The sequence below is a fragment of the Sphingobacterium multivorum genome (assembly GCF_039511225.1).
Taxonomy (GTDB): Bacteria; Bacteroidota; Bacteroidia; order Sphingobacteriales; family Sphingobacteriaceae; genus Sphingobacterium.
Genome location: NZ_CP154261.1, coordinates 5,303,337 through 5,418,679, shown reverse-complemented (window position 1 = coordinate 5,418,679; position 115,343 = coordinate 5,303,337). Strand labels below are relative to the sequence as shown.

Here is a 115,343-nt window from a genome sequence, read left to right as displayed (position 1 = left end):
ACCATTGACCCGATGCATGTTCCACAGCTATATGGTATATTTTTCACAGCCATAACGACATTTTATGTCATGCTTGGCGGCATGCATAGTATTGTGTGGGCAGATATGGTGAAATTTGCAATCATGATTGTATCCGGCATTGCAATCGCGGTGATTGCCATGCAGCAGGTGAGCCCTGAATTGTTGGCCGCCAATACACCTGAGGGTTGGGACTCTCCCTTCTTTGGCTGGCACCTGGATATGGACTGGAGTAACTTACTTCCTTCTATTATGGATCGAATAGCCGACGATCAATACAACCTGTTTACCATATTTGTGATGATGATGCTTTTCAAAGGTATTTTCATGAGTATGGCTGGGCCCGCGGCCAACTATGATATGCAAAAGATTCTGGCTTGTAGGTCACCCAAAGAGGCTGCATTAATGAGCGGCTCGGTATCTGTTATATTGCTGATACCGCGTTATCTGATGATCATGGGTTTTACGGTATTGGCTCTTGTTTTCTTTCGGGATGAGTTTACAGCAATGGGAAGCCATATGGATTTCGAGATCATCTTACCCAAAGCAATTAGTCGTTTTGGAAAGGTTGGATTGACAGGTTTATTGTTGGCGGGACTTCTGGCTGCGTTTATGTCTTCTTTTGCTTCAACGATAAATGCGGCACAGGCATATTTGGTCAATGATGTCTTGCTGAAATTTTTTTATCGTTCGGCTTCGCCTAAAAAGCAGATTCGGTTGAGTTATATTGTTTCTGTTTCTGTGGTTGTTTGCAGCACGATCATCGGATTGTATGTCCAAAACATCAATTCGGTGCTGCAGTGGATCGTTTCAGCACTCTATGGCGGGTATATTGCCGCGAATGTGCTCAAGTGGCACTGGTGGCGATTTAATGGGACAGGTTTTTTCTGGGGAATGTTGACAGGTATATTCGGTGCGATTATTCTGCCACAGTTCTTTCCCCATACCTTGCCGCTTTATTATTTTCCGTTTTTGTTTGTCCTATCGCTGCTGGGCTGTCTGATGGGAACTTGGTTGTCCAGACCTACTGAAGACGACGTGCTTGTCGATTTTTATGTCCGTGTTCGTCCATGGGGCTTTTGGGGACCAATTCACCAGAAAGCGTTGCAGAAATACCCAGATCTTAAAAGGAACAATCACTTTAAGCGCGATTTATTTAATGTTGGGGTGGGGATAATATGGCAATGTTGTTTGACATTGATCCCGATGTATATTGTGATTCAACAGGGACAGGGCTTACTGACCAGCATACTGATATTGGGTATTACGACGTTGATCCTTAAAAAGAATTGGTATGACAAGATGTGTCGCGATGAGGCTGAATACGATGCTTTTATGACAAAATACGGAATGAATAAAGCAGATTGATAAGCAAATAAGTTTTTAAAATGGGGCTGAGCGAAGAGAAGAATCAGGTAATCGAACGGCCTGTTTGATTAAAAAACGATCGTACCGTACCGATTACCGTGATAATGTGTTTTGCGTTTAGTTGCTCGCTTTAACCGTAAATGGAACGACATACTGTCCCCACTCCAAAGAAACGGTTCCTTGCGGCGTTGCATTGATCTTAAACTGTTCCTGCGAATTGCTTGCTGTAGCATTGCTGACTGAAACACGTAAAGCATCTTCGTTGGCATCATATTTTGTTCCCCACTGATTCCACACTTTATTGAACATAATTGTTGTTTCGTGTTCTCCAGGGATACTGTAAAGGCCATATTTACCAGCAGCTAATTTCTTGCCTTCAACCAATACATCTTTATTAAATTCGATGGTGGTCGCTTCATTTGCTCCAGTACGCCATACAATGCCGATAGGAGCGATATCAACACCAAGCTGACGGCCTTTCAATGAAGGGCGGCTATAATGAATGTCAATCGTGACACCATCGGTGGTGGTCACCTTAGTGTTGTCTGGAGGACTTGGGCGTTTACTTTTGTCGGTCTGAGCAAAAGTAAGTTGACCTATTAAGGTCAGAATCGTTAAAATTAGTACTCTCATTTTTCGTATAGTATTGATTAAACAATTAAACTTAGATAAATTACTTTTTATATGCAATATGCCTTTGGTCAAATAAAAATAATTTATCGCTCTCTCCTAAGCTATTGGATATCTTTTAATAACGGAAATATACGATTTTTTAAGTTATGGAATTGTTCATTTTTTTTGAAGACTTTGGGTGGAATAGTTTGGTTATATAAAACGAGAAAAGCCAGTGATTCATATCCTGGCTTTTCTCATTTATACCTATTATCTATACAAGATATTCAAATAGTGTCTGGTCTTTATTGATTTCAATGACATCAAACTTATATTCTTTCATGCGTTCAATCAATGTTTCGTAATCCTCAGGTTTGTTGAGCTCAATGCCCACTAGCGCTGGACCTCTTTCGCGTTCTGTTTTTTTGATAAACTCAAAACGGGTAATATCGTCCTTAGGTCCCAATACTTCAGAAACGAAGAGTTTTAATGCACCAGGGCGTTGTGGGAAACGAACGATAAAATAATGCTTGTACCCTTCGTAAAGTAGAGACAATTCTTTGATTTCACTCATACGGTCGATATCGTTGTTTCCGCCGGAAATGATGCAGACAACTTTCTTGCCTTTTATTTCATCTTTGTGAAATTCAAGAGCGGCCACGGATAGAGCGCCTGCAGGCTCAACGACAATTGCATCCTTATTGTACAGTTCTAGGATACAGGTACAGATTTTTCCTTCCGGAATGGAGCGTGTATCATCCAGCAATTGTTTGGCGATTTCAAACGTCGTTGCACCGATTTTTTTAACGGCGGCGCCATCAACAAATTTATTGATATGCTCGAGCTCGATCGGTGCGCCGTGTGTCAAGGCCGCTTGCATGGAGGGGGCTCCTTCGGGTTCAACGCCATAGCATTTGATTGCGTTGTTTTTACTTTTTAGGTAATAGCTCGCTCCCGCGGCAAGTCCACCGCCGCCAATTGGGATAAATATGGCGTCCATATCGGGAAGATCTTGTAAAGCTTCCACGGCTACAGTACCCTGTCCTTCCACAACTTTGAGATCATCAAATGGCGGAATGAACGTCATGCCATGCTCTGCTGTATAAGCCAGCGCTGCTTTTTGACAGTCATCAAAAGTGTCGCCGGTCAAGATGATTTCTACATTACCGTTACCCCACATTTCCGTTTGTGAAATCTTTTGGCGTGGTGTCGGACCCGGCATAAATATCACGCCTTTGATGTCGAGTTTATTGCAGGAGAAAGCAACGCCCTGAGCGTGGTTGCCTGCGCTCGCACACACAACGCCCCGTTGTCGCTCTTCCGCTGTTAAGGAAATAATTTTATTGTAGGCACCGCGTAATTTATAGGAACGTACGACTTGTAAATCTTCCCGTTTGAGATAGACTTCAGCGCCATATTTTTCGGATAGATGCCGATTATATTGAAGTGGTGTTCTGTTGACCACAGACTTGATGCGGTCAAGCGTAGCTTCTGAATTGATGTTTAAGGTTGATAGATTCATTGTTAGATGATTGCCTAGTTAAGGTAGCAAATAAAACGCAGATATTCGCTGTTATATGAGAGATTCTACCTATATAGTATTTAAATTTTGTTGATTTTAAATGGAAGATCGTTTGTACGTATGATAAAATAATAATTAGCAACGTATCATTTTTTGGATCCTTTTTAAAAAAATGTATTTATGATAAAAAAAGGCTGCATCTGCAGCCTTCCTTTTTTTTATATTTTTTCTTGGATGAGGCTTTTTAGGTCATCATCACAAATATTTTTCTTTTCGTCGGCCAAAACCAAGAAACGTTGATAGCAATCAGCTAAATCATCTTTTTCAAGATGAAAGCCTAAACGCTCCAAATGGTGCTTAAGAGCATGTCTTCCTGAACGTGCAGTTAAGATAATATCAGCTTCAACCAAACCAACATCTTCTGGTCTGATGATCTCATAGTTCTCACGGTGTTTTAGGAAACCATCTTGGTGAATCCCCGAGCTGTGTGCGAAGGCGTTGCGACCAACAATCGCCTTATTCGGTTGCACGGGCATGTTCATCATTTCACTTACCTTGCGCGATAAGTACGTAAACATGCGGCTATCGATATTTGATGTTAAGCTTCCAAACGACTGGTTGTGCACTTTAAGGATCATGGCTACTTCTTCAAGTGACGTGTTTCCTGCACGTTCACCGATACCGTTGATCGTACATTCCACCTGACGGGCACCATTTTGTATTGCAGCGATAGAATTTGCTGTTGCAAGTCCCAAGTCATTGTGACAATGTGCCGAAATAATGGCCTGATCGATATTGCGTACATTTTCCTTGAGGTAGTTGATTTTTGAGCCATATTGGTCTGGTAGACAATAACCGTTTGTATCCGGGATGTTGACTACCGTAGCACCGGCAGCAATAACCGATTCAACCATTTTAGCTAGAAATGCCAAGTCTGCGCGACCGGCATCTTCTGCATAAAACTCGACATCTTCCACGTAGGATTTGGCATGTTTTACGGCCGCAACAGCACGTTCTAAAATTTCTTCTCTGGTGCTGTTGAATTTATATTTGATATGCATGTCCGAAGAACCAATACCGGTATGGATACGAGGGCGCTTGGCATACTTTAATGCCTCGGCAGCCACGTCAATATCGTTTTGATTGGCACGGGTCAATGCACATATAATGACATCGTTTACCGCTTTAGATAATTCGACGACCGATTGAAAATCACCAGGGCTAGACACTGGGAAACCGGCTTCGATAATATCCACCCCTAGTTTTTCCAGGTCTTTAGCAATCTCAATTTTCTCTGAAGTAGTTAATTGGCAGCCTGGTACCTGTTCGCCATCACGTAAAGTGGTGTCGAAAATGTAAAGATGATTAGGATCGTGTAACATAATTTCTTAATTCAAAAGATTTACAAATTAAAAAGGGTATACTATTTAATAAACTCCAATACTTTTTCACCCATTTCCTGAGTACCTAAGATTTTTGAAGCTTCTGTGCTGCTGTTGGCAATATCACCGGTTCTCCAACCAGCTTTTAATGTTTCAGCAACAGCATTGGTAACCGCTTTAGCTTCCTCCTGTAGACCAAAGCTAATATCAAGCATCAAGGCTGCAGATAAAATTGAAGCCAATGGATTTGCTTTATTTTGACCAGCGATATCGTGTGCAGAGCCGTGGATAGGTTCGAAGAAGCCTGTGCCATCACCTACGGAAGCAGAAGCCAACATGCCCATCGAGCCTGCGATCTGTGACGCTTCGTCTGTCAGGATATCACCAAAAAGATTGGCTGTCAATACAACATCGAATTTCTTTGGATTTTTCACCAATTGCATGGCCGCATTATCGATAAACATGTGCTCGGTTTCAACATCCGGATATTCTTTTGCGATTTCCTGGACAACTTCTCTCCAGAGGCGGGATGTTTCCAATACATTGGCTTTATCAACAGAGCATAGTCTTTTGTTACGCGTGCGTGCTGCATCATAAGCTTTACGTGCGATACGCTCAACCTCGTAACGGTGATAATTCATCAAGTCTGAAGCAAAGGTATTATCCTCATTGCGATTTTTCTCACCAAAATAGACATCACCTGTCAGTTCACGGAAGAAAAGAATATCTGTACCTTGAAGAATTTCGGGCTTTAAGCTTGAAGCATCCAATAACTCATCGAATAAAAGGATTGGACGAAGATTTGCGTAAAGACCTAGTTCTTTACGGATTTTCAACAAGCCTTGTTCAGGCCTTACTTTAGCAGAAGGATCATTATCATACTTGATATGGCCAATGGCACCGAAAAGGATCGCATCTGAAGCCTTTGCTTTCGCTAATGTTTCATCAGGCAGCGGGTTGCCTGTAGCCTCAATTGCAGTATGGCCCATGATAGCTTCATCAAAGCTGAACTCATGACCATAATTTTCACCGATTTTTTCTAAAACTTTTTTACCCCAAGTCGTTACTTCTTGGCCAATGCCATCTCCAGGTATGATTAAAATATTTTTCTTCATTGTATTTTTAGTATTGAGCTATCAGAGATAGGGATATTGAAATTTTGGATTCTAGGTCTAAGACTTACTTACTTACTTACTTACTTACTTACTTACTTACTTACTTACTTACTTACTTGTCTCTTTCTGACTTTTGATTTCCAGCTTTTCTGCCGACATCTTGATATGATCTTTCTTTTTTAGTTCTTATTTTCGAATTTATTCATGTTTTCCACATTTTTTATGTTGATAAAGCTTCTTTTTTGTGGATAACTTCGGATATAGCCTTTACTTCTCCTTTTTCCAACACGATTTTATTGTCAATGCAGGTTGGGAGTTGTGTCTGGAAGTGCCCTAAATAAATGAGGGTTTGGCCACTTTTACTGAGGTCATCGATGACATCGTTGAAATACTGGGTCTGCTCTTGGTCTAAACCCTGACAAGGTTCGTCCAAAATTAGCAATTCTGGATGCTTCACGATCGTGCGAGCCAATAGGACCAAGCGTTGTTGACCTAAGGGCAATGATCCCAAGGTTTTGTGCTTAACCTCTTTGAGGTCAAAAAAATAGAGAATTTGCTCGAGCTTTTGCTGTTGTTCAAATCCTAAGCGTTGGTATAGGCTCATGGAGTCAAAAAATCCAGAAGCAATAGTCTGTCCAACGTTGGCATTCATATCATAGTACCAATGCAATTCTGGCGATATAATACCCAAATGTTCTTTGATATCCCAAATACTTTCTCCAGATCCTCTTTTTTTGCCAAAAAGATGGATGTCGTTGGCGTAGGCCTGTGGATGATCTCCGTTGATTAAACTGAGCAAGGTGGATTTTCCTGACCCATTATGCCCTTGCAGCAACCATTTTTCACCGGCTTTTACTTCCCAGTCAATATTCTTTAAGACTTGTTTTTCGCCATATGAAATATTGATTTTGTTCATTTTTACCATGACCTGGGCGGATACCTGAGGGGCCTGTTGCAGAAAATAAGGCAGCGCCTTTCTTGTTCGGGGCAAGCCTTTGGATAGCTCTTCACTCCGTTGGCGAATCCTGATTTTACCTTCCTGAATCTCCGCAAAACGATTGATACAGTCCGGCTGTTCGTCATCATTACTGATCAACAGCAAGGTGACGCCTTTATCCGCAAGCTGATCGAAAATCTGGTTGAGATCTTTTCTGGACTGTGCATCCAGTCCTGTATAAGGCTGGTCGATCATGAGCACCTGAGGTTGAAGCCACAAGGCCTTGATCAATTGCAGTCTTTTGTGTTCGCCACTCGAAAGTTCAATCAACTGCTGATCTTTGAAATTCTCGAAGCCAAAAATGTTCAGGTAAGAACGTACGTTTTCAAAAGAAAGCTGTTCTTCTTTTGCAAAATGTTTCAGTTCAGCAAAAACCGTTAGTGTATCGTTTTTTGCAAATTTGTTGTAGCGCTGTTGATAATAGAAATTGCGATCGCCCTCAAGATTAGTAAACTGAAACCAATTGGAAACGTAGTGGATTTTTGCCGGCAGTGGGCTCGTTGGATCAACGTGGAATGTGATCTTACCTTCATACTTCAATTGCCCGGCAATTGCTTTCGCAAGTGTGGTTTTTCCTGTGCCGCTCGGACCGCCCAAGATCCATTGCTCGCCAGGAAAAATTTGCCAATTTAAGTCTTGCAGTACGGTATCTTTACCGTACTGAAGAGTTAAATTGGCAATATGGACGACAGGATCTACCATTGTCTGTTTGCTTCAAATGCTTCAATTGAATCTTTTTGGTTAAGGATAAAATCAATGTCATCATAACCATTGATCAAACATGATTTTTTGTATGGATTGATTTCAAACTCAAATTGATCGCCCGTCTCTGTCAACATGACTGTTTGTTTTTCAAGATCAACGATAATCGTCGTTGTCGGATTTTGGTGCACCAATTCGAAAATTTTTGCCAAAAACTCTTCGGGTACCTGAATCGGTAATACACCATTGTTGAGAGCATTTCCTTTGAATATATCGGCAAAGAATGAGCTGATGACCACATCAAAGCCATAGTCTTGAATAGCCCATGCGGCATGCTCGCGGCTTGAGCCACAGCCAAAGTTTTTACCGGCAACCAATATTTTCCCTGTATAGGTCGGGTTGTTCAATACAAAGTCAGTTTTGGGCTGATTGTTTGTGTCAAAACGCCAGTCGCGGAATAGATTATCACCAAAACCTTCACGCGTGGTCGCTTTTAGAAAGCGTGCGGGAATAATTTGATCGGTATCAATATTTTCGATAGGTAGCGGGACTACCTGGGACGTTAAAGTTTCAAATTTTTTCATTTTTTTCTGCTTAGATCAACTCTCTTACATCTGTTACTTTACCTGTTACTGCCGCAGCTGCTGCTGTCAAAGGTGATACCAGCATGGTGCGGGCATTCGGTCCCTGACGTCCTTCGAAATTTCTATTTGAAGTCGATACACAATATTTACCAGCAGGGATTTTATCTTCGTTCATACCTAAACATGCCGAACATCCTGGTTCACGCAGCTGGAATCCTGCTGCTTCAAATATTTTATCCAAGCCTTCTTCTTTAGCCTGTTTTTCTACTTGTTTTGAGCCCGGTACAATCCATACTTCAACGTCTTGTGCTTTTTGCTTGCCTTTAACAAATGAAGCTACTTCACGTAAATCTTCAATACGGGAATTGGTACAACTTCCGATGAACACATAATCAACACGATTGCCTAGTACTGTTGAGTCATCTTTAAAGCCCATGTAATCCAATGCTTTTTGGTATGATGGTCTTTCTGATTCCGGTTGTGCACTAGTGGCTGGAATATGTTCCGCGATACCCATACCCATACCCGGATTAGTACCGTAGGTAATCATTGGTGCAATATCTGCGGCATCGAAAGTCAACACTTTATCAAAGATGGCATCTTCGTCAGAATACAATGTTTTCCAGTATGCTAAGGCTTGATCCCATTCCTCACCTTTCGGTGCGAATTCACGGCCTTCTACATAGTCGAAAGTGATCTGATCCGGAGCGATTAAGCCTCCACGTGCACCCATTTCGATACTCATGTTACAAATGGTCATACGTGCTTCCATGCTTAATGAACGGATTGCTGAACCAGCATATTCAATAAAGTAACCTGTACCGCCCGCAGCAGAGATTTTAGAGATGATATATAGGATGATATCTTTTGCTCCAACACCTTTTTGAAGGGTACCGTTGACTTCAATTTTCATTGTTTTTGGCTTCGACTGCAACAAACATTGTGTTGCGAAGACCTGTTCAACCTGAGAGGTTCCAATACCAAAAGCAATAGCTCCAAAAGCACCATGTGTTGAGGTATGACTATCGCCGCAGACCATCGTTTTACCTGGTAGGGTGATACCCAGCTCCGGACCAATAACGTGTACAATCCCTTGGTATGGATGCCCCAAACCATATAATTCAATGCCAAATTCAGCGCAATTTTTGGTGAGCATATCAACTTGATAACGGGATAGCTCTTCTTTGATCGGTAAATGTTGATTGAGTGTCGGTACGTTGTGGTCGGCAGTAGCTACCGTTTGCTTTGGACGAAAAACTGGGATTCCTCTTTTACGCAAGCCATCGAAAGCTTGAGGTGAAGTAACTTCATGAATCAAGTGGGTGTCGATATATATAATATCAGGAAACCCTTCTTCACGCTTGACGACGTGCGCATCCCAAATCTTTTCTACTAATGTTTTTGACATTTTTTAATCTCTCTTATGTTATTTTTATATGAACCAAGGTGATATTGCAAATGTCTCAATATCACCTTGATTTCGATATACTAAATTACGAAATATTCATGATTTTTGGAGCATGTATAATTTCGTATGGACTTCTAAACAGTTTTGATTGCTTTCATTGCAGTCATCGCCTTACGCAATTTGCGACCAACGATTTCTACAGGGTGATCGCGCAGAATTTCATTGATGGCAACCAATTGTGCGTTATCAACTGCAGCGTCTCTACCCTCGTTGAAGTTTTTACCGACGAGGTCAGTATCGACAGTTTTCATGAAGTCGGCCAACAAAGGTTTGCAAGCTTGGTCGAATAGGTAACAACCATATTCTGCTGTATCAGAGATAACACGGTTCATTTCGAACAATTTCTTGCGAGCGATTGTGTTAGCGATCAACGGTGTTTCGTGCAATGATTCATAATATGCTGATTCTGGCTTGATACCTGCTTCAACCATTGTTTCGAATGCCAATTCAACACCTGCACGGATGAAAGCAACCATCAGTGTATAGTTGTCGAAGTATTCTTGTTCGTTGATTTTAACATCCCCAGCCGGTGTTTTCTCAAATGCAGTTTCACCAGTTTCAGCTCTCCATTTCAACAGATTCGCATCACCATTTGCCCAATCTTCCATCATGGTTTTGCTAAAGTGACCTGACATGATATCATCTTGATGTTTTTGGAATAATGGACGCATAATATCCTTCAATTCTTCAGAGATCTCAAACGCTTTTACTTTTGCTGGATTGCTCAAACGGTCCATCATTCCGCTCACACCACCGTGTTTCAAGGCTTCTGTAATTACTTCCACGCCATATTGTACCAATTTGGACGCATAACCAGCTTCGATGCCTTTCTCGATCATTTTGTCGAAGGATAATATTGAACCTGTTTGCAACAATCCACAAAGAATCGTTTGCTCACCCATCAAATCTGATTTTACCTCGGCTACAAATGAAGATTTCAATACACCGGCTTTGTGTCCACCTGTTCCTACACAGTATGCTTTTGCTTCAGCCCAGCCTTTTCCTTGTGGATCATTTTCCGGGTGTACAGCGATCAAGGTAGGAACACCAAAACCACGTAGGTATTCTGCACGAACCTCAGAACCCGGACATTTTGGAGCAACCATGATGACAGTAATATCTTTACGGATCTGCATTCCTTCTTCAACGATATTAAAACCGTGTGAATACGACAATGTAGCGCCTTCTTTCATCAACGGCATGACAGCGTTGATTACTGACGTATGTTGTTTATCTGGCGTCAAGTTGATAACTAAATCCGCAGATGGGATCAATTCTTCATAAGTGCCTACGTTAAAGTTGTTGTCCGTAGCATTTTTCCAAGAATCTCTTTTTTGTTCAATAGCTTCTTTACGCAAAGCATAAGAAACGTCCAGTCCGCTATCTCTTAGGTTTAAACCTTGGTTCAAGCCTTGTGCACCACATCCTACGATTACGATTTTTTTACCTTTTAAAGCGTTTACACCGTCCGTGAATTCAGTGTTATCCATGAATTCAGCGTGACTCAATTGTTCTAACTGCTCTCTAAGCGGTAAGGTGTTGAAATAATTTGCCATTGTTTTACTTTCTTTCTGTTATGGTTGTTGATTATTTATTTTAATTATTGTACTAATCTGCGTTGCGCCATGGCGTAACCGAAATGAACGTTATCGTGACCTGATGTCAGGGCAATAACTTCTTCAATGGTATCCATTGGATAGCCATAGGTTGCTGTTGAGAAGGAGGTGATTTCTCCGAAAACACCGTTTTCATAGTCTGCAGCAATTTGCTCAATACTGTGGATTGCGATTTCTTTCAATTCGTCAACCTCGGCTTGTTCGACAAAGCGGGTTGGCTTAGTGTCTTTTTTATAATCTTCGTTATATTTTACCCAAGTCGTATCGGTTTTAATACCTGTACGGACATAGACTAAGGTCTGTGTACTGACGACAATGTGGGCAAAATTCCAGATGATATTGTTGTTAAATCCCGAGGGAATTTTGTTAAGCTGTTCAAGCGAAAGACCGTCAAGTAATTCAATGAATTTTTGACGTGACTTTAAGATAAATTTAAATGTCTCTTGCATAATACCATTAAAGATTACATCGTAAATACATCATCTCTTTTATCGAGATATTCGTTCTCCACAATTTCCATCGATGGTTCCTTGGCTTCAAACTGAACCAACTTAGAGTGGAAACCCGCACTGTCTTTAATGATAGCGATACGTGCGCCACGGACGAATTCGATCAAACCATATTTGGTCAATTCTTCTGTCAATTTATCGATCTCCTCACGGTGACCGGCGGTTTCAAAGACGATGTAGTCGTTGCGGATCACAACCACATTGGCACCGTATTGACGCAACAAACGTTCTACATATACTTTTTCATTGACAACATCCGCCGGTACTTTATACAGCGCCTGTTCTTGCCAGATCACTTCATCATTGGTGTTATAATAGGCCTTGAGGATATCAATCTGTTTTTCCAGTTGACGACAAAGTTTACGCAGAACATCTTCAGCCTCCGTGATTACGATGGTAAAACGATGTATTCCTTCTACTTCAGAAGGGGAAGTATTCAAGCTTTCAATATTGATTTTTCTTCTTGAAAAGATTGTTGAGATCCGACCGATAAGACCGATTGAATTCTCTGTATATAGGGTGATGGTATATTCTTGTTTTTCCATGTCAAATTCTACTTTAAACGTATCTCAGATACCGATGTTCCTTGTGCAACCATTGGAAATACATTGTTTTCCTTACCTACCATCACTTCCAATAGATATGCTCCGTCGTGATCAATCATGGTTTTCAGTGCATTACGTAAGTCTTTACGTTCCGAAATCTTTTGTCCATCGATGTAATAGCCTTTCGCAACAGCAACGAAGTCAGGACTCGTGATATTCACGAATGAATAACGTTTGTCATGAAATAATTGCTGCCACTGGCGTACCATGCCCAAAAACTCATTGTTGAGGATCATGATTTTGACTTTTGCACCAAATTGCATAATTGTTCCCAGCTCCTGGATCGTCATTTGTATACCACCATCACCGATGATTGCTACGACAGTTTTCTCTGGCGCGCCATACCAGGCACCGATTGCTGCCGGAAGACCAAAGCCCATCGTTCCTAACCCCCCGGAGGTTACATTCGATTTGCTGTTGTTGAATTTAGCATAGCGACAAGTCACCATTTGGTGTTGGCCTACGTCCGTTGTAATGATCGCATCACCACCTGTCAATTCATTCAACACATGGATGACCTCACCCATGGTCATAATATCGGTTTGTGGGTGAAGTTCGTTTTGGATGACTTCCTTGATTTCTTCTTTTTCAAGTTCACGGAATTGTTCCAACCAAGCGGAGTGATCTGCGGCGTTTACCAATTCCGTTAGCATAGGAAGTGATTCCTTACAGTCGCCCCATACCGGTACGGTTGTCTGTACGTTTTTGTCAATCTCTGCCGGGTCGATGTCCAAATGGATTACTTTTGCCTGTTTGGCATATTTATCCAAACGACCTGTTACACGGTCATCGAAACGCATACCGATGGCAATTAGGACGTCACATTCATTGGTCATGACATTTGGCGCATAGTTACCGTGCATACCTAACATCCCGACGTGAAGTTTATGATCCGTTGGAAGTGCACTTAATCCCATTACGGTTGCTGCTGAAGGAATCCCAGTTTTTTCGATAAAAGCTTTGAATTCTTCCTCTGCTTTTCCCAGAATGATGCCCTGCCCAAAAAGAACAAACGGTTTTTTTGCGCTGTTGATTAAGGCTGCTGCTTGTTCAACATATTCCTTGCGAACTTGTGGTGCAGGTCTGTAACTGCGTACATGATTGCATTTTTCATAACCGAAGTAATCGAACAATTGTAGCTGTGCATTTTTGGTGATATCGATCAATACTGGTCCTGGACGACCTGTGCTGGCAATATAAAATGCTTTCGCGAGTGCAGCTGGAATTTCAGTTGCGTCAGTGACTTGGTAGTTCCATTTGGTGACCGGAGCAGTGATATTGATGACATCTGTTTCTTGAAATGCATCTGTCCCCAATAGTGAAGCAAATACCTGGCCTGTGACACAGACAATAGGATTGCTGTCAATCATGGCATCAGCCAGTCCAGTAACCAGATTTGTTGCTCCAGGGCCACTTGTCGCAAAGACGACACCAGTACGACCTGAAGTTCTTGCATAACCTTGCGCCGCGTGGATTCCACCTTGTTCATGGCGCACTAAAATATGCTTCAGACGATCCGTATAATCATAAAGGGCATCATAGATTGGCATAATTGCCCCTCCAGGATAACCAAATACGGTATCAACTCCTTCGCTCAATAAGGCCTCCAATACAGCTTTCGATCCCGAAATTTGTGTCGGAGTGTGCTGCGTTGTAGCGGCCTTATTTTCTGTTATTTCCAGTGTACTCATTACGTTGATTTTTTTTGTTGTTGATTATTCAGTCTTTTTCGTATTTCACTATTCGATTTGGAGACATTTGCGATGAGATTTCGTTTGTTGAGATCTTTACAGGCAAAATGTCTCCATTTTTAGGTTTTCTATAAGTCTGTTACACAGCCTTCTGAGGCATCGGCAACAGTTTTAGCGTATTTGTATAAAACTCCTTTGTTAACTTTTAACGCTGGTTGCACCCAAGCTGCACGACGTTGCGCAATCTCTTCATCCGAAAGAAGTACGTTGATGCTGTTGTTGACGGCATCGATCTCGATGATATCATCGTCATTTACCAGGCCGATCAATCCGCCTTTGTAAGATTCTGGTGTGATATGTCCAACGACAAAACCATGTGTACCTCCTGAGAAACGGCCATCGGTGATTAATGCAACAGATTTACCCAAGCCGGCACCAATAATCAAGGAGGTTGGTTTAAGCATTTCAGGCATACCTGGAGCGCCAACAGGACCTTCATTTTTGATCACGACCACATCGCCTGGTTTGATTCGCCCAGAAGCAATACCAGCTACCAAATCATGTTCACCATCAAATACCCGTGCAGGACCAGTGAATTTTTCACCTTCTTTACCGGAGATCTTGGCAACAGAACCTTTCTCTGCTAAGTTCCCGTAAAGAATCTGTAAGTGTCCTGTCGCTTTGATTGGATCGCTCAAGGGTTTGATAATCGGTTGATCATATTCCATGATTGATTTCACATCAGCCAAGTTCTCAGCAACGGTCTTTCCAGTTACTGTAATACAGTCACCATGAAGTAATCCTTCATTTAAAAGATATTTCATGACAGCCGGAGTTCCGCCGTATTGCTGAAGATCCTGCATTAAGTATTTTCCAGACGGTTTAAAGTCAGCTAATACAGGAGTTTCATCGCTCATGCGTTGGAAGTCGTCTTGCGTGATGTCGACACCTACGGCTTTACCTATTGCAATAAAGTGAAGTACCGCATTGGTACTACCGCCCAAGATAACAATGGTACGTAGCGCGTTTTCAAATGCTTTCCGCGTCATGATATCAGAGGGTTTGATATCTTTCTCAAGCAGCGTGCGGATGTGTTTTCCTGCTTCTAAACATTCATTTTTCTTTTCTTCCGAGATCGCTGGGTTGGAAGAAGAGTAGGGTAAGCTCATGCCCAAAGCTTCAATGGCAGAAGCCATGGTATTTGCCGTATACATACCGCCACAAGCACCAGCACCAGGGCAGGTATGTTTGATAATGCCTTCATAGTCTTCATCGGAAAGATTGCCACAGATGCGTTGTCCCAATGCTTCAAATGCAGACACAATGTTTAATTCTTCCCCTTTATAGTGGCCTGGAGCGATGGTGCCGCCATATACCATTAGAGAGGGGCGGTCCAAACGTGCCATTGCCATAATCGCACCAGGCATGTTTTTATCACAGCCGGGAATAGAGATCAAGCCATCATAATATTGTCCGCCACAGATCGTTTCGATACTATCAGCGATCACATCACGGCTTACCAACGAATAACGCATTCCATCGGTACCATTGCTCATACCGTCACTGACGCCAATGGTTCCAAAGGTCAACCCCACTAAATCATTGTTCCAAACGCCCTTCTTGACGATTTGTGCCAAATCATTTAAGTGCATATTACACGTATTACCATCATATCCCATGCTGGCAATACCGACCTGTGCTTTGTCCATGTCGGCATCCGTAAGACCGATGCCATAAAGCATTGCTTTTGCAGCAGGTTGTGTTTCGTCTTGTGTAAATGTACGGCTGTATTTGTTCATTGCGTTTTCGCCGTTAGATGATGACTTCATAGTTTTCGTTCTCTAATACTAAATTTTTATATCTTCTTTGAATCGATGCACCTATGCTGTGTTCCCAGCCTTCTTTGTAGATGACATCATCGACCTGTTTGATGCCGATAATTTCTGCCGCAGTCCCACATAAGAAAGCGCTGTCAGCGGTGTAAATATCTTCTACCGTCAATTGCTTTTCAATGACTTCGAAGTTCAATTTTTTACAAATGTTTTTTACCGTCTGGCGTGTAATACCCGGAAAGATATTCTTCGCTGGCGGCGTATAGATTTTGAAATCCTTTTCGATGAAAATATTTTCACTGGATGCTTGGGCAACGTAGCCTTCGTGGTCGAGCATTAAAGCTTCGTCGTAACCCTTTCTGATTGCTTCTGTTGTCGCAAGGATGGAGTTTACATATTGCCCAGAGATCTTCGAGTCAATTTTAAACGACTTTGGATTAGGTCTTTTGATATCAGAGATACATACCTTTAATAGGTTCTGACCAAGATATGGCCCCCATTCCCAAGCTGCCATCATGAGGGTCGCTTCGGTGGATGAGGTTAAGTGCATATTTGAACCGGTCAATACCAATGGACGGATATAGGCTTCTCGAAGGTTGTTGTTAGCCAAGAGCTCATAACAGATGTCGATCAGTTCTCTATTGCTCCAACGATAAGGAATATTAACCGCTTCACATGATTTCTTTAAACGGTCGAAATGCTTGTCAGCCTTAAAGATACGTGGTCCATTGTGGGTGTTATACGCACGTAAACCATCGAATACCGCATATCCATAATGTAGCGATTGAGCAAAGGGATCCAATGCCGCTTCCGAAGCTTTTACGAAAGCTCCGTCCAAATAAATCAATGTGTTTTTGTCGTAATATTTCATAACCCAAAATTTACCTTAGTATAATCGTTCCCTTTGTTGTGGTTTGGTGGTAAATCATGCTATCTCAAGCTTCTATAAAAACTTTCGATTTTCATTTCCTCAAGGTAGCAGGAATTACAATAATTGGCAATAGGTAAAGTGCTAATTTTGCATTTAGAATAAAATTTTATTAAACATGTTATTATAAAATTTTATTTTATAGCTATCGGTGTTTTTCGATTTTATATTTTGTTAGTCGTATACCGTATTTAAAATTGGTCTACAGGTTCAAAAAATTATTTTTTGTTACAATGGTCAATTTTCTTCCTAAAATGATGAAAATGCCAAAAAAACTTTAAAAAAAAAGCTTCCGATAGAAATATCGGAAGCTTTTAAAATTTTATAAAATCGATTTGATTTAATCTCCGATAATTCCTTCAGCAAGTACGGTAATGACATTGTCTTTTGCTTCCACAACACCACCTTTAATGAACACTTCTTGTTCACCTTTACCTTGTTGAATAATTACTTTTCCATCTTCCAAAGTAGACACGATGGCAGCGTGGTCTTTCAAAATTTGAAAAGAACCCGCAGTGCCCGGTACAGTAACCGAAGTTACTTCGCCTTCGAATGCTAATTTGTCTGGAGTGATAATTGTTAATTTCATTATTCTTAGATATAATCTAGATTAAACTGCTTCTGCTAATAATTTCTTACCTTTTTCAATAGCATCATCAATGTTACCTACTAAGTTGAAGGCAGCTTCAGGGTACTCATCTACTTCACCGTCAATGATCATATTGAAACCTTTGATGGTATCTTTGATGTCTACTAATACACCTTTTAAACCTGTAAATTGCTCTGCAACGTGGAAAGGTTGAGATAAGAAACGTTGTACACGACGTGCGCGGTGAACCGTTAATTTATCTTCTTCCGATAACTCGTCCATACCTAAGATAGCAATGATATCTTGCAATTCTTTGTAACGTTGAAGAATTTCTTTTACACGTTGTGCAGTGTTATAGTGTTCGTTACCTAAAACAGCAGGAGAAAGGATACGCGATGTAGAATCCAAAGGATCCACAGCAGGGTAGATACCTAACTCAGCAATTTTACGAGATAATACTGTCGTTGCATCCAAGTGAGCGAAAGTTGTCGCTGGAGCAGGGTCAGTTAAGTCATCGGCAGGTACATACACGGCTTGTACCGAAGTAATTGATCCGTTTTTAGTTGAAGTGATCCGCTCTTGCATTAAACCCATCTCAGTTGCCAATGTTGGTTGGTAACCTACTGCTGAAGGCATACGACCCAATAGGGCAGATACTTCAGAACCTGCTTGTGTAAAACGGAAGATATTATCGATGAAGAATAATACGTCGCGGCCCTGACCTTCGCCATCACCGTCACGGAAGTATTCCGCTACTGTTAAACCTGATAAAGCAACACGCGCACGTGCACCTGGAGGCTCGTTCATTTGACCGAATACGAATGTACATTTTGAATCTTTCATCAATTCGTGGTCAACAGTGTCCAAAGGCCATTCGCCTTTTTCCATGCCTTCCATAAAGTGCTCACCATATTTGATGATACCTGACTCCAACATCTCGCGCAATAAGTCATTCCCTTCACGTGTACGTTCACCTACACCGGCAAATACAGAAAGGCCACCGTGACCTTTTGCGATATTGTTGATTAATTCTTGGATTAATACAGTTTTACCTACACCGGCACCACCGAATAAACCAATTTTACCACCTTTAGCATATGGCTCTAAAAGGTCAATAACTTTGATACCAGTAAAAAGTACTTCGGACTCAGTTGACAAATCTTCGAATTTAGGAGGTACGTTGTGGATAGGACGACCATTCTCTTTATTCAAATTTTGGATCCCGTCTATGGCATCACCAACTACATTGAATACACGACCTTTGATTTCTTCACCAACAGGCATTTTGATAGGAGCACCAGTATCGACAACTTCCATTCCGCGAACTAAACCTTCAGTTGCGTCCATGGCAATTGTACGTACACGATCCTGACCTAAGTGTTGTTGAACTTCTAATACAACACGTTGTCCATTTTCTTTTTGAATGTACAATGCATCGTAAATTTTAGGTAGATTTTCACTGTCGGCGAAGTTGACGTCAACAACTGGGCCGATAATCTGCGCTATTTTACCAATCTTGGGCATATTATAGGGACTAAATATTTATTAATCAATTTTATATAAGAGACATAAAAGGCCTCTTTTTTGGTCAGCAAAAATAAGGTTATTCGTTTTTAAAAACAAATAGAATTTGCAATTAAATTACAATTTTATTAATGTAGGTCAAAATGTTATCTATTGTAATTCTGAATGTTTCGATTTCTATCCCTGCAAATATAGTTTTTCTCTTTTATCCTGCTATGTATTTTTGAAATTTACCACTGTTCTTCGATGAATCTTTTGTTCGTTTCTAGGAACTGAACCGGATTAAAAAAATCGACCTGTAACAGAATGCTTCATGGATTCGTTACAGGTCGATTTTTTTAATCTGCTGTTTTATGAAAAACAGGGCTAGATTTTTTTGTTCAGTTCATCTTGCAGCTGTCGCTTGAGCAGTTGTTCTTTTTCCATTGCCTTTTTGCGGAAAGTGGCGAACTCTTCTTGTGATTGCTCCGCCGTCTTTTGAAATTCCACCGTGTCCACTTTCGCTTTCCGATAAGAAAATAAAAAGATAAATGCTGCTGCTGCCAATACCGCAATGATCGTCCAAACAACAGTGCTATAAAAAGTTTTTGATGTATTGATTCCCAAGAAAGAAAAGCTTTCTGTTTTTTCTTTCTCCTGCGCCAATTGATCCTTTAAAACTTGAATAGAATCTTGCAACGTTTTGGTATTCGAGGTATAGTTGCTTGAAGATGATTTCAACGAGCTGATTTCTTTTTGAAGCTTTGCTACAGTATCAATTACATTTCGTTTCACAATATCGAGATTGGTTTTTCGCACCATCTTAAAATCATAGTTATTTTTCGAAATATAATTCAGGTGGTCAAATTGATTTGCCAAGCTTCCCTTTCTTAATCCATCCGGACTATATTTAAAGGCATTAGCCTGTTGCGCTGCTGCGGTAGCCGGCGCAGCAACAGGGGTTTGTGCCTGTAATCCTGTATATGATGAAATAAATAAAATCGTAAAGAATATAAATGCTAATCTCAATTTGCTCATGTTGTTTATTTTATAAAATGCGTTTATTCAACATATCCTAATTGCAAAAAGGATATGCTCGTGATAAATATAAGGAATTATTGAAAAAACGAAAATTGAAAGTGAAATATATTCCTATTCCTATGCCTGATTTGCATGCTATTTAATTATGATTCTATTGACCAGCTGGGTAAATAACGTAAGAAGGACATGATTTTTTCCTTATAGATAGCGGTATTTAGTTTGAAATAGTAAGCTCCTTTTTTTGAATTTTCCTTATCTTTTTCTTCCAGTTTGATGATGAGATCTGAGGAAAGCAGTTTTCGGCTGAAATTTCGCTTGTCCAACTCAATATTGTAAACACCCTCATAAAGTGCTGCAATTTGGGGAATCGTGAATTTCTCGGGAAGCAGTTCAAATAATATTGGATATAAGGCTGCCTTCATGCGTAGGCGATGCTGCGCCGAAGCGATCATTTGGTCATGGTCGAAGATCAATTTGGGATGTTCCCGCAATGGGAACCATTGCGCTTCGTAATCGTCACTTAGGATATGTCTGTATTGCTGCGTATCAATCAGCGCAAAATAACAGATACTGACAACGCGATCGCTAGGCTCGCGCTTCGGTTCTCCGAATACACTACATTGCTCCATATATACATTTTCAAGTCCGGTTAACTGTTTAAGCACCCTGCTCGCGGCCTCTTCGGGACTTTCGTCGGATTGAACGAATCCACCCATTAGACTCCATTTATTTCTTTCTGGTTCGAAATCGCGTTTAATTAAAAGTACTTCCAGGGATTCTCCGTTAAATCCAAATATGATACAGTCTACTGCCAAAAGGATCCCTGAATCTTTTTTATAATATTCCATCGTCTATCGTTTTATCTTTTTATCTGACTTCATCCCATTTATTTCATGAGCAAAACTATGTAAAAAAGTAAATAGCTAAAAATAAGTATAATAATTGTCTGACACATCCCTTTAAAGGCTTTTGTAAGCCAATATTGCGGGCTCGGGTTAATCATAATTTGCCGCCATGAAGTTAGCTCAATTTTTTAAATATGAAAATTTTCTTTCATATTTAAAAAAATAAATGTTTATTTGACACTAATTATTTTTTCAAGGCGTACTTCGGAAAGGGGAGGATTGGAAAGTAAGGCGTTAGAGACAATTATAAGTTATAAACCAAATTCAGCAAAAATGAATAAATCGTATGTCATTGGGGTGGACTATGGAAGTGATTCAGTCCGGTCGGTGTTGGTTGACGCTAGCAATGGCGAGGAAATAGCTGCTTCCGTATTTTACTACCCGCGTTGGAAAAGAGGGGTGTATTGTGATGCTGCTTTAAGTCAATTTAGACAACACCCTTTGGATTATATCGAAGGCCTGGAAGCGACAATAAAAGACTGCTTGCTCAAATCGGGGCTCGGCAATATCGGCTCGGCTGTAAAGGCTATTTCCGTAGATACAACAGGATCTACCCCTGTTGCCGTTAACGCAGCGGGGGTTCCATTGGCGTTGTTGGACGAGTTTAAAGACAACCCCAATGCCATGTTTGTTTTATGGAAAGATCATACAGCCGTTAGAGAGGCTAAAGAAATCAACCTGCACAATCAAAATAGTTCGGTGGATTATCTGAAGTATGTAGGCGGAATATACTCCTCGGAATGGTTCTGGGCCAAATTACTTCATGTTTTTAGGACTGATGAAAAGGTGCGTGCCGCCACCTATAGCTGGGTGGAGCATTGTGATTATATTCCTTTTCTATTGACTGGCGGAACACAGGTGTCCGCTATGAAACGAGGGGTTTGCTCAGCGGGGCATAAGTCGCTTTGGGCTGAAGAATTTGGTGGATTACCTCCAAATTCCTTTTTTTCATCACTAGATCCGTTGTTGGACGGTTTGGTCGATCGTTTATTTTCTGAAACCTATACAGCTGACAAACCTGTTGGCCAACTTTCCGAAGAATGGGCGCAACGACTAGGTCTCACAACAGCAGTTGTTGTTGGTGTAGGTGCATTTGACTGCCACATGGGGGCAGTTGGAGGACAAATTGAGCCCTATTATCTGAGTAAGGTGATGGGGACATCAACCTGTGATATGTTAGTTGCTCCAAGAGAAGAGGTTCAGGATACCCTGGTGAAAGGGATCTGTGGTCAGGTAGACGGTTCCATTATACCGGGAATGATTGGTATGGAAGCTGGACAGTCGGCATTTGGTGATGCTTACGCCTGGCTGAAACAGGTGTTGCTATGGCCAACGAAAAATTTGATACAAGATGTTGAAGAGATCGATGAACGAACGCGGGAACAGTTGATCGCAACGTTGGAAGAGAAACTATTGGTCAGTCTAAGTGAGCAGGCTGCGTTACTTCCCGTAACAGAAACATCAGAATTAGCTTTAGATTGGCTCAATGGCCGCCGAACTCCGGATGCGGATCAATCCTTGAAAGGGGCGATCACAGGCTTACACCTCGGAACAGATGCGCCGCGGATCTTCAGAGCGATTGTCGAAGCGACTTGTTTTGGCGCAAAGGCTATTGTTGACCGTTTCGTGGAGCAGGGTATTCCTGTGAAAGGCTTGATCGGTTTAGGCGGAGTTGCCAAAAAATCACCTTTTATTATGCAAATGATGGCCAATGTGATGAATATGCCTATCCGTATTCATAAAAGTGAACAGACTTGTGCCATTGGCGCAGCCATGTTTGCCGCAACAGCTGCTGGTTTATATAACCGGGTCGAGGACGCCATGAAGGCAATGGGACAAGGTTTTGAACGGACTTATATCCCTGAGGAAAAATGGGTGTCCATTTATGCCGAGCGCTATGCACATTACCGGGCGCTGGGAGCTTTTGTCGAAGGAAAGGAATCGCTCGCCATTACTGTTTAACCATTCAAATTTTAATCATGTATAATTCAATTAAAGAAGAAGCCTACCATTGCAATATGCAATTGCCCCAGCTGGGATTGGTGCTTTTTACATTTGGAAATGTGAGTGTTGTTGACCGTCACCATGAAGTTTTTGCCATTAAACCCAGTGGGGTCCCTTATGAGGAGCTTACACCGGAACATATGGTGATTGTAGATTTTGATGGTCATGTGGTTGAGGGTAATCTTCGGCCATCATCAGATACGAAAACCCATGCCCTATTGTATAAACAGTGGAAAGAGATTGGCGGTATAACACATACACACTCCACCTATGCGACAGCATGGGCACAGGCACAGCGGGATATTCCCATTTTTGGAACGACACATGCCGATCATTTGACCGTCGATATTCCTTGTGCCCCACCAATGCACGATGAGATGATCGCCGGAAACTACGAACATGAAACGGGGTTTCAAATTATCAATCACTTTGTCGAAAATAAGCTGGACTATCAAGAAGTGGAAATGATTCTGGTTGGCAACCACGCGCCGTTTGCTTGGGGTAAAACCGGAATAAAGTCTGTCTATAACAGTGCGGTGTTGGAACAGGTGGCGAAAATGGCTTGGTTGACAGAACAGATCAACCCGAATGCACCTCGATTAAAGCCTGCATTGATCAAAAAGCATTACGAACGGAAACATGGAAACAATGCCTATTATGGTCAATAATGCTGAATAATAAAAAATAGAGCAAAAACTACAATTAACATGAATATCAATTTAAAAGAACTTGAGGTCTGGTTTATCGTTGGAAGCCAAGATCTATATGGAGAAGAAACCTTAAAACAAGTAGCCGTACATGCGGAAGAAATTGCAGCCTATTTAAATGTACAGCCTGTGATTCCGGTAACGGTAAAATATAAACCGATCGTAAAAAATACAGACGAGATTTATGCAACATTGGCAGCCGCCAACAGTGAAAAAAATTGTATTGGGGTCATTACCTGGATGCATACCTTTTCACCGGCAAAGATGTGGATTAGGGGATTAAAAGCACTGCAAAAGCCATTGTTGCATCTGCATACGCAGTACAACCAGGATATCCCGTGGCAGAGTATCGATATGGATTTTATGAACCTTAACCAAAGTGCACATGGGGATCGTGAATTTGGACATATCGTTAGCCGCTTAAAAATAGCGCGTAAAGTCGTCACTGGCCATTGGCAAGATGCGGAAGTATTGGAACGGATTAATGTTTGGGCGCGTGCAGCCGCAGGCTGGCATGACTGGCAAGGAGCCAAATTTGCACGCTTTGGTGACAATATGCGTTATGTGGCTGTTACAGATGGCGATAAAGTAGAGGCAGAGTCGCAATTTGGTTTCGCTGTAAACACCTATGCCATTGGGGATCTAGTGGAGGTGATTAATGCGAGCACTGAAGCGGAAATCGCGGCATTATTAGTAGAGTACGAAGCAACTTATGAGCTAGCCGAAAATGTGAAAGCTGGCGGTGAATATCGTGCTAACCTCATCGAAGCTGCTAAGATAGAAATTGGCCTACGGAAGTTTTTGGAACAAGGAGACTTTAAAGGTTTTACGGATACTTTTGAGGATCTGCATGGCATGGTACAACTTCCGGGCCTGGCGGTACAGCGTTTAATGGCTGAGGGGTATGGTTTTGCCGGTGAAGGGGATTGGAAGACCCCAGCTTTGGTGCGTGCTTGCAAAATAATGGGAGCAGGATTACCGGGTACGACGGCATTTATGGAAGACTACACCTATCATTTTGATCCGCAGAATCCCATGGTACTTGGCTCACACATGTTGGAAGTGGACCCCGCATTGGCAATTGGAAAACCACGAATAGAAGTGCATCCACTAGGCATTGGCGGCAAGGCAGATCCTGCTCGCTTGGTTTTTAATGGCCAAAGTGGTGATGCATTGAATGCTTCTTTGGTCGATATGGGAACGCGTTTCCGTTTGATCGTAAACAAAGTACAAGGTGTTGCTGTAGAAGAAGAACTCCCTAAGCTTCCTGTCGCACGGGTGTTATGGAAACCGCTGCCCGATATGAAAACAGGTTGCAGTGCCTGGATTCTGGCTGGGGGTGCGCACCATACTGCCTACAGCTTGAGCTTAACACCCGAATACCTGGAAGATTTTGCACGTATTGCCGGACTGGAATATGTATTGATCGACGAGGACACTACGGTAGCAAGACTCGAAGATCAATTGAAATGGAATGAACTGTATTATTTACTGAGTAAATAATAAACTAAGCCATTTATACCTGTTCTTCGCGGTATAAATGGCTTATTGATAATAACCAATTTGGGAAATATGGAAAAATTTGCAACGGTAGATTACATCATCTTCGTAATTTACTTCTTTATTGTAGCCGGCTATGGCTATTGGATTTATCGTAAAAAGACGAATAGTTTAAGCAGCAGCAAGGACTACTTTCTGGCGGAAGGATCACTGACCTGGTGGGCCATAGGCTCTTCGTTGATCGCATCGAATATTTCTGCCGAACAGTTTATTGGCATGAGCGGCAATGGATTTGAGGTCGGTATTGCTGTAGCTGCTTACGAGCTCATTGCTGCGGTAGCGTTAATTATTGTTGCGGTTTGGTTTATTCCGGTCTATCTGAAAAACAAGATTTTCACGATGCCTCAGTTTTTGAACAACCGATACAATGAAACGACGAGTCTCATCATGGCCATCTTCTGGTTGTTTTTGTATGTTTTTGTCAATCTGACATCTATCCTGTATCTCGGGGCAATCGCCATTTCGAGTATGGCCGGAGGTGGCGACAGCTTCCACACCATTACAGTTGCTTTAGCCGTATTTGCCGTCATCATTACGCTGGGGGGAATGCGTGTTATTGGTTTCACAGATGTTATTCAGGTTGTTGTATTAATTATTGGCGGTATAGCGACAACCTATGTGGCATTGACGTTGGTCAGTGAACATTTTGGTTTAGGACAGGATGCCTTAGCGGGATTTAATAAACTGATGGAAGATTCTCCGGAGCATTTTAACCTATTTGTCGATAAACCAGGGCCAGGGGCCAGTCAGGAAGATATCAATAAATATCTGATGCTGCCTGGAATAGGAATGTACCTTGCGGGGATCTGGATTGTCAACCTAAATTACTGGGGTTGTAATCAATACATCACACAACGCGCTTTGGGAGCCGATTTAAAGACTGCACGCACGGGGATTCTTTTTGCGGGATTTCTAAAATTGTTTATGCCAATTATCGTTATGCTTCCGGGGATAGCCGCTTATGTGCTATACAAAAATGGTGCGTTACAACACGAAATGGCTCCTGGAGGAGTGTTTCACGCCGATAATGCATATTCAGCGATATTGGGCTATCTGCCCAATGGAATGAAAGGGCTTGCGCTGGCGGCGCTTACAGCGGCTATTGTGGCCGGATTGGCCGGAAAGGCCAATAGTATCGCAACGATCTTTACATTGGATATCTTTAAAAAATACATCAATAAAGATGCGAGCGAAGCAAAAATGGTGTGGGTTGGAAAGATAACCATCGTGATCTCTATTCTACTTTCTGTTTTGTTTACCTGGAATGATGCGCTGGGCATTGGTGGTGCCGGAGGATTTACTTTTATCCAAAAATATACAGGCTTCATCAGCCCCGGTGTTTTTGCGATGTTTTTGCTAGGGATGTTTTGGAAAAGGACAACGGGTGCAGCCGCCATTACAGGCCTTGTTACGGGATTTGCGTTGTCTATATTTTTCAATGAGTTTGCAACAAAGGTTTTCGGACCAGAGACATGGATCTATACGGCATATCTCAACAAAGCGGGCATTTATGAAATTCCATTCCAGATATGTATGGGACTCGCATTTGTATTTACAATGATCGCTATGATTGCTGTGAGCTTATTTGGACCAAAGGTTAATCCAAAAGCTTTTGTATTGGATCGGTCGATGTTTAAAGTAGAACCATCCGTATTGGCATTAATCGTTGTGACTTTATTGTTGGTGACCGCTATCTACGTGCGTTTTTGGTAGAAATGTTGCCATTTGAATAATTAAAAAATTATGAACCATTCCTAATGAAAATTAGGAAGCCTCCGTCAGACCGATGGGGTAAAACTTAATTACAGATGAATAAGAAAATTATTATTGGTTTGTTGACTTGTGCTTCATTGGCTTATGGCTGCCAATCTTCATCAACTCAAAGTAAGCAAGCAGCAACGATGGCTGATTCTACTTCCAGCCCGGCTTTCGACAGCCAGATTGATGGTAAAGAAGTTAAACTGTTCCAGCTCAAGAATGATAAACTCGCCATTACGTTGACAAATTATGGTGCACGTCTTGTGAGTTTAAAAGTCCCGGATAAGAACGGTAAAGCGATTGATGTGATTTTGGGCTATGACTCGGCCAAAGAATACAAGGATAATTATAATAATTTTTATGGCGCCATTGTAGGGCGTTATGGTAACCGGATCGGGAAAGCATCATTTAAACTGAATGGTGAGGTTTATTCTTTAGAAAAGAATGATGGCGAGAACTCACTTCATGGCGGTACCAATGGCGTTTACAATAAGGTGTGGGATGTCGTTAGTAGCACTAATACATCAATCACATTAGCCTATACCTCACCTGATAAAGAAGCGGGGTATCCAGGAAGGGTCAAGATGGAGGTTACCTACACCCTGGAGGACAACGGTGCTTTGGCCATAGCCTATCAGGCGACAACAGATAAAGAGACGGTCTTAAATCTGACCAACCATGCGTATTTTAACCTCAATGGGGCCGGAGATTCTTCTATTTTGGATCATGAACTTCAAATTGATGCAAAGGCAATTACCGAAGTTGATAATACCTTGATCCCAACAGGAAAGAGCTTGCCTGTCGCCGGCACCGCATTCGATTTTACCAAGCCGACACGCATTGGTGCTCGTATAGAAGATCAAAATGCACAACTGAAGATTGGAAAGGGCTATGACCATAATTTTGAACTCAACAAGAAGGATGGTTTCCAGAAGGTCGCACAGGTGTATGCTACAAAGACAGGTATTGAAATGGACATCTACACAACCGAACCAGGCTTGCAGTTTTACAGTGGTAATTTTATGAAGGATTCGGATCCTAAAGGGAAAGAGGGAAAAGTGTATCCATTCCGTTCTGCCTTCTGCTTGGAGACACAACATTTTCCAGATGCACCAAATCACCCCAGTTTTGCATCCACGGTGTTAAAACCTGGCGAAAAATACAGTTCAAAGACAACCTATCAATTTAGTGTGAAATAATAAAATCGATATGATGAAGCTAAGATTAAAATTAGGCGTTGTTTTTACGCTGGCCACTGGATTACTGTATGGACAGAGTAGTGTAAGATTGGAAACACCACAGCAGGAGCAGATTATAAGTCGACATATCTATGGACATTTTGCCGAACATTTGGGGCGCTGTATTTATGATGGATTTTATGTCGGTGAGAAAAATGACTCGATTCCCCATGCCGACGGCGTCCGGAAAGATATCATCGAAGCTCTTAAGAAGTTGAATATTCCCAATTTACGTTGGCCGGGGGGCTGTTTTGCCGATACGTATCATTGGAAGGACGGAGTCGGGCCCAAAGCACAGCGTCCCGCTATGGTAAATAATTGGTGGGGTGGTGTGACAGAGGATAATTCTTTTGGTACACATGACTTTTTGAATATGTGCGAATTGCTTGGTGCAGAACCTTATCTAGCGGGTAATGTGGGGAGCGGTGAGGTGCAGGAGCTTGCCGACTGGGTGCAATATGTGAATTTTAAAGGTGAGAGCCCTATGTCGGATTGGCGACGAAAAAATGGCCGGCAGGAACCTTGGAAGGTAAAATTTTGGGGCGTAGGAAATGAAGCCTGGGGCTGTGGCGGAAATATGACTGCCGATTACTATACCGATATCTATCGCAAATACGCGACTTTTATGTCGGACTGGACCAATGGAAGCGGTTTGTATCGAATCGCCTCGGGGGCGAATAGCGCTGATTATAATTGGACAGAAACACTCATGAAGAAAATTCCAAGTGGTTTGATGAAAGGCATGGGACTTCATCACTATGCGGTGATTAACTGGGATAAAAAAGGCTCTGCGACCCAATATTCGGAGGAAGAGTATTTTAAAACCATGAAATCAGCTTGGTTTATGAATGAACTCGTAGAAAAGAATATTGCCATTATGGACAAATACGATCCGAAAGGACTTGTGGATCTGATCGTAGACGAATGGGGCGGCTGGTATGAGGTTGAACCCGGTACGAACCCTGGTTTTCTCTATCAGCAAAATACCATGCGTGATGCCATGATTGCCGGCATGACATTGAATATTTTTAATAACCATGCCCGTCGGGTGAAGATGGCCAATTTAGCGCAGGCAGTGAATGTATTGCAAGCTGTTATTCTAACCGAGGGGAAGAATATGATTTTGACACCGACTTATCATGTGATGGAGATGTATAAGGTTCATCAGGATGCCAAGTTAATTCCTATTACGCTTCAATCAGCGGATTTTGAATTTAATCAAGAGAAAATTCCGGCCGTATCGGTTTCGGCATCACAGGACAAACAGGGCCGCACACATATATCCTTGGTAAATATTGATCCGAAAAAGAATAATAAGGTAAAGGTTGATTTAGGTTCGGTGAAAGCTGGAAAAGTAACGGGTCGAATACTTACCGCGGACAACCTACGCGATTATAATTCCTTTAAGAAACCCGCAACAATTGCACCTGTTGTGTACAATACGGCCAAGGTTGTAAATGGTACTATTGAAGTGGATATTCCGGCATTTTCAGTTATTGTATTGGAATTAATATAAGATGTTGTGAATATCTATTGATTCGATGGTGGTAAACCAATAAATGAGCTAATGAGTGCGTTAATCCCATTGAAAGTAACTGGAAACGTACCGCTAAAGACCGTGAAATACCGCATTGATCCCATGGAAAATAAAGCGAAATAGACCACAAATACCGTGAGATTACCTGATTGATTAAGGGTAGTAAACCAATAAATGAGCGTAATAGGCTCATTTAATGAACAAATAAATACATAGATGAAAAAAATTGTATCGTTGATGCTAGTGCTGGCAAGTTTAGGTTTTTCGGCAGCTGCACAGTCACCAATCACGTTAGATATTACACTGGATAAACCTGCAGGTGAAATATCGCCACATATGTGGGGCGTCTTTTTTGAGGATATCAATCTTGGGGCAGACGGTGGGATCTATGCCGAATTGGTCAAAAATAGATCATTTGAGTTTGATCAACCTTGGATGGGCTGGAAGAAGCTTGAAAATGGTGCCGAGGGTACTTATTTACTGCTGAATGATAGTAAACGTAAGGGAAATAAACGCTATCTAAGATTAAACAATACGGCAAATCTAAGATTAGGGCTGCAAAATGAAGGTTTTAGAGGAATGGGGGTAAAAGCGGGAGCAAGCTATGAGTTTTCGTTGCAGTACCAGCGTGCTGCTAAAGGAATGAAAGTGCATGTTGAACTTATCGATCAGCAGAACAAGGTGATTGGGGAAACTGAACTTCCGCTTGAACCCGTCGCATCCTGGACGGAAGCTGCGGTCAAATTCCCTGTCAACCAAACGACAGATAAAGCGAAATTAAACATTTGGTTTACAGGGACGGGGACTTTAGAGGTCGATATGTTGTCCTTATTTCCAGTAGACACCTGGAAAGGTAGACCAAAGGGGCTTCGTAAGGACATGGTCCAGATGCTTGCCGATATGAAACCTGGCTTTATCCGTTTTCCTGGCGGCTGTATTGTTGAAGGGAGAGATTTGGCCAATCGGTTTCAATGGAAAAAAACGGTTGGACCAATAACGGAAAGGGAATTGATTATCAACCGCTGGAATACCGAGTTTAGCCATCGTCTGACACCTGATTATTTTCAGACCTTCGGTTTAGGATTTTATGAATACTTTTTGCTGGCGGAAGATATTGGCGCATCTCCGGTACCAATTCTCAATTGCGGTATGGCCTGCCAATTTAATACAGGTGAAGTGGTACCCTTAGATGAGCTGGATACATATGTTCAAGACGCTTTGGATCTGATTGAATTTGCTAACGGCACAACAGCTACAAAATGGGGGAAATTACGGGCGGATATGGGGCATCCTGAGCCTTTCCATCTCAACATGCTGGGGGTTGGAAATGAAAATTGGGGCCCGCAATATATCGAGCGGTTAACCGTCTTCAAGAAAATGTTAAACGAAAAACATCCGGAGATCAAAATTATCGCCAGTTCGGGTACCGATCCCGAAGGAGATCGTTTTGACTTCTTAGATGATAAACTGCGGGCGATGAATATCGATATCATTGATGAACATTATTACCGCCCACCATCCTGGTTTCTGTCGAGCGCCAATCGTTATGATAATTACCCTAGAAATGGGGTGAAAATCTTCGCAGGGGAATACGCTTCGCATACCACGCGACCAAATGGTCCTGGAAAAAGTACCTGGGAGGCAGCTCTTTCGGAGGCAGCTTTCATGACGGGTCTGGAACGAAATGGCGATGTGGTGGAAATGGCATCTTACGCGCCATTATTCGGTCATGTCGATGGCTGGCAGTGGTCACCTGATTTAATTTGGGTGGATAACTTGCAGGTATATGGAACACCGAGCTACCAAGTTCAAAAATTATATGCGACCAATAAAGGGACAAGCATTGTTCCGATCAAACGGAATGGTGAATTCGTAGCGGGCAAAGATAGCCTATATGCTTCGGCAGTATATGACACAGCTGCGCGACAGCTTATCGTGAAAGTCGTCAATTACAATAGTAAGCCGATGAAAGTGAACCTTGCCATAGATTCGAAGAAAAAGCCTGCTGCGACAGCAGAGAAAATCACCTTGGCCAATGCCAACTTAAACCTGAGTAACAGTATCGAGGAACCATTGAACATCCGTCCAAAGCAAAATACAATAACTTATAAGGGGAAGACGATTGTTGAAACATTTGAACCTTACTCCTTGACCTTGATAAAATTGACCGTAAAATAAGATGAATATTCGCATACTCTTTTTTACAACCCTGATGCTATTTGTGCATAACTTATTTGCACAGGCGAAGGAATCGGATCTGGCCGCTTACCTCATGGTTTATTTTAAGGATGATAGCCATGGCCTGTATGTTGCAGTCAGCCAGGATGGCTATTCTTTCACCGATATCAATAAAGGAAAACCAATCATTGCTGGCGATAGCATTGCACAGCAGAAAGGTATTCGGGATCCCTATATCATGCGCGGAAAAGATGGCTATTTTTATATGGTCATGACGGATTTACATATCTACGGACAAAAGCAAGGATATAGAAGTACAGAATGGGAGCGCGATGGCATAGCATTTGGATGGGGCAACAACCGCGGTATTGTCTTAATGAAATCGGCTGATTTAATTCAGTGGACCCATACGGAGCTATACTTGGAGAAAGCCTTTAAAGGCTGGGAAAATGTTGGCGCCTTTTGGGCTCCCGCACTCATCTACGATGATCGTACTGGTAAGATGATGATCTATTTTACCATGCGGTTTGGCAATGGACTGAATCAGCTCTACTATGCCTACTTAAATAAGGAGTTTACAGCATTTGAGTCAGAACCACAGCTCTTGTTTCAATACCCCAAATCAAATAAAAATTACATCGATGGCGACATGACGAAAGTGGGTAATAAATACCATCTTTTTTATGTTGCCCATGATGGTGTTCCAGGCATTAAGCAAGCTGTTTCAGACCACCCGAATGGACCCTATCAGTATGACGATCGTTTCTATGACCCTGAGCCGGAAGCCTGCGAAGCTCCGAATGTGTGGAAAAGGATAGGGGAAGAAAAATGGGTGTTGATGTATGATATCTATGGGATATCGCCACATAATTTTGGCTTCAGTGAAACCACAGATTTTAAAAATTTTGTTGATCTGGGACACTTTAATGAAGGTAAAATGAAATCTACTAATTTCACTTCGCCCAAACATGGTGCTGTCATCCCAATAACAAAGCAAGAGTTGCAGCGATTAGCAAAGCATTGGCAGTTTGATTTGTCTTTGCCAAAAAAATAGAAGCGCGTTAGCGCTGGTCTTCGTACCTTATTGCCTTTGTATGACAATAAGGTACTTAACCAAATAAATTGCTGGTGAATTTCAGCTTAATACCGAGTTGAAAATTATGGATTGTTTTAAAGATCTCCTTAATTGTTGCCTTTTCAATATTGGTCAAGCTATCGATAGGTACATAATTGTTGGGCGCCAATTTAGCAATACGGATCTGGTTGGCTTGATTTTTCAAACGGATCGACATTAGGTAATAATAGGATTGATTTAACTCCTCGTACTGTTCTTGTGTGAAGATGCCCAATTCAAGAAGCTGTTTTAACCTACCACCGGTATTTTCTTCATAAATTCTGTTTTGCAGTGCGTAAACCCGGACTAAGTCAACAATGGGTGTCATCGCTTTCTTGATATTGAAGACTTCAGAAGAACCTATTGTTTGCGTTTTTATTGCCTTGAAAAATGTGAGCGGCGGTTCATATTGCAGCGCATTCTTTGCAATGAATGTAAAAAAACGCTCGTTGGGTTTTTGTAGCTCAATATTCAGGAATTCCTTGAGTTGATCAATTATATCCTGGTCGCCATATAGTCGCCTACAGTCGAAGAACGTTGAAAATTTAATTGCATTCTCGGGAATACTTTCTTCAATCCATTTTTTGTAATTTTTCTTCCAATGCGACAGGGAATGTGTCCATTCGGGATTACTGGCCATATATCCTCCGGTACAGTAGCTAAAACCGATGGTATTGAGATGATCCGATACGCGACTGGCAAAATGGAGAAAATACGCGCGTACGAGCTCCCGTTGTTCGTTTGCTTTATCTTCATAAATAATGGCGTTATCCTGATCAGTCATTAACGTCTGTTCTTTCCTTCCTTCGCTACCCGTTACCATAAATACAAATTTTGCGGGTGGCTCGCCCATTTCCCCGATCACTTTTTCAATTACTTTAAGGGCAATACTGTCGGCAACGGTCGTAATAACCTGGTTCGCAATCTCGGCATTTACACCCCTACCGAGCAATTGGTGGATAATCTCGGGAACATTGTTCCATTTTTCACGCAATTCATCCAGCGTTTCGGCGAGTTTAACCGATTGAATGAATACGAGCGGAGACTGCCCCTGTTCACTCAATAGCCGATTTCGACTAAGGAAGCCGATATAATTGCCCCCTTTCTCAACAAGAAGATACCTTGATTTCGTGCGGAACATCATCAGTACCGCCTCGTAAAGATAGGCCTGATCGGAAATACTGACAATGGGGTTATCCATAACCTGAGCGATAGATTGTGTTGCCGGAATCTGCTGGGCCACGACATTGTCTCTTAAGGTAATATCGGTTGCATAGCCGAGAATCTGCTCCTCCTTTTTAATAAATATGCAGCTTACCTTGTGTTTCGCCATGGTTTGTGCCGCCTCAAAGATGGGGGTATCGGGTGTACAGGATACGATATCTTTGTAGGTAATATGCTCAATTTTGCGCGAATAGAGTTGGTCTGCCGCAAAATAACTTTCCTCAAAGGAAGCCGGTGATTTTACAAAATGAGAAAACTCCTCGTCCAACATTCTTTTTCCAAAGGAGCTGGTGAAAAAGTGGAAAAACTCTTCATTCGCATTACAGAGCTCAATAAAATCTTTCCGGGGTAAACGATAAATAATTGTACCTTTTTTCGCAATAACAGACTTGAGTGCTTTTGTTCGGTTTAATAAGACCGATATTCCACCAAAACAATACGGCTTATGGTGGACCTCAACCAATCGTTTATTATCGGAAACATCCAAAAAGAATGTCTCATATTCACCTTCGAGGATTAAATCAACACCATCCATATCGGTAATGTTCTGCCGATAAACTAAGGTATCTTTGGAAAAACGATGTTCATTGAATCTGTCGACGATACTCAATTGTAGGGTTTCGGGCAGAATTTGAAATGGCTGAGTCGATTTCAGTAGGCGTAGTATAGCGTTGGGGTTTTTCATGGAAGTTACATTAACAGATGTTTTCGAATTCAGCTTGCTGATGTTGTATGTCCTGATCGGATAATTCATCTTTTCGAATCATTTCAAAATAACATTTAGCGGTAATCTCGGCATCTTTTTCTGCATTATGCATTTCGGTCGCTGGACTCGAAAATAGCGTTTCATGTAGCGATGAAAGTGGAAGATGTACCATATTCGGATTCCGAACGTATTTTTTGCTATGCAACAAGGTGCAAAAATATGCTAAGTTATGAAATGGAATAGCCAAGTTGGATCGATAGAATTCGGCTGCTAATACCTGCAGGTCGAATGATAGAAAATGGCCGATTAACTGCGGCTTATATTTTTTGATGTCATGACTGAATTTCCGTAATACGTCTTTTTTCTTCTCACCATATTTCATTAGAAAAGGTGGTGTCAATCCATGAATCTGTTCGGATGCAGGACTAATTGGTATTAACGGCTCGTAAATATATTTATTGGTTCGTTTAACTTCCTGTTGGTCTTCGTCGTAGATGATCCAGGCCAATTGTAAAATATGGGGCCAATTGTCACTGTCCATATAACTCTTGTTCCATTTTTTCGGTAAACCAGATGTTTCCGTATCTAAGAATAGCAAATATTTTTTCAATGAATTGTCGGTAATTAATAATTAAAAATAGTCAAAATTTGCCAAGGAAAGATGGTAAATCAGCTTATATTTTTGCTGTGGGAGCGCAGGGGGGCACTGATGCTATCAAATAATTTTAGTTACACTAAAAAGGCTGATTTATTTTGTAAACCAGCCTTTTTTAAAATGAGAATATCTCTTATTTCTTTATAGTTTTTACAGGAAATAGGTCAATAACACCTTTTGCAACCTTGCTGATGTTATTAATTGCCTTTTCAGGGTTATCAACATCGCCAGAACCACGTGCCTGCCAGATTACTGCGTTTGTTTTGCGATCGATGGCTTCGATAATCAAATGGCCATATCGATAGCGTTCTTTTGCAACGGGGTAATAGCCGCCGCCATAGTAATAAGGTGAAAACCATGGACGGTACCAGCCCCAGGGACCACCCCAGCCGTAATAACCGTCGCCACCATAAATTAAACGGCTTTTATTGTTGACAATGGTAATATACCGAAATAGTAGATCAGGATTATCTTTAGAATATTGTAGACCCTTTGCCTCCAACGCAGTATTCGCGGCATCCAGGATATTGGCTTTGGCGATATCGTTGTCAAAATAAGACTTCGAAAGCGAGTCTACCGGAGGTAACCAAGCATAGGTCTTGAAAGGAGTAAAATCCATCTTTTCTACCCGAGTGGTATTGTATTGATAAGACGAACATGATGCGAGTGCAACGCAAAGCACCAAAAATAATAGAATCTTTTTCATCGTAGTAATTTATTTATCAACTGTGATGAATCTACCATGAGTATTTTGTCGTCGCATTGGACAACCACACTCACGATGGTTCATGGCCTATATGGAACTTATATTTATTTAACTAATTTGTTTTATTCTTATCCGCATACCTTTCAATTGTAAAATAATACAATTGACGGTCTTTATGGCAATCGTTTTCACTTTCCGGGATGCTACCATCCTTTCCGATTTTGCAATCTATTACTTTAGACAAAAAACTAGAAATATGGTTTAATCCGAATTGTAAAATTAATAAGGATATTTTGCCACCAACTGAATCTGTCTTCCTGGACCAAAAGCTTTTGGACTAACACGCAGTATAGGAGGAGCTTGAAAACGTTTGAATTCAGCATTATTAACCAATTTACATACCCTTTCTACTAACGATTTTTCAAAGCCCATTGCTACAACTTCAGATCCTGCTTTCTCATTTTCGATAAGCTCAAAAAGGATTTGATCCAATAAGTCGTATTCCGGTAAGGAGTCCGAATCTTTTTGATCTGGTCGAAGTTCCGCAGAAGGTGCCTTTTCAATGGTATTGGTTGGAATGATCTCCCGTTCTCGATTGATATAGCGTGCTAAATCATAGGCTTTGGATTTGTAAACATCACCGATCACGGAGATGGAACCTGCCATATCACCATAGAGTGTGCCATATCCGACAGCAGCCTCACTTTTGTTGGATGTATTGAGTAAAATATTGCCGAATTTATTGGAAACGGCCATCAAAATGACCGCACGTGCGCGCGCTTGAATATTCTCTTCAGTCGTATCTGGCTGTAGCCCTTCAAAAAGAGGGGCTAGACTATGTTCGTAGGCATTCGCGATATCTTTGATCGGAACGATATAATGTTTACAGCCGGTATTGTTGACGAGATCCAGTGCGTCTTTTATCGAATGGTCAGAAGAGTAAACGGATGGCATCAGTATGGCTAACACATTATCGGCGCCCAAAGCCTCACAGGCCAAGGCGGCGACTAAGGCCGAATCAAGCCCACCGGACAAACCTAAAACCGCCTTTTTGAAACCAGATTTTTGAAAATAATCACGAAGGCCAAGGATCAACGCATCGTGTATAAGAGCTATTTCGGAAATCGGTTCTTTTGAAGAAGCCGTGGTGGACGTTATATTTTGTTGACGGTAGGTGACAAATTGAAGATCTTCTTCAAAGCTTTTTAGTTCAGCAATTTTTGTTCCTTCATTATTCAGGGCGATTGAACGGCCGTCAAAGATAATATCCATGTGAGCGCCAATCTGATTGACATAAATGAGCGGTCTGCCAGCCTTTGTTACCTGTTGGCTGAGGACCTTGATCCGTTCATCAAAATGGGTATAGGAAAAAGGGGAGGCCGCAATGTTGATGAGGAGGTCTGGATTTTCTTTTCTCAATTCCGCCATGGGATCACCAACGTAAGAATTGCCCCCTTCGTCATCATCCCACAAATCTTCGCAAATGGTTAAGGCAATTTTTACGCCATTCAACTCGATACAATCAAAACGTCTGCTGGGTTCAAAATAACGATATTCATCAAATACATCATAATCGGGCAAAAGGCCTTTTTTAACAATGTTTCGGACAGATCCATGTTCAATAAATACGGCGGTATTATAAAGCTCTTTGCCCTCCGGGTCGCTGTTTTTGACCGGGGCTCCAATGATACAGGCGATATCCTGACAATGGGCTGCGATTTGATGAATAGCTTCATCGCATTGACGTTTAAAGGCCTTACTCCGTAAAAGATCCTTGGCAGGGTAACCACCAATTGCGAGCTCGGCAAAAATAATAAGATCGGCCGTTGCTTCTTTGGCCTGTTGGATCGCGCTAATTATTTTTTTAGTATTTGCTTCAAAGTTACCGATATGGTAATTTAACTGTGCTAAAGCTATTTTCATATGCTATCAATCGTCTAACTAAATAAGATACCAATTGATGTTGGATCTTCTCACAAATTTATTTCTTTTTTTTGATACTCTGCCCGCACTTATGCGAATAAAAGCGCTAAGATTTTATAGGAGGAGGCTGGGGGGCTAATAGCCATGGTTTAAGCATGCACGGTGGCTCGGGTGTTGAACCGACTTTGTCCGTTACGCAAGGAATTGGCCGCTGACCACGTTACGGAGATCTCATTGCCAAGTCCGGTCTGTAGGCGAAGTGCGTGTACAGTAAATCCACGTGGAGTCCACCTTTTGAGCTGCTGTCAGTGTAGGTGCATATTTTTTATAGTCAGAGCAAGTGGAGGTTGGGGGCAACTTGCTTATACGTTATTTACAAGAAACTATATGGAAAATTGCAAATAAGCACCGGTTGGCTATGCAGCTCACTGATTGAAAATGTTTGACAGTAGAAGGCGAGGGGATAGGGAAATACGTTTAAATGCACAAGAACATGCTAAATTGTTTTAACATAATTTTAACAACGTTAAATGCTGTTAAATTTCTTGACATGAAAGCAGATCTGTAGTACCTTTGATATATCAAAAGAAACGAAAGATATTAAAAATAATATATAAAGAACTTTTCATAATTTAGGTTAATAATTGGTTAGGTAAAGCTCGGAGTTCCCCACTTCGAGCTTTTATTTTTTCTAAAAACACTTTTTCGGGTTATATTTCAATTTCCTCCTTTTAAATTAATTTAAAGTGTTGTTTATCATGCTATTACCGCACAATAGGGATCCTTTTGTTCCATAAGGCCCCTTCCTTTTTTCTCTTTCATTTTGTTGCAGAAAATTAGGATTATATAGTGATCAAATTAACACTTTAGACAGTGTTTGTTCAGTGATCGTTCAGTGCTTGTTCAGTGATTGCTCAGTGAGCACTGAATTACCAGTGACTGATCACTGTCTAAAAATTGATTGAAAATTGTTATTAGGTATAAATAAGTATTAAGATATATCAGTATTAATATCAATCTTACTTTTAAGTTTTTGGATAATTTTGCTAGCATTAAAACTATCGCCGATAAACAGATTAATCGTTATTTCTTAGTTTGAAGAGATTGCGGGAGTATACTTCCCTGTAGAGGAGGGGGCGATATGATGCTGTGAAGGTGTATATTAGAAACCTGATTGAACTAAAAAGCTCCTAAAATGATCTCATTTTAGGAGCTTTTATGCTTTATTGCTTCAGAAGGGGCGATAATTATTTGATATCTGTTACTTCAATGACAAAATCCAATGGTGAGTTTGCCGGAATAGTTCCGACAGCCTGATTTTGGTATCCATAAAGGGAAGGTGCCATGATGTGAATTTTACTACCCTTTTGTAGGCCTTTTTCCGTTAAGCCGCCCAATTTCATGTCACCGATTTTTTGTGGTGCAAATGCGAAGGTCCAAGCAGGAATAATGGTACTATAAAATGGATATTGATACCCTGTGTTTGTGATGATTTCAAATTCCTTGGCAGTATCAGTTTGATCAAATACACTTCCATTCAATAATTTTCCAACATATTTTACAGTCGGTTTAAATTTTAAGTATTTGCCATTTAATGTGTCAACCACTTTATACTCATAATTTCCGCTTCCTTCGGTAAGAATTTCATACCAAATTCCTGTTTCGCTGTTGTATTGGGCTTCAGGGTAATTTTTGCTAACGTAATTTTTAAGTGTTACAGAATCCGTCTTAAATTGAGCATTCGCATCATAAACCGGAGCATCGTCACTTTTGTTACAGCTGATGATAAGGAAAGCGATTGCTGCAATTCCCATGAATAGTGGTGATAACAGTTTTTTCATTGTATTTTCTTATTGGTTTTTCAAGGAAAAGCTATTTTCTTTATGAAAGTAGCTTTGCAAATGTATATTAATTTTTCTTCGTTAAAAGTTTTCACTGTAAGAATTAACATTTTGATACAGTAATTTACACTTCTAAGCGTCGACTACGGCGGTGGTTGCTTACAAAAAAGCCATTCTCACGAGGAAAATGGCTTTGATGAATGCATTGTTAATGTTTCTTAGTTGGAAGTAGCAGCTCCAATAGTCAACAATTCAATCGTATATACGACAGGTGTATTTTTAGGTACTGTCACCTTCTCACTGCCTTTGGTATATTCAGTTTGATCAAACGTATAATATGAAGGGGCAATAAAAGTTATTTTATCTCCCTTTTGTAATCCTTTTGGAAGTAAACCGTGTGGATAGTAATCTCTTCCATCTTGTTTAATAGTAGGAGGCGTAAATGCTCTCATCCATGCAACATTATAGATACTGAATGCATTGTAGATATTGGTGTAATTTGCCGGCGTTCCTGTAGCGCTTTTGTCGAAAACAGTTCCGTCCATGAGCTCTCCTTTAAAGTTAAATGTTGCAGCAAATGGTGTAATCGCAGCACCACTATTTGTTAACGTGATACCATAAGTATACGGTGTAGCGGTTTCTTTGGCATATTCAATTTTGTACCACATTCCTTTTGAAAGCGAAGAGTCTGAACGCATAGCATCGTTACCCCATTTTTGCCTTGCGTAAGCTTCCAAAATTGGAGCTTGAATTTTGTATAGCGAGTCTTGTCTTGCTTTTTCTTTTTTTACCGCTTCTTCTTGCTGTTTGTAATAGGCATCCCAATCAAAATTATCTTTGTTACAAGCCGTAAAAAGAACCCCCAGACACAAAAACGCCATTAATAATTTCGTGATATTTTTCATAATTTCTTAAAGTGAGTATTAATTATAAAATCCAAAACGCAGGAATAGTGGAGTTCGCTACAATTACATGTTAAATTATTCTAAAAATACAGCTAACTCCTTTGAATTCAGGTATTTTTGTCGTATATTTTTTAAGCGAAATTCGCTGTCAAAACGTAGGAGGGTTGGGAAAATCATTTTTCTCCCTTGTAGCAATTGTAAAGCTAATGGATGATATTGTCCTGTTTTTTTCCTTTTGCTTAAGGGCTCCCATATACTTTGATCAAAAGCAATCTCAGCGATAGATTCTGCGTCGAGCTTCACCGCGTAGTAGCGCTTGTTGATTAATTGGACAATCTCCTTTTTTGTAAAGATTTCCTGTTCCATTTTTCGACAATAGCTGCACCAATCTGTATGAATAAAGAGCAGTGTTTCGCGTGGTGAAACAGCCAGGAGTGAATCCAATTGTGCAAAATCGATCCAATTTATCCGCTCCTGTCCATAGTGACAGAGCGGATAAAAGAATAGGATCACTAGCACATATATTTTATGAAAATGCTTCATATCCCAAATTTATGTTAATGAAAATGACCAACACGAAGTCCAAACGTGTAGGTACGGGGGCGTGTTGGACCATAGATATAGTCTGAATCACGTAGCGCCCCCTTGTCGAAGTCCTTCTGAAATGCATTGAACATGTTTTGTACACCACCAAAAATTTCGATGCTGAAATCCTTATGTATTGGAAAGGTGTAGCCCAGACGGAGATTTAATTCCACAAAGTCCCGGGCATTTTTGAGGGTCATCACATCATTTTGAATGTGTGGAACAATCATTTTTCCCGTGTACACTCCGGTCAGATCGATCGCAAATTGTTTGGTCGCTTTCAGGTTGGTATTCATATAGCCATAAATGTTGGGCGTACGGACATATTTCTTGGTGAGGATATCCTGCCCATCTTCTTTTCCTGTATAGATCAGTTGGTCTTTCTTATAGCGTGAGCGCTGGATCGTCCCGCCGGTTTGGAAAGAAAACCAGGAGGATGGCGCGATGTTGATTTCAATATTGGAACCATACACCCTGGCCCCTTCACCATTTTGCATTTCCTGGATAATCAATCCATCTTTTTCAGACGCCATGACGTTGACAAACTGATTGTTTAGATCCGTGTAAAATCCCTCTACCAGTAAACTTGTTTGTACATTTCCAAAATTTTTGTTGTAGCTAAAAGAACCTGTATACGCATTGGAGTATTCTGTTTTCAGATTTTCACCGATCAATACAAAGACTTGGTTTCCGCCAATGGAAGTGACATGCATGTCCTCATTAAATGCCTGTGGCGCACGGAAGCCACGTGCATAACCCCCTCTAAATTGGAGATCTTTTGTGATATCGTATAAGATGGTCAACCGTGGGCTAAAGGTGCCGAAGCGCTGATCTGAGTTCCTATTTATCCCTGCAAGACTATATTTACCGTCTACATAGGTGTAATCATATCGCGCTCCAATTAACGTTTTAAAATTACTTAAAGGTTTCCATTCGTATTGGGCATAACTGCCTAATCCTTTATTCTGCTGATCGATGGTTCGTTTATACCCCGGTATTTCATCCTGGGTATCGTTGTATGAAAACTCCACTCCGGCAGTAAATACATCTCTTTCAAAGTTGTAGGTATATTGTCCCCCGGCAACCAGCGCGATATCATTTGTTTTTCCATAGGCATTTGCGGCTAATGTGCTGTCGGCAAGTGTCGTTCCACCTCCAAGACCACCATAGTAGCTGTCGCGAACAGTTTTCTGCACAGAGCCATAAAAGGACATTTTTTGCTTATAATCGGTGGAATAATGATCGTAGGTGATTCCACCAACAAGCGAACTGGTTTCCAATTGCTCGGTGATTTGCGTCAGATGGGGTACTTTATCGAGTTGATCACCACCGCGGCGGAACTCATTCACGGTGCTAAAGTCAACCGTTATCTTATCCAGATCACTCGGCTTGTAAAATAATTTTGTGCCAAAAGTGGTGTTACGAAGTTTGGTTATTTCCGAAAAACCATCACCATTCGCATCGTAAGCTTCCCGATTGCGGTGCATGCCGTAGAATGTGGCTCCTCTTTTGAGGTCTTCCGAAACGGTTGAGGTATTAAAATCAACGGTATTATCCCAGCTTTTGCCACCAATAAGTGAGTTGGTAGATTTGACCTGCCAGTCGTTTTCTACAGGATCTTTTGTAATAATATTGATTGTTCCTGCAATGGCATTGGCACCAAATAAGGCCGAACCGCCGCTGCGCACAACCTCAATACGATCGATCATACTGGTGGGGATCTGATCCAAACCGTATACGCTATTTAGTGCGGAAAATACCGCCCTACTATTGATCAATATTTGTGAATAGGGACCCTCGAGACCATTAAGCCGGACTTGTGAAAAACCGCAATTCTGGCAATTGTTTTCTACCCGTACACCCGGTTGATAATTCAATGTTTCCGACATAGCGACAGATTGTGTCGCATTAAATAATTTGGGACCAATGACATTGACCACCACAGGAGCGTCCTTACGTTTCACGCCATAGCGTGTAGCTGAAACCACAACCTCATCCAAATTGAGGTTGTCTTCCTCCAGTTGGATTTGCAATGGTGTCTTCAACGTGTCTAAAGAGATGACTTTGCTGAAGGAGCGATAGCCTACAGCAGATATAGTTAAGGTAACTTTTTGCGTAGGTATTGCAGACAGCTTGAAGTAGCCATCGGCATCGGATGTTGTCGCGAGCTTGCTGTTTTTTAAGGTCAGGGTACCGGAAGGAACCGCTTCATGATTTTTATTGAACAAGTAGCCTTCAAGTTTTGACTGGGCGTATATAGTGGATGTACCAGCCAGTAATGTGGCCAATAATGTGTATTGCTTTAGCATCGTAATTTGATAAAAATTTAAAACATTTAAGCCTCGTATAGCGAGGTCTATTCCTATTGCATAAATGGCGTTCGAGGTATTGCGATCTTATCGAAAACAGGTGAATGGCTTGTTTTTAGTAAGGTGCTTTATACCAAGCAGCGTACTGAACTTCCAACAAGGCTATTCAGCAAACGTTGTCGCCATTGTGAAAAGACAATGCTCGAAAAGGAGGCCATGAAAAGATGGTATCAAAAGACATTTATCGATAGGTGTTACATTCCGTAGCTACTGGACCAATCAATTAAGCGCATAGCTAGCATATTGTTTTTTATACAACACGAGTTTGGTCATCCAGGATTACAGGCCTTCGAAGTCTTTGATTTTTGATTTATGCTAAGCTGGGGGGACCACGTAAGTGGTAATGATCGATGGTTGTGGTGATCGCTTCCGGACAAAATAAATGATAACGTTCCTCTTTTACTTCACGCGGAATAGGAAGTTCAAGGACGGTAAATTCGGTTTGTACGTACGTATTGTGATAGATGACATTGAGGTACTCAATTTGGTCATCTGTTTCTTGCGGCTTTTGTTTCTTGGTAAAATCATAAGGGTGGGTGTGCATGACAATCTCACCGGTTGATTTTACCTCTTTATGCATAAAAACAACACCCGAAATAATAATCAGCGACATTAATACCAATTGGCAAAATGCGATAAGCTGACGTGGGGATTTCGTTGTTTTTCGGTACATAAAAAAGCGTTACTTTTTAGGGTAACGCTTCAAAAATACGATTTTATTTTGTGAGTATTCGTGATCCACTCATTAAAAAATTATAAAGTTTCTATGTGCTAAGCTTAACTTGCTTCCTGATTATTTAATCAGATGATTGTTGTCGTCTGGAAATACAATGGAAGGTTTAAACTGCTTAGCTTCCTCAAAATCCATGTTTGCGTAGGAAATGATGATGACGATGTCGCCAACCTGAACGAGGCGAGCCGCAGCACCATTCAAACAGATAATGCCTGATCCACGTTGCCCTGGGATGACGTATGTTTCAAGACGGGCTCCATTATTGTTGTTTACGATTTGAACTTTCTCGTTAGCGATGATATTTGCGGCATCCATCAAATCTTCATCTATCGTGATACTACCCACATAATTCAATTCCGCTTGTGTGACTTTAACGCGGTGAATCTTGGATTTCATTACTTCTATTACCATGGCGCAAAGGTAGGGCTTTCTACTGAATTTGAAAGATTTGTCAATTAATTTGACAAATTATTCAGAATCATATTATCTATTAAACGGACACCTTCGACCCAGGCAGTGACAAGTGCGACATGCTGCTTGCTGAAATCGATGTGATTGACTTCTTTTAAGGTCGAACTCTCACATATGGCAAAATATTCAACGGTTAGTCCTTCGGTGTCTGTTAGCATCTGCAGCGCTTTGTCTTTTATTTCCTCGAGTGGGATAGGGGCATGTAGATGATCTTTTACGTATTGCAGGGAACGGGAGAGTGCCAAAGCGGTTCTTTTTCCAGCTTCACTTAAGCGCGCGTTTCTAGAGCTCAGTGCCAGGCCGTCTTGATCTCTAATGATAGGACATATCGCCAATTGAATCGCGAGATCCTTCATGGCTATCATGCGTTTGATGACCATGACCTGCTGAAAATCTTTTTGCCCGAAACAAGCAATATCCGGTTGTACTAAGGTAAATAATTTATAGACCACCTGGGTGACACCTTGGAAATGCCCGGGGCGTTTTTCACCTTCCCAAATTTGATCCAGTTCGCCAAGGTCAAGATGCCAGGCTTCATTTTTATCAGGATACATTTCATCAACACTTGGTAAAAAGAGAATGTCGCAATCGACGGATTCCAGTAATCTGATGTCGTTTTCGATGGGGCGTGGATATTTTTCGAGATCTTTCGGATCGTTAAATTGTGTGGGGTTAACAAAAATGCTGCAAACTCGAATATCACTGATTGGTTTTGCATAATTTAATAAGGATAAATGTCCTTCATGTAAAGCGCCCATCGTAGGGATTAGAGCGATTTTTTGACCTGTTGATCGGGCTTGTTGCAGGTATGCTTGGAGAGATGCTTTCGTTTTGAAAATTTCCACTTTGCTATTTAGTTTTTTGTTGGCAAAGGTGCATAATATTTTGGGAATATAAAACGATGATTAATAGTAAATTGCATAGTAAGTATTTTTTTCGTACCTTTGTAGACCGATTTTACTGTTCGAAAATAATAAATAAAAATAACTGGAGATGGCAAAAACGAAGATATTGTTTATTACTCACGAGATGTCGCCTTTCCTCGAATTAACTAAAATTTCTGAAATTACACGTCAACTTCCACAAGCGATGCAAGAAAAGGGTTTTGAGATCCGGATCTTAATGCCGCGTTTTGGGAATATCAATGAGCGTCGAAATAGATTACATGAGGTTATTCGTCTTTCAGGCTTGAATATTGTTGTGGATAATAATGATAATCCGCTAATTATTAAAGTTGCTTCATTACCTGCGGCCCGTATGCAGGTGTATTTCTTGGATAATGAAGACTACTTTCAGCGTAAAAAAGTTTTTAGTGATGAGCATGGCGAATTCTTTGCAGACAATAATGAGCGTTCGGTGTTCTTCTGTAAAGGAGCATTGGAAACTGTGAAGAAATTAGGTTGGTCCCCTGATGTAGTGCACTGTCATGGATGGTTCTCTGCTTTGGTACCGGCTTACGTGAAGACAACGTATAAAGACGATCCTACATTCAAGGATGCAAAAGTGATGTACTCTTTGTTCAATGAAGAATTTAAAGGTACATTAGGTACAAAGTATGCTGAAATGGCGCCCGAGGGTTCCTTCAAAGCTGCGGATGCGCAGGTGTACGGCGATGGTAGTTATGAGGCGATCTATAAAGGTGCCTTACATTTTACCGATATGGTGGTTGTCGCTGACGAAAATGTCAACACGGAAATAGTTGATTTTGCTCGATCAAAAGATATCCAGATTTTTGAGCCAAATGGCGATCAGGATTACGATGCTTTTGGAGAAGTATATGATCAGTTTGCGCCCGAGGAAGTAGAAGCTTAAGCTTTACCTTTCGAAGCGTTTCGAAAAACAAACAGACAATAATATAGAAAAAGGCTATTCTCAAGGATAGCCTTTTTTTATACGCTTTCTTCTTAATTGATCGAGTCGTTTTTTTTACAATTTTGATTGGGCTGGCTGCTGGAAACCTTTTGTCGCGATAAATGTAGCTGCGAATTGCTATCTTCGCAGTAATCTGTCATTGTTTTATATGTTCATACCAAGAGATCTCAGCGAAGATGAATCGGGGTCTGATGTATACCTATGCTAGCTTATAAAATAGCATACATTGGCCGATTTTATTGTATATAAATCGCGTGTTTGGGCATATCTTAAGGATGTGAACAGACAGCATAGCTATAATTCGTGTAATGAAAATTAAGGTAGGATTTGGATTTGATGTCCATCAGATGAAAGAAGGTCATCCGTTTATTGTTGGTGGAGTGCAATTGGAGCATCATGCTGGGGCCTTTGGGCATTCTGATGCCGACGTGTTGGTCCATGCAATATGTGATGCCGTTTTGGGGGCCGCTAATTTAGAAGATATTGGCTACCACTTTCCGAATACAGATATGCGCTGGAAAGGCATTAGCAGTTTATTGTTGTTAAAAGAATGTATGGCGCTGATTGCTGCGAAGGGGTATACGCTAGGCAATATTGATGCGATGCTGTGCCTGGAAGCTCCTAAGATAAAACCCTACATTCCACAGATGAAAGTTAAATTGGCGGAAGCGACGGGTTTGGATATCGATGATATTTCCATTAAAGCAACAACAAATGAAACGATGGGATTTATCGGTCGTCAGGAAGGGGTGGTTGCCTATGCGGTTTGCTTGATTGAACGTGCGTAGCGCTGTTCAATATTTTCATGTTTAAATTCTTGCTTTTGGTCCAATTAGTAATACCTTTGCCAAAGTAGGGATTCTTGGCACACTATCTGATAGAGTGAGCATTAATGTCATAATTGAAGTCTTTAAAGATTAAAATAATGCCCTATCCAAGTTTGCAAAACACAGCTGTGGATGGAAAAATAGGATATTCAATACGATCTTTAAAAGAATAATATGTACGTCTGAAATTTAGTAAATAGATGAAACGAGTATCAAAAAAAAATCAACTTACTGAAGCTGATATCAAGCGGTATACGTTCAATTTTTGGAAAATTATCGTCGGGATTGTCGCGCTGGGTTTCCTCTTTATATTGAGTATACGTCTTGGGCTATTTGGAAAGTTACCTTCCTTCAGTGATTTGGAAAACCCCAAAAGTAATTTAGCGTCCGAAGTGATCACGGAAGATCATAAGGTCTTAGGGACTTATTATGTCCAAAACCGCTCCAATGTAAAATATAGTGAATTGTCGCCTTATTTGGTTAAAGCATTGGTGTCGACAGAGGATAAACGCTTTTATGATCATTCCGGGATAGACTACTCACGTACATTTACAGTTATCTTTCACACCTTGACCGGTAACAAACAGGGCGGGAGTACCATTACACAGCAGCTGGCACTGAATCTGTTTTCGGATGGACGGCAAAAGAATTTTCTAAAGCGTGTTATCCAGAAATTTCAAGAATGGATTACTGCTGTTCGATTGGAAAGAAATTATACCAAAGATGAGATTATCACCATGTATTTTAATACGGTAGACTTTGGTGCTTACAATACCTATGGAATCAAATCGGCTGCGCGGACCTATTTTAATACGACGCCGGATAAACTGACGGCCGACCAAGCAGCCCTTTTGGTGGGGATGCTCAAAGGACCAGGCGCATATTCTCCTGTACGCTATCCCGAAAAATCACGTACACGCCGTAATACAGTATTGAACAATATGGTTGCCGCTAATTTTATTTCGGCAGAGGAGGCTACAAAAGCGAAGGAGAAACCACTTGGTTTAGAACTGAAGATTGCAAATTACGGGGAAGGTTTGGCACCGTATTTTAGAGCGGTATTAAAGGATGAAATCAAAAAAGAATTTGCAAAATTGTCCATCACCAAACCAGATGGTACGCCGTATGACCTCGATCGTGATGGATTGAAAATCTATACGACGATCAATATGTCGATGCAGCAATATGCAGAGGATTCGCAAAAAGAGTGGATGAAGCAATTGCAGTCTAAATTTTCCGCACAATGGAAAAATAGGGATCCTTTTAAAGGCGACAAAGCCAAACTGCTCATGAGTGGAATGAAGCGCTCTGACCGTTACCGTATTTTGAAAGAAGAGGGCTTGAATGAAGACGCAATCAAAAAGGCTTTCAATGTAAAGGTTCCGATGAATATTTTTACATGGAAGGGAAGTGTTGATACGATGATGACGCCAATGGATTCCATTAAGTACAATAAACTGATGTTGCGCAATGCGATGATGTCCATGGAACCGAAAACCGGACATATCAAAGCATGGGTCGGTGGTATTGACTTTGATCACTTCAAATATGATCAGGTGAAAATGGGTACCCGTCAAGTCGGATCAACGGCGAAACCATTTACATACGCGGTGGCGATTGACAATGGCTATTCACCATGTTACAGCATTCCCAATTACCAACAAACCTATAATGGATGGACACCAAGAGGAAATGCGCAGGGTGGAAACCCGATTACTTTAGCGAAGGCATTGGCTTATTCGCAAAACTATGCGACGGCCTATTTGGTACACGAAGTTGGTGCTGCAGAAGTAGCTGCATTGACTAAACGGATGGGTATAACAAGTGATGTGCCTAATTATCCTTCGATCTCATTAGGTGCTTATGAAGCGTCGGTCTTTGATATGGTGGGTGCTTATTCGGCATTTGTGAATCAAGGAACCTGGATTGAGCCAACTGCGATCTTACGTATTGAAGATAAAAATGGTACACCGATCTATGATAAAGCACCAAAGGTCGTAAAAGCCTTAAATAGTGAATCTGCTTATATTATTGTTGATATGTTGAAAAAGGTGGTATCCCAGGGTACGGCAAGACGTATTCAATGGATGTATAAGCTCACCAATCCAATTGGTGGTAAAACAGGTACAACCAACGATAACTCAGATGCCTGGTTTATCGGTATCACACCGGAACTGGTTACAGGGGTTTGGACCGGTGCAGAAGATCGAGGTATTAGTTTCGACAGGATGGAGTACGGACAGGGGGCCGCAGCAGCGATGCCCGTATTTGCTTACTACATGCAGAAAGTGTATAAAGATTCAAATCTGAAATATACCAAGGGCGATTTTGAGCAGCCGCAGGGTGGGCTTACCCGTGTCATTGACTGCAATCAATATTGGGGCGGTGGTGGCTCTGATGTCGAAGATGGTTCGACGGATTCAAGCGGTAAAGATGCGACTAAACTAAAAGATGATCGCTTAGGTTTCTAAGTTATTTTAACGATTACCATTGGGCCAGATAATAAATTTTTTCGAGATTTGTTGTCTGGCCTTTTTGCTGAACATGTTTGATATTGGAACGTAATGGACGTATTTGATTATAGAGAAGAATTAAAAAAGATACCACATCGACCGGGAGTCTATCAGTATTTTGATAAAAATAGTGAGCTGATCTATATCGGTAAAGCGAAGGATCTGCGTAATCGGGTCGGTTCGTATTTCGTGAATGAAAATCAGCTGAATGGCAAAACCCGTGTTTTGGTTCGCAAAATCAACCGTATATCTTTTACTATAGTTGACACGGAGATTGATGCTTGGTTGCTTGAGAATTCATTGATCAAAAAACACAAGCCCAAGTATAACGTTCTGTTGAAGGATGATAAAACCTATCCATGGATTGTCATCAAGAACGAACCTTTTCCGCGGGTTTTTTGGACCAGACAATATATCAAGGATGGGTCTCGTTATTATGGCCCCTATCCTTCGGTGGGGATGATGCATATTGTATTGGATCTGATCCGTGAATTATTTCCCCTCCGTACCTGCAATTTGGCCCTCACACAGGAAAACATACGGAAAGGCAAGTTTAAGATCTGTCTTGAATATCAAATCGGAAATTGTAAGGGGCCCTGCGAAGGGTATCAGTCAGAAGACGACTACGATCAGAACCTGAGTGATATCAAGGATATTCTGAACGGAAAGATTGCTGTGGTGACCAATCGTTTAAAGGAAAGTATTGGTGCAGCAGCTGCGGCTTTGGATTTTGAAAGAGCGCAGTTAATGAAGGCCAAGCTGGATAAGCTGGACAATTACCAGAGCAAGTCGACGGTGGTCAACTCCTCCATTACCAATGTGGATGTATTTAGTATTGCTTCAGACGAGGGGTACGCTTTTGTCAATTATTTGAAAGTTATGAATGGGGTTATTATTCAGACACAGACCCTCGAAATGAAACGGCGTTTGGACGAGAGCGAACAGGAGCTTTTGGCCTTGGCCATACCAGAGATCCGGGAGCGCTTCAAAAGTCTTTCGCGGGAAATTATCGTACCTTTTGAATTGGATATTGAAGAGAACGAACGGATTCGATTTACCATCCCGAAGTTGGGGGAAAAGAAAAAATTGCTGGAACTTTCCCAAAAGAACGTCGCATTTTTTAGAAAAGAGCGTCTGTTGCAATATGAAAAGCTTAATCCGGATATTCGGACGGAGCGCATCTTAAAGCAGATGCAAAAAGATCTGCGTATGAATGTGCTCCCACAACATATTGAATGTTTCGATAACTCGAATATTCAGGGTAATTATCCCGTATCGGCTATTGTTGTCTTTAAGGATGCAAAACCTTCAAAGAAAGATTACCGCCATTTTAATGTGAAAACCGTGGAGGGGCCCAATGATTTTGCTACGATGGAGGAGGCTGTTTTTAGACGCTATAGGCGATTATTGGATGAAGATCAGCCTTTGCCGCAATTGATCATCATCGATGGGGGAAAGGGGCAGCTAGGCGCGGCCTTAAAGAGTCTGCGCTTGTTGGGGATAGAACGGAAAGTAACGGTCATCGGTATTGCCAAAAGACTTGAGGAGCTTTTCTATCCGGGTGATCAGTACCCACTTTATTTGGATAAGAAGTCTGAAACCCTCAAGGTCATTCAACATCTCCGGGATGAAGCACACCGCTTCGGAATCACCTTCCACAGGAATCAACGGAGCCGGAAAACCTTCGTTTCAGAGCTGGAAAACGTTCCGGGTATTGGTAAAACAACGGTTGAGAAAGTATTAACTGAATTTAAATCGGTGAAAAAAGTGAAGGAAGCCTCCGATGAAGAGCTAAAAAAAGTGCTTAATCTGAAACAGATTAAAGCACTTCGTGAATATTTTGCAACGTAAAAATTTCGAGTAAGAACAGTTCGTGCAGTAGAGGTCGGTATAAAAGGTCTCCGTACGAACTTTTCAAAGCGAATTAATCATCGTAACCGAAACGTTTAAGGTAGTTCTTTTTACTTCTCCAATCAGGAATCACCTTAACAAAAAGTTCGAGGAATACTTTTCCGCCGATAAACTCTTCAATATCCTGGCGTGCATAGGTGCCGACTTTTTTGATCATGGCGCCTGCTTTTCCGATGATAATATTTTTTTGAGAATCGCGCTCTACAATAATTTCGGCAGCAATACGTGTGATATTTGCTTCTTCTTTGTATGACGTGACGATTACCTCTGTACTGTAGGGGATTTCCTTATCGTATAGTTTGAATACTTTTTCACGGATCATCTCAGAGACGAAGAAGCGCATGGACTTATCCGTTAGTTCATCTTTCTCATAATAGGCTTCGTGAATTGGTAACTTGTCCTTGATGTAGTGCATCACGGCGGCAACATTATGATTTAATTTTGCTGAAATCGCAAAAACGGTATCTGGATTTAATTTTTCCTGCCAAAATTCAATCTTAGCCTTGACCTCTTCTTCCGAAGATTTATCAATTTTGTTGATCAGCACGGCAACAGGGGAATTTGTTTTACGTAATTTCTCCAGTACATCGTTCTCATCGTATTTTTCGTGGATATCTGTCACAAATAAAATAATGTCTGCATCGATCAACGAACCTTGGACAAAATTCATCATCGATTCTTGCAAAGAATAGTTTGGTTTGATAACACCGGGGGTGTCCGAAAACACAATTTGATGGTCTTCATCGTTTACAATACCGATAATGCGGTGTCTTGTCGTTTGCGCTTTGGGTGTAATGATAGACATTTTTTCACCCACTAAAGCGTTCATTAGGGTGGACTTACCAGCATTTGGCTTTCCGATGATACTTACGAATCCTGCTTTGTGTGACATTTTTCTAAATTTTATTAGGATTACAAAGAAACAAAATATATCTTTGTACTCCAATTCGGAAGGATCATAATCTTGTTTTTTCAAAAGAAAAAAGCAATTTTGTTCAAAAATATATTGCGGGGTGGAGCAGTTGGTAGCTCGTCGGGCTCATAACCCGAAGGTCACTAGTTCGAGTCTGGTCCCCGCTACTAAAGAAAGAGCCGATTGCAATGATCGGTTCTTTTCAAGACATTTAAAATACATTGCGGGGTGGAGCAGTTGGTAGCTCGTCGGGCTCATAACCCGAAGGTCACTAGTTCGAGTCTGGTCCCCGCTACTAAAAGAAAGAGCCGATTGCAATGATCGGTTCTTTTTAAGAAATTTAAAATACATTGCGGGGTGGAGCAGTTGGTAGCTCGTCGGGCTCATAACCCGAAGGTCACTAGTTCGAGTCTGGTCCCCGCTACTAAAAGAAAGAGCCGGTTGCAATGATCGGTTCTTTTCAAGACATTTAAAATACATTGCGGGGTGGAGCAGTTGGTAGCTCGTCGGGCTCATAACCCGAAGGTCACTAGTTCGAGTCTGGTCCCCGCTACTAAAGAAAGAGCCGATTGCAATGATCGGTTCTTTTCAAGACATTTAAAATACATTGCGGGGTGGAGCAGTTGGTAGCTCGTCGGGCTCATAACCCGAAGGTCACTAGTTCGAGTCTGGTCCCCGCTACTAAAAGAAAAAAGCCGAGTTGAATATCTTGGCTTTTTTTGTGCGCTAAATTACGCTATAATACCACCTTTTTTTCAGGATTACCTTGTTGCCTACGCTGCTAACTTTCTCTTTATCGATTGTCCTCAGGTTGTTAAAAAACTACCTTTTGCTGTTAACCTAATCGTTCTAATTTTTTGATAGTGGATTGCATTGTAAAATGTGTGTTTATGCAATCGTTTGTTTAATTGGCGCAATCGATTTCGTTGCTACTAAATTTTGATATACTGTCATCATCCTTTAGTTTTAGCATTCATGTACCTAAATTTTGATTAGCACGCTAATCAATTTTTAAACTAACTATTAAATATTATGATTTCAAAGATTCTCGACAATCACAAGTTGAGTCTGTTATCATTAGCTTTACTCATTACAAGTACACACAACTCGGCTAATGCTAATGGTCTTACGTTTCCAAACAACAATATTTTGTTGAATGACGCAGTTTATCAACAAAAAGTGAATGGAAAAGTGCAGTCTACAGACGGCCCATTGGCTGGAGCAACCATTAGTGTTAAAGGGAGCGCTAAATCGACATCTGCAGGAGTAGATGGACGGTTTACGATAGATGCTAAAAATGGTGATGTGCTGGTCGTTACGAGTGTTGGTTATAAAACACAAGAAGTGACGGTGACAGGACCGGTTGTTAACATTAATCTGGAGTCCAATAGCGAAGCACTCCAGGAAGTTGTTGTCGTTGGGTATGGAACACAACAGAAAAAAGAAAGTTTGACCGGTGCCCTTCAGGCTGTTAAAGGAAACAAATTACGTGATGTCACTACGCCGTCGGTCGAAAACATGCTGAATGGTAAAGCTGCCGGAGTATATGTTGCACCAGGAGCTGGTAAACCGGGATCAAATGGTGGTGTTGTGATTCGTGGCCAGGCAACCTTAAGTGGTACGACGAGCCCGTTGTGGGTTATTGATGGTGTTATCGTTGGCTCAAGCCCAGGTGATATCAATCCAGATGACATTGAATCATTGACTATCCTAAAAGATGCTGCCTCAACATCTATTTATGGTTCTCAAGGTGCAAATGGTGTCGTTGTCGTTACAACAAAAAATCCTTCGGCTTCCAAAACAAGCATTAGCTTTTCTACGAAAATGGGTATCAATCAGCTTTCCAATGGACACATGGAAATGATGGATGGTGCTGAACTTTATGACTACTTTGCGTCATTCTCCAATCAAGATAAAATTAAATTTCCACGCTGGAACACTGAGTTACGCAACAGTAACTTCGATTGGTGGAAGCTAGCAACGAAGACCGGGTTTGTCCAAAACCACAATTTATCCATTCAGGGTGGAAATGATAAATTACAGTCTTATTTGTCTTTAGGTTACTACAACGAAGCCGGTGCTGTAAAAGGGTATGATTACGATCGTTATAACTTTAGATTACGTACCAACTATAAACCTTTCGACTGGTTGACCATCAAGCCATCTATTGCCGGATCGAGACGCGCAGTAGATGATCGTCAATATGATGTCAATGCCATGTATGGGAACCTGCCTTGGGATAGTCCTTACGATGCAAATGGAAATTTGGTGCCACACCGTTATAGTGGCTGGGTCAACAACGCAAGCACGAATTACTTGTATGACTTGCAATGGAATCATAGTGCCAATACCAATTATGAATTTATGGGTAACTTAGATTTCGATATCAAATTAACAGATTGGTTGACATTTTCTTCTGTCAACAATTATCGTTACAATAGTTATTCTGATAGTGGTTATCAAGATCCGCGATCAAATAGCGGTGAAAGCGTAATTGGCCGTGTAACGGATTATCGGATGGAGTTTGCGCGCCGTTATACCAACCAAATCTTGCGTTTCAACAAGACCTGGGATAAACATAGCCTGAATGGATTGGCTGCATACGAATTTAACGACTACTGGACCAAAACTTTAGATGCATACGGAACAGGTATTGTCAATGGTTTTGAGGTATTGGATGTTGTTGCAAAGCCAGAACGTACCAAAGGCGGAATTTCCGAATGGGCAGTACAGTCATTCTTGTCGAATGCAAACTATGCATACGATAATAAATATCTGGCACAGGTGTCGTTCCGTCGCGATGGAGCATCCAATTTTGGTACCAATGCAAAATATGGAAACTTCTTTTCCGTTAGTGGTGGTTGGAATATCAATAAGGAAGAGTGGTTCAAGGCTGATTGGGTAGATAATTTAAAACTGCGAGCGGCTTACGGATCGGTAGGTAATAGACCAAGTTCGTTGTATCCGCAATATAGTCTTTACTCTGTGTCTGCATCGTCAAGTTATAATGGTATACCAGGAGCATTAATTAGTCAAATCGGTAATAAAGATCTAACCTGGGAAAAAACATACACAACAGGTTTTGGGGTTGATGCTGCCTTATTTAAGAATAGATTGCGATTCAATGTTGATTATTACGACAAAAAGACCGATAATGTACTTTATCAAGTGCCGATCAGTGGTCTGACGGGTGTTACTTCTATCTGGAAAAATATTGGTAAGATGCAAAACCGGGGGATTGAACTGACCATCGGCGGTGATATCGTTCGCAATGACAATGTACATTGGAGTTTGGATGTTAATTTAAGTCACAATGTGAATAAATTGACCGAGCTATTTGCGACAAAAGATGCCAACGGTAATCTTGTTTCAAAACCAATTATCGCAGGGGACGGATCAGGAATCGCCGGATCGGCGCAACGTTTGCTGCAGCCTGGTTTTCCGGTAGATACCTATTACTTGAAAGAATGGGCTGGTGTTAACGTGGATAATGGTTTGCCCATGTGGTATAGATACGAAACAGATGCGAATGGCAATGAAACAAGGACAACGACATCGAACTATTCCAATGCAACTTTCCGTAATGTAGGAAAAGGAAATCCAGATCTTTTCGGCGGTTTCAGTACGGCTTTAAGTTATAAGCAGTTTGACCTGAATGCGGTGTTCGGTTTCTCATTAGGTGGTAAATTATATAATTATTCGCGTCAGGAATTTGATTCAGATGGAACCTATACGGATCGTAATCAGATGAAATTACAGGATGGTTGGAGCCGTTGGGAAAAACCTGGTGATGTTGCTACTCATCCGATAGCAAGATACGATAACCAAGATAAAGGTAATTCACCGTCAACACGCTTCTTGGAAAGTAACAATTTTCTAAAAATGAGATCGTTGACTTTGGGTTACAACTTTGACCTGAAAAAGTATAACATCAAAAATTTACGTGTATTCTTAGCTGGAGAGAATTTGTTTACGATTACAAACTACTCGGGTGTTGATCCGGAGCTTCCTTTGACTGAGCCAGATGGTAAAGGCGGGGGCGGTCAAATGATCAGATCTACAGGCGTTTCTGTATATCCAATGGTTCGTAAATACATGTTCGGCGCAAGTGTGACATTTTAATTTTAACGTTTAGAAAATCAACAATGAAAAAGATATTAATTGGACTTTTAATCGCAGCAGCAGTATCCTCCTGCGATATCGATCGTCTTCCTTATACTTCGATGGACGAAGAGAATATTGCAAGTAATCCTGATGCCATGGTAACAGGTACTTATGCGCAGTTAAAAGCTTGGTCTGATCCGATGCACCGTCTTGGTGAATACGCCGGTGATAATATGATGATCCGTGGTTCATCGACAGATGCATTTTATGAATTTATCTCCTATGCAAGGACACCGAATAATTACCGTTTGCAGAATTTTTGGGATAGCGGTTATAAAGCGATCGCTCAATCGTCGAACCTGATTAAGATGTTTGCGGAAGGTCAGAGTCCAGAAATGGATAATAAAATAGGTGAATGTTATTACATCCGCGGGATGATGTACTTTTACCTTTGTCGCGCATTCGGCAAGCCATACTACCAAAGTCCAGAAACAAACTTAGGCGTTCCGATCGTCAATGGTACACCTGAAGATGTTTTTAATGATTTGAACTTGCCCGATCGTGCGTCTGTAAAAGATACTTATGCGCAAGCGATCAGTGATCTGAAGAAAGCGGAAGCTTTAATGACCCTTGATAAAGGGGCAGCATATGCGTCTAAGGGTGCGGCGCAAGCGATGCTTTCCCGTATATATCTGTATATGAGTGGTACGTATAAAAATCCAAATGCGGAATACGCGCGCCTTGCTGTAGAATATGCGGATAAAGTAATTAACTCAGGTAAATATGTCCTGTTGGGCCGTGAGCAATTCATGAAATACAATACATTTAGACCAGAAGATAACAAGGAGACCATCTTTGCGGTGAAACGTGTCGCTTCTGAATTTTCAGGTGATGATCACTATTATGGTATTGGTGGTATGTACTCCAATATCGGTGGTATGGGCTGGGGTGAGATGTATTCCAGTGCCAAGTACATTGATTTATTGAATGAAACTGGTCGCAATGATTGGAGACCTGATCATTATACCATTGTCGACGCACGCGCAGCATTTATTGAACCTACATATTCAAAAGATGATGCGGGAAAATACACAACTGTTTTTCGGTTTATTAAACAGGATGTACCCAAAAAAGCAGGCGATCCGGTTACACTAAGCTATGTGCAGGCTCCTGCTACCATAAACGGTAATACCGTGACTTGTAAAGATGGTGATCATGTCTATACATTGACCGCTGTCAATGCTGCGCAGCAAACTTATAAAATTGCCTATGCAGATGGTAAAACATACACTGGTATGATTGACTACTATATTTCCTTAAACCGTGCTTATCCACAGTTTTATATTGTGAAATGCTCACGTGAAGGCGAGGAGTCACAATTGCACTCGCCTGTCATCAGCCGCTTGGGTGAAATTTATTTAAACCGTGCCGAAGCTAATGCAAAATTAGGTAACTATGGCGCTGCATTAAATGATTTAAATACCATTAGAAATCGTTCTATTGTTAATGGTGGATATACCTCAATTGATGCTACCAATGCAAGTAAACTGATCGACAAAGAGCGTCAGTTGGAATTGGCTTATCAGGCTGAGCGCAGCTACGATGTGTTCCGTAATGGAGACCCATTAAACCGTACCTATCCAGGGCCACAAAAACAATTTGAGGATATTGTACCGACAGATTTTAGAGTGACTTATTTTATTCCACAGGATGCGATCAATTCATATCCGGGCAAATTGACGCAGAATCCAACGTCTAACTAGGTAATATTGATCATTTAAACCCTATAAATGGCTTTACTTCACGGTAAAGCCATTTTTGTTTTTGTGTCGCGATAATCCCTTTCGAATCCGTATCTTTGTTCCCTTAAGTATATTTTTAGCATAAAAGTGCCATCTGCTGTGATAGTGGGTGGATCAAATAAAATAAATATGGCAAATATTGTTGCAATTGTTGGTCGTCCAAATGTTGGTAAATCTACCTTATTCAATCGTCTTACAGAAAGTAGAAAAGCGATTGTTGATGACTTTAGCGGGGTGACGCGCGACCGTCATTATGAAACAGCCGAGTGGATCGGAAAGAAATTTACAGTAATTGATACAGGTGGTTTTGTACATGGTTCGGATGATGTCTTTGAAGAGGCTATTCGTGATCAGGTTTATATCGCTATTGAAGAAGCTTCGGTCGTTATATTCATGGTGGATGTCACCACTGGCATTACCGACTTGGATGATGAAATCGCTGATATTCTAAGAAGAAGCTCTAAACCTGTGTATGTTGTGGCGAATAAAGTCGATCACGCGAAATTGCACCATGAATCGGCAGAGTTTTATGCTTTTGGTTTAGGTGAGGTCTTCAACATCTCATCGGCTACAGGATCCGGTACAGGTGAGTTGTTGGATGCTGTTGTTTCTCATTTTGAAGTGGAAGAGGAAGAAGAAGAATCCTTACCAAAATATACCATCGTGGGCCGCCCGAATGTGGGTAAATCGTCTTTGACAAACGCATTGATCGGCAAAGATCGCAATATTGTAACGCCAATGGCAGGGACAACGCGTGATTCAATCCGTATACATTACAATCAATATGGACATAACTTTTTATTGATCGATACTGCAGGTCTTCGTCGTAAGTCCAAAGTAAATGAAGATATTGAGTTCTATTCGGTGATGCGTACCATCAAAGCATTGGAGGATTCTGATGTGACAATTTTAATGCTTGACGCACAGGATGGATTAGAAGCGCAGGACGTTAATATTTTCAACTTGGCGGAGAAGAACCGTAAAGGTATTGTCATTGTTGTCAATAAGTGGGATTTGATCGAAAAGGACAACAAAACAATGAAGGCTTTCGAAGATCGCATCAAAGAGAAAATAGCACCATTCACAGATGTGCCTATTATCTTTACTTCCGTAACCGAAAAACAACGTGTTCTTAAGGTATTGGAAGTTGCCGACAAGGTCTATGTTAATAAGACAAAAAAGATCCCTACCTCCAAGTTGAATGAAGTGATGTTGGATATTATCGAGAATTATCCACCGCCATCCTTAAAGGGTAAATACATCAAAATTAAATATGCAACACAGTTGCCAGGACGGACACCGATGTTTGCTTTCTTCTGTAATCTGCCACAATACATCAAAGATCCATACAAACGTTTTATTGAAAACAAATTGCGTGAGAACTTTGACTTTACAGGTGTCCCAATTCAAATATATTTCAGACAAAAATAGATTTCCAAGCAGCGATTAAACATGGACCATAATCTCTATTTATACAATACGCTTTCGCGAACAAAAGAAAAATTCGAACCTATTCATCCCAATCTCGTTGGTATGTATGTCTGTGGCCCCACCGTGTACAGCGATGTGCATTTGGGAAACTGTCGGACGTTTGTGTCTTTTGATTTGATTTTTAGATACTTGCGTCATCTTGGTTATAAAGTACGTTATGTGCGCAATATTACAGATGCGGGGCACTTGGAAGGCGATCGTGATGAAGGGGATGACAAATTTGCAAAGAAAGCAAAATTGGAACAGTTGGAACCGATGGAAATCGTTCAAAAGTATACGATAGGTTTTCATGATGTATTGCGTCTTTTCAATACCTTGCCGCCCAGTATTGAGCCTACTGCGACAGGACATATTTCTGAGCAGATCGAAATGATCGAACAGATTATCGAAAATGGCTATGCCTATGAGCGAAACGGTACGGTCTATTTTGATGTTGAAAAATACGTTGAAACATACGATTATACAATTTTGACCAATCGTAAATTGGAGGATATGCTCAATAATACCCGTGAATTGAGTGGCCAGGATGAGAAAAAAGGGCGTTTGGATTTTGCCTTGTGGATCAAAGCAAAACCTGAAACGATTATGCGTTGGCCTGCACCTTGGAGTGTTGGCTTTCCGGGCTGGCATATCGAATGTTCGGCCATGAGCAGAAAGTACTTAGGCGATCAGTTTGATATTCATGGTGGTGGAATGGATTTGGCAGCAACGCATCATACCAATGAAATTGCACAGTCTGAAGCATGTAACCATACGAGCCCAGCCAAATATTGGATGCACACGAATATGTTGACTGTAAACGGTGCGCGTATGTCCAAATCTGCAGGAAATGGATTTTTACCAGGCGAGCTATTCACTGGAAATCATCCACTATTGAATAGAGGTTACTCACCGATGGCCGTACGCTTCTTTATGTTACAGGCGCATTATAGAAGTACATTGGATTTCTCCAATGAAGCATTGGATGCAGCTGACAAGGGGTACAAAAGGCTCATGACTGCGATCGGTCTTTTAGACAAGTTGAAGGTATCGAAAGGGGCTGATTCATTCAATTTAGCTGAAATTCGCCGCAAATGTTACGCTGCTATGGATGACGACTTTAATAGCCCTGTACTCATTGCCGAATTGTTTGAAATTGTACGTATCATCAACTCGATTTATGACGGTAAGGCGAAAGTAACAGCTGAAGGATTGGAAGGGCTTAAACTATTCATGAAAGAATTTGTTGAGGAAATCCTAGGCCTTAGAAACGATCAGACTTCCGTATCAGATGATATCGATGAGGTGATGAATCTGGTCATTAAACTACGTAATGAAGCCAAAGCAAATAAAGACTTCGTCACCTCAGACCGTATTCGTGATGAGCTTAATTCTATTGGAATTCAATTGAAAGATAGCAAAGAAGGAACACTTTGGAATAAGATTTGATAGATAAGAAATCGAATTTATAAAAGAGGAATAGAATGGAATGTTCTGATTGGAAAAACACGTTATCGTGGAAACCAATGGTTATTCCGTATGACCTTTAAAAGAAAGATCATTTTGCATATGAATTTTTGGAATAGGCTGTCCGTCGTCGCATTGATGAGTGTTGCTGGTACAACACTATATGCGCAGATACCTGAGAAAGTTGGAAGCCTATTGCAGGCCGATAAGGATGCTGCTGCATTGGCGAAAGCGTCTACACCGCACCAGGCGTTCCTTTCGATCATAGATAAGGAATCTACGTTTTATGTCCCTTCAGCAGTAAATGCGTATAACTATCTGAATAATAGACCGAATATTCCCGATGTTTTAAATTGGCAGCCTACGTTTGCGTTGATTGCTAAAAGTCAGGAGTTTGGTGTAACTTCGGGGTCTATGGACTTTCAGAAAGTAGGTGCTCGATTGCGTCATGGAGAATACCTGACCGTATGGAAACGCAATAAAAAGGGTAAGTGGCTCGTCGATATTCGTGCCGAAGTTGAAAACAACGGGAATGACGGGGAGTTTGATCTTGAATATATCGAACCTACCGACTCGTGGTATCTGAAGCATCGCTCTAAAGTACGCTTAAACCAGCGTGAAGATATTGTCTTGGAGACGGACAAATTGATGTCAACTGTTTTGAAAGCTGACAATCCAACTGCTTATAAGGAGTTTTTAAGCGAAGACGTCCGGTTTTTGTTCCCTTGGACAAGTCCGATGGAAGGAAAGGCAAAAATGATGGCTTATCTCAAAAAACAACGGATGACGATAGAAACAATCCCCGAAGAAGTAAAACGTTCGTATAGTGGCGATTTTGCCTATACCAAGGGAACGGCAACGGTGCGACAAAAGGATAAGGTGGTGAAGTATAATTATATTCGTATCTGGCAGCTGAGCGAATTGGCGAAGGATGATGTGAAGAAAGCGAACTGGAATATTTTGATCGAAATGATGTTTGAAAAATAATAAGACGATTGTACTATAAAAAAGGGCTTGAATACATATTCAAGCCCTTTTTTATAGATTAAGTGTTGTACACTTATTGTTTCTTCCATTTTTTCAATCCTTCACTGTGACCAAAGTCATCACTGATATTGATGTAGGTGGTCTTCAATTTATCATCGAACCATTTGCTCAGGTTACGATTGGTTTTGTCCTGAACGGCGGCTTCTTTGATCTTTGTGAAATCTTCGTCCAAATTTGCTTTATGCGGTGGGATACGTGTTTTCAAGTAATTGAAACGGTAACCAACATCGCCCATTTTGTCTGTAAATTGCTCTGGTTTGGAGTATTCTCCCGGTTTTAGCGGATCGATCGCTGTAAATACTGATTTCTCCAAGCCATCCATAGGAATTACGGTTGTGCGGCTTGAGCCCTCTTGATTTAGGATCATACCACCATTGAATTTACTCTCCTCCGCATCAGAATAGTTTGTGGCGGCATGATAGAAATCCATTTTTTTATCAACGACCAATTTATAGATACTGTCCAATTTATTTTTTGTTCGTTCTAATGCTGCAGGGCCAGGATTGATCTTCATCAGGATATGGCGTGTGTGTACCTCTTCACCGCGTCTTTCCAGTACCTGAATAATATGAAAGCCATATTTGGATTCGACAATAGGTGATATTTCTCCCGGTTTTAATTTAAAAGCCATGGCAGAGAATTCTTTGACGTAATTGTCACGTGTACCAAAACCCAAATCACCACCATAGGGGGCAGATCCGGGATCTTGAGAGTATATACGAGCCATTGTACCAAAGTCGGAGCCATCTACAATCTGTTTGCGGATACCTTCAATCTTCTCGCGCTGTTCCTTTTTCTCTGCATCGGTCAATTTGGGCATCATGACAATTTCACCAATTTCTACCTCGGTATTGAAGTAAGGAAGACTATCTTTATTCAAGCCTTCAAAATAACGCTTTACCTCCAAGGGTGTTACATCTATTTTGGAAACGATGTTTTGTCTCATTTTCTGCGCTTTTAATTGCTCGAAAACACTCTGGCGCATTTCTTCTTTGTATTGCAATAAGGAGCGGTTGAGGAATTTTTCAAGGCGTTCTTGCCCTCCAGCCTGTTGGGACATGTGGCGCAGGCGCGCATTGAGGTTGTCATCAACTTCGGTCTCAGTTACATCAATAGAGTCAATTACGGCTTGTTGAGATAATAATTTTTGGACAATTAACTGTTCCAATATACCATCTTTATAGTTTTCATCTGGTTTATTCCCTTGCGCTAACCATTGAGAATATTGCATATCCACGTCGGACTGTAAGATAATGCCCGATCCAACCGTTGCGACAACGCGATCAATAACTTGACGTTGCGCAAGACTGGCCTGAATTGATGCAAACAGCAATAAAAACAATATATAAATGTTTTTTTTCATCCGTATAAATTATTTATGTAATTATGAGCGTTCTTCATTTGTATAAATGAAATCATTTCACTCGGTTATTTGTTCATCATTTATTCTTTTGTCACAAGTATTCACGCTGCCTTGGCGGTATGCGTAGTAATTGTGTCCAATATATACTTTTTTGAACAACAGCACAAAATTATCAGATTATATGAATTATTCGTACTTTTATTTAACAATATTTTTGTATTCCCACTATTTTAAATGGGTGATTTTGGAATTGTTAAAATTGATGTGCTAAAATACGCATTTGCCTATTAGAAAGGACGGTTTTAACCAAATTTAACAAGTCTATTGACGATATTTACGCCTATAAAATGGCGGGGTTTTAGATCCTCACACTGCGGAATGAATGGGGAAATTTGAGCGGGATCTCGCATAATTTAGAAACAAACTTGATGTAACGGTCTCATTCAACACAGGAGTAGCTACATTTATAAAATAATTACAATGAAAAAAGCATTTATTTATTTGATGACGATTTTACCTCTGGCTAGTTTTGCGCAACAGATTCCCATGTTTGTGGGAACATATACGAGCAAAACTGCGAGCAAGGGTATCTATATTTATAATTTTGATGTTAAAACTGGTGAAACAACTTTGTTGAGCACACAAGAGAGTAAAGATCCATCCTTTTTAGCGCGAAATAATAACTTTATTTATGCCGTTAATGAGGTTCCAAATCAAGAGGGGACCGTTTCGGCTTATTCTTTTAAGGACGGTCATTTAACTTTTCTCAACTCACTTCCTTCTGGAGGAGAGTCGCCTTGTTTTGTTGAAGTACATCCGAAGGGTAGCTTGCTTGCCGTGGCAAATTATACGGGCGGCTCTGCGGCGCTGTTTGATTTAGAAAGTAATGGTGTTTTAAGTAAAAGAGCACGCTTAATACAACACGAGGGTAAGGGGGTGGATCCTGTACGCCAAGAAAAGCCACATGTACATTCTACTTTTTTCTCGAATAAAGGGGATAAGTTATACGTCCAAGATCTTGGTTTGGATGAGATTTCTATTTATCCGGTGAATAAAGCGGGAAACGTCTATAGCCTTGCTGATGAATCGGAAGATGTCTTTACGCCAGCTGGAGGAGGACCACGTCATATTGTGTTTGATAAGAAAGAGAAATTCCTGTATGTCGTCCTGGAAATGACCGGTCAAATTGCATCGTATAAGAAAGATGGTGATGCGTGGATGTATCAAAGTACTTTTGATATTAACCCGGAAGGTTTTAAAGGAAGTAATGGTGGCGCTGATATTAAGATCTCTGCTGATGGAAAGTTTCTATATGCGACCAATCGTGGGGATGCCAATACGATAGCTACTTTTTCGGTAGAGAAAGATGGGGAATTGAAGAAAATTGCCAATCTTTCAGTAAAAGGTAAAGGACCGCGCAATTTCAACCTTTCTCCGGATGGGAAATATCTTTTGATCGCCAATCAATATACCAACAACATTGTTTTGTTTAGCCGGGATACTAAAACAGGCTTGTTGACAGATACTGGGAAAGAAATTGCTGTACCTGCTCCTGTTTGTATTATCTTTTAATCAGGACAAGAAGTTCTAAAGACAAGAAGATTTTTAGGAATAACTGTATAGCTTTTCTTAAAAATCTTCCTTTCGACAATCTAATTTACCTTCCTTTTCAAGGTCATTTAAGGTGGTTCCCTTCCATGTTTTCACCCGCTGTATATAAGCAGCTCTGCCAATCATGTGTGCGGCAACCGGAGCCGTTAGGATCAGAAAAAATCCAATGGCTATAGCCTTGGTTGTTACGGATACATCCGGGAAGGTCATGGCCGCACAGATGAGTAAAAGTCCCACACCCAGCGTTGCTGCCTTTACCGTAACCGAAAGACGTAAATAAAAATCGGGCATCCGCAAGATGCCAATAGACGCAAATAGTATGGCCAATGCCCCGATGGTACTGAGTATGGCTAAAGTAATATCAATCATCTTTGCTTTGTTTTTCTAAATAAAATGAAAATGCGATCGTGCCAAGAAATGCGATAAGCGCTAAGATCATGGCAATGTCTAAAAACACTTCCTGCGACGTTCGTATACTATAAACGGTAATAATGCCAATTCCGATGGTGATAATGAGATCGAGGGCAATCACACGATCAAATATTTGGGGACCTTTATACAGCCGGATAAACGCCAGTATGACTGAAATAGTCAAGATCGGAAGGATCACATAATCAAAATAGCTATTTAAAGTCATCTTAAGAGTTCTAAAAGTCTTCGTTCAACATTATTTTTAAGGGTAGAAACAAACTGTTCTTTGCTTTTCATATACATGACGTGAATAAAGAGCGTTTTTTTATCTTCACTTACGTCAAGGATAAGTGTGCCGGGTGTCAAGGAGATAAAGGTTGAAAGCAGGTTTATTTCCAAATCGGTTTTTGCATCCATGGGATATTTGACAATCGCCGGTTTGATAAAAAATTTGGGTGTTATCACGTCGTAGGCTACCTGCACATTGGCGACAATCATTTCCCACAAGAAAAAAAGAATAAAACTCAATGTTTTGGGTACCCGATAAAAATAGCGTTGATCTACCTCATTCCTGTTCATCAACCAGAGGATACCAAATCCCAACATAAAGCCGAATAGGAAGTTGGTGTAGTACATCGATCCCGTTAGTGCGACCCAAATGAAGGATAACATGAGGTTCATTAAAAACTGTTTAATCATATCATTTCTGCCCTCCTAATACAGCGTTTATGTAAGGTGATGTGTCCAATAATTGTGTAGCAATCTCATCGGCGACATGGATAATCGATTCGGCGTTGAGTCCGATATACAGGGACGCTGATGCCAAAATAACAACAGGAAGTATGAGCATTGTTCTTTTATAGCCAATCATGCCCGCAAATTTATCCTCAATGATTTCAGGATCAGGTGCATCTTTCCAGAATACCTGTGCCCACATTTTGGCGATGACAAACAAAGTGATAAAACTGCCAATAATCAGGGCTCCCGCGAATGTATACTTTTCCAAATGAAATGCATCTTTGAATAGATAGATTTTAGGCCAGAAGCCCGAGAGTGGCGGGATGCCCACCAGTGAAAAAAGAACAATGGCAAAAAGCAATGAGATCTTTGGGTATTGTGCATAAAGTCCGCCCAGTTTATTCATATCCATGGTACCACGGAGTTGTCGTATAACACCGGCGATGAGGAATAAATTCGTTTTGACCATAATATCATGGATCAGATAGAATACTGCCCCCAATAAGGCCCATTTGCTATATAAGCCCAAACCGCCAATCATAAAACCAATATGGCAAACGATCAAATAGGAAAATAACCTTCGGATATTGGTCTTGATCAATGCACCAAAAGCGCCAGTCAGGATGGTCAATATGGCCAGTACGATAAGAAGCTCCTTGGTAAAATGATTGGGAATAAATAATAGTGAAAAGACCCTGAACAAGGCGTAAATCCCAACCTTGGTCAACAAGCCTCCAAATGTCGCTGCTACGGCTGAAGGCGGCGTATGGTAAGAAGAGGGTAACCAGAAATAGAGTGGAAAAACGGCGGATTTGATGCCAAAACCGATCAGGAAAAATGTGGCTGTAATTTCTACTAATGCCTGATTTTGTATTTTGGGGATGCGCAGGGCCAAGTCGGCCATGTTTAAGGAACCTGAAATACCATAAAGTATGCCTATGCCGGTTAGGAAAAACGTGGAGGCCAGGATATTCATGGCCATATATTTTACAGCTCCTTCCAATTGGGATTTTCTTCCGCCCAAGGTCATGAGTACAAAAGAGGAAATAATAATGACTTCAAACCATACGTACAGGTTGAAGATGTCACCTGTCAGAAACGCGCCGTTTAGTCCCATCATCAAAAAGTGAAAGATCGGGAAATAGCCGTATAAGATGCGCTGGCGTCCCACACCGACACAGGAAAAGATGGAGACCGCCAGACCTGCTATTGAAGTCAGGAGAACAAGGGTACTGCTGAATAGGTCGGCAACAAAGACAATCCCAAACGGAGCTTTCCAATTGGCCGCATTCATGGTTAAGATACCACCGTCATAAACCTTGAAGAATAGTTTAAAGGCAAGAATGAGTGCGAGCAAACTTCCACCAACGCTCAAAAACCGTTGTGCAGTGGATTTGCGCCACAACATCAGTTGGACAATAGCAATAAATAAATGCACGATAATCGTGGCAATAATGTGGTTGTCTATCATATATCTTCTTCCTCAGGGGTGTTCAAATCATCCAGATCATCTGTACCCAGCAATGCATATACACGCTTGAGTAAAACGATGGCAAAGGAGGTCAGGCCAAAGCTGATCACGATGGCCGTTAAAATAAGGGCTTGCGGAATCGGGTCCGCATAAATATCGGTGAATACCTTCAAATCGGGACCTATGATGGGTGGTTTACCTTTAATAATATTTCCCAATAAGAAGATCAAGATATTGGTACCATTGCCCAGTAACATAATACCCAGCAACAGTTTCACCATGCTTCGACGCAGGATGAGGTATATTCCGGCAGCATAAAGGATGCCGATCAAGAGTACGAGTATCAGTTCCATTATTCTTCTTCAGTCGTTAAAGCAATTGTAAATAAAATCGTCAGGACGACGCCAATGACAACAAAGTATACACCAAGGTCAAAAAATAAGGCGGTTCCTATCATCCCGATGACGGGAATCTTCTCTTCCAGCCAAAGACCGGTCATGACGGGATAGCCAAAAAATGTGGGTAAGAACATACTTATGGCCGAAATTCCTAATCCTATGGGAATAAGTGACAGGGGTTTGTATTGAATCAATTTCATGGTATTTTGCGGGCCAAAGGCAAAACTATGCAGAACAAAGGCAATTGAAGCAACTAGGCCTCCGACGAAGCCTCCGCCCGGATAATAATGCCCCCGGAGTAGAAGGAATACCGAGAAAAGTAAAAGTATTGGTAATAAATACCGCGTAGCGGTCTGTAATATTGTACTGTTCATTTGTTATTATTTAGCAATGAGTTGTCCGCTCATTTATGCATAAACTTTATCTATCATTATTCTTTATCAGAGGACTTTAAACGTAATTTTAATAAGCTATATACCCCCAATGCAGCGATACTCAATACCACAATTTCAAACATGGTGTCAAAACCTCTGAAATCGACAAGTATTACATTGACGACATTTTTTCCTTTAGCAAGCACATAGGCATAATCGCCATAGAAATCACTGATATTTGTCGTTGTTGGTTCATGCAGAACTCGAAGTGCGACCATGGAAAGCAAAATTCCAAAAACGATAGCGACAATGGCGTCACGAATGATGGTGCGCCGGTTGGCCAGGTTCAGGAAGGACGGGAGCTTAAAGAGTACCAATACGAAGAGTACCACAGTGAGGGTATCGATGGTAAACTGCGTCATCGCTAGATCTGGAGCACTGTAAAACACGAAAATAAGACATATAGCATAACCTACAACACTGGTGGCTACGACGGCTGTTAATCGGGAGGAGGTGCGGATGGTGAGTACAATGGCACCAATCAAAATGCAGACTGTAGTGACTTCGTAGAAACTCACCGGAGATAGGGTTTCCCATTTGATATGGAGTGGCCCACCCAGGTATAGTTGGTAGGCGATGAGTAATTCGGCAAATAAAATAATTTTCAACAGATACGAACGCAAATAGCCGTTGTGCATTTTGTTGGTGAAGAAGGCCGAGAATAAAACAATTTCCTGCGCACATAACTGGATGATATATTCAGGCGAAATCTTATTGAAATTTGCAATCCAAGCCAATTTTTTAGCACTGGGTCTGTTTGCGAAATAAAGTAAGGTACCCGCGGCAATTGTAATAGCGCTTAATAGCAGGACTAAATTGAAGCCATGCCAGATTTTCAGGTGAAAAGTTTCCGTTTTTGCAAGTATGCTTACCGCAGCCGGCCCTGCAATCCAGTCGCCGATAAGTCCGGGGATACAGCCAAAGACAACACCGAGGGCGGCTAAAAGTAAAGGCGGGATCCACATGGCTTTATAGGGTAGGTGGATTGCATGAAAGTGCTCGGGCAACTTTCCCATAAAAGGTTTGATGCCGGCCATAAATCCAGCAGAGACCAGGAGTATATTTGTTGCTACTGCAGCGACTGTCAAATAGAGAAATAAATCAGGTGTGGCATGTAGTGTTGCCTCATAAATCAGATCCTTTCCAATAAACCCAAATGTAAGTGGAATACCGGCACTGGAAAATGCCGCTAGGAAACCTGCTATAGCGACAGGCATTAATACCTTACGTAGCCCCCGTAAGATGGTAAGATCCCGCGTTCCCGTTTCATGGTCTATAATCCCCGTAATCAAGAATAATGCGGCTTTATATAGGGCATGTACGAGTATAAAGACACTTGCCGCGATAACGGCATCCTTGGTGCCTAGTCCCAACAAGAATACTAAAATACCGAGGGCGGATATGGTTGAATAGGCAAGTACACCCTTGAGGTCTGTTCTGAAAAGCGAATGGAATGCGGCATACAGCATCGTGAAACCACCAATGGCCATGAGAGAATACATCCAGATCGGGTTGCCCCCAAGTATTGGTGAAAAACGGGCCAAAAGATAGATCCCTGCCTTAACCATCGTTGCCGAGTGTAAGTAGGCCGACACTGGTGTTGGCGCCTTCATGGCTCCGGGTAACCAAAAATGGAAAGGGAATTGTGCTGATTTCGTAATTGCTCCAAGTGCTATGAGCCCAAAGACGAGGGGAAATAGGGGATGTTGCTGAATGAGGGATACTCTGTCGATGAGTGCGGTAATATGGTAGGTACCCGCGATATTACCCAGCAAAATAAAACCTGCCAGTAGAAAAAAACCACCCAGACCAGTAACGGATAGTGCGGTTAATGCGCTTTTGCGCGAATCATTTTTGTCATTGTTAAATCCAATGAGAAAAAATGAGCTGATCGAGGTTAGTTCCCAAAAGATGAAGAGCAACAGCATATTGTCCGACAGGACAAGCCCCAGCATAGCCGACATAAAAAGGCAGAGGTAGCCAAAGAACCGGTCGATATACCGATGACCTTTGAGATAGGCATTCGCGTAGAAGAAGATGCAAGCTCCGATCCCGGTAATCAATAAGGCGAAAAGTAGCGATAGTCCATCTAATTTAAAATCCAGATTGATGCCTAAGGAGGGCACCCAGGGTGTTGATTGTACGAAATAGGAGCCTTGACCAATAGGTACAATATATTGTGCAAAGTATAAAAATAGAAGTACCGGTAAGAATGCGAGAATAATACCCCATCTGGTTTTTAGGAACCGACCAAATGGAACAATAAGGCTCGATGTTATTAATCCTGACAGAACAGTAAATAGCATTTAGTCTTTGTTTTAATTTTTAACCTTCACTATTTCATCGTTGCCAATGCTTATATGGCGATGAAGGTTTTTTGAAAGTTTACAATATAATAAAAAAAAGCGGAAAAGTGCCAGTTTTTGACCATTTTTCCTCTATATAAAGGATAAAAGAGGGGATTTTGTTTTCGGCTAAGAACAGATTTTTTAAAGGAAAATACGTTTATAAAAATGAAATAAGCGATCCTTATTTATTGAGCGATAGAATTTTTTAATGTGCAGTATGAATAATTTATGTAATAAATGTGTTAATTTTTGTTTAACAAAAATTAAAAATTATATATTTACAAACTAGTTTATCAGCCACCAACGATTGTTGCTAATCAATTTTGTTATACCCGTTTGAAGTATGGGCCCCGAAGAGAAGTTATTTAGAACGCATTATAGAAGCTTGTGTCACTTTGCATGGAAATTTGTAGGGGAATCTGCTATTGCTGAAGATTTGGTACAAGAAGCATTTATTACTTTTTTTAAGGATCGCGAGCGTATGGATGAATCTGAAAGCTTTGTTCGAAATTATTTATATACTGCCGTTCGGTTTTCCTGCTTAAAGCACCTTAGGCATGAAAAAGTGAAGGAAAAGTATTGGACGAAAGTAGCGTTCACTGAAGAAGATGAGCATTCTGTGGAACTTTCTATGATTCATACCGAAGTGATCAATGAGGTTTATCGGATTATAGCAACAATGCCTGCTGCCTGTCAGCAAATTTTTACGATGGGCTATTTGGAAGGCTTATCGAATCTTGAAATTACGGAAAAACTTCAGATTAGCGTGAACACCGTGAAGACCCAGAAGCAACGGGGAATGAAGATTTTGTTAGAGAAGCTTCATCCCGAATTTTTACCCCTTATTATTTTTTTATTAAAATAATTTTAATTCTTGTCACCCGCGGTGAATCTATAGGGTTTCTAACCTATAGATATGAAAGCTAATACCAATTACATAGCCAGACTAATTAGTAAGTTACTTCGTGGTCAAGAAACCGTGGCGGAACGAGATGCTATTGAGCAGTGGCGGAAATCTGACAAAAGGAATGATGATTTGATTGAAAGCTTTCGAGAGGCAAAAAATATTGAAGGAGATCTTCATTTTTTTGCCAATTTGGATGAAGACGGGGCTTGGGGTAATATTCAGCGGACTCCTCAGAAAATAAAGAAAAATTATCGTCTTCTACTTCGTGTTGCCGCCATTCTCATTGTACTATTAGGAGCATCACTCTTTTATATATTTCAGCAGGATCGGAAAGTTCCTGAGCAAGTAGCAGCTATTCGTCCCGTAAAAAAAGATATTTCACCGGCGCAGCCAGGTGCCTTATTGGTCTTGGCGGATGGATCAGTTTTGCCTTTGGAGAAGTCGAACAAAACAGTAGATCCAAAAATCGTTGCTGATCATATACCCCACGCAGATCTGGCAGTAACAGAAGGTTCATTCCAGTTTAACACGTTGGTTGTTCCAAAAGGTAATTTTTATAAAATAAATTTGGAGGATGGTACCCAGGTCTGGGTAAACGCCAACTCTCAGCTTAAATTTCCTGTAAAATTTAAAGAAAATGAGCGTCGTGTCTTCTTGGAAGGTGAGGCTTATTTTGAAGTTTCTCATGACGGAAATAGACCTTTCTTTGTGGAATCTAAAGAAAACGAAGTAAAGGTATTGGGGACGCATTTCAATGTTAATGCGTATGGGAAAAATGTTCGCACAACATTGTCTTCGGGAAGAGTACAGGTAAGCCATTCTGGAAATATCGTTGTTTTGGAACCTGGGGAATATGCGAATCTTGTAGGAGAACAGCTTCGCAAAGGAAAGGCAGATTTGGAACACGATTTATCTTGGCATAACAATCAGTTTTATTTTAAGAAAGAGACCATTGTTGAGATTGCCTCCACACTTTCAAAATGGTATGACATCCATGTTAAATTCAGGAAAGATGTGGCATTGGATAAGGTGTATACAGGCAATTTTAAACGCGATGTTAAGTTGTCTGAAGTTTTAGAAATGTTGACGTACGTCTGTGATTTAAAATTTGAATTTGACGGACAAGAATTAATCGTAGGAAATAAATAAAAGGAGTGTCTATGTAAAAGAAATAATACCTAATCCAAAGGTCTTATAACGAAGTAAGAACAGGAATGTTGCAGCATCCCTGTTCCGAAATGATCAAAAAGGCCTAAAAAAAATTAAAAAGCGAATTAAGTAAACCCAATTAACCACAAAGAGTAAATGTATGAATAACTTACCATTTGGCAAAACGTGGCGACTGATACCTCATGACCCACGGTTTTGTAAACCTTTACGTATTATGAAAATTAGTACCTGTCTTCTTTTCGCCTTTGTGACCGGAGTTCAGGCCAACGGCCTAGCACAGAAAGTTACTTTGAAGATGAAAAATGCACGGATTGAAGAGGCGCTCAATGCGATTTCCAAACAGTCCAATTTGCAGTTATTTTATGGGGAAAATATTGATTCTAAAGCAAGAGTCAATGTGAATTTGAAGAATGCTTCTGTAGAAGAAGCATTAAATTCTGTTTTGCGTAATAATCATTTAGATTATAGGATAATTGCAAATACAATCTCCGTAAATAGCAGAGTAACGGAAGAAAATTATGATGCTGTTGCCCAGCAAAAGGTTTCGGGGATCGTTAGAAATCAAAATGGGAATGGCTTAGTTGGAGCAACCGTTACTGTAAAAGGTACTTCGGTTTCCACACAGACAGATGAGAATGGACGTTTCAGTATAGACGCGCAGTCTAATGCGACTTTGACCGTCCGTTATGTTGGATATACAGTGGGAGAGATTGCTGTAGCTGGCCGGCAAAACCTCTCGATTGTTTTACAGCCCAACGAACAACAAATTGATGAGGTTGTTGTGACAGGACTTGGGGGTAAAATAGACCGTCAGAATTTTACCGGAGCGACGGCCAAAGTCAATATGAAAGATGTTGAGTTAGGCGGATTACCTGATCCAAGTCGTTCCCTGGAAGGACGAGTTGCCGGTGTTTCGGTACAGAATACGTCAGGAACTTTCGGTTCAGCTCCAAAGATCCGTGTTCGTGGCGCAACATCAATTTATGGTAGTTCAAAGCCGCTTTGGGTTGTTGATGGAATTATTATTGAAGATGTGGCCGATGTTTCTTCGGATGCGCTATCTTCAGGCGATGCGCTGACATTGATAAGTTCCGCCGTCGCCGGATTAAATGCGAATGATATTGAGTCATTTCAAGTTTTAAAAGATGGGTCGGCTACCTCAATATATGGCGCGCGCGCCATGGGCGGTGTGATTGTAATTACAACAAAAAAAGGTGCTGCTGGACGGAATTCATTTAATTACGTTGGTGAATTTACGTCAAGGGATATCCCTTCCTATAATAGTTTTAATATCATGAACTCACAGGAGCAAATGTCCATGTATCAATTTATGGACCAACGTGGATGGCTCAACCTTTCTGATGTTTCGGTGGCTTCTGAGAGTGGTGTTTATGGTAAAATGTATCAGCTGATCAATGCGGGTAAATTGGAAAATACCGAGACCGCGCGAAATGCCTATTTGCGTCAGGCTGAGTACAGGAATACAGATTGGTTTAAAGAATTGTTTAGTAGGAATATTATGCAAAACCATTCGATCAGTTTGACTTCCGGTACAGAAAAAGCACAATATTATACATCATTAAGTGCCATCAATGATCCAGGATGGGCAAAGCAAAGTGGAGTAAAGCGATATACAGCAATGTTTAATGCTGGGTACAATTTGCTTGACAATTTAAAGTTGAATTTATTGGCAAATGGATCGTATCGTGATCAACGTGCTCCTGGAACGCTAGGCCAAACGATTGATGTTGTGAATATGCAGGTAAAACGCGATTTCGATATTAACCCATATTCGTATGCAATGAATACATCACGTACCTTGGATGCGAAAGAGTCTTACATTAGAAATTATGCTCCATTCAATATCCTGAATGAATTGCAGAATAACTATATGGATATTAATGTAGGCGATTACAAATTTCAAGGCGAACTATCGTGGAAGGTGCTGAAACAGCTGGAGTTGACGGCTATGGGGGCCTTACGTTATCAACAATCGTCACAACAGCACTATGTAAAAGATTATTCCAATCAAGCGCTTGCTTATCGTGCGATGCCCAATACCATTATACGTGATAAGAATCCTTATTTATATAAAAATCCCGACGATCCATATGCGGTTCCTGTATCCGTATTACCTTATGGGGGAATATACAATCGTACGGATTACAAGATGGTCTCCCAGAACTTTAGGTTCAATTTCAATTATAACAACACGTTTAATGAAATACATAAATTGTACGCTTTCGGGGGAGCAACCGTCAATAATGATACCCGGAATAACGACTGGTATCGTGGATGGGGCATTCAATATGATCTAGGCGAAATTCCATTTACAGATTATCACGTATTTAAGAAGGGACAAGAAGAAAATAGTGATTATTTCAAGGTTATCAATACAAGAAATAGGGAGGTCGCTTTTTTTGGTCAGGCAAACTATACCTATGATGAACGATATACGTTAAACGGTACATTGCGGTATGAGGGTACCAATAGATTAGGGAAATCGACTTCGGCAAGATGGCTGCCAACCTGGAACGTTGCCGGACTTTGGAATGTACATAATGAAAAGTTCTTTAAAAATTGGAATTCGCCTATCAATGCCTTATCGTTTAAAGCATCGTATAGTTTGACAGCAGATCGAGGACCTTCATTTGTGACAAATTCTAAAGCTATTTTAGAAAGTTATAATCCTTGGCGTCCGAATGCAGGAGATAAAGAAACGGGGCTACAGATAAAAGATCTAGAAAATTCCTTGCTTACGTATGAGAAGAAAAAAGAACTAAATATTGGTACTTCCATTGGCCTGTTCAATAATAGACTGGCAATTGACCTAGATTATTACACGCGTAAGCAGCATGATCTTATCGGAGAAATCAATACACAAGGTTTGGGTGGTCAAATTTCGAAATATGGAAATATTGCCAAAATGAATTCACATGGTTTGGAACTGAGTGTTGCCGGAACAATTCTTAGAAATGAAGATTTTTCGTGGAACTCTAGTTTTATTTTCACCAGAGCCGTCAATAAAATTACGGAAATGGAAAACCACAAGCAGGTTGTGGATTTGATTTCTGGCAATGGGTTCGGATTACAGGGATATCCGGTGAGATCCTTATTTTCCATTCCATTTGAAAAGTTGGATATTAATGGCCTTCCAATTTTTACAGGACCAGATGGTCCTACGACGACCGGACTCAACTTTCAGGAGCGTGATAAAATTGGTTATTTAAAATACGAAGGTCCAACGGAACCAACAACAATGGGAAGTTTTGGAAATATCTTTGGCTATAAAGGATTTAAGTTGAACGTATTTTTCACGTATTCCTTTGGCAATGTCGTTCGCTTGGATCCAGTCTATAAAACGCAATATACAGATTTAACGGCTACTACACGCGAGTTCTGGGATTCGTGGACCGTACCAGGTGACGAATTGATCACCAATGTACCGGTGATGATCGATAAGCGTATTGTGAGGAATGACAGAGATTATAGATACGCCTATAATGCGTACAATTATTCTTCAGTTAATATTGCAAAAGGAGACTTTATTCGTTTGAAGGATTTATCCTTGAGTTATGATCTCCCTAAAAATGTTGTCAATTCTTTTAAAGTATCCTCTTTGGGCTTCCGATTGAATGTCACCAATCTTTGGTTGATATATGCTGACAAGCGGTTAAATGGACAAGATCCTGAATTTGTCAACTCTGGTGGGGTTGCTTTACCAATTCCAAGGCAATATACGTTAACTGTACGGTTAGGACTTTAAACTTTTTTGAAATGAAAACTAAATTCTTAAATATATTAATACTCTCGGGATGTTTCATTGGCTTTACTTCATGTAATAAATATTTGGATGAATTGCCGGATAACCGTGCAGAATTAAACAATGCAGATAAGATCGGAAAAATCTTGACTTCTGCTTATCCTACAAGCTCTTATGTAATGACAGCTGAGATGTCTTCGGATAATGTCGATGATTATGGGGCGACAAATCCAAATTCAACCAGATTATCGGGGCAGATGTATAGTTGGTCTGAAATTACTGAAAAGGATGTAGATGATATCAGTGAATTTTGGATGGCTTCATACAAAGCGATATCCAGTACCAATGCGGCTTTAGAAGCGATAGCAGAAGCTGGAGACCCTGAGAACCTTCAGCCTCAAAAAGGGGAGGCATTGGTTGCGCGGGCATATAATCATTTTATGTTGGTTAATCTATTTGGCAAACATTACAACCGCAGTACATCAAAATCTGATCTGGGCGTTACCTATATGACGAAACCCGAAACGACCCTTTCGCCCAAATACCAACGGAATACTGTGGCAGAAGTTTATGATTTTGTGGTTAAAGACCTGGAAGAGGGAATTCCTTTGATCGACGATGCGGCCTATTCGAATAGTGCTACAGCAAAATACCATTTCAATAAAACTGCTGCTTATGCCTTTGCTGCGCGTGTATATTTGTTTATGGGCGAATGGCAGAAAGCTGCCGACTATGCTTCTAAAGCTCTTGGAGATCCTGCAGAGTCTTTGCGTAACTATGCGCAAGTTGCTGCTTTTGCGGCCGATCAAGGCAATGCGTCGCGAGAGTATAATAGCAGTACATTGAAGGCTAATTATCTTATTTTTTCACCGTATTCCGGCTTAGGACTTACTTTTGGAGCATATTATGTAGGATCGCGCTATAACCATAATGCCGTTATTGCAAAAAAGGAAACTCTTTTTGCGATAGCCCCCTACTTGGCTTCTGCCAATTGGCCTGCTATTGAATCTGGAGCTATTCAAATAGGTTCTACAAATTATCGAATTAGGGCCTATGTGTATGGTGGTACCAATATTGATAAGGCTTTACTCCCTCGCTTTCCATATCTGTTTGAATTTACAGATCCCGTATCACAAACAGGTTTTTGGCGTACTACGATGACAGAACTGACCTCGGAAGAAGCTTTGCTTACACGGGCCGAGGCTAACATCCACCTCAAGAAGTATGATGCTGCTATACAGGATATGCAGCTTTGGGCTGGTAATACAGTAACATTTGCTTCGAAAATGACGGTGGAAGGAATAAACAACTGGGGTAACCATTTCGCCTATTACACGCCAAAAGTTCCAACTCCGAAAAAGAAATTGAACAATCCAGAATATGCCATTGAGTCGGGGACCCAAGAAAATATGATTCATGCGGTACTTTTTATGCGTAGAATTCAGACGCTTCATACGGGGCTTCGCTGGTTCGATATTAAACGATATGGCATCGAAGTTTACAGAAGAACATTGTCGGGGGGGACAGTAGGATCAGTCTCTTCAGATGTATTGACAACAAATGATAACAGAAGAGCAATACAATTGCCACAAGATGTTATTAATGCAGGTTTAACTCCAAATCCAAGATAAGATGAACATTTTTAAAAATCTATTATATGCAGGGGTACTGCTTTCTTTACTTGCTTCATGTAGAAAGGAAGATAAGCTGGATCCAAACAGTGTTTTCATCGATTCGAAGTTATCACAGAATGACTTAGATAAATATATCTATGAAAATATTACGAAACCTTACAACATAGATGTGTTATATAAATACGTGGACAAGGAATCGGATATGAATTATAATCTGGTACCAGCTACCTATGATGCATCGATTCGAATGACTCGGTTAATCCAATATTTAGGGTTGGAACCCTATGACGATTTAACAGGGAGCAAACAATTCATTCGAAGTTATTTCCCGAAGTTACTGAATTATATAGGATCTGTTTCTGTTATGAACAACGGTACAGTTGTATTAGGTACTGCTGAAAATGGTACAAAGATGTCTTTATATAATTTGTTAAATCTGGACGAAGAAAGCGGAAGCGACATAGATTATTTAAATTATTATTATTTCAAAACAATACATCACGAATTTCAACATATTTTGAATCAGACAAAGCCATTTCCTTCTGATTTTAATAGTATAACTGGAACTTCCTATGTTGGGGATGATTGGAGTCAGACGTATTCGGAATCGAGGATAGGTTTGGCTGTGGCTGATGGTTTTATTTCGCCATACGCGTCAAAAGAAGCCGTGGAAGATTATGCCGAACTTTATTCTTATTACGTGACCCGGAGTCAGGATGAATTAAACGCGATATTGACAGCACCAGGATCGACGGCTGCAGGCAGGGCACTGGTGCAGAAAAAACTCAATATCGTAAAAACTTATATGAAGGATAAATGGGGAATTGATATGGATTTACTTCGGAAAAACATCCTCAATAGGACAGCGAAATTAGGTGATTTTGATCAAACGAAAATCAAATAAATAAAAGACTATGAAATTTCATTCAATTTATATAGCCATGTTTGTATCGCTTTTGTTGGGAACAAGTTGCGACAAAAAGCGCGATCGATTCTTTGAAGATAACCCAACAGAACGGTTGAATGCAAGCGTAGATAATGCGTACAATATTTTAAAATCGAATCCGAACGGTTGGATTATGCAATACTATCCGAGTAGAGATTTGGAATTTGGGGGGTATAACCTTTTTACAAAGTTTACCTCCGATGATCGTGTTGAGTTTCAAGCGGACTACGTGCATAAAAATATACATACCGATTACACAACACAGGTAAGCTCCTATAAGGTGTATCCTGGAGCAGGACCTATTTTAACTTTTGACACGTTCAACGAGATTATTCATTTTTTTGCACTTCCAGGAGGATATACAGAAGAGGGAGCCGTGGATTCGGGGACAAAGGGAGATTTTGAGTTCTTAGTACTGAAAGCAACTGCCGATTCTGTGGTTCTCCAAGGACGGAAGACTTATAACCGTGTTGTGATGCTTCCGATAAAATCGGATCCGACAGCATTGATAAAAAAACTGCAGAAAACAGCTCAACTATTTGATTCTTTCTTTGAATATGCTGTAGAAGTCGGGGGAAAGAGTTATGAGGCTTATATTTACAGTGATATGAATCGAGCTTTTGTGTTTGATGATGCAACTGACGAGAATATCTATTCTTACGTGTATACAGAGACAGGATTAGAATTCTATAAGGAGTTTAGTATAAAAGGCGTAAAGGTCAAAAAGATGACTTATGTGAGTCCGACCTCCGCTTATCCGTATGGTTATTTTGAAAATCCGGAGAAAACTGTAAAGTATGTTCCGATAGGATAGAATTATAGTATGTTTATGTTGAATGGCTCTTCCAAGGATAATTTGGAGGGGCCATTGTTTTATAAAATTTTAGCGCATATTCTTGTCAATTCTGAAAATGCTGTTAATTGTTGTTACTTTCTTTTAAGGTTAAGCGAAAGATTCTTTTTTTTGTCAATCTTTTGTCGCTATCTTAATATATTTCGTTTTAATCGTTCTAGTGCAACTTTCGTTTGTTGCATATTTTAAAAAAAATGATCATTATAGGAGTAAAAAATAGAACCTAGGATTCTATTTTTTATTTTTTTTGCAAATAATAAAAAATATTAGCCATTTTTATAGCACAATTATTAAACATCTCAACGCAGGAGATGTGCTTATATGTCCTAAATATCCACCTATAGAATACAATAAGTGGCAATGAGAGAGCTAACGATGCAGAAAGAAGAAGTATTATTCAAAACACACTATAATGGATTATGTCATTTTGCATGGAAGATATTGGGTGATCTTACTATAGCTGAAGATCTTGTACAGGATTCTTTTATTGCTTATTTCAAAAATACTGATCAAGTCAGTGATAATGAGATTGCAATAAAAAATTACTTATATAGCTCTGTAAGATTTGCCTGTTATAACCACATTCGCCATGAAAAAGTTCGTCAAAAATACTGGAATGTAGTAGGTTTTACAGAGGAAGACAATACGGCTCTTGAATTAAATATGATCCATAGTGAGGTTATTCAGGAGATCTATAGAATCATTGAAGAGATGCCTTTTGCCTGTCAGCAAGTTTTTCGATTAGGCTATCTGGAAGGGTTGTCTAATTTGGAGATTACCAAAGAACTACAAATTAGTATCAATACCGTGAAAACACAAAAGCAGCGTGGTATGAAAATGCTGTTAAAACGATTAAATCCTGAATTTATCCCTCTTGTTATATTTTTATTAAAAAATATTTAAATTCTTGTCACCCCTTTTTTTGTCCGGCGTTTCTTTAGTGTAATATATGAAAGAAAACACAGGGCATATTTCAAAAATTATCCAAAAGTTCTTGAGCGGTCAGCTTACGGAAGAAGAACAAAGTCAACTGGATAAATGGTTGAACTCCAGTCTCCAAAATAGACGATTTTTGGAATCATTTCGTCAAGCAGAAAATATTGAAGAAGATTTATCCATTGTTAGGCAACTGAATGCAAATCAAGCATGGGATAAGTTGAATAATAAAAAACGAAATGGACGAGCTTTTGGCAAATGGTCATTGGGCATTGCAGCATCTATTGTATTTTTGTTTGGAGGTTTTCTATTATGGCAAGGTGATTTTGATTCATTCCTTTCGGGGGATAAGCGTGTAATAGTTTCAAAAAAACAAGATATAGCACCTGCTACAAGCGGTGCAGTATTAGTTCTCGCCGACGGTACAAAGGTTTCTTTAAACGGTGATTCCACTAAAACCTTGACAGAAAATAACAATTTAATCGGTAACAGCAATGAATTGGTCGTTAAGCAAACCGATCAACCAATTCCATTGCAGTATAACTCTTTGATTGTTCCCAAAGCAAGTTTTTATAAAATGACCTTAGCAGATGGAACCAAGGTATGGGTCAATGCATTATCTCAATTGAAATTTCCGGCCCAGTTTTCCACAAAAGAACGTCGGGTTTTTTTGGCTGGCGAAGCCTATTTTGAAGTTACACCTAATGCAGAGCAGCCGTTTATAGTTGAGTCAAGAGGAAACGAAATTAAGGTGTTGGGTACACATTTTAATATTAATTCCTATTCAGATCTGGTTCGTACGACCTTGGCCGAGGGTAGAGTTGAGGTATGGCAAAACAATCAACATGTCGAGTTATTCCCCGGTGAATATGCATCTTCTTTTAAGGACAATTTAGTCAAAGGGAAGGCCGATTTAGCCCATGATCTTGCATGGCACAACAATGAGTTTTATTTTAAAAAGGAAACGATAACGAATATCGCGCATCAGTTATCGCGCTGGTATGATCTTGATGTTACATTCCGAGGAGATGTACAGCTCGACAAGGAATATACGGGAAGTATCGAACGTGACGTAAAATTGTCTCAGGTATTGGAGATGCTATCTTATGTCAGCAATCTTAAATTTGAGCTAGAAGGGAATAAACTCATTATCGCGACAAGAACCTAATCAGTCCAATTGAAAAAAAACGATATGCCTATGATAAAATAATACAAAAACTACATTGGCCAAAAAAATAGAACAGGAATGTTGGCGCATCCCTGTTCAGAAAAAGATGTGATCATCAGGCCCTAAATCTAAAGATTGAACAATTAAACCCCAATTAACCACAAAGTGTAAATGTATGAATAACTTACCACTTAGCAAAAGGTGGTCCTTGATCCCTCAAGACCCACGATTTTGCAAACCATTACGTATTATGAAAATTAGTACATGTCTTCTATTCGCATTTGTAACTGGCGTACATGCAAAGAGCACGGCGCAAAAAGTTACGCTAAATATGCGCAATGCCCGCATTGAAGAAGCACTCTCTGCCATCTCCAAGCAGTCCCATTTACGTGTGCTGTATAGTGAAAATCTAAATTCTAAAGCACGAATTTCTGTTAATGTTAAAAATGCATCAGTCGAAGAAGCTCTGAATGCCGTTTTGAAGGCTAATAATATTGAATACAAAATTATTGCCAATACCATTTCAGTCAATAGTAATTTAAAGAACTTTAGTCTAACTGTTCCTGTAGAAGTGCAGCAGCAGTCTATTTCTGGAACGGTAAAAGATAAAGACGGGAAAGAATTGAGTGGTGCTACAATTACTGTTAAAGGAACTTCAGTTTCTACGCAGACGGATGAGCAGGGACGTTTTAAAATCAATGCCCCTCTAAATTCGACGTTAGTTGTTCGGTATATTGGGTATGCAGGTGCTGAAATCTCTGTTGGCGGTCGTACGACTGTTCCCATTATTTTGAAATCGCTCGATAATCAATTAGATGTGGTCGATGTTGTTGCGACTGGTTATCAAAATATTGACAGAAAATTTTTTACAGGATCTGCGACCAGAGTAGATGCCAAAGATGCTGAGCGCGCTGGGGTGCCTGATGTTTCTAGAATGCTCGAAGGACAAGTTGCGGGTGTTTCCCTTCAAAATGTTTCGGGAACCTTTGGGGCGGCACCGAAGATTCGTGTACGTGGAGCAACTTCATTATCAGGGGATAATAAGCCGCTTTGGGTGATCGACGGTATTATTTTAGAAGATGTGGTTAATATCTCCAATGAGCAGTTATCAACCGGAGATATGAATACCCTGTTAGGGTCCTCTGTTGCAGGGCTCAACCCTGACGATATCGAAAGTTTCAATATTTTAAAGGATGCTGCAGCAACGGCGATGTATGGTGCGCGGGCAATGAATGGAGTAATCGTTGTAACCACCAAAAAAGGAAAGGTTTCTGAAGGCAAACCGCATGTAAGCTACACGGGTAATTTTACATCCTATATTAAACCGAGTTATAATAATTTTGATGTAATGACTTCATATGACCAAATGGCGGTCATGATAGAGTTGAAGAATAAGGGATATTACCAAATTCCAAGTGCTTCAAGAGGGGCTAATGGTGGAGTCTTTTATAAAATGTACAATAAGCTGTATGAATATGACGAGACAACGAAAACATACGGACTTAGAAATGACGCTCCGAGTCAGGTTGATTTCTTGACACGTTACGCAAATGCAAATACCGATTGGTTTGATCTGTTGTTCAAAAATTCATTTGTTCAGGAACATTCCTTAAGCGTTTCTTCCGGTACTGAGAAGACTCAAAATTATTCATCTGTTTCTTATTTGAAAGACCCCGGGATGACGATTGGTAATAACGTCCAAAGATTTACGGGTAATTTTAGGTCTAACTATAAATTCAATGACAAATTCAGCGCCGAAGTATTAGGAAATGGATCTATTCGACAACAAAAGACACCTGGTACTGTAAACCAACAATCAGATCCTGTATATGGGTCTTATTATCGCGGTTATGATATCAATCCATATAATTACGCTCTTGGTACGAGCCGTTTGATTACACCTTATGACGAGAATGGTGATCTTGAATATTTTACACGTGACTATGCACCATTTAACATCCTAAATGAGGTGAACAACAATTATATGGAACTTGGTATGATCGATTTCAAAGTGCAGGGTGCTCTGAAATATAAGATTATTCCTAGCCTTTCATACGCTGTTACGGGAGCATATCGTTTCTCAAAAAGTGAAAATCAAACCTTTTTAAAAGAGAACTCAAACTATGTACAGTCCTTTAGAGCAATGTCGGATGCAACCATAGTAGGCTCAAATGATAAGTTATATAACAACCCCGCCTTTCCAAACGATTTACCTATCAGTGTTTTACCAGAGGGTGGATTTTATAAAATTAATAACGACAATTTAAAATATTATTATTTCCGCCAGGATTTAGAATTCAATAAAGAATTTAATGGAGGACATAATGTCAATGTTTTCGCTAATATGGAAATGATCACAACGGACCGTCAAGCTGAATTTTTTGATGGCGTTGGATACTCCTATGAGAACGGAGGATTGGCGGTTCCAGCATATGAATATTTTAAAGAAGCAAGAGAAGAGGGCAAACCTTATTATGGCATGGGATACAACTTTACCCGGTTTAATGGATATAGTTTGCGAGCGGCCTATGCATATAAACAAAAATATTCCGTCAATGGAACTGTCCGTTACGATGGTTCTAATAAAATGGGTAAATCGCGCACAGCACGTTGGTTGCCTACCTGGAACGTTTCGGGAAAATGGAATGTTGATGAAGAAAAGTTCTGGCCGAAAGATTTATTCTTAAGCAATCTATCTGTCCGTGCGACTTATGGTATGGTCGCCAATATGGGTAATGCAACAAATTCTTCTGCGGTGTTCTATAATCAAATAGCGAGACGTCGCGAGATTGTGGATCAAGAAACGCTAACTTATATATCCAATATTGCCAATAAAGAATTGACTTGGGAAAAAATGAACGAGTTCAATTTAGGCTTTGATATGGGCTTGTTCGAAAGCAAGGTCGGGTTAACAGTCGATTTATATAAGAGAAAGAGTTATGACCTTTTAGGTTCAATTCAAACCTCAGGTATTGACGGAGAGTATACAAAGACAGCCAATTATGCCGATATGGATGCAAAGGGTATTGAAGTCGCTATAACAGGTACTCCTGTCAAGTCCAAAGATTTTAGGTGGAAGACCAACTTTAACTTTGCTTTTAATAAGAATAAAATCACGCGTTTGGATATTAATCCCAATATCTGGCGGGCAGTTTCAAATACAGGTGGAGCTGTGCAGGGCTATTCACAACGTAGCTTATTTTCTCTTCAATTTGATGGTTTAAATCCAGAATATGGATATCCAACTTTCATTGGAACGGATGGTATCAAGACGACGAATGTATACCTACAGAGTCAAATCCTAGATTATTTAAAGTATGAAGGACCCGTTGAGCCAACATTTACGGGAGGTTTCTTCAACGCATTTTCTTATAAAAGTTTTACACTTTCCGGTCTATTGACCTTTTCTGCGGGAAACAAATTACGTCTAAAACCCTCGATCAGATCGTCATATGATGACATGTCTGTTATGACAAAAGACATGTTAAACCGTTGGATCATGCCGGGAGATGAGCTGAAAACAACGATACCGGCCCTATTGGATCCAATTTCGGCAACCAATGTGGTTAGTGCATCTGGTACACAAGTAAGTGCTGCATATCCTTACAATGCATACAATTATTCAACTGAACGAGTCGTAGATGGCGATTATATTAAGTTGAAAAATATATCGTTGGGGTATGCGCTGCCAAAGGAATTTATTTCGCGGATGAGTATTACCAATGCAAGTATTAACGTCGTTGCAAATAACATTTGGACAATTATGGCGGATAAGAGATTGCACGGACAGGACCCTGAGTTTTTTGCCACAGGAGGTGTTGCTTTACCGGTTCCAAAACAGGTTACAATCTCATTAAAAGTAGGATTTTAAGATAAGTAAAAAATGAAAAATTTTAATAGAATTCACATTGGAGTTATCGGAGCCCTAGTTTTATTGGCTTCTTGTAATAAATATTTAGATAAAGAACCGGATAACCGAACCGAGATAAATACGGTACAAAAAGTTGCCCAATTGGTTGGGACTGCATATCCTTCAGCTGATTATCTTTCTTTTGCAGAATCCGCATCGGACAATGCTGTTGATAAAGGACCTGGAGTAGGAAACTCTGTCGATACACGTGATAGGCCGTATGCCTGGGAAGATATTATTGGTGCAGGAACCAATACGTCCAGTAATTATTGGAACGGCTGTTATGAAGCAATTTCTGCGGCTAACCAAGCATTAGAATCCATTGAAACATACAAATTGGGCGCTGCAGCCAATCCATATAAAGGAGAGGCTTTAGTTGCGCGCGCTTACGCTCATCATATGTTGGCCATTTTCTTTGCAAAAAACTATGAGATCGGTGGAGCAAACGATTCCCCTGGTATTCCCTATGTAACAAAACCAGGTGAAAAGGTGTTGCAGCAATATGAGCGTGGAACAGTGAAGTCAACCTATGAGAATATTGTAAAGGACTTGGAAGAAGGACTGCCTTTATTGTCGTCAACAGCTTATAAGGTACCAAAATATCATTTCACGGCTGAAGCTGCTCATGCTTTTGCTTCTCGTTTGTATTTGTTCTTGGGAGAGTGGCAAAAAGCGGTTGACCATGCGACCTTAGCTTCGGGCGGAGATTTTTTAACGAAATTGAGACCTATAAATACAACAATGCAAAATCAGGAAAGTGCTGTATTTAGAGAAGGATTTACAAAATCAGATGTGAAATCTACCTTGTTGTTGGCAAACTGTTATTCAACCTGGACTTATAATGAAAGCCCTCGTTACGGATATGGCCCAGCATTAACAGCAATGTTTAATACACCTAATGTAACTGGGGGAACATTGGCGAACAAAGTATTGTCATACAGCACCGCAAATTATACAACGTATAAATGGTTATATTACTTCTTCTATACTGGACCTGGTATCGGATTCCCTTATATCATGCAACCGCTGCTGACATTGGACGAAACAATATTAAATAGAGCAGAAGCGTATGCTGAGCTAGGAAATTATCAGGCATCATTAGACGACCTGAATACATTTTATAGCACAAAAATCAGAAATTATGTACCCAGTACGCATCAGGTAACTCTTCCTAAGATCATGGCATTTTTTAGTGAGGCAGATCCGAAAAAGGGATTAGTACAAACCGTACTGACAGCAAAAAAAGCTGAATTTTTACAGGAAGGTCTACGTTGGATTGATATCGCTCGAAGAAATCTGACCGTAGTACATAATGTCATTGACGCGAAGGGAATAGAAACAACTATTGAACTGAAACCCGGCGATCCAAGACGAATTTTCCAACTTCCGGAAGAAGTTAAATTAGCCGGAGTAGAATTAAACCCTAGATAACTAGATTATGAAAATATTAAGTAAAATATTGATTTTGTTTTTGGCTATCTTCCTTTATAGTTCTTGTCAGAAGGAGGTAGTTAAAAAGGTAGACTTTTCAAACTATAATGACGACGATCCTCAAACCAATACGGAATTGGATGCGTGGTTGAAAACTACTTTTCTTGATGAGTATAATATTGATGTTGTGTACCGTTACAACAGATATTATCACGATGCAGAACGGAATGTGACGCCAATTTATGTGGATAAGGTAAAACCAGCTATGACTGCGGTACTGGAAAGCTATATCTTACCTTACCGTAAAGTTGCAGGCGAAACCTTTATAAAACGCTATGTACCGAAAGAATGGGTGTTGTTTGGATCGCCTTCATTGGCTACAGATGGAACAGGTGTTGCGGGAACAGCAGCAGCCGGCAGGCGGGTTACACTATATTCTTTAAATACACAGTCCCCTAATTTTGGGGTTTTGGTAATTCATCATGAGTTTACCCATATTTTGAACCAATTGGTTGCTATTCCTACAGATTTCGAGTCGATTTCCAAAGCCGATTACAATGCTGATTGGGCTAAGATACCTGCAGATACAGCGAAGAAGTATGGTTTTGTAACATCTTATGCGATGGGTAAATATACGGAAGACTATGCCGAGGTTGCTGCCCATCTATTGGTTAAAGGACAGGCATGGTACGATAATTATGCAAGTGGTTCTTCTACATTAGGAAAAACCAAGCTGAAGCAGAAAGAAGCGAATGTTGTCAATTACTTCACCACAGGACTGAAAGTGGATTTCAGAGCATTACAGAAGGAAGTTCAAGAGTATATGAAAAGAACAGCTCCAACGGATAATTCATTAAGTATCCGCCCATATGTATCAAGCTTATACAAAACGGTGACGATGAATCTCTCCAATGCCTATTATACGAAATATGGTACTTCGAGTGCTTTTTCGAGTGCTTATAGTGCTTTGAGAACGGGCTTAGCTGCATCGAACAGAACGCTGAATAGTATATCTGTTCGCTTTGATTCATCTACTCAGGCAACTATCCGTGTCAACTACACGTCTGCGTCCGGTACCTTTGATGCCGATTTTACATTTTCCTACACTTATGATAAATCTACAGGTGATTTAAAACTAACAAAAGCTGATCAAGCCGGAACCACAGGAAATTATCAAAATGCAAATAATATTGCGGGAGCTTTTAATTCGAGTTTATTGTCATATTTTTCGAATAAAGTGTTTACTGCAAGCTGGTTAAATGCAAATGTAGATCCAGTTGATTATAATAACCTGGGCGCCTTTTATGAGAAAGACAACGCAACGAACTATTGGTATGGTACTTTAGGACAGACATTATAATGAAGTTAAATAAACTCTTATATCCGCTACTATTGCTAGTTGCTATGGTAGCTTGTAAAAATGAAAATGACGATCTGACTTTCGGCGAACGTCCTGAAATTAGAATGAAAGAAAAGATTGATTCGATCTCCTTTGTTTTACAGACTGCCACAAACGGTTGGAAAGCAGTTTTAGGAACAGGTCTAGGTGGAGGATATTCATTTTACCTTAATTTTAATGGCCAACAAGAGGTCAATATGATGGCTGATTTGACAGCTGCAAGTGCAACGACGGCTGCCAAATCGAATTATCGTATAAAACAAGATAATGGAGCAACACTGATATTCGATACGTTTAATTATATCTCGTTATTGAATGATCCAAGTTCGTCAACATTTAATGGTGTAACACGTGACGGTTACAAAAGTGATCTCGAGTTTGCTTTTGCCTATTCAAAAGGAGATACGCTAGGTTTCATTGGAAAAAGATTTAGACAATCCTTTGTATTGATAAAAGCAACAGCAGCCGAAAAATCTGCTTATGAAGCTGGTAACCTCAAGAAATCCCTGGATAATACCGTGGATTATTTTAAAACCAATGCTAATCCATATATCGATGTTGCTGATGGAAACAGTACATACAAAATGGCTGTCACTGTAAATACATTGAGCAATAATACCAATGGAAAACGTATCGAGTTTGCATCATTATTGGCTGATGGTACTACATCTGCAGTGAAAGGTAAGTATGCATTTGCATTAGATGGCGTTACGATTATAGATGGGGGACTGACCTATAGAGGGGTTACTTATGTTTCCATATTGGCAGAGAATGGGAAGATGTATCTGGTTGATAGTAAAGGTGCTAAATATGAGATTAAGAATTCAGTTCAGCCAATATTACCATTATTTAAGTTGATGGGCAGTAAATATGTTGGCATGAGAAGTCCTTATAAAACATATTATCCAGGAACATCAGTCAGTGGTCTTACCATTTTGCAGCGTTTCCACAATGGATTGGCTTCTGGTACGGGCTACGTGTTCAATTCAGGATATATGGAATTAGGTTGGGATGTTGCCAATTCAAGAATAGAACTTAGAGGTTTCTCAAGCCAGAATGGCGGAAGTTCGGGTTGGTTGACAACAATAGTGTATAACTATACGTTGGATGAAGCTACAGGTACCTATAAATGCACGTTGAAAACTGCGGCTTCGGGAGGCTATACTTCAGCGATTTTGGATCAAATGCACTCGTTCTTATTGAAGAATAGTTTTAAACTAGACTATTATCTAGACGGTGGAATATTGTACGGAAGCGTTGCTTCAGTCGAGAATCCCGATATTGTAATGACATTTCAGTTGAGATAATGATATTGAGCAGTCAGTGATTTAGCCTTGCTGGCTGCTCAATTTTTGTGTAATTTCTAGTTGATGATTAACCGATTGTTGTTTAAAGTAGATTATTATGAAAGGTAAATTTGTTTTTCTGGCGTTTTTAAGTTTTGTTTTTTTAAGTTTCTCCTGTAAAAAAGAGGAGTCCGAATTGGATAAAATCTCAGGGCTATGGTATGTTCGGATTATTGCCGAACAGCAGGTAAATGAGAAAGGAGTGTTGGCCTTTAAATCCTATCTTGAATATAAACCGAATGATAACGGAAATTATGCAACATTTAATTTTCATGGCAATCAGGTTACTGTAGAAGAGCGACGGAATAATTTGGCAATCAATAAGACAGATTATAGTTATGCGATCGATGGAAATAATTTGGTTTTATCAGGTTCATCAACTAGTGAAGTATATAAAATGTCCTATTTGGGGATTAAGAATAGTCTGGTTTTGGACAAGAGTGAAGTTGATAAAAATAATATTCCGTTTAATCTTAAAAAAGTTTTGGTTAGGGTACTACCAAAACCTGATAAAATAGACGAAGAAATTGGAAGTGAGCCGAATCAAGGAACTCCAACGGGAGGTGAATAAATTCAATTTTCAAACCCTATATTTCCTTTGGTAGTTATGTCTGGGCCCTTGGAATGATTCTTTTTGCTGTCTTTTTGTCCTATGATTCAACAAACCGATACTGGTATATAGAAACACTGTTAATAGTTTTTATCATTGCAACGATGTGGTGTTTTTTCTTCTTTTACACGCAATATCGGATCGAGAACCAAACTTTGTTCATTCGAGGGGTAATAAAATCCAAGCAGATTAATTTGGAGGCCGTCAGTAGAGTTGAAAGGAATAAAGTCGATTGGCTAATAAAAAATGGACGTCTTTATTTTTGGATCCCCTATCGCAGGGGTATGAAATTGTATCTTAATGGATCTGAAGAGCTATTTATAAATGTTGGAGAGGATAGCGGTTTTCTAAGACAACTATTGGATCTTAACCCAAATATTGAAGTAAAATGATAAGAAGATAGAACATTGATTTTGTTCTTTTAATTGAAAAATAATTAAAGTTACAGGTATTTTCATAATTTTATGAGAGAAGTATTTAAAACACACATACCCTTCGGTAGCTATATTTGGGGGACGGGGGCGATTATTTTTATTGCCATGATATCCTACGAAGATTTGCATCGAGGTTTATATACGGGGGCATTATTGTTGTTTGCGGTATTTGCATTAACCTGGTATTTCACTTTCTTCTATAAACGTTATTGGATTGAAGACAATAAACTGTTTATTAAAAGTATCTGGGGAACAGATTCTGTTGATGTCAACTCCATTCGTAAAGTAGAGACTGACAAGGTATTTTGGTTTGGATCGATGAGATTCACCGTTTTGCGGCCCTATAGAAAAGGAATGATCTTGCATTATAATGTGATTGATGATATATTCATTGATCCAGAAAATCCAACCGAGTTTATTGACAAATTGCGGCAGATTGAGCCTAATATCAAAGTGGTTGAGTAGTTCGGGAATGATAGTTCATGTTATCCTTCTGCGCATGCTCTTTTTAAAAATAATTTATTTAACTTGAAGGTTAACAAGTCCTTAAAGCTAATAATGAAAAATTGCCGTATGTTATTTCTCACCTACTGCTTTATTATGTTGGTAATAATAGTAAGTCAGCATCTTATAGATATGTACTTTCGAGGTGAAGCAGTGGAGGTTACCTCATTTTAGGAGTATTGACGCTTACATTTGTGGAAAGTAAGACTAAGAAAGTGACATAGACCGCCAGTCACGTATATCTCTATCTTGAGGGACGAACCTAGTGTATCGTCTTATTTCCCGTATAAAATTTGATGTGTTCGGGGTTTTCCACAGAGTGTTAATAACGTTGTGGAAAACGTTGTCGCTCCAGGGCTGCAAAATACATTCCTTGGTCGTAGCGTCTATATCCAATCGTTTACATTATTCTCAAAGTTCAATCTAGTCCCTCGACGTAAATAATTTTTTATTCCTGACACCAACTCCATACCAACTTACGATCAACTCCGTACTGTAACCACCTTGTGTGCACAGTGAGTCCACGTTGAGTCCACCTTTTAAGGCGCTTTCACTGTATAGACATCCTGTCTGTACCTTGCTTGCAGTCAGAAGGAGGTTCGGAATTATTCATAACCAATCCCAAAAAGGTATTACTAAATTTTCAAATCTATAATTGCTATGTGCTGCAGCTTCTGAAATCCTTAAAAATGGACAAGATACTTGACATAGGGTCTTTTTGGTGGTATATTTATTGTATGGGAATAAATGATAATGGCTACATCCGTGGACTGGTCGGCCCACTGGTAAGCAGAAAGGTAGGAACAAAGAACTACATTCAAGGTAGACCACATCGTGTGAAACAAAACGACGAAACGAAGAAAGCTGGTAAAGATTTTGGGCAGGCGAGTCGCGCAGGTGCTGCAATTAGGCAGGCTTTTGGGTTAGTGCATCAAGAGCTGCACGATGGACAAATGGGCAATCGCTTGAATCGACAGATTTATAGGGCAATGAAGACAAATATCAATGACGATAGGGGGACACTGTGCCTAAACAACTGTAGGCTCGACAGATTGGTAAATTTCCAATTTAACGAAAATTGCCATATGCAAGATGCGCTAAGTATTGATCCAACGGTTAACCTAACGGAGGAGAACCAGATCGAAATATCATTTCCAATATTTGACGTTAACCGAGCATTACTGCTGCCCAAAGATTGCAATGCTATCGCCTTTAAATTTCATACCTTTTCTTTTAATTTCAAAAAAAGGGAGTTTATAGAAGTAAAGGATGAAGAATGGGAAATCGATATCGTCTATGGACAGGATCCAATTCCGGCCAAGACGATCAGCATTCCATGCAAGGAATTTGTTGGTACACCCATCCTGGTTGGATTTACGATCATATATCTCCATAAAAATGGCCGACGGTGCAATGTGCTCAATGAAGTTGATTGCACGCCTGCAACTATTCTAGCTGCTTTCCAGTTATAAAAGTAACGCTAGCCCATACTTGTGTTTTTCCTTCCGGAGCGGATATCCATTTACCGCTCCTTTACCTCCATTTACCGACTTTTTTATTCCGTTGATCTAAATGTAATAAAATGGAATGCTGAGTTGTCTTACTTTTGAATCAGAATCTTAAAGGAAATGATGCAACAAAATCAAGATCCTTGCGACAATCAGAAAAGAGAAAAAAACTAACAATATAAAGTATAGCAATTATGAAAACTTTAGTAAAGACATTCGCAGCAGCAGCATTGATTACACTATCAACTTTCGCAATGGCAGCAGCAGACCCTGGTAAAGCATTGAACCTTTCTACAGCCGATTTAGCCATTGATAGTTATGTATCCGTAATGACAGAAGGTGCATCTCAGGGCGTAGAAAAATTGTTCGCATCCGAATTCAATCAAAAAGTCCAGGGGAAAGCTGCACGTACCAATAGCCGTTCGGAAGTCATTTCCTTCCTGAAAAAGCAAAAAGGTGAAAAATTGAACTGCAGCACAAGTACCGAGGTACTCGAGGAATCTGAAAACTATATGGTAGCGCGTATCACCATGAAGTTTGACGATTTCACGAAAACAGATCTAGTGACATTAATCAATGAATCGGGAACCTGGAAGGTTGCAAGCTCCGTAAACTCGTATAAATAGAAACTGTTTAATTAAATTCATATGTTTATTTTAGCCACGTCGGGATGATGTGGCTTTTTTATGTTTAATGCCTTTTGTCTTTATTAATCTTTATGTGCTTTTGAACTTATCAACAATGTTATTAACATGCTGTGGAAAACTGTTTTTACTCTCCACTTAATTGAAGCATCATCTTAATTATGTAAATTAGCTTGTATAATTATTATCCTACACATTTTATGAAATATTATTTAAATCAGTTGTTGAAATTCGCTTGCCTCATTGTACTATTGGTTTTTTGTCTGCAGGCTGCGGTAGCCCAAGATATCGATACAACATTTCATAAGAAAGATGGGGACGAGATAACAGCGAAAGACCCTGCCTATTTTAAACGTATCATTCGTTCTGTAAGTGAGCAAAATAAAAAATATTATGTTGTTGAAGAGTATTATATCAATAACAATACGATTAAGTTAAAAGGCACCAGCAAAGACGCCAGTTTCCCATTTAGGTTTCAGGGGCAGAAATCTCAGTTTTACGAAAATGGGGTGTTAAAGAGCCTTGAAAATTTCAGTGAACAGAGTGAACTGATCGATTCTGCATACTATTGGTACCCAAACCGTAAGCCTGAGTTGACGGTGTTTTACCCTAGCTCAATAGATAAAAGAGGCGACCGGATTGCAGAAAATCCTATTTATGTGGCTTATTTTGACTCGTTAACGAATAAAACCTTGACGGATGGAAATGGTTTAATTCGTCTACGTGAAGGCAGTGACGATAATTTTGAAGAGGGGAGGATGGTCAATAATTTGCGTGAGGGTGAATGGAAAGGTGCGGCAGATAACGGAACTTTTGTCGAAACGTATCATAAAGGAAAGTTATTAAAGGGCAGTAAAATAAAAGAAAATGGGGAGCTCGTTAACTATGATGCAAAGACCTATTTTGTGCAACCCGAATATCCTGGGGGTATATATAAGTTATTGAATTTTATTGCTAAAAATTATGACTATCCCAAAGAAGCCGTTAAAAATGGGGTAAGTGGAGTGGTGGAAATATATTTTGTGGTCGACAGAGATGGTCAAATTGAAGATATTAAACTAAAGAAAGATTTGGGATTTAATACGGGCGAGGCGGGTATCCGTGTTGTAAAGATGCTTAAAAAATGGAAACCAGGCATTCGGAGAGGGGAGGCTGTAAGGGTGGGGTATACCTTGCCCATACGGCTAAATCTTGCGCGTTAACGATAATAACTTTCGGATTTTATGTTATCCACAATTTTATTAACATAATGTGGATAACATAAAAGAAGTGTTTTGCAATCCCTAGCGATAAAATTAAACTTTATTTAACCGGTAAGTTTTTAACGATCCTGGATAATTGTTAATATTACCCCTGTATTAACAATTATGATGGGGTATTATTTGCATTTTGGACTGACATTCTTCTGTTTGCTGCTGTTCAATCTTTGCTTATCTAGCCTTTCTGCACAGGCTATGTTTACGACCTACCATAGGAAAGATGGAAAAGAAACAAAGCAACAAGACTCGGCTTATTTTTTAAGAGCAATTCATATCGATGCATTGGGAAAGGATAAAGTTTAGTGAATAGCGGAGTACTATCTACGCAATGAGTTACTAAAGCTAGATGCGATAAGTAAGAGTGTAGCACCATTCAATTTTCTAGGTAAAAAAATATGAATTATATGAAAATGACACACTCAAGGGTCTTGGGAACTTTAGTGATGAAAGTAAATTGATCGATTCGGCATTTTATCTATACCCCAACAATAGATTGAAAAATGATCGTATTTTATCCAAGCTAACTTAAGAAGGAAAAGGAGCTGCTGAAGAAGCCGATCTATGTGTGTGTATATGGCTCTTTGAACAATAAAAAGCTTAGCGAATGTAAACCTGGTATGCTACGTGGTGAGCGTGTACGGGTTGGCTATACATTGCCTATAACGTTAAATATGAGTGCGATATAATCAAAAGTATTTAAAAAAATAACAGCCTTCCATTTGGAAGGCTGTTATTTTTTTAAATACTTTATACGCTATTTTTTTAAAGCTGCAGCACCTTTGATGATTCCTTCTACAACGGCAGGATCCTGAAGTGTCGAAGTATCACCTACATTGGCGATATCGTCTTCGGCAATCTTGCGTAAGATACGACGCATGATCTTTCCTGAACGTGTTTTTGGTAGATCATCAACAAATTGGATAATGTCTGGTTTAGCAATCGGACCGATAATACGTGAAACAGTTTCCATGATATCCTTTTTGGTGGCTTCTGCATCGGTATGGTGATTCGCAATGACATAAGCATAGATACCTTGTCCTTTTACAGGATGCGGATAACCGACAATGGCAGATTCAACAACGTCAGCGTGCATATTGATCGCATTTTCCACTTCTGCCGTACCAATGCGGTGACCCGAAACGTTTAATACATCATCTACACGACCTGTGATTTTGTAATAGCCTTCTGGACTACGGAAACATCCATCGCCCGTAAAATACATATCCTTATACGTCGAGAAATAGGTTTGACGACAGCGGTCATGGTCCCCCCATGTCGTGCGTAGCATACCCGGCCAAGGGAACTTGATACATAGGTTTCCTGTGACATCATTGCCTTCGATTTCTTTTCCATTCTCATCCATCAAAGCGGGTTGAATGCCCGGCATCGGGAACATGGCATAACTTGCTTTTTCCGGTGTTACTCCGGCCAATGAAGTGATCAAATGGCCTCCATTCTCTGTCTGCCAATAGGTATCAACAATAGGACAATTCTTTTTCCCAACTTTTTCGTTAAACCAGTTCCAGGCTTCTTCGTTGATTGGCTCGCCTACAGACCCCAAAACACGTAAAGAGGACAGGTCGTTTTTGTCGACAAATTCGTCGCCAAAAGCCATCAATGAACGCAAAGCAGTAGGGGATGTATAGATAATATTGACTTTGAACTTATCAACAATGTCCCAATAACGGCTCGCATCCGGGAAGGTTGGAATACCCTCAAACATTAAAGAAGTAGCTCCTTGTGATAACGGTCCGTAAACGATGTAACTGTGTCCTGTAATCCAGCCGATATCTGCTGTACAGAAAAATACATCGTTTGGCTTATATTGAAACGTATTCATAAAGGTATAGCCTGTATACACCATATAACCGCCACAAGTGTGTACTACACCCTTAGGTTTACCTGTGGACCCCGATGTATAAAGGATGAATAAATTATCTTCAGCATCCATCTCTTCTGCTGGACATGCTGGATTTCCTTGTGTTTCTACTTTTTTGATCTCATCTTCCCACCATACGTCACGTCCTTTGATCATCGATACCGGTGTACGCGTACGTGTTAAAACAATTACTTTTTCAACAGTGTCACATTGCATTAAAGCATCGTCCACAATGTTTTTTAAACCAATGGTTTTATTGCCGCGGTAACTACCATCTGAAGTGACGATCAGTTTGCATTCTGCATCGACGATACGATCAGCAATAGATCGTGCTGAAAAGCCACCAAACACCACCGAGTGGATAGCGCCGATACGAGCACAGGCTAATACAGCAATAACCAATTCAGGAACCATTGGCAAGTAAATACATACCCGGTCCCCTTTTTTGATGTTATTATTTTTAAGTACGTTGGCAAATTGCTCTACCTTTTGTAGTAATTGCTTATAGGAAAGAATGCGGTGCGCTTCATTTGGATCATTAGGTTCCCAGATGATGGCTGGTTTATCACCATTAGCATAAATATGGCGATCTAGACAGTTTTCTGTAATATTTAATTTAGCACCCTCAAACCATTTGACATTGGGTTCCTCAAAGTTCCAGTTCAACACTTTATTCCATTTTCTCTTCCAGAAAAAATGATCTGCAATGCTCGCCCAAAACTCCTCAGGTTGTTCTACACTTCGCTTATATTCACTTTGATATTCTTCAAATGATTTTATTTGTAGGCTCATCGTTATTAGGATTATTATGAATTATTTTAATTTATATTGTTATCGTTGCGAAATTGTTTTTGATATTTCGATTTCGGTGTACAATTTAGCGGTTTTTGCCCATTTTATCAAAAAATTGATGTTTAATATAATGTTAAACTACTTTTATCTATAAGATTGTTATCTTGCATCAAGATTTTTCAAGATGTCTTTTCTAAGAAAGCTATTCTATATTACAATCTATACAAATCTTCTGATCGCCATGGCGGCCATGGCACAATGCGCATTGACTTATATCATATTTGAACGGTCTATCAATTGGTATATCGTTTTAGTAGAAGGAACGGCGACCTTGCTACTCTATAATTTTAGCCTGTGGTGGTCCAAACCAAAGCACCCAAAAGAATCAAAATTCCCCCGGACACGCTGGATCTTTAATCATGAATGGGTCATGTGGTTAAACAATGGTATCGCTTTGCTTGTGCTTGGTTATTGCTTGTGGCATATACATCTGTACTCTTTTTTGTTTTTGGGATTTATTGGAATCCTGAGTCTACTATACGGAATGCCTCTATTTACCTTCCGTGATCGCAAAGTGGGCCTTCGACAGATACCCGGGGCCAAGATTTTTCATATTGCGCTGGTCTGGGTCTGCAGCAGTGTGGTGCTCCCTTATGTGGAACTAGCCAACATCGGTGTCACAATAGATCAGTGGGTTTTTATTGCGCTCTGCGGATTGAAGTTTATATTTTTGGTTATCTGTACATTGCCTTTCGATATTCGGGATATCCAACAGGATTCCTATTATCATCTACGGACTTTACCTAATATGCTGGGCGAACAAAAAGCTAAAAATCTAACCTATGGGCTACTAGGCCTTCATTGTATTTTGGTTTTGTGTGTACCCTATGCCGTACCTATTAAAATCGGATTGATTCTGACCAACGTACTTATATTTGCCTTGCTTAAGTTGGCTGTTTTCAAAACAAAAGACCATTACCACTACGCTTATCTACTGGACTGTAGCTTGGTGCTTCAGTTTCTGATTGTTGTTGTTGTCGGTATCTTTAGCCCCGGAACCTGATTTTTTAGAGCTTTCAAGAGCAATGGCTTACTTTACTCTCCTGCACCTGTATGAATAGGGGATGCTTAATTGATTACTTGCTCGCTTGCTCGCATGATTGATTGAAGATTTTGGCAAATAACTCTTTGCCAAAATTAAGACGCCAAAAAGGCGATGATCTTATCTGCGGCGACTTCCGACAATTTATAATAACTTTCAAAGGTCCATCCGGCAACGTGCGGCGACAAGATTACATTGTCTCTACGGATAAGATCTGCATACCAGCTCTGTTCGGCGAGTTTTGGGAACTTTTCTACGGGCAACACATCAAATGCTGCTCCGATAATGGAACCGGAATCAAGGCCGTTAAGCACTGCTGGAACTTGTACAATACCGCCTCGGGCCCCTAATAAAAAGAAAATAGGTTTTTCAAATTTAGCCAGATAATCCACATCAATCATACCTCTTGTTTCATCCGTTAAGGGGATATGGAAACTGATCACATCGGCTTCTTTGCAGATCTTTTCCATGTCTGCTGCCGATGCATATTGATCCGTATAGTCGATTCGATATTTATCATAGGCAAGTACCTGTACATCAAAACCGGATAATTTTTTTGCCATGGCCATACCATTGTGTCCATAGCCGATCAAACCTACAGTACGCCCCTTAAGCTCATATCCACGATTGGCCTCACGCAGCCACTGCCCAGATCGTATTTGTTGGTCCCCACGATTCAAATTGTTCATTAGACTAAGCAACATACCGATCATATGTTCACCTACAGCATCCCGATTGCCTTCATTGGCCGGAATTAACAGCACTTCTCTTTGCGTAGCAATTGTATCGTCGATATTGTCCATCCCAGCACCAGCACGAGCAATAAAGCGGAGGTTTGGCGCCAAGTCAAAAAAAGCTTTATCTACCTGAAATTTGGAACGGATAACCATACCGGAGTAATTAGCGATAATTTTTTCAGCTTCTTCTCGGCTGATATCAGGTTGATAATTGTAGGCGATCCCCGCCTGTTCGAATTTCTCAAGCATGATTTCATGAATGTCGTCGACGATCAAAATAGTAGTTTTCATTCCATTTTTTTTATGTGGCACTGATCAGTGAATACCGTTGCTGTGTAGTACGATGATTTAGATCCCAGCGTCATGATTATGGTTGATTTGCATAAAATCTACAGACAGTAATTTATTTAACTGCTGTTGTTTCATGCGGTTGGGCATTATTTTCATGCAAAAATTTCGCATTCCTATCAGGAATGGATTTTCCCATTGTGCTATTTTTCCTATTCTCCAGGAAGTATTACAGATATAATTTACCCGATCCAATCGTCTTTTTTCGAATCGTTTGAAGGCCAAATTAATGGAATCGGAGCTTTGGAGTTCGTTTATCAGCACAGCAACATCTTCAATAGCCTGACAGGCTCCCTGGCCCAAGTTGGGCGTCGTCGCATGTCCTGCGTCACCCAATAACAGGATATTGTCAAAAGCGAGTTGTTGAAGTGGTGTGATGTCAATAATGTCATTTGCGATTAATTCGCTATCTTTTGTCTCCAACAGGATCGTTGGAATAGGGGCATGATAATCTTTAAAATTTTCGAGAAGCTCCTTTGTTTTCCATCTTTTTAAGACCGGATTTTGTGCCTCAGTATTAATGCAGGCGTACCAATAGATCCGGTTATTGACAAGTGGGGTCATTCCAAAGCGTCCTTTGCTGCCCCAGGTTTCTGTTCCTTTACCGAGCTGTATGCTGCTATTGTCAATGGTTGCCCGCCAGCAGGTGTAGCCCGAATAACGAGGTGCAGAGCCCGGTATGAGTTGTTGTCGTAGTGCTGAATGTACACCATCGGCAATCAAAAGGGTTTGCCCCTGTACATGGCTTCCATCTGCAAAATAAACATGAATATCTTCGCCCGCTCGTTCAAAGGAAACGGCGCGTTTGCCGAGATGAACTTGCCCCTTCGGAATTTTGGATAATAGAAACTGATGCAGGTCTGCCCGGTGGATAGCGAAGTTGTCCTGCTGATATTTTTGGCTGATTGACCTAGTGTCTGGTTCAACAAGAATATTTCCCTTTTGATCCAAGACATTGTAGGATGCCAGGTAATGCCCTAACGGGACGATTTCATCTTTCAATCCTAAATGTTCCAAAGCCTGCATGGCGTTGGCTGCGAGCCCGAATCCGGCACCTATGCCTTTGAGTTCAATGGTACTTTCATAGACATGTGCCTCAATGCCTAGTTTTGCAAGCCCTATTGCAGCACATAATCCAGCGATACCTCCGCCTACGATAATCCATGTGCTGTTCGTCGAATGCATATTAAAGACTGTTTGCTATTTCGTTTGTTAAACCGACAAAATCATCTACCGTCAATCGTTCTGCGCGTAGTTCGTACAGTGGGTTGTCAGACATTTTATCTTTCGGAACAACACCCGAAAGTGAGTTGCGGAGGGTTTTACGACGTTGATTGAAACCTGCTTTAACAACACGCCAAAATAATTTCTCATCACAATTCAATTGTTCCCTGTCGTTGCGTGTCATGCGAATCACGCCCGACAATACTTTTGGCGGTGGATTGAATGCTCCTGCCTTTACAGTAAACAGGTATTCTACTTTATAATACGCCTGTAAAAAGACACTCAAGATGCCATATTCTTTACTTCCTGCTTTGGCAGTACAGCGTTCAGCGACCTCTTTCTGGAACATCCCCGCCATTTGAACAACACGATGCCGCTCATCCAAAATTTTAAAGAGAATCTGGGAGGAGATGTTGTACGGAAAATTGCCGATAACGGCCATTTTCTCGCCAAAATACTGTGAAAAGTCAAGGTTCAGGAAATCACCGTGAATCAATCGCTTACCCAACTGGGGATATTTATCGTCCAAATAAGCAATGGATTCATCATCCACATCGATCAAATAAGTTTCATAATCTTCCTTCTGCAAGAGAAAATCTGAAAGTACCCCCATTCCCGGGCCAACTTCAAGCACCTGGTTAAAACCCAATTTAGGATCCAATGCTTCCACAATCTTTTGTGCAGCATTTTTATCGTTCAAGAAATGCTGTCCTAAATGTTTTTTTGCTCTTACTGTGCTCATGTTGCAAAAGTAAAAAATAAATAAGTGAAAAGTTATTCTAAGAAAAAAATCCCTATTTTTGAATCAAAGCATTTAAACAGAATGAGCGATAAATTAAAAATCGGAATTACCGTAGGCGATATTAACGGCATTGGACTTGAAGTTATCATTAAATCTTTGGTAGATCAGCGGATGTGTGATTTCTTTACGCCGGTGGTTTACGGAAATACAAAGGTTGCTTCTTTTCATCGTAAAGCGATCGGAGTAAATGATTTTAGTTTTAACGTGATCAATGATGCTGAGCAGGCGCATTCCAAAAGAGCAAATATGATCAATTGCTGGCAGGAAGACGTGAAGATTTCGTTGGGTGAAGAAAATGAGATCGGCGGTAAATATGCTTTCCTTTCGTTGCAGAAGGCTGTTGAAGACTTGAAAGCCGGCAAGATTGATGCTTTAGTAACTGCCCCAATCAATAAGCATAATATTCAACAGGAGGGATTTCAATTTCCGGGCCATACCGAATACCTGCAGGCCAAAGTAGAGGCTGATGATGTATTGATGTTTATGGTTTGTGACGAATTACGTATCGGTGTGGTAACAGGTCATATTCCGCTGCATGAGGTTGCGGCGAATATTACCGAAGAAGCAATTCTTAAAAAGCTAGCCCTGATGAATGATTCGTTGAAGAAAGATTTTTGGATTGAAAAACCTAAGATCGCAGTCTTGGGGCTTAATCCACACGCTGGCGATCATGGGATTATTGGTACCGAAGATGATCAGATCATTAGACCTACAGTAGAGAAAGCAAATGAGCAGGGGATCTTCTGCTTTGGTCCATATCCTGCCGATGGATTCTTCGCAAAAGGTGCTTATGAGAAATTCGATGCGGTACTCGCGATGTACCATGACCAGGGTTTAATTCCTTTTAAACATATTGCCAAAGGTGCCGGTGTAAACTTTACGGCTGGTCTACCTATCGTACGTACATCGCCTGATCATGGTACAGGCTATGATATTGCTGGAAAAAACTTAGCTTCTGAAAGCTCTTTTATCGAGGCTATTTTCTCGGCTTTACATATTGTAAAACGCCGCCGCGAACAGGCCGAATTGCTTAAAAATCCACTTGCTTTCCGTAAGTTATCCAAAGATAGAGACTAAGTTGCAGTCTTACTTTTTTTAGGGACAAGGATAAAGAGGGTTGATTTAATCTGTAAGCTCGCCGTTTACAGTGTCAACGTCTTTGATCCTTGTTCAATTGTCTCTAATTCCAATACAAAAAAAATTGTTACTTTTGCAAACTGTTTGGTTTTTTACCTGCTGTTCTAACTATGTACGATAATTTACAACATCCAATATTTTCAATCATTAAGGAACTCGCCGAGACAACAAATACAGAATGTTATGTCATCGGGGGGTATGTTCGCGACTATATTATGAAGCGCCCTTTTAAGAATGATGTGGATATTGTGGTCGTCGGCAGCGGCATTGAATTTGCGACTTTACTGGGTGATAGGCTACATACTAAAGTTGCTGTCTACAAAAATTTTGGTACAGCCATGCTGGTTTATGAAGGACTCAATGTGGAGTTCGTCGGTGCCCGAAGGGAATCCTATCGTGCTAACTCGCGTAAGCCTATTGTGGAAGACGGTACCTTAACCGATGATCAAAATCGGCGTGACTTTACGATCAACGCGATGGCGTTTTCATTGAATAAAGCAGATTATGGTACTTTAGTGGATCCATTTAACGGAGTTCAAGATCTCGAACAGCGTATTATCCGAACTCCTCTAGATCCGATAGAAACGTTTTCCGATGATCCACTGCGTATGATGCGGGCTATCCGCTTTGCGACACAGCTCAATTTTAAAATCGCGATTGATGCGATCAAAGCGATTAGTGATACCAAAGAGCGAATAAAGATTATCTCCAAAGAACGTATTATCGATGAAATCAATAAGATTATTCTCTCACCCAAACCGTCAGTTGGTTTTAAATATCTTTTTGATACTGGTCTCCTGGAATTGATATTTCCGGCCATGTATAATTTGCACGGGGTTGATGTCATTGATGGCAAAGGCCATAAAGATAATTTCTACCACACGCTGGAGGTGCTGGATAATGTATGTGAATTGTCTGAAGACCTTTGGTTACGATGGGCCGCGATTATGCATGATATTGCCAAACCGGCAACAAAGCGTTTCGATAAAAAGCTCGGCTGGACCTTTCATGGGCACGAAGATCGTGGTGCCCGTATGGTACCAAAGCTTTTTGCTGAATTGAAGTTGCCGCTCCATGAGAAAATGAAATTTGTGCAGAAGCTGGTGCAATTGCATCTTCGGCCTATTGTCTTGGCGCAGGATATCGTAACGGATTCTGCCGTACGCCGTCTTTTGTTTGAAGCAGGTGATGATATTGAAGCCCTGATGATGTTATGCCATGCTGATGTTACCACAAAAAATGAGTTTAAAAAGAAAAAATATCGTCAGAATTTTGAACTTGTCAAACAGAAATTGAAGGATGTCGAAGAACGGGACAAGGTTCGGAACTGGCAGCCGCCGATCAGTGGAGAGGATATCATGATCCTATTTGGCTTAGCGCCAGGGCGTACTGTAGGGCAGCTGAAAAATTTGATTCGCGAGGCTATTTTGGAGGGCGATATTCCAAATTCCAGAGTCGAGGCTTATCAATTCTTGGTGAAAAAAGCAGGGGAAATGAACCTGACGATCAAACAAGAAATCCCATTGGAAATTTCCAATTCTTAAAATATAGTATTAATTTTAGAGGGTTAAAAGAAGAAAATAGCAGAGATGGCAATTTATAGATTTAGAGTTACTTTTGAGGATTATGAAGATGTATATCGTGAGATCGACATGCCTTCTAAAAGTACATTTATAGACCTACATGAGGAAATCCATAAATCTACAGGTTATGCTGCAGATGCATCTTCCTCGTTCTATGTGAGCAATGATCAGTGGAAAAAAGGAACAGAGATTGCATTCAAGCCTACACAACGTAAAAAAGATGCTGAGGTATTGTTGATGGAGAATATCCGTTTAAGTAAGTTTATCGATGATCCACATCAGAAATTTTACTACGTTTACAATTTTGATCGCCCTTATGATTTCCAGGTTGAACTGATCAAAATCTTGAAAGAAGAGGATGGGAAGGAATACCCGGCGCTGTTTAAGTCCATCGGCCAGGTTCCTAAAACCATGACTGCGGCTAATTTTCCGGTCTCAGATGCTGTTGAAGAGGACGATTACGTGGAGGAAGACGATACGCAATATGGCGTCGATGACGAAGACGAACTGGATGGCTTCGACAATGATGGTGATGATGAGGAAGAGGGTGAAGAAGGTGAGGAGCGTGAAGAATCCAACGGCTACGAAGACGAATATTAATGAAGAAGACTTTTACAGGTTCTTTTCGGCCTGTGAAGTACTATATTATGGCAAATAAAAAAACATTGATAGCCATTGTGGGGCCAACTGCCGTTGGTAAGACTACAATGGCTATTTCATTGGCACAATATTTTAATACGGCGATCATTTCTGCTGATTCCCGTCAGTTCTATCGGGAAATGTCTATTGGTACAGCAAAACCAAATCCAGAGGAACTTGCTGCTGCCCCCCATTATTTCATTGATTCACACTCCATCACGCAGGAATATTCTGCAGGAGATTTTGAACGTGAAGCTCTATTGAAACTGGAAGAACTATTTCAATTGCATGACGTCGTCATTATGGTAGGTGGATCGGGCCTGTTTGTACGGGCCCTGTGCGAAGGATTGGATGATCTGCCCAAGGCGGGGGATGAAGTGCGCGAGCGACTTAATCATGAACTTGCAGTATTGGGATTGGAGGCCTTAAAAGACCGATTGAAAAGAATTGATCCTGCATATTTTGAAACGGCAGACATCGATAATCCACAACGTGTCGTCAGGGCGCTTGAAGTTTTTGAGGCGACAGGTAAACCGATGTCATTTTACCATAAGAAAGATGTCGAGAAAAGACCTTTTGATATTCTTACCATTGGCTTGAATATGGATCGGGCAAAGTTGTATGAAAGGATCAATTTACGTGTCGATCTGATGATGAAAAATGGCTTGCTGGACGAAGTAAAAGCTTTACTTCCTTTCAGAACGAAGCCTGCATTGCTCACTGTTGGTTATGCCGAGTTGTTTGATTATCTTGATGGCAAGCAGTCTTTGGCGGAAGCGACCGAAAAAATCAAACAAAATTCGCGACGTTATGCCAAGCGACAGATTACATGGTTTAAAAAATATGGTTATACGCATTGGTTTCAATCCCAGGAAACTGCCGCTATCATTGATTTTATTCAAAAGGAGCTGAGGGGAGAACATTCCTAAGGATCTGATAGGAGAGAACTTGGGGTTATCGGCGAAAATTCAAATGAAGCATCGCAGATTCAAATCAAGCATATGGCCTGTGTTTCAAAACATACCTATCGTATACAGGCAATTTAAATAGATGAAATAAAAAAGCCTTTGTTATGAATAACAAAGGCTTTTTTATTTCATCTTGGAAATTACTTCACTAAATAGTTCCATCCGAATGGATCTTCTACTTTACCATAACGCAAGTCGTTGAGGTAATTCAAGACACGATTTGAAAACTCGCGGCCCTCTACTGGCGGCAAGTGATAATCTTGTCCTTCAAAACCAATACGGCTGATATCCGTAATTGTGGCTGCAGTACCAGCTGCAAAAGCTTCCGTTACTGTACCGGCTTTAATACCGTCGATGAGTTCTTGAATAGATACCTTTCTCTGCTCGGCTTTGTAACCCCATTTCTCTGCCAATTCCATAATTGTACGGCGTGTTACACCGTGTAAGATTGTATCACCATGTGGTGTGATAATCGTATCTCCAATGCGGAAAATAAGGTTTGCCGTACCTGCTTCTTCAATGTATTTATGTTCAGAAGCATCTGTCCACATAATTTGATCATAACCTTCGTCATTGGCCAATTGTGTTGGGTAAAGCGATAGGGCGTAGTTACCTGCATTTTTAGAAAAACCAACACCACCCTCTGCTGCACGTGTATAGTAGGTCTCCACTTTTAAGCTGATCGCTTTGCTGTAATATGCGCCTACAGGGCCGGTGATAATGATAAATTTGTATGACTTAGAAGGATGTACACCTAATGCCGCTTCTGTTGCGAACATAAAAGGACGGATGTACAATGATGAACCTTCTTTTGCCGGGATCCAGTTACGGTCGATGTCCAATAGTTTGCTTAGGCCATCCATAAAAATCTCCTCTGGCACCTCCGGCATTTGAAGACGTGCGGCAGATTTGTTAAATCTTTCCCAGTTTCTGTCCGGACGGAAGATACTCACTGTTCCATCTGCAAATTTATAAGCTTTGATTCCTTCAAAGATCGCTTGACCATAATGTAAAGCGGACATCGAAGGACTGATACTGATATCTCCATAAGGGACGATGCTGACATCTTTCCATTCACCGTCATCATAGTTTGCGACCAGCATGTGGTCGGATAAAATCTTTCCGAATTTTAGATTGTCGAAATCTACTTGCGAGAGTCTTGAATTTTGAGTTGGCTCTACGCGAATTGAATAGTTCTCTGTCGCGTTCATCTTATTTTTTAATTACTTAGGCTAAGTTAGGAAAAAAATGAAATATAAGTTGCACGTATAACTGTATAATTTACCTGCTTGGCTATGCCTTTTATTTCGGACAGTTGTTCCCTATTTTACTACACTTTTTTTTGAAATGGAAGAATTTCACTTCACATCTCTCGATTAGTCTGTATTAATAATTAAATGTGTTAATTTTTTATTAATTAATACGATCCTTTCATATTATGGCATAAAGTTTGGCTGTAAAGAATGCGGTCCTTTAGATGGGCATTCTGGTCCGCAGTAACGCTATAAAATCACTTATCATAAAAATAAACTTAGTATGGAATTGACGCACAGTCTAAACAAAAGTAACGAAGTAGCAGCAGGCGATAATCGCTCCTTGTTACAGGGTGATGTTGAAGTTCAGAAGAAAGGTATTTCTATGAATTTTATTCTTGGTTTTTTTGTTTTTTTATATAAAACGGCAATTAAACCTTAACAAACCTCCATTATAGTCTAAGCTTTCTTTAGCTTATCAACCAGACGAACTCACAGCAGTTCTTTAAAACAACAAAATTCAGCAATACGAGATTAGCCAAAATAAGGGAATCCAAAAATTTTGGCTAATCTCCAGCCGGAGACCGCGCTATTATTCGGTCTGTATGCCGTATTTTCAGTCAGTACGTGGTATTATTCGGCGAGTATTTTCAGGAGCGGCTCGAGATATTCGCGGCTGTTACTCAATCTTGGAACCTTATTTTGTCCACCTAGCTTACCTCTTGATTTCATCCATTTATAGAATGTATCTTCGGGCGCATTGTGTACAATAGGCGGTCGAAGCGCCATATTCTTAAAACGTTTGGCGTCATAATCCGAATTGATTTCACGGAGTTTAGCATCCAATATTTCACAAAAACGCTTGAAATCATTGGGCTGTTGTTCAAATTCGATCACCCATTCGTGTGCTCCGGCCTCGGCATCTTTAAAATAGACCGGTCCAGCGGTATAATCTCTGATACGTGCCTGTGTCAATTTGCTCGCTTCGGCCAAGGCTTGTTCGGCGTTGTCAACAATAACCTCTTCGCCAAAAGTGTTAATATATTGTTTGGTTCGTCCGGAGATCTGAAAACGATACGGAGACAATGAAGTAAACCTGATGGTATCTCCGATTTTATAACGCCACAAACCCGCATTGGTTGAAATGATCAATGCATAGTTTTTGCCAAGCTCCACCTGATCCAAACGTAAGGTTGACGGATTTTCTTCGTGCATTCGTTCAGTAGGTAAGAATTCGTAATAAATACCATAATCTAGCATGAGCAGAAGATCTTCCGAATCAGATTGATCCTGTAAGCCAAAATATCCTTCTGAGGCATTATAATTCTCGAGATAATACATGTTGTCCGAAGGGATCAATTTTTGGAATTGCTCGCGGTAAGGTTTGAAGCTCACTCCGCCATGTCCATAAAATTCTAGATTTGGCCATACCTCAAGCAAGTTGTCTTTGCCTGTAATCTCCAGAATACGTTTGGCCATAACAATATTCCATGTCGGTACGCCAGCTAAGCTCGTTACATTTTCTTTGAGTGTAATTTGGGCAATCTGCTCAATTTTCTCTTCAAAGTTTGGGTTTAAAGTAACCTCCATATTGGGCGTTCGCTTAAATTCGGCCCAGAAAGGAAGGTTACGGATTAGGATTGAAGAAAGATCCCCGTAATAGGAATCCGGACTGAAATTGTTGATCTGTGAAGAACCGCCAATAACAACAGATTTTCCCGTAAATACGCGGTTTTCGGGTCTATTATGACAATAGATTGTAAGCATATCCTTACCGCCCTGGAAGTGACACTCTTCGAGTGCTTCCTCACTAACGGGAATAAATTTGCTACGATCAGATGTGGTACCCGAGGATTTGGCAAACCATTTGATATCAGAAGGCCACAGGATATTTTGTTCGCCTTTTATCATGCGATCAACGTAACCCTTAATATCATCGTAGTCCTGTATCGGGACACGTTCTTTGAAGATTTCTGGCGTTAATATACTTGTATAGTCGTATTTTTTTCCCCATTCCGTTGCTTCAGCAGTGGCAATTAAACTCTGAAACCATTCTTCCTGTACATCATGTGGGTACTTCATGAAAAGTTCAATCTGGTGAATTCTTTTTTTCATGAACCAAGTAAAAATGGAGTTTAATAAGGCCATAGGGGGAGGGATTCTTTAATCTTTAAAATTTTTTCCTTCTTAATTCAAAATGTCGACCGAGATAGAATTTACGGGCAAGTTCATTATCTGCAATTTCCTCAGGGGTACCCGTCAGCATAATCTTTCCTTCGGTCAGGAGGTAGGCCCTGTCCGTAATAGATAGGGTTTCCTGGACGTTGTGGTCGGTAATTAAGATGCCGATATTACGGGTTTTAAGCTTGGCTACGATCGTTTGAATTTCTTCTACAGCGATCGGGTCAACCCCTGCAAAAGGTTCATCGAGAAGAATAAAGGATGGATTAGCAGCTAATGCTCGCGCAATTTCGGTACGTCGACGCTCACCACCGGACAACAAATCACCTCTGTTTTTACGGACACGGTGTAAGCTGAATTCTGTGAGTAGTTCTTCCAGTTTTGCCAGACGTTCTTCCTTATTCGGATAATGGATTTCTAATACCGCCAGGATGTTGTTTTCTACGGAGAGCTTCCGAAAAACTGATGCTTCCTGAGCGAGATAGCCTATCCCACGTTGCGCGCGTTGGTACATCGCATCCTGCGTAATCTCCTGATCGTCGAGAAATACTTTCCCTTCGTTGGGCTTGATAAGACCAACAATCATATAGAATGAGGTCGTTTTTCCTGCCCCATTAGGGCCCAATAACCCGACAATCTCTCCTTGTTCCACATGAAAGGAAACATTGTTGACAACGGTACGCTGCTTGTATTTTTTTATGAGATGTTCTGCCTTTAAAATCATCTTCGTGGAATGTCTTGTGTTGTATGTATCTGTTCAATAGGACTAATTAAAACCCTCGCCATTCTTTTATGCCTGGTATCTAATCCAGTATGAGGGTTTTATGCCTGACCAAATCTTGTGTAAATATATTTAATATCTTCTTACTAATGCAATACTAATACTTAATCCCTTTGATGTTGAGCTGTAAGTTTCTTTTGTTGCGCCACACATTCTCTTCAATGCTGTAGCAGATGTCGAAACTTTGCCCAGAATTGATATGTGTGATATGCTCTGCCAGTCCAAAACCGATACAGTCAAATGAAGGAGAGTCTTCTTGAACAACCGTCATCTTGAGGTGATTGGTGCCTACAATAAAAGCCTGTCCTACGGCATTTACCTTTTTACTAAGGAAAATAGGGGATTCATTTTGGGGGCCGAAAGGTTCAAACTGCTGGAGAATACGGAAGAACTTGGCGTCGATATCCTTCAACGCTAACTTTGCATCGATCAAAATTTCTTGAGTCAGCATTTCAGGACTGATACGTCGCGATACCACTTCCTCAAAACGATCCTGGAATAGCGTGACATTATCTAAGGACATCGTTAGTCCGGCAGCATATTTATGACCACCAAATTGCTCCAATAGATCGGCGCATTCGCTTAAGGCTTCATACAAGTCAAAGCCCAGTACCGAACGGCAGGAACCTGCAATATGACCATTTGTTTCGGTCAATATAATCGTCGGACGGTAATATTTTTCGGTCAGTCGGGAAGCGACGATACCAATGACCCCCTTGTGCCAGTCGGCTTTATACAATACCGTGGATTTTCGGCTTTTAAGAAGAACATTATCCTCAATCAGTGCAAGCGCTTCTTCTGTTATTTTGAGATCAAAGTCTTTACGTACATTGTTTTGATCGTCTATGCTCGAACTGAAATCTTTGGCTTCCTGTAGCGATTTGGAGATCAAAAGTTTGACGGCGTCCTTGGCATGGTCTATTCTGCCCGCAGCATTAATGCGTGGGCCGATCTGGAACACGATGTCATTAACTGTAAAGATCTTCGTTCGATTGTTTGATAAATCAATCAGTGCCTTTAGTCCGACGCAGGGATTCGTATTGAGTTTGATGAGGCCAAAGTGGCTGAGTATTCTATTTTCACCGGTTATAGGAACAATGTCCGAAGCGATACTCACGGCTACAAGGTCCAAAAACTGGTAGCAGGCGTTGATATCCATACCATTGGTCAGTATAAAAGCCTGAATAATCTTAAAGCCTATTCCACAACCTGAAAGTTCTTTGTAGGGATATTCACAGTCTGCACGCTTGGGATCTAATACGGCATAGGCTTTGGGAAGTTCCTCACCGGGAAGGTGGTGATCGCCAATGATAAAATCAATTCCTTTACTGTTTGCGTAATCGATTTTATCGATTGCCTTGATACCGCAGTCCAATGCAATAATTAAGCTGAAACCATTTGCTTTGGCATAATCAATACCCTGTGTGGAGATTCCATAGCCTTCGGCATAGCGGTCTGGAATATAAAACTCCAGTTGGCTATGAAATTCCCTGAAAAAACTATAAACAACGGCAACAGCTGTTGTACCATCTACATCATAGTCTCCATAGATGAGTATTTTTTCTTTGTTGCCAATGGCTTGGATGATCCGGGTGATGGCTTTTTCCATGTCCCGCATCAAAAATGGATCGTGCAAATCCGATAATTGAGGCCTAAAAAACTGCTTTGATTCGTCAAAAGTCTCCACTCCTCTGCTCACGAGCAACTCTGCCAATACAGTGTTGATGTTTAATTCCTCGCGCAGTTTGTTGGTTATTTTGACATCAGTTTTAGATTTTAGTACCCACCTTTTTTGCATATCTTTGCACAATATTTTAAGTGTAAATATACGTTTTAAGGCTGGACTTACCTAATTCCTAAACCCGGTATTGATCCGCTGTTGCTTAACGTGCATATTCCCAATGTTTTAAATATGGTGCAGGCTTATTCTTTATATGAAGGTTCTTTTTCCGTAGATAAGAGTAGAAAATTTATTCCCTTTGACCCCCTGATAGATGACCCTAAGGACCGACCCGGTGCGATGTTTATCCATGTCCATCCCTTCTTGATCCAAACGAATGCCGGACTTGTGCTCTGTGATACCGGTCTTGGCTATGCCGATGATAGTGGCGTGCTACAACTGCATCATAATATCCGTAAGGCTGGCTTTGAACCGGAAGATGTAAAATATGTACTGATGTCTCATCTTCATAAGGATCATGCTGGAGGGATGGTCACATTTGAAAACGGAATGGGACGCATCGCATTTCCCGAAGCCGAATATATTGTTCAGCGTGGCGAATGGGAAGATGCCTATTCAGGTATCTCCAGTTCGTACAGGACCGAGATTTTTGATGTGATTCAACGCAGTGGAAATTTAGTTCTGGTGGAAGGTGAAGGAAGAATAAATGCAGAAATCAGCTATGCGCTCAATGGAGGACATACAGCGCATCATCAGGCATTTCATATTCAAACAGGCGATCAGCACTATTTCTTTGGTGGAGATGTATTACCTGAGCCCGAAGAAATTTTCCATAATTATGTCGCCAAATATGATTTTGATGGTCGGCGCTCCAAAGCGTTGCGTCAGGAGTATTGGGCTGAAGGTGCAGCAGCAGGCTGGATTTTTTTATTTTACCATTCAAAAAATATCACCATTGGCCGTAGTCAGCTCCGGGAAGATGGAAGCTATAAACTGATTGATGCGAAGTCGTAGCTTTTATAGGCTTGATCAATCATGGAATCGTGAAAAAAAGGGTCGGCCTAAACTATAGCAAGTTTAGGCCGACCCCTTTTATTCGAAACTGTAGTATACACTAATCTACATTTATTTCGATAGCTGTAATCGTTAGGTTTGTATCATCTGCCAAGTTGACCATAAAGATCTGGTCATCGAGATCTTCCCTAAAGAACTGTACTTCGATCCATTGTCCATCGGGTTTTGTGATATCAAAAGTTGATTTTCGGCCTTCGATATCCAAATTCACCGTTCCACTCTTTTTGTTAAGGGATTGGATCCGAAATCTGAGTTTTCCGATCACAACGCGATCACTTGAGAAAGAGAACTTATTTTTTCCAATTTCTTTGTAGTGAAAGTAGGCAGGCATCCGAATATTTCGTCCCTGTACTATCGCTGTAATATTTGCTTTTGACGTATTTTCTGAAGGCTGAAACTGTGTCGTTAGCCAGGATTCTGAAATAAGGTTTTTGGGGATAAACTTGTCGCTTTCCATATACAGGAGAATGCTATTAAGTAATTGTTGTGCTGCTGGACGATTTGCGAGATCATTGGTGAGGTCATACCCGGAAATGATCAGTTTCCCTTTCCCTACTTGTGCTTCAAGTAAGGTGGCAATTTTCAAGCTCGCATGAAAGTCATTTACAGGTTGGACTAAAGGGTGTAATTGCGCCATGCTATCACGTAAGATAATCCCATGTCCATTGTTACAGATGTCGCGCCAATTCCAGTTTAGATAATCATCTGTTGGGAAATGTGCAAACAAAGGGTGCTTGTTATCAATGATTGCGCCGAGTGTTTTGGACCCCTTTCCTGGGAAGAATAAGGTCGACCAAAATACGGGTTTAAACGAAGCGTAATCTTGACCACCATCTTTG

General features: G+C 40.6%; 90 protein-coding genes and 5 tRNA genes (2 of these 95 cut by a window edge). 49 read left to right on the top strand and 46 right to left on the bottom strand.

What is annotated here, in order from left to right:
• Positions 1–1,386, top strand: the 3' portion of a protein-coding gene (locus AAH582_RS22685; protein ID WP_343320694.1) for a sodium:solute symporter family protein. The gene continues 498 nt to the left of window position 1, outside the view; 1,386 of the gene's 1,884 nt are visible here — the last part of the coding sequence; its start codon lies beyond the left edge, outside the window; its stop codon occupies positions 1,384–1,386.
• 117 nt (positions 1,387–1,503) lie between these two features.
• Here the strand turns inward: AAH582_RS22685 and AAH582_RS22680 are convergent, their stop codons facing one another.
• From AAH582_RS22680 to AAH582_RS22600, 17 genes are all read right to left on the bottom strand, one after another.
• Positions 1,504–2,019 (bottom strand): DUF2911 domain-containing protein, encoded by a 516-nt coding sequence (locus tag AAH582_RS22680; protein ID WP_343320693.1) that lies wholly within the window; start codon positions 2,017–2,019, stop codon positions 1,504–1,506.
• 253 nt (positions 2,020–2,272) lie between these two features.
• Positions 2,273–3,520 carry a threonine ammonia-lyase IlvA gene (ilvA, locus tag AAH582_RS22675; protein ID WP_070570170.1) on the bottom strand — a complete coding sequence of 416 codons (1,248 nt, stop codon included), beginning with the start codon at positions 3,518–3,520 and terminating at the stop codon, positions 2,273–2,275.
• Positions 3,521–3,738: 218 nt separating this feature from the next.
• Positions 3,739–4,902 (bottom strand): 2-isopropylmalate synthase, encoded by a 1,164-nt coding sequence (locus AAH582_RS22670; RefSeq protein WP_343320692.1) that lies wholly within the window; start codon positions 4,900–4,902, stop codon positions 3,739–3,741.
• Between the two features lie 41 nt (positions 4,903–4,943).
• Entirely contained in the window at positions 4,944–6,017 is a 1,074-nt protein-coding gene (gene leuB, locus AAH582_RS22665; RefSeq protein WP_088163110.1) for a 3-isopropylmalate dehydrogenase, read from the bottom strand.
• 220 nt (positions 6,018–6,237) lie between these two features.
• Positions 6,238–7,716 (bottom strand): ATP-binding cassette domain-containing protein, encoded by a 1,479-nt coding sequence (locus AAH582_RS22660; protein ID WP_343320691.1) that lies wholly within the window; start codon positions 7,714–7,716, stop codon positions 6,238–6,240.
• Positions 7,710–8,300, bottom strand: coding sequence for a 3-isopropylmalate dehydratase small subunit (gene leuD, locus AAH582_RS22655; protein ID WP_046673729.1), 591 nt, complete (start codon positions 8,298–8,300; stop codon positions 7,710–7,712). Before leuD ends, AAH582_RS22660 begins: the two co-directional genes overlap by 7 nt.
• 10 nt (positions 8,301–8,310) lie before the next feature.
• Positions 8,311–9,708 (bottom strand): 3-isopropylmalate dehydratase large subunit, encoded by a 1,398-nt coding sequence (gene leuC, locus AAH582_RS22650; RefSeq protein WP_046673730.1) that lies wholly within the window; start codon positions 9,706–9,708, stop codon positions 8,311–8,313.
• A 134-nt stretch (positions 9,709–9,842) separates the two neighbouring features.
• Positions 9,843–11,324: a ketol-acid reductoisomerase gene (ilvC, locus tag AAH582_RS22645; protein ID WP_046673731.1), complete on the bottom strand. Its 1,482-nt coding sequence runs from the start codon at positions 11,322–11,324 to the stop codon at positions 9,843–9,845.
• Between the two features lie 44 nt (positions 11,325–11,368).
• A complete protein-coding gene (locus AAH582_RS22640; protein ID WP_343320690.1) occupies positions 11,369–11,833 on the bottom strand; it encodes a DinB family protein in 465 nt (154 codons plus the stop codon).
• A gap of 14 nt (positions 11,834–11,847) precedes the next feature.
• Positions 11,848–12,438: an acetolactate synthase small subunit gene (gene ilvN, locus AAH582_RS22635; protein WP_046673733.1), complete on the bottom strand. Its 591-nt coding sequence runs from the start codon at positions 12,436–12,438 to the stop codon at positions 11,848–11,850.
• Positions 12,439–12,446: 8 nt separating this feature from the next.
• Positions 12,447–14,189: a biosynthetic-type acetolactate synthase large subunit gene (ilvB, locus tag AAH582_RS22630; protein WP_343320689.1), complete on the bottom strand. Its 1,743-nt coding sequence runs from the start codon at positions 14,187–14,189 to the stop codon at positions 12,447–12,449.
• Positions 14,190–14,317: 128 nt separating this feature from the next.
• Positions 14,318–16,018, bottom strand: a complete 1,701-nt coding sequence (gene ilvD / locus AAH582_RS22625) for a dihydroxy-acid dehydratase (protein ID WP_046673735.1) — start codon at positions 16,016–16,018, stop codon at positions 14,318–14,320.
• On the bottom strand, positions 16,002–16,892 hold the full coding sequence (locus AAH582_RS22620) for a branched-chain amino acid transaminase (protein ID WP_046673736.1): 891 nt from the start codon (positions 16,890–16,892) through the stop codon (positions 16,002–16,004). Before AAH582_RS22620 ends, ilvD begins: the two co-directional genes overlap by 17 nt.
• 397 nt (positions 16,893–17,289) lie before the next feature.
• Positions 17,290–17,538 (bottom strand): ATP synthase F1 subunit epsilon, encoded by a 249-nt coding sequence (atpC, locus tag AAH582_RS22615; protein WP_046673737.1) that lies wholly within the window; start codon positions 17,536–17,538, stop codon positions 17,290–17,292.
• A gap of 21 nt (positions 17,539–17,559) precedes the next feature.
• A complete protein-coding gene (gene atpD, locus AAH582_RS22610) occupies positions 17,560–19,062 on the bottom strand; it encodes a F0F1 ATP synthase subunit beta (protein WP_046673738.1) in 1,503 nt (500 codons plus the stop codon).
• 366 nt (positions 19,063–19,428) lie between these two features.
• Entirely contained in the window at positions 19,429–20,079 is a 651-nt protein-coding gene (locus tag AAH582_RS22605; RefSeq protein ID WP_046672048.1) for a hypothetical protein, read from the bottom strand.
• 146 nt (positions 20,080–20,225) lie between these two features.
• Positions 20,226–20,930 carry an NUDIX hydrolase gene (locus AAH582_RS22600; RefSeq protein WP_046672047.1) on the bottom strand — a complete coding sequence of 235 codons (705 nt, stop codon included), beginning with the start codon at positions 20,928–20,930 and terminating at the stop codon, positions 20,226–20,228.
• Positions 20,931–21,260: 330 nt separating this feature from the next.
• Here AAH582_RS22600 and AAH582_RS22595 point away from each other — a divergent pair, with 330 nt between their 5' ends.
• From AAH582_RS22595 to AAH582_RS22560, 8 genes are all read left to right on the top strand, one after another.
• Positions 21,261–22,949, top strand: a complete 1,689-nt coding sequence (locus AAH582_RS22595; protein WP_343320688.1) for a ribulokinase — start codon at positions 21,261–21,263, stop codon at positions 22,947–22,949.
• 17 nt (positions 22,950–22,966) lie between these two features.
• Positions 22,967–23,659 carry an L-ribulose-5-phosphate 4-epimerase gene (locus tag AAH582_RS22590; RefSeq protein ID WP_046672045.1) on the top strand — a complete coding sequence of 231 codons (693 nt, stop codon included), beginning with the start codon at positions 22,967–22,969 and terminating at the stop codon, positions 23,657–23,659.
• Positions 23,660–23,698: 39 nt separating this feature from the next.
• Entirely contained in the window at positions 23,699–25,201 is a 1,503-nt protein-coding gene (gene araA, locus AAH582_RS22585) for an L-arabinose isomerase (RefSeq protein WP_343320687.1), read from the top strand.
• Between the two features lie 69 nt (positions 25,202–25,270).
• Entirely contained in the window at positions 25,271–26,971 is a 1,701-nt protein-coding gene (locus AAH582_RS22580; RefSeq protein WP_046672043.1) for a sodium:solute symporter family transporter, read from the top strand.
• A 95-nt stretch (positions 26,972–27,066) separates the two neighbouring features.
• Positions 27,067–28,215 (top strand): aldose epimerase family protein, encoded by a 1,149-nt coding sequence (locus tag AAH582_RS22575; RefSeq protein WP_343320686.1) that lies wholly within the window; start codon positions 27,067–27,069, stop codon positions 28,213–28,215.
• A 10-nt stretch (positions 28,216–28,225) separates the two neighbouring features.
• Positions 28,226–29,770: an alpha-N-arabinofuranosidase gene (locus AAH582_RS22570; RefSeq protein WP_231585188.1), complete on the top strand. Its 1,545-nt coding sequence runs from the start codon at positions 28,226–28,228 to the stop codon at positions 29,768–29,770.
• Between the two features lie 237 nt (positions 29,771–30,007).
• Positions 30,008–31,969 carry an alpha-L-arabinofuranosidase C-terminal domain-containing protein gene (locus AAH582_RS22565; RefSeq protein WP_343320685.1) on the top strand — a complete coding sequence of 654 codons (1,962 nt, stop codon included), beginning with the start codon at positions 30,008–30,010 and terminating at the stop codon, positions 31,967–31,969.
• Position 31,970: 1 nt separating this feature from the next.
• Positions 31,971–33,023 carry a glycoside hydrolase family 43 protein gene (locus tag AAH582_RS22560; RefSeq protein WP_343320684.1) on the top strand — a complete coding sequence of 351 codons (1,053 nt, stop codon included), beginning with the start codon at positions 31,971–31,973 and terminating at the stop codon, positions 33,021–33,023.
• A gap of 55 nt (positions 33,024–33,078) precedes the next feature.
• Here AAH582_RS22560 and AAH582_RS22555 read toward each other — a convergent pair whose 3' ends face one another.
• The 11 genes from AAH582_RS22555 to panC all read right to left on the bottom strand — a co-directional run bounded on the left by AAH582_RS22555 (position 33,079) and on the right by panC (position 46,046).
• Complete coding sequence (locus AAH582_RS22555) at positions 33,079–35,061, bottom strand: DUF294 nucleotidyltransferase-like domain-containing protein (RefSeq protein WP_343320683.1); 1,983 nt, start codon at positions 35,059–35,061, stop codon at positions 33,079–33,081.
• Positions 35,003–35,623: a 3'-5' exonuclease gene (locus AAH582_RS22550; RefSeq protein ID WP_343320682.1), complete on the bottom strand. Its 621-nt coding sequence runs from the start codon at positions 35,621–35,623 to the stop codon at positions 35,003–35,005. The genes AAH582_RS22555 and AAH582_RS22550 overlap by 59 nt, the downstream gene beginning before the upstream one ends.
• A gap of 178 nt (positions 35,624–35,801) precedes the next feature.
• Positions 35,802–36,374: a DUF4136 domain-containing protein gene (locus AAH582_RS22545; protein WP_343320681.1), complete on the bottom strand. Its 573-nt coding sequence runs from the start codon at positions 36,372–36,374 to the stop codon at positions 35,802–35,804.
• Positions 36,375–36,653: 279 nt separating this feature from the next.
• Positions 36,654–38,297, bottom strand: coding sequence for an NAD+ synthase (locus AAH582_RS22540; protein WP_343320680.1), 1,644 nt, complete (start codon positions 38,295–38,297; stop codon positions 36,654–36,656).
• A gap of 1,247 nt (positions 38,298–39,544) precedes the next feature.
• Complete coding sequence (locus AAH582_RS22535) at positions 39,545–40,138, bottom strand: FKBP-type peptidyl-prolyl cis-trans isomerase (RefSeq protein WP_053003501.1); 594 nt, start codon at positions 40,136–40,138, stop codon at positions 39,545–39,547.
• 218 nt (positions 40,139–40,356) lie between these two features.
• A complete protein-coding gene (locus AAH582_RS22530) occupies positions 40,357–41,043 on the bottom strand; it encodes an FKBP-type peptidyl-prolyl cis-trans isomerase (protein ID WP_046672036.1) in 687 nt (228 codons plus the stop codon).
• A 75-nt stretch (positions 41,044–41,118) separates the two neighbouring features.
• The gene (locus tag AAH582_RS22525) at positions 41,119–41,586 is read right to left on the bottom strand and encodes a thioredoxin family protein (protein ID WP_343320679.1); all 468 of its coding nucleotides are present in this window, start codon (positions 41,584–41,586) and stop codon (positions 41,119–41,121) included.
• Between the two features lie 14 nt (positions 41,587–41,600).
• Positions 41,601–43,937, bottom strand: coding sequence for a TonB-dependent receptor (locus AAH582_RS22520; RefSeq protein ID WP_343320678.1), 2,337 nt, complete (start codon positions 43,935–43,937; stop codon positions 41,601–41,603).
• Between the two features lie 370 nt (positions 43,938–44,307).
• The gene (locus AAH582_RS22515) at positions 44,308–44,670 is read right to left on the bottom strand and encodes a hypothetical protein (RefSeq protein WP_046672034.1); all 363 of its coding nucleotides are present in this window, start codon (positions 44,668–44,670) and stop codon (positions 44,308–44,310) included.
• Between the two features lie 120 nt (positions 44,671–44,790).
• Positions 44,791–45,141 carry an aspartate 1-decarboxylase gene (panD, locus tag AAH582_RS22510; RefSeq protein WP_046672033.1) on the bottom strand — a complete coding sequence of 117 codons (351 nt, stop codon included), beginning with the start codon at positions 45,139–45,141 and terminating at the stop codon, positions 44,791–44,793.
• 44 nt (positions 45,142–45,185) lie between these two features.
• The gene (gene panC, locus AAH582_RS22505) at positions 45,186–46,046 is read right to left on the bottom strand and encodes a pantoate--beta-alanine ligase (RefSeq protein ID WP_046672032.1); all 861 of its coding nucleotides are present in this window, start codon (positions 46,044–46,046) and stop codon (positions 45,186–45,188) included.
• 148 nt (positions 46,047–46,194) lie between these two features.
• On the opposite strand from panC, the gene AAH582_RS22500 reads away from it, so the two are divergent.
• From AAH582_RS22500 to uvrC, 4 genes are all read left to right on the top strand, one after another.
• A complete protein-coding gene (locus AAH582_RS22500; protein ID WP_343320677.1) occupies positions 46,195–47,013 on the top strand; it encodes a glycogen/starch synthase in 819 nt (272 codons plus the stop codon).
• A gap of 368 nt (positions 47,014–47,381) precedes the next feature.
• Positions 47,382–47,861, top strand: coding sequence for a 2-C-methyl-D-erythritol 2,4-cyclodiphosphate synthase (ispF, locus tag AAH582_RS22495; protein WP_046672030.1), 480 nt, complete (start codon positions 47,382–47,384; stop codon positions 47,859–47,861).
• A gap of 239 nt (positions 47,862–48,100) precedes the next feature.
• Positions 48,101–50,371 carry a penicillin-binding protein 1A gene (locus AAH582_RS22490; RefSeq protein WP_046672029.1) on the top strand — a complete coding sequence of 757 codons (2,271 nt, stop codon included), beginning with the start codon at positions 48,101–48,103 and terminating at the stop codon, positions 50,369–50,371.
• Positions 50,372–50,464: 93 nt separating this feature from the next.
• The gene (gene uvrC / locus AAH582_RS22485; RefSeq protein ID WP_046672028.1) at positions 50,465–52,264 is read left to right on the top strand and encodes an excinuclease ABC subunit UvrC; all 1,800 of its coding nucleotides are present in this window, start codon (positions 50,465–50,467) and stop codon (positions 52,262–52,264) included.
• Between the two features lie 73 nt (positions 52,265–52,337).
• Here uvrC and era read toward each other — a convergent pair whose 3' ends face one another.
• Complete coding sequence (gene era / locus AAH582_RS22480; RefSeq protein ID WP_120335241.1) at positions 52,338–53,216, bottom strand: GTPase Era; 879 nt, start codon at positions 53,214–53,216, stop codon at positions 52,338–52,340.
• A 115-nt stretch (positions 53,217–53,331) separates the two neighbouring features.
• On the opposite strand from era, the gene AAH582_RS22475 reads away from it, so the two are divergent.
• From AAH582_RS22475 to AAH582_RS22430, 10 genes are all read left to right on the top strand, one after another.
• Positions 53,332–53,404: transfer RNA gene (locus AAH582_RS22475), tRNA-Met, on the top strand.
• Positions 53,405–53,459: 55 nt separating this feature from the next.
• Positions 53,460–53,532, top strand: a tRNA-Met gene (locus tag AAH582_RS22470).
• Positions 53,533–53,588: 56 nt separating this feature from the next.
• A tRNA-Met gene (locus AAH582_RS22465) sits at positions 53,589–53,661 on the top strand.
• 56 nt (positions 53,662–53,717) lie between these two features.
• Positions 53,718–53,790, top strand: a tRNA-Met gene (locus AAH582_RS22460).
• 55 nt (positions 53,791–53,845) lie between these two features.
• Positions 53,846–53,918 (top strand) — tRNA-Met (locus tag AAH582_RS22455).
• 351 nt (positions 53,919–54,269) lie between these two features.
• Complete coding sequence (locus AAH582_RS22450) at positions 54,270–57,359, top strand: SusC/RagA family TonB-linked outer membrane protein (protein WP_084823050.1); 3,090 nt, start codon at positions 54,270–54,272, stop codon at positions 57,357–57,359.
• A gap of 23 nt (positions 57,360–57,382) precedes the next feature.
• A complete protein-coding gene (locus tag AAH582_RS22445) occupies positions 57,383–59,104 on the top strand; it encodes a RagB/SusD family nutrient uptake outer membrane protein (RefSeq protein WP_046672026.1) in 1,722 nt (573 codons plus the stop codon).
• Positions 59,105–59,272: 168 nt separating this feature from the next.
• Positions 59,273–60,574, top strand: coding sequence for a ribosome biogenesis GTPase Der (gene der / locus AAH582_RS22440; protein ID WP_046672054.1), 1,302 nt, complete (start codon positions 59,273–59,275; stop codon positions 60,572–60,574).
• 21 nt (positions 60,575–60,595) lie between these two features.
• Positions 60,596–62,062 (top strand): cysteine--tRNA ligase, encoded by a 1,467-nt coding sequence (gene cysS / locus AAH582_RS22435; RefSeq protein ID WP_343320676.1) that lies wholly within the window; start codon positions 60,596–60,598, stop codon positions 62,060–62,062.
• Positions 62,063–62,182: 120 nt separating this feature from the next.
• The gene (locus AAH582_RS22430; protein ID WP_046672024.1) at positions 62,183–63,067 is read left to right on the top strand and encodes a DUF4440 domain-containing protein; all 885 of its coding nucleotides are present in this window, start codon (positions 62,183–62,185) and stop codon (positions 63,065–63,067) included.
• Between the two features lie 73 nt (positions 63,068–63,140).
• Here AAH582_RS22430 and AAH582_RS22425 read toward each other — a convergent pair whose 3' ends face one another.
• The gene (locus AAH582_RS22425; RefSeq protein WP_343320675.1) at positions 63,141–64,490 is read right to left on the bottom strand and encodes a peptidylprolyl isomerase; all 1,350 of its coding nucleotides are present in this window, start codon (positions 64,488–64,490) and stop codon (positions 63,141–63,143) included.
• A gap of 480 nt (positions 64,491–64,970) precedes the next feature.
• Here AAH582_RS22425 and AAH582_RS22420 point away from each other — a divergent pair, with 480 nt between their 5' ends.
• Entirely contained in the window at positions 64,971–66,062 is a 1,092-nt protein-coding gene (locus AAH582_RS22420) for a lactonase family protein (protein ID WP_343320674.1), read from the top strand.
• 57 nt (positions 66,063–66,119) lie between these two features.
• On the opposite strand, the gene mnhG is transcribed toward AAH582_RS22420, so the two are convergent.
• The 7 genes from mnhG to AAH582_RS22385 are packed head-to-tail and all read right to left on the bottom strand — an operon-like array spanning position 66,120 to position 71,859.
• Positions 66,120–66,470, bottom strand: a complete 351-nt coding sequence (mnhG, locus tag AAH582_RS22415) for a monovalent cation/H(+) antiporter subunit G (protein WP_046671613.1) — start codon at positions 66,468–66,470, stop codon at positions 66,120–66,122.
• A complete protein-coding gene (locus tag AAH582_RS22410) occupies positions 66,463–66,738 on the bottom strand; it encodes a monovalent cation/H+ antiporter complex subunit F (RefSeq protein WP_046671612.1) in 276 nt (91 codons plus the stop codon). The genes mnhG and AAH582_RS22410 overlap by 8 nt, the downstream gene beginning before the upstream one ends.
• Positions 66,735–67,193 (bottom strand): Na+/H+ antiporter subunit E, encoded by a 459-nt coding sequence (locus AAH582_RS22405; protein WP_227550155.1) that lies wholly within the window; start codon positions 67,191–67,193, stop codon positions 66,735–66,737. The genes AAH582_RS22410 and AAH582_RS22405 overlap by 4 nt, the downstream gene beginning before the upstream one ends.
• Positions 67,194–67,212: 19 nt before the next feature.
• Positions 67,213–68,721, bottom strand: a complete 1,509-nt coding sequence (locus AAH582_RS22400) for a proton-conducting transporter membrane subunit (RefSeq protein ID WP_343320673.1) — start codon at positions 68,719–68,721, stop codon at positions 67,213–67,215.
• Positions 68,718–69,074, bottom strand: a complete 357-nt coding sequence (locus AAH582_RS22395) for a Na+/H+ antiporter subunit C (RefSeq protein ID WP_046671609.1) — start codon at positions 69,072–69,074, stop codon at positions 68,718–68,720. Before AAH582_RS22395 ends, AAH582_RS22400 begins: the two co-directional genes overlap by 4 nt.
• Positions 69,074–69,493: a Na+/H+ antiporter subunit B gene (locus AAH582_RS22390; RefSeq protein ID WP_343320672.1), complete on the bottom strand. Its 420-nt coding sequence runs from the start codon at positions 69,491–69,493 to the stop codon at positions 69,074–69,076. Before AAH582_RS22390 ends, AAH582_RS22395 begins: the two co-directional genes overlap by 1 nt.
• A gap of 56 nt (positions 69,494–69,549) precedes the next feature.
• On the bottom strand, positions 69,550–71,859 hold the full coding sequence (locus AAH582_RS22385; protein WP_343320671.1) for a putative monovalent cation/H+ antiporter subunit A: 2,310 nt from the start codon (positions 71,857–71,859) through the stop codon (positions 69,550–69,552).
• Positions 71,860–72,244: 385 nt separating this feature from the next.
• Between AAH582_RS22385 and AAH582_RS22380 the strand changes: the two genes are divergently transcribed.
• The 18 genes from AAH582_RS22380 (at position 72,245) to AAH582_RS22295 (ending at position 96,626) form a co-directional block, all read left to right on the top strand.
• Positions 72,245–72,766, top strand: a complete 522-nt coding sequence (locus AAH582_RS22380; protein WP_343320670.1) for an RNA polymerase sigma-70 factor — start codon at positions 72,245–72,247, stop codon at positions 72,764–72,766.
• A gap of 51 nt (positions 72,767–72,817) precedes the next feature.
• Complete coding sequence (locus tag AAH582_RS22375) at positions 72,818–73,957, top strand: FecR family protein (RefSeq protein WP_343320669.1); 1,140 nt, start codon at positions 72,818–72,820, stop codon at positions 73,955–73,957.
• A gap of 235 nt (positions 73,958–74,192) precedes the next feature.
• Positions 74,193–77,744 (top strand): SusC/RagA family TonB-linked outer membrane protein, encoded by a 3,552-nt coding sequence (locus tag AAH582_RS22370; protein ID WP_343320668.1) that lies wholly within the window; start codon positions 74,193–74,195, stop codon positions 77,742–77,744.
• 11 nt (positions 77,745–77,755) lie between these two features.
• Positions 77,756–79,372: a RagB/SusD family nutrient uptake outer membrane protein gene (locus tag AAH582_RS22365; protein ID WP_046672022.1), complete on the top strand. Its 1,617-nt coding sequence runs from the start codon at positions 77,756–77,758 to the stop codon at positions 79,370–79,372.
• Between the two features lies 1 nt (position 79,373).
• Entirely contained in the window at positions 79,374–80,279 is a 906-nt protein-coding gene (locus tag AAH582_RS22360) for a zinc-binding metallopeptidase (RefSeq protein WP_053003499.1), read from the top strand.
• Between the two features lie 10 nt (positions 80,280–80,289).
• Complete coding sequence (locus tag AAH582_RS22355) at positions 80,290–81,135, top strand: DUF4302 domain-containing protein (RefSeq protein WP_046672021.1); 846 nt, start codon at positions 80,290–80,292, stop codon at positions 81,133–81,135.
• A gap of 414 nt (positions 81,136–81,549) precedes the next feature.
• Entirely contained in the window at positions 81,550–82,077 is a 528-nt protein-coding gene (locus AAH582_RS22350; RefSeq protein WP_046672051.1) for an RNA polymerase sigma factor, read from the top strand.
• A 46-nt stretch (positions 82,078–82,123) separates the two neighbouring features.
• Entirely contained in the window at positions 82,124–83,278 is a 1,155-nt protein-coding gene (locus AAH582_RS22345; protein ID WP_046672020.1) for a FecR family protein, read from the top strand.
• A 250-nt stretch (positions 83,279–83,528) separates the two neighbouring features.
• On the top strand, positions 83,529–87,149 hold the full coding sequence (locus AAH582_RS22340) for a SusC/RagA family TonB-linked outer membrane protein (RefSeq protein WP_046672019.1): 3,621 nt from the start codon (positions 83,529–83,531) through the stop codon (positions 87,147–87,149).
• 12 nt (positions 87,150–87,161) lie between these two features.
• Complete coding sequence (locus AAH582_RS22335) at positions 87,162–88,619, top strand: RagB/SusD family nutrient uptake outer membrane protein (RefSeq protein WP_343320667.1); 1,458 nt, start codon at positions 87,162–87,164, stop codon at positions 88,617–88,619.
• Between the two features lie 7 nt (positions 88,620–88,626).
• Positions 88,627–89,979, top strand: coding sequence for a substrate import-associated zinc metallohydrolase lipoprotein (locus tag AAH582_RS22330; RefSeq protein ID WP_343320666.1), 1,353 nt, complete (start codon positions 88,627–88,629; stop codon positions 89,977–89,979).
• Positions 89,979–91,325: a DUF4302 domain-containing protein gene (locus tag AAH582_RS22325; protein ID WP_343320665.1), complete on the top strand. Its 1,347-nt coding sequence runs from the start codon at positions 89,979–89,981 to the stop codon at positions 91,323–91,325. Before AAH582_RS22330 ends, AAH582_RS22325 begins: the two co-directional genes overlap by 1 nt.
• 97 nt (positions 91,326–91,422) lie before the next feature.
• Positions 91,423–91,935: a hypothetical protein gene (locus AAH582_RS22320; protein ID WP_343320664.1), complete on the top strand. Its 513-nt coding sequence runs from the start codon at positions 91,423–91,425 to the stop codon at positions 91,933–91,935.
• 503 nt (positions 91,936–92,438) lie between these two features.
• Positions 92,439–92,873, top strand: coding sequence for a PH domain-containing protein (locus tag AAH582_RS22315; RefSeq protein WP_046672014.1), 435 nt, complete (start codon positions 92,439–92,441; stop codon positions 92,871–92,873).
• A 728-nt stretch (positions 92,874–93,601) separates the two neighbouring features.
• A complete protein-coding gene (locus AAH582_RS22310) occupies positions 93,602–94,384 on the top strand; it encodes a hypothetical protein (RefSeq protein ID WP_156167511.1) in 783 nt (260 codons plus the stop codon).
• A gap of 230 nt (positions 94,385–94,614) precedes the next feature.
• Positions 94,615–95,046 carry a nuclear transport factor 2 family protein gene (locus AAH582_RS22305; RefSeq protein WP_182982111.1) on the top strand — a complete coding sequence of 144 codons (432 nt, stop codon included), beginning with the start codon at positions 94,615–94,617 and terminating at the stop codon, positions 95,044–95,046.
• 218 nt (positions 95,047–95,264) lie between these two features.
• Positions 95,265–96,266, top strand: a complete 1,002-nt coding sequence (locus AAH582_RS22300; RefSeq protein WP_053003497.1) for an energy transducer TonB — start codon at positions 95,265–95,267, stop codon at positions 96,264–96,266.
• Between the two features lie 165 nt (positions 96,267–96,431).
• The gene (locus AAH582_RS22295) at positions 96,432–96,626 is read left to right on the top strand and encodes a hypothetical protein (RefSeq protein WP_343320663.1); all 195 of its coding nucleotides are present in this window, start codon (positions 96,432–96,434) and stop codon (positions 96,624–96,626) included.
• A gap of 451 nt (positions 96,627–97,077) precedes the next feature.
• Here AAH582_RS22295 and acs read toward each other — a convergent pair whose 3' ends face one another.
• Positions 97,078–98,994 (bottom strand): acetate--CoA ligase, encoded by a 1,917-nt coding sequence (gene acs / locus AAH582_RS22290; protein WP_046671623.1) that lies wholly within the window; start codon positions 98,992–98,994, stop codon positions 97,078–97,080.
• 184 nt (positions 98,995–99,178) lie between these two features.
• Between acs and AAH582_RS22285 the strand changes: the two genes are divergently transcribed.
• Entirely contained in the window at positions 99,179–100,057 is an 879-nt protein-coding gene (locus AAH582_RS22285; RefSeq protein ID WP_343320662.1) for a hypothetical protein, read from the top strand.
• A 134-nt stretch (positions 100,058–100,191) separates the two neighbouring features.
• On the opposite strand, the gene AAH582_RS22280 is transcribed toward AAH582_RS22285, so the two are convergent.
• From AAH582_RS22280 to rsmA, 3 genes are read right to left on the bottom strand one after another with little or no spacing between them, the layout of a single operon-like run.
• Complete coding sequence (locus AAH582_RS22280) at positions 100,192–101,124, bottom strand: NAD(P)-dependent oxidoreductase (protein WP_046671621.1); 933 nt, start codon at positions 101,122–101,124, stop codon at positions 100,192–100,194.
• Positions 101,125–101,181: 57 nt separating this feature from the next.
• Positions 101,182–102,366: an FAD-dependent monooxygenase gene (locus AAH582_RS22275; RefSeq protein ID WP_343320661.1), complete on the bottom strand. Its 1,185-nt coding sequence runs from the start codon at positions 102,364–102,366 to the stop codon at positions 101,182–101,184.
• A gap of 1 nt (position 102,367) precedes the next feature.
• Positions 102,368–103,147 carry a 16S rRNA (adenine(1518)-N(6)/adenine(1519)-N(6))-dimethyltransferase RsmA gene (rsmA, locus tag AAH582_RS22270; RefSeq protein WP_343320660.1) on the bottom strand — a complete coding sequence of 260 codons (780 nt, stop codon included), beginning with the start codon at positions 103,145–103,147 and terminating at the stop codon, positions 102,368–102,370.
• An 81-nt stretch (positions 103,148–103,228) separates the two neighbouring features.
• On the opposite strand from rsmA, the gene pdxA reads away from it, so the two are divergent.
• From pdxA to miaA, 4 genes are all read left to right on the top strand, one after another.
• The gene (gene pdxA / locus AAH582_RS22265; RefSeq protein ID WP_046671618.1) at positions 103,229–104,284 is read left to right on the top strand and encodes a 4-hydroxythreonine-4-phosphate dehydrogenase PdxA; all 1,056 of its coding nucleotides are present in this window, start codon (positions 103,229–103,231) and stop codon (positions 104,282–104,284) included.
• A 170-nt stretch (positions 104,285–104,454) separates the two neighbouring features.
• Positions 104,455–105,888, top strand: a complete 1,434-nt coding sequence (locus tag AAH582_RS22260) for a CCA tRNA nucleotidyltransferase (RefSeq protein WP_343320659.1) — start codon at positions 104,455–104,457, stop codon at positions 105,886–105,888.
• 45 nt (positions 105,889–105,933) lie between these two features.
• Entirely contained in the window at positions 105,934–106,527 is a 594-nt protein-coding gene (locus AAH582_RS22255) for an IS1096 element passenger TnpR family protein (RefSeq protein WP_343320658.1), read from the top strand.
• Positions 106,527–107,495 (top strand): tRNA (adenosine(37)-N6)-dimethylallyltransferase MiaA, encoded by a 969-nt coding sequence (miaA, locus tag AAH582_RS22250; RefSeq protein ID WP_231585171.1) that lies wholly within the window; start codon positions 106,527–106,529, stop codon positions 107,493–107,495. Before AAH582_RS22255 ends, miaA begins: the two co-directional genes overlap by 1 nt.
• Positions 107,496–107,674: 179 nt before the next feature.
• Here the strand turns inward: miaA and AAH582_RS22245 are convergent, their stop codons facing one another.
• Positions 107,675–108,745 carry a branched-chain amino acid aminotransferase gene (locus AAH582_RS22245; RefSeq protein ID WP_046672808.1) on the bottom strand — a complete coding sequence of 357 codons (1,071 nt, stop codon included), beginning with the start codon at positions 108,743–108,745 and terminating at the stop codon, positions 107,675–107,677.
• 325 nt (positions 108,746–109,070) lie between these two features.
• On the opposite strand from AAH582_RS22245, the gene AAH582_RS22240 reads away from it, so the two are divergent.
• Positions 109,071–109,229 carry a hypothetical protein gene (locus AAH582_RS22240; RefSeq protein WP_156167568.1) on the top strand — a complete coding sequence of 53 codons (159 nt, stop codon included), beginning with the start codon at positions 109,071–109,073 and terminating at the stop codon, positions 109,227–109,229.
• A 191-nt stretch (positions 109,230–109,420) separates the two neighbouring features.
• Here the strand turns inward: AAH582_RS22240 and AAH582_RS22235 are convergent, their stop codons facing one another.
• The 3 genes from AAH582_RS22235 to recJ form a co-directional block, all read right to left on the bottom strand.
• Positions 109,421–110,935 (bottom strand): GH3 auxin-responsive promoter family protein, encoded by a 1,515-nt coding sequence (locus tag AAH582_RS22235; protein WP_286752640.1) that lies wholly within the window; start codon positions 110,933–110,935, stop codon positions 109,421–109,423.
• A gap of 22 nt (positions 110,936–110,957) precedes the next feature.
• Positions 110,958–111,692 carry an LPS export ABC transporter ATP-binding protein gene (gene lptB / locus AAH582_RS22230; RefSeq protein WP_028072074.1) on the bottom strand — a complete coding sequence of 245 codons (735 nt, stop codon included), beginning with the start codon at positions 111,690–111,692 and terminating at the stop codon, positions 110,958–110,960.
• A gap of 154 nt (positions 111,693–111,846) precedes the next feature.
• A complete protein-coding gene (gene recJ, locus AAH582_RS22225) occupies positions 111,847–113,547 on the bottom strand; it encodes a single-stranded-DNA-specific exonuclease RecJ (protein WP_343320657.1) in 1,701 nt (566 codons plus the stop codon).
• A 114-nt stretch (positions 113,548–113,661) separates the two neighbouring features.
• On the opposite strand from recJ, the gene AAH582_RS22220 reads away from it, so the two are divergent.
• Positions 113,662–114,444 (top strand): MBL fold metallo-hydrolase, encoded by a 783-nt coding sequence (locus AAH582_RS22220; RefSeq protein WP_343320656.1) that lies wholly within the window; start codon positions 113,662–113,664, stop codon positions 114,442–114,444.
• 100 nt (positions 114,445–114,544) lie between these two features.
• Here AAH582_RS22220 and AAH582_RS22215 read toward each other — a convergent pair whose 3' ends face one another.
• On the bottom strand, positions 114,545–115,343 hold the end of the coding sequence (locus AAH582_RS22215) for a glycoside hydrolase family 2 TIM barrel-domain containing protein (protein ID WP_343320655.1). Its footprint extends 2,399 nt past the window's final position; 799 of the gene's 3,198 nt are visible here — the last part of the coding sequence; its start codon lies off the right edge, out of view; its stop codon occupies positions 114,545–114,547.

What these genes read in the sequence shown, in the direction of transcription:
- AAH582_RS22680 (WP_343320693.1), bottom strand. Translation starts at nt 2,019, where the DNA reads ATGAGAGTACTAATTTTAACGATTCTGACCTTAATAGGTCAACTTACT.
- ilvA (WP_070570170.1), bottom strand. Translation starts at nt 3,520, where the DNA reads ATGAATCTATCAACCTTAAACATCAATTCAGAAGCTACGCTTGACCGC.
- AAH582_RS22670 (WP_343320692.1), bottom strand. Translation starts at nt 4,902, where the DNA reads ATGTTACACGATCCTAATCATCTTTACATTTTCGACACCACTTTACGT.
- leuB (WP_088163110.1), bottom strand. Translation starts at nt 6,017, where the DNA reads ATGAAGAAAAATATTTTAATCATACCTGGAGATGGCATTGGCCAAGAA.
- AAH582_RS22660 (WP_343320691.1), bottom strand. Translation starts at nt 7,716, where the DNA reads ATGGTAGATCCTGTCGTCCATATTGCCAATTTAACTCTTCAGTACGGT.
- leuD (WP_046673729.1), bottom strand. Translation starts at nt 8,300, where the DNA reads ATGAAAAAATTTGAAACTTTAACGTCCCAGGTAGTCCCGCTACCTATC.
- leuC (WP_046673730.1), bottom strand. Translation starts at nt 9,708, where the DNA reads ATGTCAAAAACATTAGTAGAAAAGATTTGGGATGCGCACGTCGTCAAG.
- ilvC (WP_046673731.1), bottom strand. Translation starts at nt 11,324, where the DNA reads ATGGCAAATTATTTCAACACCTTACCGCTTAGAGAGCAGTTAGAACAA.
- AAH582_RS22640 (WP_343320690.1), bottom strand. Translation starts at nt 11,833, where the DNA reads ATGCAAGAGACATTTAAATTTATCTTAAAGTCACGTCAAAAATTCATT.
- ilvN (WP_046673733.1), bottom strand. Translation starts at nt 12,438, where the DNA reads ATGGAAAAACAAGAATATACCATCACCCTATATACAGAGAATTCAATC.
- ilvB (WP_343320689.1), bottom strand. Translation starts at nt 14,189, where the DNA reads ATGAGTACACTGGAAATAACAGAAAATAAGGCCGCTACAACGCAGCAC.
- ilvD (WP_046673735.1), bottom strand. Translation starts at nt 16,018, where the DNA reads ATGAAGTCATCATCTAACGGCGAAAACGCAATGAACAAATACAGCCGT.
- AAH582_RS22620 (WP_046673736.1), bottom strand. Translation starts at nt 16,892, where the DNA reads ATGAAATATTACGACAAAAACACATTGATTTATTTGGACGGAGCTTTC.
- atpC (WP_046673737.1), bottom strand. Translation starts at nt 17,538, where the DNA reads ATGAAATTAACAATTATCACTCCAGACAAATTAGCATTCGAAGGCGAA.
- atpD (WP_046673738.1), bottom strand. Translation starts at nt 19,062, where the DNA reads ATGCCCAAGATTGGTAAAATAGCGCAGATTATCGGCCCAGTTGTTGAC.
- AAH582_RS22605 (WP_046672048.1), bottom strand. Translation starts at nt 20,079, where the DNA reads ATGAGCAAATTGAGATTAGCATTTATATTCTTTACGATTTTATTTATT.
- AAH582_RS22600 (WP_046672047.1), bottom strand. Translation starts at nt 20,930, where the DNA reads ATGGAATATTATAAAAAAGATTCAGGGATCCTTTTGGCAGTAGACTGT.
- AAH582_RS22595 (WP_343320688.1), top strand. Translation starts at nt 21,261, where the DNA reads ATGAATAAATCGTATGTCATTGGGGTGGACTATGGAAGTGATTCAGTC.
- AAH582_RS22590 (WP_046672045.1), top strand. Translation starts at nt 22,967, where the DNA reads ATGTATAATTCAATTAAAGAAGAAGCCTACCATTGCAATATGCAATTG.
- araA (WP_343320687.1), top strand. Translation starts at nt 23,699, where the DNA reads ATGAATATCAATTTAAAAGAACTTGAGGTCTGGTTTATCGTTGGAAGC.
- AAH582_RS22580 (WP_046672043.1), top strand. Translation starts at nt 25,271, where the DNA reads ATGGAAAAATTTGCAACGGTAGATTACATCATCTTCGTAATTTACTTC.
- AAH582_RS22575 (WP_343320686.1), top strand. Translation starts at nt 27,067, where the DNA reads ATGAATAAGAAAATTATTATTGGTTTGTTGACTTGTGCTTCATTGGCT.
- AAH582_RS22570 (WP_231585188.1), top strand. Translation starts at nt 28,226, where the DNA reads ATGATGAAGCTAAGATTAAAATTAGGCGTTGTTTTTACGCTGGCCACT.
- AAH582_RS22565 (WP_343320685.1), top strand. Translation starts at nt 30,008, where the DNA reads ATGAAAAAAATTGTATCGTTGATGCTAGTGCTGGCAAGTTTAGGTTTT.
- AAH582_RS22560 (WP_343320684.1), top strand. Translation starts at nt 31,971, where the DNA reads ATGAATATTCGCATACTCTTTTTTACAACCCTGATGCTATTTGTGCAT.
- AAH582_RS22555 (WP_343320683.1), bottom strand. Translation starts at nt 35,061, where the DNA reads ATGAATTATCCGATCAGGACATACAACATCAGCAAGCTGAATTCGAAA.
- AAH582_RS22545 (WP_343320681.1), bottom strand. Translation starts at nt 36,374, where the DNA reads ATGAAAAAGATTCTATTATTTTTGGTGCTTTGCGTTGCACTCGCATCA.
- AAH582_RS22540 (WP_343320680.1), bottom strand. Translation starts at nt 38,297, where the DNA reads ATGAAAATAGCTTTAGCACAGTTAAATTACCATATCGGTAACTTTGAA.
- AAH582_RS22535 (WP_053003501.1), bottom strand. Translation starts at nt 40,138, where the DNA reads ATGAAAAAACTGTTATCACCACTATTCATGGGAATTGCAGCAATCGCT.
- AAH582_RS22530 (WP_046672036.1), bottom strand. Translation starts at nt 41,043, where the DNA reads ATGAAAAATATCACGAAATTATTAATGGCGTTTTTGTGTCTGGGGGTT.
- AAH582_RS22525 (WP_343320679.1), bottom strand. Translation starts at nt 41,586, where the DNA reads ATGAAGCATTTTCATAAAATATATGTGCTAGTGATCCTATTCTTTTAT.
- AAH582_RS22520 (WP_343320678.1), bottom strand. Translation starts at nt 43,937, where the DNA reads ATGCTAAAGCAATACACATTATTGGCCACATTACTGGCTGGTACATCC.
- AAH582_RS22515 (WP_046672034.1), bottom strand. Translation starts at nt 44,670, where the DNA reads ATGTACCGAAAAACAACGAAATCCCCACGTCAGCTTATCGCATTTTGC.
- panD (WP_046672033.1), bottom strand. Translation starts at nt 45,141, where the DNA reads ATGGTAATAGAAGTAATGAAATCCAAGATTCACCGCGTTAAAGTCACA.
- AAH582_RS22500 (WP_343320677.1), top strand. Translation starts at nt 46,195, where the DNA reads ATGGCAAAAACGAAGATATTGTTTATTACTCACGAGATGTCGCCTTTC.
- ispF (WP_046672030.1), top strand. Translation starts at nt 47,382, where the DNA reads ATGAAAATTAAGGTAGGATTTGGATTTGATGTCCATCAGATGAAAGAA.
- AAH582_RS22490 (WP_046672029.1), top strand. Translation starts at nt 48,101, where the DNA reads ATGAAACGAGTATCAAAAAAAAATCAACTTACTGAAGCTGATATCAAG.
- uvrC (WP_046672028.1), top strand. Translation starts at nt 50,465, where the DNA reads ATGGACGTATTTGATTATAGAGAAGAATTAAAAAAGATACCACATCGA.
- era (WP_120335241.1), bottom strand. Translation starts at nt 53,216, where the DNA reads ATGTCACACAAAGCAGGATTCGTAAGTATCATCGGAAAGCCAAATGCT.
- AAH582_RS22450 (WP_084823050.1), top strand. Translation starts at nt 54,270, where the DNA reads ATGATTTCAAAGATTCTCGACAATCACAAGTTGAGTCTGTTATCATTA.
- AAH582_RS22445 (WP_046672026.1), top strand. Translation starts at nt 57,383, where the DNA reads ATGAAAAAGATATTAATTGGACTTTTAATCGCAGCAGCAGTATCCTCC.
- der (WP_046672054.1), top strand. Translation starts at nt 59,273, where the DNA reads ATGGCAAATATTGTTGCAATTGTTGGTCGTCCAAATGTTGGTAAATCT.
- cysS (WP_343320676.1), top strand. Translation starts at nt 60,596, where the DNA reads ATGGACCATAATCTCTATTTATACAATACGCTTTCGCGAACAAAAGAA.
- AAH582_RS22430 (WP_046672024.1), top strand. Translation starts at nt 62,183, where the DNA reads ATGAATTTTTGGAATAGGCTGTCCGTCGTCGCATTGATGAGTGTTGCT.
- AAH582_RS22425 (WP_343320675.1), bottom strand. Translation starts at nt 64,490, where the DNA reads ATGAAAAAAAACATTTATATATTGTTTTTATTGCTGTTTGCATCAATT.
- AAH582_RS22420 (WP_343320674.1), top strand. Translation starts at nt 64,971, where the DNA reads ATGAAAAAAGCATTTATTTATTTGATGACGATTTTACCTCTGGCTAGT.
- mnhG (WP_046671613.1), bottom strand. Translation starts at nt 66,470, where the DNA reads ATGATTGATATTACTTTAGCCATACTCAGTACCATCGGGGCATTGGCC.
- AAH582_RS22410 (WP_046671612.1), bottom strand. Translation starts at nt 66,738, where the DNA reads ATGACTTTAAATAGCTATTTTGATTATGTGATCCTTCCGATCTTGACT.
- AAH582_RS22405 (WP_227550155.1), bottom strand. Translation starts at nt 67,193, where the DNA reads ATGAACCTCATGTTATCCTTCATTTGGGTCGCACTAACGGGATCGATG.
- AAH582_RS22400 (WP_343320673.1), bottom strand. Translation starts at nt 68,721, where the DNA reads ATGATAGACAACCACATTATTGCCACGATTATCGTGCATTTATTTATT.
- AAH582_RS22395 (WP_046671609.1), bottom strand. Translation starts at nt 69,074, where the DNA reads ATGGAACTGATACTCGTACTCTTGATCGGCATCCTTTATGCTGCCGGA.
- AAH582_RS22390 (WP_343320672.1), bottom strand. Translation starts at nt 69,493, where the DNA reads ATGAACAGTACAATATTACAGACCGCTACGCGGTATTTATTACCAATA.
- AAH582_RS22385 (WP_343320671.1), bottom strand. Translation starts at nt 71,859, where the DNA reads ATGCTATTTACTGTTCTGTCAGGATTAATAACATCGAGCCTTATTGTT.
- AAH582_RS22380 (WP_343320670.1), top strand. Translation starts at nt 72,245, where the DNA reads ATGGGCCCCGAAGAGAAGTTATTTAGAACGCATTATAGAAGCTTGTGT.
- AAH582_RS22375 (WP_343320669.1), top strand. Translation starts at nt 72,818, where the DNA reads ATGAAAGCTAATACCAATTACATAGCCAGACTAATTAGTAAGTTACTT.
- AAH582_RS22370 (WP_343320668.1), top strand. Translation starts at nt 74,193, where the DNA reads ATGAAAATTAGTACCTGTCTTCTTTTCGCCTTTGTGACCGGAGTTCAG.
- AAH582_RS22365 (WP_046672022.1), top strand. Translation starts at nt 77,756, where the DNA reads ATGAAAACTAAATTCTTAAATATATTAATACTCTCGGGATGTTTCATT.
- AAH582_RS22360 (WP_053003499.1), top strand. Translation starts at nt 79,374, where the DNA reads ATGAACATTTTTAAAAATCTATTATATGCAGGGGTACTGCTTTCTTTA.
- AAH582_RS22355 (WP_046672021.1), top strand. Translation starts at nt 80,290, where the DNA reads ATGAAATTTCATTCAATTTATATAGCCATGTTTGTATCGCTTTTGTTG.
- AAH582_RS22350 (WP_046672051.1), top strand. Translation starts at nt 81,550, where the DNA reads ATGCAGAAAGAAGAAGTATTATTCAAAACACACTATAATGGATTATGT.
- AAH582_RS22345 (WP_046672020.1), top strand. Translation starts at nt 82,124, where the DNA reads ATGAAAGAAAACACAGGGCATATTTCAAAAATTATCCAAAAGTTCTTG.
- AAH582_RS22340 (WP_046672019.1), top strand. Translation starts at nt 83,529, where the DNA reads ATGAAAATTAGTACATGTCTTCTATTCGCATTTGTAACTGGCGTACAT.
- AAH582_RS22335 (WP_343320667.1), top strand. Translation starts at nt 87,162, where the DNA reads ATGAAAAATTTTAATAGAATTCACATTGGAGTTATCGGAGCCCTAGTT.
- AAH582_RS22330 (WP_343320666.1), top strand. Translation starts at nt 88,627, where the DNA reads ATGAAAATATTAAGTAAAATATTGATTTTGTTTTTGGCTATCTTCCTT.
- AAH582_RS22325 (WP_343320665.1), top strand. Translation starts at nt 89,979, where the DNA reads ATGAAGTTAAATAAACTCTTATATCCGCTACTATTGCTAGTTGCTATG.
- AAH582_RS22320 (WP_343320664.1), top strand. Translation starts at nt 91,423, where the DNA reads ATGAAAGGTAAATTTGTTTTTCTGGCGTTTTTAAGTTTTGTTTTTTTA.
- AAH582_RS22315 (WP_046672014.1), top strand. Translation starts at nt 92,439, where the DNA reads ATGAGAGAAGTATTTAAAACACACATACCCTTCGGTAGCTATATTTGG.
- AAH582_RS22310 (WP_156167511.1), top strand. Translation starts at nt 93,602, where the DNA reads ATGGACAAGATACTTGACATAGGGTCTTTTTGGTGGTATATTTATTGT.
- AAH582_RS22305 (WP_182982111.1), top strand. Translation starts at nt 94,615, where the DNA reads ATGAAAACTTTAGTAAAGACATTCGCAGCAGCAGCATTGATTACACTA.
- AAH582_RS22300 (WP_053003497.1), top strand. Translation starts at nt 95,265, where the DNA reads ATGAAATATTATTTAAATCAGTTGTTGAAATTCGCTTGCCTCATTGTA.
- AAH582_RS22295 (WP_343320663.1), top strand. Translation starts at nt 96,432, where the DNA reads ATGATGGGGTATTATTTGCATTTTGGACTGACATTCTTCTGTTTGCTG.
- acs (WP_046671623.1), bottom strand. Translation starts at nt 98,994, where the DNA reads ATGAGCCTACAAATAAAATCATTTGAAGAATATCAAAGTGAATATAAG.
- AAH582_RS22285 (WP_343320662.1), top strand. Translation starts at nt 99,179, where the DNA reads ATGTCTTTTCTAAGAAAGCTATTCTATATTACAATCTATACAAATCTT.
- AAH582_RS22280 (WP_046671621.1), bottom strand. Translation starts at nt 101,124, where the DNA reads ATGAAAACTACTATTTTGATCGTCGACGACATTCATGAAATCATGCTT.
- AAH582_RS22275 (WP_343320661.1), bottom strand. Translation starts at nt 102,366, where the DNA reads ATGCATTCGACGAACAGCACATGGATTATCGTAGGCGGAGGTATCGCT.
- rsmA (WP_343320660.1), bottom strand. Translation starts at nt 103,147, where the DNA reads ATGAGCACAGTAAGAGCAAAAAAACATTTAGGACAGCATTTCTTGAAC.
- pdxA (WP_046671618.1), top strand. Translation starts at nt 103,229, where the DNA reads ATGAGCGATAAATTAAAAATCGGAATTACCGTAGGCGATATTAACGGC.
- AAH582_RS22260 (WP_343320659.1), top strand. Translation starts at nt 104,455, where the DNA reads ATGTACGATAATTTACAACATCCAATATTTTCAATCATTAAGGAACTC.
- AAH582_RS22255 (WP_343320658.1), top strand. Translation starts at nt 105,934, where the DNA reads ATGGCAATTTATAGATTTAGAGTTACTTTTGAGGATTATGAAGATGTA.
- miaA (WP_231585171.1), top strand. Translation starts at nt 106,527, where the DNA reads ATGAAGAAGACTTTTACAGGTTCTTTTCGGCCTGTGAAGTACTATATT.
- AAH582_RS22245 (WP_046672808.1), bottom strand. Translation starts at nt 108,745, where the DNA reads ATGAACGCGACAGAGAACTATTCAATTCGCGTAGAGCCAACTCAAAAT.
- AAH582_RS22240 (WP_156167568.1), top strand. Translation starts at nt 109,071, where the DNA reads ATGGAATTGACGCACAGTCTAAACAAAAGTAACGAAGTAGCAGCAGGC.
- AAH582_RS22235 (WP_286752640.1), bottom strand. Translation starts at nt 110,935, where the DNA reads ATGGCCTTATTAAACTCCATTTTTACTTGGTTCATGAAAAAAAGAATT.
- lptB (WP_028072074.1), bottom strand. Translation starts at nt 111,692, where the DNA reads ATGATTTTAAAGGCAGAACATCTCATAAAAAAATACAAGCAGCGTACC.
- recJ (WP_343320657.1), bottom strand. Translation starts at nt 113,547, where the DNA reads ATGCAAAAAAGGTGGGTACTAAAATCTAAAACTGATGTCAAAATAACC.
- AAH582_RS22220 (WP_343320656.1), top strand. Translation starts at nt 113,662, where the DNA reads ATGGTGCAGGCTTATTCTTTATATGAAGGTTCTTTTTCCGTAGATAAG.